This window comes from Lentibacillus jeotgali (genome assembly GCF_000224785.1).
Taxonomy (GTDB): domain Bacteria; phylum Bacillota; class Bacilli; order Bacillales; family Amphibacillaceae; genus Lentibacillus; species Lentibacillus jeotgali.
Window position 1 is genome coordinate 403,701 of the sequence record NZ_AGAV01000005.1, and the last position, 115,343, is coordinate 519,043.

Here is a 115,343-nt window from a genome sequence, read left to right on the forward strand (position 1 = left end):
GAAAAAAAGGCTGTTATCACGTTGAGTTATCTCATCATGGTGTATCAATGACGTTCCTGCCGCTGCAGTCACTTGAATTCAACAAAAGAACTGTTGATATATCAGAATGTGATGAACTGCACCAGCTGGAATCAGTTGTTTTGCGGACTGTGACCGATAACGGAGTCAACGCTGGACCGGAATTATTGCAGCTGATAATTTCGGGGGTGCCATCAAAACTTGAAGAATGGGAATCATCGCTGGATGAGGTTATCCAGCTAGTCAATGAAACGGTGATGCATCACAGAGACTGGAAATATATTTATCGTTATTCAATTGAACAGGCATTGACCGAAAACTATGAGGGATTGGCCGAGGGAGAGCACTTTGTCGGTGAGCTGCTGCGCCATGCTGACAGCGTCTCTATTCAGCCTTACCTGACCGAGCTGTATCAGCATAAGCGGGCAAAAAAATACCTCGAAACAATATCACTTGAGGAAGAAAATCAAATGAAACAAAAAGCAAAAAGACTCCTGGTTCACGAACTATTAAACGGTGGGGGCGAATGACATGCAAATTAGGAAGGCAACAATTCACGGTTTTGGGAAATGGATTGACACCACAATAGATTTCTCGGGCGGCAACTTCCTTTGTATGTACGGCGAAAATGAATCAGGGAAATCGACCATCCAGCAATTCATTACCTTTATGCTGTTTGGTCTGCCTCCGAAAAAACGCAGCTATTATCGCCCGAAGACAAGTGGAAAAATGGGCGGCAGGCTAACAATGCACGATCATGACATTGGCGAGTTTGTCATCGAACGGTTTGATGAGGTCGAAAATGGTTCTGCCATATGTTTTACAATTGATGGTAAATCATATGATGAGGCATGGTTGCGGGAGCGATTGAAAGGTATTACCAAAGCGACTTACCAGTCAATATTTTCTTTCTCCGCTACCGATCTTTTGGATATAAGGAAAATGAGGGAAGGTGAACTCGATGACGTATTGCTGGGTATTGGTTTAACCGGCTCCAGTAATATTCATACGATTGAAAAAAACCTTGATGCCAAAACCGGAGAATTGTTTAAACCTAGCGGAAAAAAACCGCAAATGAATCAGCAGTTGGCTTCACTAGACCAATTATTCGCTTCATTAAATGAATACCGCAAAACAGAAAGAACGTATAAGGATAAAAAGAACGAGGCATTTGCTTTGTCAGATGAGATCAGACAATTGCAGGCGGAATTGGAAAATAAGAAAGAAGCTGCTTATCGTATTGGAAAAAAACAGCAGGCAATGCCAATTATTAAAGCGTATAAACATGAATATGCACAATGGTCTGCTTATCCCGAACATATTCCTTTTCCGGAAAACGGCATTGAACGGATCGAGAAACTGAACGAGCAGGTGCTTCCAATAAAAAGTGAATTGGCGGTTTTGCAGGATAATGCACAAACATATCAAAAAAAACGCGATGCCATACGGAAAGAGCTGCATCAGGCGTCTGTTTACGAAAAGGCCAGCGACATTATCAACCAGAAACAACCTTATTTGGGAAACCAACAGGAATTGAAAAATCTTCAGGATTCAATCGAAAAGCTGAAGCTCCAAATCAATACGGAATTGAAACAGCTTAACAGTAGTCTCCAAAGTGAAGACTTGAAAACAATTGAATTGTCCTTTCATGTTGAAAAGACATGGCAGCAGATGAAACATAATGAAGAACAGCTGACAGTAACCCAGAACCACTTGGAAGAAGAACAGCAGCAGCTTGCCAAAAAACGGGACTATTTAAAAGGGCAGCAGAACGAATTGTCTAGGTCCTTACTAGAAGAATCAGAGGAAAGCTGGCTGAGAGAGCAAATCAGCAATTATCGCTATCAGGAATATGAGGACCAGGATACTAATCAACTGAGTGGGAAATGGAAGAAGGTTAAAAAAGAGACAAGTGGCCGTAATAAATTTTGGCTGTTTGGCAGTGCTACCGCATCATTGTTCCTGGTTGTAATTGCTATCGCACTGGGGAATGAATTATTCTATGGTTTAGCTGGGTTGACTCTGGCAGTGGGGATAGCGCAATGGCTGACCGGTAAGCGGTATGTGCAAAACATTGATGCTTTGATGTCATCGCGGCCGCCCGCCGCCTCGACTAAGGTCAACATAAATGAGAAGCTGGAAGCAGATCGGAAAATCGGCGAGAATGAAGACAGGAAGCGCGAATTGTCCTCGATTAATGATCAGCTGCGTACCAATGATATAGAGCTCTTAAAGTGCAAGGAAAAACAGCACAGTCTCCAAGTAAGGCGCGATCGGCTGAATGAACAAATCAGTCATCAATATGAGCAATACCCTTTTTTGAGGCAAGTTGATATCGCATATTGGCCGGATTTCTTCCATTCACTGAAATATATCCTGAATCTGGCTCATAATAAGGCTGAACAGGAAAAACAAATTGAGATGCTGATGGGAGAGAGCAGACAATTTGAAGAAACACTCAACAGGTTTTTCCGTGATATGAAGTGGGAATGGCCCAACAAATCGATTGAAGACAAGCTGTCAATCATCGATAAATTGCTTGACGATTATCGTAATGGAATGGCTATGATAGCCCAATATGATAACTGGAATGATGATAACGCCAGCCGTCAGCGACATATGAAACAGAAAATGGCACCTTACGAACAGGAAAAAGCCGGTCTGCTTAGAGTTGCCGGAACTGAGACAGAAGAAGGCTTTTTAAAGCAGGGTAAGCGGTTTGAGGAAAAAGAAAAACATACAGAAAAACTGAGTGAACGGCGGGAGCAGCTTTCACAATTATTGCAGAAAGAAGAATGTGATATGATGCTGTCCGGGGAACTGATCGATGAGGACAAATTAGATGCTGAACATGAGCTAACAGCCGCAGATATCAGCCATTTGGAGAAGGAAATTGAACGGAACCGGCAGCAACGGGCTGATATTGAAGCTGACTTGTCACAGATGGAATCCTCGGAATCTTATTCGGAGACATTACATCGGTTTACTATTGAACAGGAACAGTTGAAGAAACTGGCTGAAGAATGGGCTGTTTATAAATCAGCAAAGGAAATGCTGGCTGAAGCAAAACGTAACTACCGTGATAAATATTTAAGTGATGTCATTGAAAAGGCAGCACGCTATTTTCATGTATTGACAGGGGACGTATACACAGATATTTATCCCCCCGAAAACAGCCTGCCATTTAGAGTCCAGGGCGTTGACGGCATCCATTACAGGGTGGATGAGTTATCACAAGGGACTGTTGATCAGTTATATGTGTCGCTAAGGATGGGGATCAGTGAAGTGATGAGTAAAAAACACCGGCTTCCATTTATTATTGATGATGCGTTTGTCCACTTTGATCCCAAACGGACTAAACGAATCCTTAGCCTGTTATCTGATATATCGTTTAGTCAACAGATTATTCTATTCACATGTAAGCAGGAAATCCGGAAAGCATCAGCGAATGTAACCTTAATCGATCCGGAAAAATCTGTTAGCATTCTATAGACTTTAATGGTAAACTGTTTTCAGATAACTTGTCAGTCAAAACCTCTTATAAATAGCTTTTGGAGGGATTTCGTTGTCTAATGATCAGAATCATTCATTTGAAGAAGAAAAATATGAAGAAACGATTGAACAGTTTATCCAGGTCATCGCCAAAAATATGAGTTTATATGGAATAACGTCATCAATAGGACGTCTTTATGGAGTCCTGTATTTTTCAGATACCCCGATGACATTGGATGATATGCGTGATGCACTGGAAATGAGCAAAACCAGCATGTCGACAGGCGTTCGTGCGCTGTCGGATATGAAAATGGTCGAATCAACTTTCAAGCGGGGGATCCGAAAAGATTTATATAAATCAGAGGAGGACTGGTACAAATCGTTCACCTCATTATTTGCCAATCGCTGGAAGCATCATACCGAAACCAATATTGAAGAGGCTGATGAGGCCATTTTTGAACTAAGAAAAATCAAAGAGAATACAACAGATCAACAGCTTAAGAACAAGATTGACCGTGATATTGAAAGGCTTAGGTACGCCCAGGATTATTACAACTGGCTGATGCAATTCATTTATGTTGTTGAATCCGGTAAGATATTTGACTACATACCAAAGAAAACGCAAGGGGAAGAAGACAAGTAAATTAAGCATGAACCGGTCTATCTTTTTATGAAGGGGGAGGCACGATTGAAAAAAGGGATAGGACATTACAGTATCGGTGACCCATTTGATAGCTTTATTCTGATCAAATCCGCATCACGGGGAGTCGCCAGTAACGGCAAGCCGTTTTTAACATTAATACTGCGTGATGCAACAGGTGAAATCGAAGCAAAGCTGTGGGATATAACGAAAGAAGATGAAGAGGTGTTTGTACCTGAACAGATTGTCAAGCTCTCCGGTGAAGTCAATCAATTCAGGGGAAAGCCGCAATTAAAAATCTTTACCATCCGGCCATCACAGATGACAGACGGTGTCCAGGCTTCCGACTTTGTGGAGAAAGCTCCTGTTGAGAAAGATGTTTTAATGGAAAAATTGACAGAAGCCATTTTTGAGATGCAAAACCCGTCATTGCAGCGGATTGTAAGAGCTCTGATCAAAAAGTATCAGGAAGCGCTGCTCACGTATCCTGCAGCAACGAAAAATCATCATGAATATGTGTCAGGATTAGCACATCATATTGTAAGTATGCTTGCACTCGCGAAGGAGCTACATGTATTATATCCCGAAACGAATAAGGATTTATTGTACGCAGGTATTATACTGCACGATTTAGGCAAAGTGAAAGAACTGTCAGGTGTGGTAACTACTTCGTATACCCTTGAAGGGAGGCTTATCGGGCATATCCCAATGATGGTGGAGGAAATCGGAAATACTGCCAATGAACTGCAAATTGAAGGGGAGGAAGTATTGATTCTACAGCATTTGATACTTTCTCACCATGGAAAGGCAGAATGGGGGAGTCCTAAGGTACCATTGATCAGGGAAGCGGAACTGCTGCATTTAATTGATCTGGTTGATGCCCGGATGAATACATTGAACCGTGCTCTAAATAAAGTTAAACCAGGCGAGTTCACTGAACGATTATTTGCGTTGGATAACCGCTCATTTTACAAACCGTTGTTTGAAGAAAATTAAAGAATCTACTCTTTGAAACGGTTATGTTTTACTCTCTTTTGTCATATACATGCAATAGATTCATGGACAAGGGGGGCATAGCATGATACTTGGAGTGCCTTGGTGGGTATTTATGATGATTCTTTTCATCTTTGTGAGCGGCTTCATGGCATTTCGAGCCATGAGGGCAGAGCAGAGGCTTGAGCAGCAATATATTGAACAGGAAGGCAGGATTTATATCGACCGGATTGAAGAAGAGCGCAGGCAGAAACAGGAACGAAGACAGCTGTCGCGGTAAAGCGAAATCGGGCATGAATAAATCTTGCGCAATCAAAAAACTGCGGATTCACATTTTATGTGAGTCCGCAGTTTTTTGTATATCAGCCCTGGCCCTCTTCGGAATTATTGTTACTTTCACCGGAGTCTTGACCATCGCTGGAGCCTTCCCCATTACCAGAGTCTTGATTACTATTGGAGCCTTGATTATTACCGGAGTTCTGACTGCCTTGACCGGAGCCCTGTCCTGGTTGTTGTTGTTCGAATATGTTCTCAAGACCATCTGCTTTAACATTAACATCGGAATCCTGAATCAATTTATTAATTTTTTGCTGCAGTGATTGAACATCGATGTTCTGATTTATAATGTTCCGGCGAATCGTTTCCTTATTTTCCTCGAATGATCCGATATCTTCTTGTGTTTCACGCTTGTCCGTTACTTTAATAATATGGAAGCCATGCTGTGACTCAACCGGATCACTGACTGATCCTTTTTCCATACTGTATGCCTTATCTTCAAATGCCGGCACCATATCACCGGCAGAGAAATAGCCCAGGTCCCCGCCGTTTTGGGCAGATTTTTTATCCTTGGAATTTTCCTTTGCCAGCTTAGCAAAGTCCCCGCCATTTTCCAGTTGGTTTTTAATGTCTTGAGCTTTTTCTTTCTCATCTACCAAAATGTGGCTCGCCTGAATCTCTGTTTGCATACGCTCATATCGCTGTTGCAAGTCTTCCTCTGTAATATCCATATCCTCGGCTGCTGCTTCCAACTGCAGCAGGCTGAGCCGGATCGTTTCGCGATAAGCTTCCTCGTCCGGGAATCCTTGCTGTTGCAGGAACATCTCAAATTGATCGCCTAATTGGTCCTTTGTTTTTTGTACTTCTTTATCGACTTGTTCCTCGGAAACATCATAGTTGTTGCTCAGCACTTTTTCGGTGACCAACTGACGAAGAACTGGTTTGCCGGATTGTGTTTTCATTTCCTGGTAAAATTCTTCTTTTGTAACATCTCCGGCACTTGTTTCAGCTACAACTTCCGAGTCACTGCCGGAATTGCAGGCGGTTAATGTTAAAATGCTGGCTGTAAGGCCTGCAGCAATTATAGATTTCTTCATTTGTGCACACTCCTAGTTTAAATGTCAGTTTTCATTAACTATTTTATAAATATAACACATATTTATCCAAAAAAAATAGGTCATCTTTCTTATACTGTTGCATTTAATACTTTCACATAGGAGGATATGAGTAACACCAGAATCATGATATTGATAACACGAAACATAGAAGATTGCTTTCTCTCTTTCATTTCCATCTTTGTGCAAAATTGTTGTGTGAGCGAATTGAATATAAAAAGCACAAAAATGGCATATATCGGAAAAATTAAATTCATTGAAAAACCCCCTTAAAACAAGTGAAATTTCCCATACTTAATACTGTACCAAAAGATCTTTATCCTGAACAGAGTAAAATTAAATTTCCATAACAAAACGAAACCGGCTAAACAGCCGATTTCGTTTCATTCTTTACAAGAATTGTAATTTCGTTAGTTCTGTTTTCGATAAATGATTGTTTTGGAGCCTTTGCTATATAGGAAATATACAGAAAGTCAGTATACGTCATGGCAATATGAACAGCCGTAAAGATCAGGAAGTACACATAGAATTCACTGAACAGATAGGCTGCTGTCATGCCGGGTAATGTAATCAGTAAAGTTGGCGCTCCCGCAGCAAGTAATGAAGCTTTTTTTGTCAACTGTTTTTTTGTATAATAATTGATAATGGGAAAGAAAATGGTGTTTCGCTTATAAATCAATCTTGCCCGTTTATTCATCATGATTAATGGTAGAATATGCATGAATGTGTGTATGACCGGAAGACAGCATACCATGATAATTAATGGAAAAATTCCGGATTCATTCATGCTGATTGTTCCGTGTTTAATGGAAAATGGTACATATAAAAGGATAAAAGCCAGCAGGCCGATCAAAAATGACTGCAGATACAACCTGTTTATTCCATACTCTTTATTGAAATTAATGATTTTCCAGCAACTCATTTTTGATCCCTCCTGTGATTTGGTTACCTTTAATCCGAATTTCCTTTAAGCATCATAGTACGTTCGATTATAAAAATCAATAGGTTTTTAACAAAAAACATTAGCTTTTTTAAAAAGGATTCGAGTGGTGACATATCGGGAATTGAGTCCATTTGATACACTGGTCCGGGGGGGCTTTCTGTTGGCGAATACTGAGCAGAATGAAACAATTAACTTTTATCTTCAATTGTTATCAAGAACAATTGATACGAATAACTATCCATTTACCAGGATGGTTATTGCAAATAATGTTACAAAGGGTGAATATGCAGTTCTTTTAGAATTACTGGAACGCCTACATCATCAGTACGTCACACAAAAAGAGGAAGGATTTTTGGATTTTTCCTCACTGCTAATACAGTTTGCGGGTATGCTTAATGAAAAATTGGAGCCGAATAAAACTATTTATGCATTAAGAAAAGAAGGATATTATCCTTCTTTAATGGAAGAGTTTATCGGCATACTGGAGGATGGTGCTGTATAAGAAAAGAATGGGATAAAAGTATCGAAGGCAAAGGAAAATCCGAACGGTGATTCAAATTTCTTTAGATAGATTTCGAATCAGTTCGGATTTTTCATTTTATTGTAAAGTAGGTTTCACGTAAACCAGCGAAGGAAAAATGCGGAGACTCCTGGGGGAGCATAGGCTTAGATGAGACTCCGGAGTGCTGAAGGCACGAGGAGGCTCATCAGCCGCCCCCGGAAAGCGCAGTATTTTTCCGAAGCGATAGTTATAACAGATACAAACATTGACTAGAATCCCCCGTAAATTGTTCGTCTTTAGTGTTGAGCATTTTAGTTTTGTCCAAGCCTCCTAAGCTTTATTGTCTTAGTTATGCTGAAGCTTTCGAAATGATGATTCAATTTGTTCATGGAAATCAATGATTTTATTTAAATTATCCACTATCTCTCTGGACTGTTCAGTGTCATAATCTTCAAGATTCTGCTGTATGTCTCTAAGAGCATTTTTTTGATGGCTCGAAGCGTCAAGCCATTTGTTTACATAATTGCTCATAAACCGCTTGAATAGCTGATTGTTTGCTTCATATAAATCTTTCCTTACGCCTTTTTTCCATACAAGTGTAACAAGTTTGGCATCTGACAGACTGCGGATACTTGTGCTCATCGATGTTTTGCTTTTCCCCAGTGCTTCCCCCATCTCATCAAGCGTTTTTGGCTGATCCTGCAAATATAAATAAACGAATAATCGTGCTTCCAATGGGCTTGCGCCAAACATTTCAATTGTTTTAGCAAACTCTAAAATAACATCATATGTAGCATGTTCTAAAGTTGATTTTCGCATAATACCCTCCTAAATGACCGGCTATATAAAGGTTACACCAAAACGATAAGGAATCAAAATATGGAATTGATTAGTAAATCAAAGAAAAAAGGAGTAAAAAAAAGAATAGTATAGCAAAACTTTGTACAGTTTAAACTGTACGAAAAATATGTCCAAAATCACTAGTATTTAATGTTTGAAATTTAAGTATGGTAGTTATATAGTATTAAGAGTGAACGATGCGGGGTTAGATAAATTTAAGGTAAAACCAAACTGAACTGTTTGGGTATTGTTTTATGAATTTAATCTGATGAAAAAGTTGCAGGACTTTTATCCTCGTTATTTGATATTGATAGACAAAGGAGGAAAAAGCAAACTTGGGCAGGCAGCTCCGGAGTGCCCTGTCATAGTTTCATATTAAAAATGCTGACAAATTTTTCGAACGTTAGAATCAAATCATGGAGAGAATTTAGCAAGGAAACCAAATTACCGGAATTAAGTGAGGTGAGAACATGAGTAAAATCAAGGTAGACCGATTAACAAAAATTTTCGGGAGGCGTCCGAAACAAGCTATTAAATACCTTGAAGAAAATAAATCAAAAGATGAAATACTGGAACTGACCGGAATGACAGTAGGTGTTAATCAGGCTTCATTCGATGTTGAAGATGGTGAAGTCTTTGTCATTATGGGACTTTCCGGCAGTGGTAAATCTACACTTGTACGGATGCTCAATCGCCTGATCGAACCAACCTCAGGTTCTGTTTGGCTTGACGATGATAACATAACAGAAATGAATAAAGAACAGCTTCGTAATGTTCGCAGAAAAAAAATGAGCATGGTATTTCAAAACTTTGCATTGCTGCCGCATAAGTCAATCCTGAAAAATGCCGAGTACGGTCTGGAAATTCAAGGTATTGATAGTGAAGAAAGGGAGAAAAAAGCCAGTGAAGCTCTGGAATTAGTAGGTCTTGGCGGCTATTTGGAAAAACGGCCGAGTGAGCTTTCCGGGGGTATGCAGCAGCGTGTCGGATTGGCACGGGCACTTGCCAATGATCCGGAGATCCTTCTGATGGACGAGGCATTCAGTGCATTGGACCCACTAATCCGTAAAGATATGCAGGACGAATTAATGGATTTGCAGCAGCGGGTGCACAAAACAATCATCTTTATTACACACGATTTGGATGAGGCCCTGAGAATCGGTGACAGAATTGCTCTGATGAAAGATGGAAGCATCGTTCAAATCGGCACAGCTGAAGAGATTTTAATGGATCCTGCCAACGATTATGTTGAACGCTTCGTTGAAGATGTTGACCTTGCAAAAGTTCTTACAGCTGCTCACGTCATGAAGCGGGCTGAAACTGTCGCAGTCGATCGGGGTCCTAAAGTTGCCCTGCAGTTAATGAAGAATGACGGGGTTTCAACTATATATGTGGTAGATAAAAAGCAAAAGCTGCTTGGGTATGTCACCGCAGATCAGGCTGCAACAGCTGCAAAAGAGGGTAAAGGCCTGGAAGAGATTCTTACATCTGATATTCCAACCGCTCATCCGGAGACACTGCTGTCGGATTTATTTGAGCCAATGTCCGATGACAAGGCACCACTTTCCGTTGTTGATGATTCGGGCAAGCTGGTCGGTATTGTTGTCAGAGGCGCCATTATCGGTGCACTTGCTGGTAATGATGAAGTGATGAATGGAAATGGGGGTGACGTAACAGATGGATAATTCAGGAACGCTTTTCCCTAAACTTCCATTAGCACAATGGATTGAGTCATTTGTTGATTTTTTGACAGCTTCTTTTTCGGTTGTTTTTGACACGGTTACAACTGTCTTGGAATTTATTACTGAGAATTTTGTACTGTTATTGGAATTTGTTCCGCCATTGTTACTGATTGTATTAGTTGCACTTATAGCGTGGTGGATCGTGAACTGGAAACTCGGTCTGTTTGCGCTTATTGGTCTTGGACTTATCAACAACCTTGGCTATTGGCCGGAAACGCTTGAAACAGTAGCATTGGTAATAGTCTCGGTTGTGATATCAATGCTAATCGGAATTCCTATTGGTATCTGGATGTCACAAAAAGATACTGTACAGGCTATTGTGACCCCCATACTGGACTTTATGCAGACGATGCCGGCTTTTGTTTACCTGATTCCGGCTGTTGTCTTTTTCAGTTTAGGTATGGTGCCAGGTGTTGTCGCAACCATTATTTTCTCGATGCCCCCGACTGTCAGGCTGACAAACCTGGGTATCCGCCAGGTGGACGAGGAGTTGATTGAGGCGTCCAGTGCATTTGGTTCATCGACAGGCCAAAGACTCACAAAAGTTCAGATACCACTGGGTATGCCATCAATCATGGCAGGTGTCAACCAGACCATTATGCTTTCTTTGTCAATGGTTGTTATCGCCTCAATGGTTGGGGCACCTGGTCTTGGCACAGTCGTTTATAGGGCTGTTACGCAGGTTGCGATTGGACCAGGGTTTGAAGGTGGTCTGTCCCTTGTAATAATTGCGATGCTGCTTGACCGTATTACACAAGGGGCAAATAAAGATTAAGCATGTTACCGGGTTATCTGCATCATTCATGGTGCGGAGACCCGAAACATATAAAAACATTATTTTAGGGAGGTCAATTTCTTATGTTTAAGAAACTTAGATTATTAGGCTTAGCTGCGGCGCTTGTGCTTGTTATTGCACTGGCAGCATGTGGCGGCGGAGGCAGCGAAGAGGGAAGTAACAGCGACTCCGGAAACAGCGGCAGCAGTGACGGCGGCGACAGCAGTGGAGGCGTCGAACTGGGTGAATCAGAACTGACTGTCCCTTACGTCTCCTGGGCAGGCGCTATTGCCCGTACGCCTTTGGTTAAGCAAGTTCTTGAAGAAGTAGGGTACTCTGTGGAAACAAAGCAGGTTGATGCTGGTTCGATGTGGACAAGTGTTGCCAATGATGACGCATCCTTTATGACAGCTTCATGGCTGCCAGCAACACACCAGTCCTATCAGGAGCAATATGGCGACGATGTGGAAGACCTTGGGAACTTTGTGGATAAAGCACCACTTGCAATGACAGTACCATCGTATATGGATGTTAACTCCATTGAAGACCTGAAGGGTAATGAGGAACTGGGTGAAAAACTGGATTGGACAATCACCGGTATCGACCCTGGTGCTGGCGTCATGCAGAATACGCAAAAAGCAATTGAGGAATATGGTCTGGAAAATTGGAATCTGCAATCAAGTTCTGAAGGTGCCATGCTGTCAGAATTGCAGTCAGCCATTGAAAATGAAGAGCCCATTATTATTCCGGGCTGGAAACCACATTGGATGTTCGCAGAAATGGATCTGAAAATGCTTGAAGATCCTAAAGAAGTTTACGGCGGTGAAGGTGACCGTATTGGAGCCGTAGCACACACAAGTTTCAAAGAGGACTCGCCTGCAGCATATGAAGTTATGCAGCGTCTGTTAGAAGATTATGATACGGAAATGGAGAACAAGCTGTTGGTTGAAATCAATAACGGTACAGAACCGGCAGATGCAGCAAGTCAATTCCTTGAAAATAATCCTGATCTTCTTGAAAAATGGACAAAAGGCATTGGTGAATAAGCCGCACCAATCACTTAAAATAAAGCTGCCCCAGTATACGGGGCAGCTTTATTATGTTCAAATTGTATGATGATATTAAAACTCCCCCGACTGTTGCAGCGGAAAAAGCAGCAGGGGGGATTTTTTCCACATGTAAGGGACAGTACTCCACCTAAAAACGGCGGTCACTGTCCCTGTATGCCCGATTTTGTTCAACTAGCCATCAGCGGGGGAAACCGTCCCACTGATTGAAGTTTCACTTTACTCACTTACTTTGTCTTCCAAGTCCCTCAAGCTTGACTCTATGTCTTCCAAGTATTGATGGATGCTTTCCTGGTGGGGCTCCACTGTTTTTTTCCAATCTTCTACTGAGCTTTTCATTTCCTGTGTCAGCTCTCTGGCGAGGACGGCGCCTTCTTTAGAGGTTTTAGTAAGCTGTTCTTTTAGCTTAAGGCTGTCATTTTTTAGTTTTTCAAACAACTCTTTCCATTCAATGCTTTGTTCTTTGGCACGACTTCGTATGTTTTTGCCTGATTCAGGTGTGCTTAACAATGCGGCAGCAGCACTGACTGCGCCTCCCAGTATAATTCCCAGGATTAATGATTTTCCCTTGCCCATAGAGTAACGCTCCTTTCAAAGACTCGATGCACTTCTCTTTTGCGGTTCAGGATATAAAACGTTATTTGATCCCGCATCTAATGGCCAGTAATCCACCAAAGAACGGCGGCTAACTGTCTTTAAATGCCCGTTTTTGTTCAACTAACATTCAGTGGGGAAAAGCACCCCACTGAATGAAGTTTCACTTTATCAATCATTTTAAAAACCCTCTGACAGTTTGATTGTGCCAGAGGATTGATATAACGGTCATCATGTGTAATCAGGCGGTGCTGAGTGGTTGCGTCTGTTTTAAAATGTTCTGCACGATTGGGTAAACAACCATCATAAACGCCGTATTTAACACAGCTGCAGGCAATACGATTGTACCGAACAGAACAGGAAAAGCTCCTTCCATGAGTCCGATAATAAAGAGAGCAACGGTTATAAATATTGATCCGCTAATCATGGTTCCGACAGCTGTTAATACAGGGACGTTTATTTTAACGTTTATACGATCTTTAACCAATAGCAGCAGTCCGAAAAACAGTATCCCTGTAATTGGTTTGTCGATCATATTGGCAATCTGACCGCCCGGTGTCTGGGTTGTCAATGCAGAAATAAAACCTGCAGCCACAGATAATATCAGTACATATTTTGCCTTTGGGAACATCATAATCCCCAAAAACATCATAGAAAGCAGCATATCTGGCTTCATCCCGTAAATAAAAGGCGGAATGATAAAATGTAAAACAGCACCAATCCCCAATAACAATGATAAAAATACCAAAACTCTTGTATTCACTTTTACCTCTCCTCTTCTCAGCTAAACTATTTTGCACCTTCCAGACGTGCCCTCATTGCCGCCTGCGAAAGCATAATCTTATTATAACAGAAATGGATTCAAATAAACAGTATAAATTTTCTAATTATTAAAGGCTGTTCAAAAAGTATATGGTCCTTTTTAACCACTTTTTTGGCGCGCACTGTTACCTTTAAATCGCTTCATTGATTTCTGTGGCAATTTGCTGCAGGTCTTCCTGTGAATAATCGTCTTCATGCACCTGCCAATTGAATGAGAAGCCATCATCTTCACCATATCGCGGGAGGAGATGGATATGCAGGTGAAAGACTGACTGGTCTGCCGGTTTCTCATTATTGTTAAGCAGATTCATGCCGGCTGGTTTATAGACTTTTTTAATGGCGTTTGTGATTGACGGAATACGTTGGAATAATTCGCTTGCCACTTCAGGCGGTGTTTCATAGATGTTTTTTGTATGAGTTTTCGGGATCACCAATGTATGTCCCTTTGTTACCTGGCTGATATCTAGGAATGCGTATACAGCTTCATCTTCATAAACTTTTGCTGAGGGGAGTTCTCCATCAATAATTTTGCAAAAAATACAATCCTCATGCGCCATGCCTATCACTCCTATACATATTTAATGATTGTTCAAAAACGCTTTGAATTCATTGTATAAAGAAATCAGGTGAAAAGTAAAGCCGGGAGAGGGGAGAACTATGTTTAGGTATAAAAAATAAACAGGCAAGGCCCATTCTTTAGGTGGGCCTGCCTGCATTAGGAAGCAAGCGGATGGCAAAGCATCTAACGTTCGGGGACTTGTTAACCGTCAATCGCGTATAGCTTTTAACGTTACAAAAACCGATTTGTCGAATCCCAATTGATTGGGATGATCCGGCAAAATGGTTTAAAGCATTAGATGGTACGGTAAGGTATTTGCGTTCGTATCCGAAAATACTTTGCAAGTTATCCTTAAATGGGTCAATCATTTAATTATCGATCACAGACACCTCATTTGGGTTCAGCGCGAAATTATATGATTTTGCTCATCCACTTAACTTCATTTGTTAGTGTTAACCGTTCGTTTCTTTTTATACACATTATTTGTCGAAGAATTTGCTTTGGCACGTTACATGAAACATGGTAAAATTTTAACTAAGTGACAATTGGGAGGCAGGATTTGTGGAACCTTTATTACATATCGCTGACTTGCATGGCGGTTATACACATAAAAACGTACTGAACGGCATTTCATTTGACGTCTATCCGGGTGAAATTGTTGGGTTGATTGGGCTGAATGGTGCTGGTAAGAGTACGACCATTAAACATATTATCGGTTTGATGCATGCTAAAAAGGGAAAGGTTGCGGTAAATGGGGAAACCTTCCAGGAAAATCCGAAAACGTACCGGAACCAGATGGCATACATACCAGAAATGCCGATTTTATATGATGAATTGACATTATATGAGCATCTGAGGCTCACGGCGATGGCTTATAATATACCCGAGGAGGATTTTGAAAAACGCCTTCCGCCACTCTTGAAAGAGTTTCGCATGGAAAAACGGCTGAAATGGTTCCCGACCCATTTTTCAAAGGGCATGCGGCAGAAAGTGATGATTATGTGTGCCTTTTTGATTGAGCCGCCATTATATATCGTGGACGAGCCGTTCGTCGGTCTTGATCCGCTTGGCATCAAATCCTATTTGCAGTTAATGGATAACATGAAGGCAAACGGATCTGGTGTGTTAATGTCAACCCATATCCTGGCCACTGCTGAACGTAACTGTGATCGGTTCATCATTCTGCATGAAGGCGAAATCCGGGCGGTGGGCACACTGGAGGAATTGCGCAGAGATTTTAATATGCCTGAGGCAGCGCTTGATGATTTATATGTGGAATTGACAAAGGAAGATCATCATGTTTAATTCACATGCATTTTTTAAACAGCGGTTCGCGGCGCATCTGAAAGAAACAAGCCGATATCTGCGCTACATTTTTAATGGACATATTGCGTTTGCGATGTTCTTTTTTGTATCAGCAGCAGCCTACTATTACCAGCAGTGGCTTGCAAATCTTCCTGATGATTTTCCGACGGCGTGGATTGTTGGGGTAACATTCGGGCTGCTTGTCAGCTATAGCCCAGTCCGAACATTGCTGAAAGAACCGGATCTTGTTTTTCTGATTGCCGCAGAGAATAGGATGGGGCCCTACTTCCGTGACGCTCTGATCTACAGCTTTGTTATCCAGCTTTATATTATATTGCTTGCCGGGGCTGCGTTTGGTCCGTTATATTTTGCTTCTTATCCGGACCGGGCTGGCAGCGTTTATTTACTGACATTGCTTATAGTGCTCATATTTAAATTCGGGAATCTGATCGCTAACTGGTGGATGCTGAAAATCAGGGAACCTGGAATGCGGCAGGTTGACCAGGTAGTACGGGTACTGCTGAACGTGGCTGTTTTCTATTTTATCATAGAAGGTGAAATGCTTTGGGCGGGTGTCACAACAGTTCTGTTTACACTTGTGTTTTTGTATGATTTAAATGTTTCAGGTAAACAGCCCGGCATTGTCTGGGATTTGCTGGTGGAAAAAGACCAGAACCGGATGCAGACATTTTACCGCATCGCCAATATGTTTACAGATGTTCCGCATTTAAAAAATCGCGTGAAAGGCAGACATTGGCTCGTGGCGCTTGTAAGTAAGGTGCCATTTGCCAATCGATTTACATTTGATTATTTATACCGGATTTCGTTTGTCCGCAGCGGAGACTATCTGGGGATGTATCTCAGGTTGATTATGATCGGCGGATTGTTCATTTATTTTGTTCCGAACATTTGGATGAAACTGTTGTTTGCACTGCTGTTTTTATACATGAGTGCTTTTCAGATGATGACATTGTACCATCACCATCGCACAGTTATGTGGCTTGACCTCTACCCGGTAGATGAAGGGGTGCGCCAGCAATCGCTGATTAAGCTTTTATTTCAGCTGACATTGATTCAGACCATTATTTTTGCCGTGCTCTTTGCAAGTATGCAGGAATGGATTGGTATGCTGGCAGTGCTTATTGGCGGAACTGTCTTTAATTATTTGTTCATACAGGGATACGTCAAGAAAAAGTTAATTGAATAGAAAGAGGCTGATCCGTTTGGGGACCAGCCTCTTTTTCTGCTCATTTCTCCTGATATTTAAAATACGCTGTAATTAACGTTTTGGCTGCGATGAGCATGGCACGTTCTTCAATATCAAATTTCGGGTGATGATGCGGGTAGCTATGGCCTTCTTTTTGTGCGCCTGTGAAAAAGAAGGCGCCTGGTTTTTCCATTGTGTAATAGGCAAAATCCTCTCCGGCCATGACGGGTTTGACCTCTTCACCTATTTCAATATCGTCAATATCGTCTGCCGCTTCAAGAACCAGTTCGGCTTCCTCTGAGTTGTTGACGAGCGGCGGATAGCCTTTTTCATAATTGAATGAATAGGTAATATCATTAGCGATGCAAGTGCCTTCAATAAGCTTTTCCATCTCACTGATGATTTGTTCCTGAATATCTTTTTTTAAGTAACGAACTGTACCGACAAGCCTTGCTTTATCAGCGATAACGTTGAATGCAGTTCCTGCTTCAAATTGTCCGATCGTGATCACTGCCGTTTCCAGCGGATCGAGACGCCTCGAAACAATTTGCTGAAGCTGCGACACGAGTTGTGATCCGATTGTAATGGCGTCTTTTGTCTGATGCGGATAGCCGCCATGACCGCCCTGTCCCTGTAGTGTTATCTCAAAGCGGTCGGGGCCGGCCATAAAGACGTCCTTTGATGTCTGCAGAACGCGAAACGGCGTCGTTGCCCAGAGATGGGTTCCGAAAACCGCGTCGACATCATCGAGTACGCCTGATTCAATTATCGGCTTAGCCCCGCCCGGCGCGTATTCCTCTGCATGCTGGTGCAGAAATACAATGGTCCCAGGTAAATCCTGCTGAAATGTTTTCATTGTCTTGGCAAGCGTGAGCAGTTGTGCTGTATGCCCGTCGTGACCACACGCGTGCATCACACCGTCGACCTTTGATTTATAGGGGACATCCTTCTCATCCTGAATCGGAAGCGCATCAAAATCCGCACGAAGCGCAATTTTCCTGCCCGGCTTCCCTCCTTTTAGCGTTGCCACCACACCATTTCCGCCGACATTTGCCTGATAGGGGACACCCAGATTTTCGTAAAAGTCAGCGATATATTGGGCTGTTTTGGTTTCTTGAAATGATACTTCCGGATATTGATGCAAATAGCGCCGAATGTTGACCATTTCTGGGTAAAGTTCATCCAACTTATTATGTATCTCCTGTAACAAAGGAATACCTCCTTTTTATCTGTGTTTCGATAATTATAACATTTAAGTGGTACGGGATGTTGGATTTTAGTGAGGTGGCTGTAGAAATATGAGCAGAAAAGCGCGATTATCGGTAGAAGAACCGTAACATCAGTAGAAGACTGAAAACATCAGCGGCAAAAATAAAACAGCTGTCCCGGATAGCATCGGGGCAGCCGTTATTTTTTAGTTAACTCTTGGATCGGTTAATAACCGTTGTATTTCTTCTTTATGACCTGTTTCGTCTGCGATCATATCTTCAATTTTAACAACAAGCTCGGTGTAGCCTAACTTCTCTGCTTGTTGCTTGCGTTTCTCATAACGGTCGATAGTAGCTTTTTCAGCTTCCAGTGAAGCTTCCAGTAAATCTTTTACTTCTTCTGGCTGCGGCACGTCAGCGGATTCTGTCGTTGGTGTTCCGCCTAGTGACTTAATTTTTTCGGACAAGTAGAGCGCATGGCCCATCTCGTCATTGATTTCGCCTTCGAAAAAAGGCTTCAATGCGGAACGATATAATCCGGAAACAACCGACGCACTATACGTATATTGAATGGCCGCTGCATATTCGTGTGACAAATCTTCGTTCAGTCCATCAATTAAATTTTGAAGATCCTGATTCATACTATATCCCAACCTTTCATATATAATGAGCACATAACTACCATTCCCTTTCGTATTTTTTTGAAACATGAGATTGAAATGGAAAATTAACTGCCTGTTATGACAGGGGAAAATAAGGTATGATGGCTCCAGGAGGGTTTGAACGTGTGGGGTAGACGGCGTTATTTTGTATTGTTTTTGTTAATCGCGTTATTAACGATTGGCATTTGGGTGTTTCGGATCATCAGCGGCGAAACCCTTTATGTTGATCAATTGACTCGCGGCCTCGTTGAAATAGTGGACGGCTCCGCTGTTTTCACATTTTTTCACTGGGTCACAGAATTGGGCTCTGTCACCTTTTTAACCCCTTTGACGATTCTAGTGACACTTGTGCTGTTGTCCGTTTTTCGGGACTGGCTGCCGGCACTGATATTTGCTCTGGGCACGTTGAGCAGCCATAGGCTTAATATACTTATCAAACATCTTGTTGAGCGTGAACGCCCAAGTATTTTTGTTGCCGCTAATGCTGAAGGGTTTAGTTTTCCGTCCGGACATGCTATGGTTTCAATGGTATGTTATGGGCTGTTGGCTTATTTTCTGGTCAAAAAAATGACGTCGCTCCGGGGTGTTTTAACCGCTCAAATTAGTCTTGCATTGCTTGTTTTTTTGATTGGGATAAGCCGGTATGTCATTAATGTTCACTATTTAACAGATGTTCTTGCCGGGTTCGTTTTTGGTTTGATCTACTTAATTGGCTTGATCTATTTTTATGAATGGCTGCAGTCCTCAAGAGGATAATCTCCGTCTTAAAACTGAAGGTCCATGACTGGACACAAGCTACCGTTTATGTTCACAAAAATGCCTTAATTCAAGCAAATGATTAAATATATGAGGACTTACTTTTTGATTTTTCGTCTTAATTGCCTGTATAATACGTAAGAAAATGACATGAGAGGGCGTCCATATGGAAAATAAAAAGACGAATGAGACATTGCTCATGATAATATGGACTCAGTCACTTATCGCCACACTGGGCAGTCTGTTTTTCTCAGAATTCATGGGCTATGTGCCGTGCGAACTATGCTGGCTGCAACGGATATTTATGTATCCGCTGGTCGTTATCTACGGGACGGCTCTTATTAAGAAGGACTTGTCCATTGCGCTACCGGGCCTTATTCTGAGCGGGATCGGCATGTTTATCTCGCTATACCATTATTTGGTGCAAAAATTGCCGGCTCTGCAGGAAGCAGGGGGGTCATGTGGTGCAGTTCCCTGCAACACGGAATATGTGAATTATTTTGGTTTTATCACGATACCATTTTTAGCAGGCATCGCTTTTATCGTTATAGTTGTATTGCATATCATGCTGCTGAAAAAACGCGGGAGGAATTAATGAATGAAAAAGAAAATGCTGATTATTATAGGGTCGATTGTCGTGTTATTTGCCGCCCTTTATTTTGTGATTGATTATAAAAATCAGCAGGCGACCGGCGACGGTGATAATCCATACGGTACAGATGACCTGCATCAGGCAACTATCGATCAACTGGATAATCCCGACTACCAGAACCAGATTTTGCCGGATGAATTGGAAACAAAACTGAACAACGGCGAAGATATGATGGTTTATTTTTATGATCCGACATGTCCGCACTGCCAGGAACTAACACCAAGGCTTATGCCGATTGTGGAAGATATGGGAGTCGATATGAAAAAACTGAACCTGCTTGAATTTCAGGCTGCCTGGGGAACATATGGGATTGAGAGTACACCAACACTTGTATACTTTGAAAATGGCGAAGAGGTCGACCGTGTGAACGGGGCCCAATCGAATGACATATTCCGGGCATTTTTTAATGAATATGCCGCTGACGGGTCAGGAAACAGTGGAGAACAAGCAAGCTAGGGGGAACCCGGCTTGCTTGTTTTATGGTTAGGCGTCCTCCATACCAATCATATGATATTTTGTTACAAACGGTCTGTCTAGGAAGTATGCCGGTGGTTTAACGTCGCTGCCATCTTTGTGTGCCTGCTTAAATTGATCCGAGTTCCTCCAGTTATCAAAGTCAGCTTCTGAAGCCCATTGGGTCATGACGACATAGGTGTTGCCTTTTTTGGGGCGTAGTAATCGGAATGCCTGAAAGCCGGGCATTGATTCCACATTCTGCTGGCTTTGTTTAAATTTGTCCTCAAATGTTGGCATTCCGTCATCAGCCACCGGGATATTGTTCATGACAACATAACCATTTTCTTTTAATGTGCCACTTGTGGTGACCGTTTCATATTCCTTGCCTGAAGCAAAGATGTTTTTCTTTTCATTTTCGTAGTAAACTAAAGTACTGCCGCTTTCACGCATAAAATAAAAATCAATATTCGTATGTTTTTCCGGCAGCTTTTTCAAAAAGTCGAATGTTCCTTTCGTCATAAATGCCTTCATCTTGCTACCCCCTAACGAAGTCTGGTTCATTACTATTTTAACATACCCGTTTTGTTTAAGCGTTAGTCTTTGTTAACTATTTAGAATTGTTATTATCTAACAGCAAGTATAATTCTTTCGTCACTGCAAAAATTGTCGTATACTAATTCTGAGGTGAATTCACATAAGATGAAAAAGCTAAAATGGCTGTTGCTTTCATTGACTTTCATTCTGGGGCTCACGATCATTGGCTATGGTGTCATTTTAATTGGTGGCGGGCTTATTGCTGATAAAGAAGACATGATTCTTAATGCTACTACGACGATAGAAACCAATGATGGAACAGTCATCGGCAAGTTATATGATGAAAACCGGATACCTGTATCGCTTGAAAGTATCCCTGAGCATGTCCAGGAAGCATTCATAGCTGTAGAGGACAGACGCTTTTATGATCATGCAGGGGTTGATTTCATTTCAGTTGTTCGTGCCGTGTACAGGGACATCGTGGCAATGGCAAAAGTAGAGGGTGCCAGCACAATCACACAGCAGCTTGCGAAAAATTTATTCCTGACTAATGATAAAACTTGGCTGCGCAAGACCAAAGAGGTAATGGCTGCCATTTATCTAGAACGTACCCTGACCAAAAGTGAAATTCTGGAATTATATTTAAATGAAATCTATTTTGGTGAAGGTGTTTATGGTATTGAGGCTGCATCTCGGAAATTTTTTAATAAATCTGCTGACGCGTTATCCTTAACAGAGGGGGCGCTTCTGGCGGGGATGGCGAAAGCACCGAACGGTTACTCGCCAATTAATCACCCCGATAAAGCCGAAAATAGACGGGATATTGTTCTGAAGGCAATGGAGGAGACAGGCAGTATCTCAACTGAGGAGCGGCTAAAGGCACAAGGGAACACGCTGGGGCTGAATGTGCAGGAGTATGAGCCAAAGCCATGGGTCGCCAGCTATATTGATCTTATGTTAAACGAAGCTGAGGATGATTACCAGCTATCAGCCGAAGAGTTGCAGCGCGGCGGCTATCAAATAGTTGTTAACATCGATCCTGAGGTCCAGCAGATTGCCCACGAAAAATTTCAGAATGGATCGTATTTTCCCGGTAATACCGGCGGGGTTGAGGGCGCCTTTGTGATGCTGGAACAGAATTCGGGAAAAATTGCTGCTGCGATCGGCGGCAGGGATTACCAAATAGGCGATCTGAATCGAGTGATGCTGAACCGGCAGCCGGGATCAGCGATAAAGCCACTTGCGGTATACGGTCCCGCGATGATGCAGGAAACGTACCAGCCCTATACGGTGATCCCTGATCAGAAAATGGAAATCGACGGGTACACTGCAACGAATTATGATAATCGGTACGCTGGTGCTGTTTCTGTATATGATGCATTGGTGAAATCGAAAAATGCGCCGTCCGTTTGGCTGTTAAACGAAATAGGTATATCTTATGCAAAGGCGTATTTGCATAAACTGAACATGCCGATTGAGGACGACGGACTGGCAATTGCGTTAGGCGGTTTATCAGATGGTGTAACACCTTTACAAATGGCCCAAAGCTATCGCGCATTTGCGAATGGCGGTAAAACAATCGATGCGCATGCGATTGAGCAAATCATTAACAGGGAAGATGAGGTTATCCAACAGGCAGAAGCAAAAACGACTGAAGTGTTCAGTCCGCAAGTAGCCTGGAACATGACGGAGATATTATCCAATGCTGTTACAGAAGGTACCGGCCAGGCGGGTGAGTATCCGAAAGCACTGGCGGGAAAAACCGGCTCAACGCAGCACCCGCATGTCGAAGGAGCAGTAAAAGATGCGTGGTTTGTCGGCTACACACCGGAATATGTGAGTGCTGCATGGATGGGCTACGACACATCTGATGAAAATCATTTTTTAACGGCAGGAAGTGAAATGCCGACTAAACTGACAAAAGATATTTTAACAGAAATTGATCAGCGGAAGAGTCTGGCAGTATCGTTTGAAAAACCGGATAAGGTGGCGGCTTTGCCGGAACCGATCGATTTGCCGGAGAACATTACATTACATGGCGATTATGCGTTTGGCGGCTTTTCGTTATTCAATGGCAGGCTTGAATGGACAAAGCCTGAGGATGAACGGATTGTTTACCATGTTTATCAAGAAAAAGAAGGCCTTGACGAACGGGTTGGTACAGTGGAAGGAGCCAACGAATACACGGTTGAACGTCTCCGGATTTTCGGTTCCTCGCGGTATTATGTGGTGCCGTATAACCCTCTGACCAAAACGGAAGGACAGAAATCTAATACGGTTGAACTATCGATGTGAAGGTAAAGCTGATAATAACTAAACAAGGGCTAAGAGCTAATTTAGACAAATTGATGACAATCCCTGATGATTTCTATACAATGAAACGGGAAATCGCTATAGTTGAATATAGGTAATTGTGCTTACGTTGTGTGAAAAAGGGTGAAGTAAGTGACGAACAATTTTAATGATACAATCTTGAAAGCTTATAACGGGGAAAAAACTGAGCATACGCCTGCATGGTTTATGCGTCAGGCAGGAAGATCCCAGAAAGAATACCGTAAACTGAAGGAAAAATACTCCTTATTTGAAATTACGCACCAGCCGGAATTATGCGCCTATGTTACGCGCCTTCCAGTGGAACACTACGGAGTGGACGCAGCCATTTTGTATAAGGATATTATGTCACCTCTTCCGTCACTTGGCGTGGACGTGGAAATTAAAAAGGGAGTCGGTCCGGTGATTGACAATCCGATCACGAATTTCCAGGACGTGGAACGGCTTGGGATGATTAATCCGGAAGCGGATGTGCCGTATGTTCTGGAAACGATTCGCCTTTTGACAGAAGAACAGTTGGATGTTCCGCTGATTGGATTCAGCGGTGCTCCATTTACATTAGCAAGTTATATGATTGAAGGCGGACCATCCAAGAATTACAGTCAGACCAAAGCACTCATGTATAGTCAGCCGGATGTCTGGTTTGCTCTGATGGATAAACTGGCAGACATGACGATTGCTTATGTGAAGGCACAAATAGATGCCGGGGCAAGGGCCATTCAAATTTTTGATTCGTGGGTCGGCGCTCTGGACGCAGAGGATTACCGGTATTATATCAAGCCGGTCATGAATCGGATTTTTACAGAATTGCGGCCAAAGAATGTGCCATTGATTGTATTCGGTGTTGGTGCACGGCATTTGCTGTTGGAATGGAACGATCTGCCTGTGGATGTCATTGGTCTTGACTGGCGCACTTCCATTACTGAAGCGCGACAAATGGGAGTTACCAAAGTACTGCAGGGTAATCTTGATCCGACAGTGCTTCTCGCAGACTGGAAAACGATTGACGCGAAAACGAAGGCCATTCTGGACGAAAGCCTGGGGCAGGGTGGACATGTGTTCAACCTTGGCCACGGCGTTACACCGGACATAAAACCGGAAACACTAAAAAAATTGACCGAGCTTATTCATACGTATTCGAAGCGATAAATTGAAACTGACGAGGTGTTGTAAATGGGAAAGAAAAAATTGGGACTGCTTGTGATGGCATACGGAACGCCTTACAAGGAAGAAGACATTGAGCCGTATTACACAGATATCCGCCATGGAAGAAAGCCGTCTGAAGAAGCATTGCAGGATTTGAAAGATCGTTATAAGGCAATCGGCGGCATTTCACCACTGGCTAGAATTACGGAAGAACAGACCAAAGCATTGGAAGAAAAATTGAATGCGTCTCAGGATGATGTTGAATTTAAGGCATACATTGGCTTGAAGCATATCCACCCGTTTATTGAAGATGCCGTCCAGCAAATGGCAGAAGATGGTATTGAGGAAGCTGTTTCCATTGTTCTGGCACCGCATTATTCAACGTTCAGTGTCAAATCGTATAACAAGCGTGCTAATGACACAGCTGAGAAATATGGCATTTCCATTGAATCAGTTGAAAGCTGGTATAACGAGCCGGGCTTTATCAAATACTGGGCTGACCAAATCAGTGCCGTATATGATGACATGCCTGCAGATGAGCGGGAAAAAGCTGTACTGGTCGTTTCCGCGCACAGCCTTCCGGAAAAGATTCTTAAGGACGGCGACCCATATCCGGATCAGCTGAAAGAAACAGCCCGTCTGATTTCTGAGGCGACTGGGATCAAGAACTATGCAATCGGCTGGCAAAGTGAAGGCAACACACCGGATCCATGGCTTGGTCCGGATGTGCAGGATCTGACTCGCGATTTGTATGAGCAGAAAGGTTACCGTTCGTTCGTTTATGCACCGGTCGGCTTTATTGCTGATCACCTGGAAGTGTTATATGACAATGACTATGAGTGTAAAGTGGTTTGCGATGAACTCGGAGCGACCTATCACCGCCCGGAAATGCCGAACGCTCATCCACAATTTATTGCAACCCTTGCTGATGTTGTTATGAATCAAGCGAAGCGTGAAGTATGATGAGTGAAATGAAAAAGATATTAATAGCAGGCGGCGGCATAACAGGTTTATCCGCTGCCTACTATTTGCAAAAAGAGATCAACGAAAAAGGCTTGCCTTATGAGGTAAAACTTGTTGAAGCAGGAAACCGGCCGGGCGGCAAAATTAAAACAACCAGACGCAACGGATTTGTCATTGAGCAGGGGCCGGACTCATTTTTATCGCGTAAACAGCCGGGGATCAAATTAGTCAGGGAACTCGGGTTAAGTGATGAACTGGTCCGAAATGGCACAGGACAATCCTATATACTGGTCAATAACAAGCTGCATCAGATACCTAAAGGTTCATATATGGGGGTACCTGTAAGCGTTCGTCCGTTTTTATTTTCCAGTATTTTTTCGCCTACGGGGAAACTCCGTGCCGGGATGGATTTTGTAATGCCAAGAGGGAAAACAGGTGACCAGTCATTGGGAGGATTCTTCCGCCGGCGTTTCGGTGATGAACTGGTGGAAAATTTGATTGAACCGCTTTTATCAGGGATTTACGCTGGTAATCTTGATGATATGGGCATTATGGCGACATTCCCGAATTTTTATCAGCTTGAACAGGAACACCGCAGTCTGATCAAGGGTCTTCGGAAAACAATGCCGGACAAGAAGAAGCAGAAAAAATCGGGCGGGAAAAAACAAGGCATGTTTTACTCGTTCGAAAATGGACTGGAAACATTGGTTGAACGCCTTGAGGAGGTACTGGGTGATATGATTTCGCTCAACACTGGAGTTGACCATGTCGAGAAAAAGGAGCACGGTTATAACGTTTTGTTAAGCAATGGTGAGGTGTACAAAGCAGATACGGTCATCTTGGCGACACCACATTATACGCTGCCGAAAACGTTCAGCCAGTTTGACGCTTTTGATGAATTTCGTGATATCCCAGCTACCTCTGTGGCCAATGTTGCTATGGCGTTTGATGAATCAGCGATTGAAAGGGATATCGATGGCACCGGATTTGTGGTGTCCCGAAACAGTGACTTTAGAATCACTGCTTGCACCTGGACGCATAAAAAGTGGCCAAATGCTGCACCTGAAGGTAAAGCACTCGTCCGCTGCTATGTCGGCAGACCGGATGATCAATCGGTTGTAGATTTATCAGATGACGAAATTGTCGACATTGTCCTGAATGACTTAAACAAAACAATGAATATTACGGCAAAACCTGAATTCAGCGTCATCAGCCGCTGGCAAGATGCAATGCCCCAGTATACGGTCGGACATACCGAGCGGATTGCCAACGTACGTGAAAGTATGCGGCAGGAACTCCCGGGCGTCTTTATGGCCGGCAGTTCCTATGAAGGCGTCGGCATACCGGACTGTATCGATCAAGGCGAAAAAGCGGTCGCTGATGTGCTGGAATATTTGCGTGGCTGATTTTTGAGATCAACATCAGACTGTACGTTTGATGCCGGTCTTTTGTGGCAGTTAAGAAAGTATAAATACTTTCTTACTGCATAAGTGCAACTTAGACTTTCGCCATTAAATCTTGGCGATAAGCCAAGTTTTCTAACGGTTAAATGCTATACATGGCGGGTATCAGCAGGAGAAACCGGGAATCTGCAGAATAGCAATTAAATCTACGGAAGCATGATAATATCAACAGAAGACAGGGAAAATCAACAGATAAGCGGTAGTATCGACAGAAGAGAAAACTTATCGGCAGAAGATAAAATGTATCACCAGAAGAATAAAAGAATCCCCGAAAAACCATCCATCTTAATAAAATTGCTCGATTTGTTTTGAACTATTTATATATGGAAATGGGGAATGTTGTGGAAAATCGCTAATGCTCAGTGCATGGTATTTTCTTCCTCTATTTTGTCCATCGTGCTGAAGCTGCATGCTTTTTAAAATGGTATGAGCTGTTCTTGGTGAATCAATCTGCAGAGTTTCTCGGCATTTTTTATTTGTAATTATCGTTCCATGAAGAAGAAAATAATCCAATATAACCCTCTCATGGGCCTTAAAGGACGTAAAGTGGCAGTTTGGACACTGTCATTTTTTGTATAAGCGCTTCATAGGGTAATGCTGGCATCTCTCACAAGGTATTCCTTTTATCAAATGCCGTTCAGTTAAATTATGCTCCCGTAATATGTCTATCCGAGGAGTATCTTCATGCAACAAGGTTCTGCTCAGCTTTCTTAACCCCGCTGTTGTAAATTGTTCCTCTGTAAATTTACTGTTTAATCGATCCAAATGCTGGTGCAAACTTTCATTGTGAATGATTTTATTATAAACATCCGGATCTTTTGTTACATTTTCAATAATGGTTGAGGGATAAGCGACGACAACAAGGATTTCAATCGGAATATTAAAAATACCATGACGCCCCAGCCAGGATGTTAAATGTGTTTTCTGTGCTTCGGCCTGCAAAATCGGATCCTTAAAAGAATATACTACTTCTCTATTTGTTTCTTGCGTCAACTGCTGCTGTTTTGAATCATATTTAAATGTACCTTTTTTATTTTTAACCTCAAGAATGCAGATAAAGCTTGTTGTCAAGATGAGCGTGTCAATTTGAAAGTTAAATGGAGGGTTTGCCAATCGGATGCCTTGAAAAATGAAGAAATCTTCATGTGGGTACGTGGAAAGTTTGTAGTCAACATTTCTTTCGCCGTCATAACCTGCTTTTTCCCGTTTGTAAGCAACAATCGCGTCATTTGGCAGGTAAGCCTTAGAAATCCTTCGAAACAACGCTTCATAACTTAATAGTGCATGAGACTTTTTTCTATATTTGATAATAGTCGGGGTCAAATTTGAATCACTCCTTTTTGTTATTAGCTATATATTCTGCAAAAGATTATAATTTCCTGCTGTAAGCTATGAATCTTTTGTGACAAAATAGCCCAGTCACGATAAAATGCCACTCGAAGTTTAAACTGACATGAAAAAGCGATTACGAAAGGACTGTCTAGAAGAATGGATATAACGGCGGCGAAAAAAAGAGTCAACAGAACTTTTAAAAGTATATACCGGCAGGAGATGAACAGAATCTGCAGAATAGCAATTAAATCTACGGAAGAATGATAATATCAACAGAAGACAGGGGAAATCAACAGATAAGCGGTAGTATCGACAGAAGAGAAAACTTATCGGCAGAAGATTAATAGTATCGACAGGATACAGGAAATATCAACAGAAGCATCACCGGACAAACCTTTCTGATAAAAAAGTGCCCCAGTCGAAACTGGGACACAGCGTTCCTATTCATAACTTTTCTCCAATTCGTCAACGAGTTCACCTACATAGGCGACAGCTTCTCTGATGGCATCAGGCTGTGACATATCGATACCAGCCTTTTTGGCCAGGTCTAGCGGTTTCATTGTACCGCCTGCCTTTAAAACAGCCATCCAGCGATCGACAGCCGGTTGACCTTCTTTACGGATCATTCCGGCCATAGCGGTCGAAATCGTTAGACCAGCTGAATACGTATATGGATATAACCCCATATAATAGTGCGGCTGGCGCATCCACATCAGGCCAGCGCCATCATCAATTGATACAGCATCTCCCCAGAAGTTTTCGATTGCCTCTATCTTCTGTTCGGACAAAACCGTGGCTGTCAGTGGCGTTCCTTCTTCAGCCAGAGCATAAATGCGGCGCTGAAATTCAGCCTCCAACAGATGTGTCACGAAGTTATGGTAATAGGTTCCAAGCAGTGAGCTGATGACCCAGCGTTTCATCCGCTTGTCATCAGTTTTGGCCATCATATGATCGGCAAGCAGTAATTCGTTCAGGGTTGATGGTGCCTCGACAAAGTAAGTGGACGGCCTTGTGTTTACAAGGGACTGATTTTTTCCGGCCAGATAGAAATGGCCGGCGTGCCCAAGTTCATGTGCCAGAACAAATGCCCCCCGCATCGTGTCTGTCCATGTAATCAGGATATAGGGATGGACACCATAGGGAGAGGCACAAAATGCGCCAGTCTGTTTTCCGACATTGTCAGCACGGTCAATCCAGCGGTTATTAATCCCTTCCTGAATGATATCACTGTATTCCGCCCCCATAATCTGCAGCGCTTCACGGATCGTATCTGTTGCTTCCTTGTAAGTTGTCTCCGGGTTAAAGTCCGGATCAAGTGGTGCTTTTAGATCGGCGTAGCGCATCTCGTTAAGTCCCAATTTCTGCTGTTTCAGTTTGGCATACCGGCGCATGTGCGGCGCTAATTCTTCCTGAATGACGTCGAGCTGATTATGATACATCTCCTTGGTTACCTGCTGCGGGTGGAGAAGCATATCGGTTACCGAATCATAGGTACGCAGGCGTGACGTTGTAACCTGTTTGGTCACTTCGGTAGCGTATGTTGCAGCATATGTGTTCTTGTACTGGTTCAGTGTTTTAATAAATGAGTCATACGCGTTTCTGCGGGTATCTGTATCAGGCGACAATTCGTAGCTGTCCTCGAAAAGGGCGGCTGACATTGGCAGTTCGCTACCATTACTGTCTTTTATTGGATCAAATTTCATGTCAGCGGATTTGCTTCGTTCATAGATCATGAAAGGTGCACTATGTACTTCATCAAGTGCAGCAAGTGTTTCTTCAATTTCAGGTGCCAGTGTGAACGGCTTTTTTTCCAGGACGTCCTCAAGCATTTTTCGGTATATTTCCAGCTCCGGTTCTTCGCTTATGAAGTGGTCGATTATATCGTTCGTTAATTGCAGTAGTTCAGTTTCAACGAACGATAATTTCGCACCGATTGCAGCCAGTACAGATGATACTTTGGCGGAATCTGCCTGATTTTGCGGATCAGTTCCATCCGCGCTCGATTTTAGATTGGCGTAGGTCGCCACACATATCAGGCGTTTTTCAAAATTCTTCTTTGCTTTCAGACCGTTTAACAGGTTTTCAGCGCTTGTTACCAAGTTGCCTTTATATTGGGTAACATCACTGACGTTTGCTTGGACAGCCTTCAATTCATATTCCCAATCTTCATGCGAAGTAAATAAATCAGTTAAGTCCCATGTTTGTTCTTTAGGTACTTCAGATCGTGCCAGACGTTTCGTTTCGGTCTTCATAACAATACTCCCTTCCATTCGCTTCTCTAATAAATTATAAAATAAAAATAACTGAAATAACATCATTTTCGGATTTAAATAAAAAATCACGGGATAAGTGCCCGTGTTACAGTGAATACTTTATTATAGGACAAAAAAATACAACTGTATCAAAACAGCTGTATTAATGGAAAGGCAGTGTATCGTACAGTAAAATGAAAATAGTTGCTGTTATAGCTTGTATTCAGTGATACTTATCTCGCAGGGTGGTCACATTCGTCACAAAGATTGCCGTAGCAGTCAGCTTTCTCATAAATCTCATGACCGCAGTTGCGGCATTTCTTTTGCGGCAGATTTTTGAAAAACTCAACAACGTTCATCATGCTAAACATCCCCTTTTGAGTTGGTAAATTCATTGTATTATAACAGTATGTATTGTGTCAATGCTGTGTTACAACAAATTTTAAATTTGAGGTGATTTTTTTGAAATTAACGATTCTCGGTTATTGGGGCGGTTATCCTGCGCCGGACAGTGCAACGTCAGCATATATGCTTGAAAAAGATGATTTCACATTGTTAATTGATGCCGGAAGCGGCTCATTGTCCAAATTGCAAAATACAAAACATGTCATGGATCTGGATGCGGTCATTCTGTCGCATTATCATCATGATCATGTAGCTGATATCGGCGTTCTGCAGTATGCATGGCTGGTACAGTCCTATATTCGTGAAAGTAATGACATTCTGCCGATATATGGACATACGGAAGATCAGGAAGGATTCAAGTCACTAACCCATAAAAACACAGAAGGAATAGCGTATAATCCGGCTGCTGTATTGGAAATCGGCCCGTTTTCCATCACGTTTTTAAAAACTGACCATCCGGTGCCATGCTATGGCATGCGAATCACTGATGGGGAGACGACACTTGTCTATACGGCCGATACCGCTTTTAAAGCGGAATGGTATGATTTTGCCAAAGATGCCGATTTCCTGATCACGGACTGTAATTTTTATGAAGATCAGGATGGCTCAGCGGCAGGGCATATGACGAGTAAAGAAGGGGCAATGATCGCTGATAAAGCAAATGTCGGAAAGTTGATTCTCAGCCATTTGCCACAATACCGTAACAACAATGATTTGGTGAAAGAAGCAGAACAATATTTTCACGGGAGTATTGAGCTGGCCGCAGAAGGTCTTGTATGGCAAAAGTCATAATTTTTGCTTGAAATCGGTATTTTTATTAGACTAAATAGTAGGACGTTAGGATTATTATGGAGGAACGATACATGAAATTTATTGATAATCAGGGCATTACTGATCCGGCTATAAATCTGGCAATCGAAGAATATATACTGCAGAACTTTGGGGAAAAAGATACATATTTGTTATTTTATATCAATCAACCCTCGATCATTGTCGGCCGGAATCAGAACTCAGTTGAAGAAATCAATACCGAATACGTGGATGATAACGGCATTAAGGTTATCCGCCGTCTTTCCGGGGGCGGTGCGGTCTACCACGATGAGCAGAATCTTAATTTCAGTTTTATCACAAAAGATGACGGGGAAAGCTTCCAGGATTTCGCGAAATTTACTCAGCCTATTGTTGACGCTCTGAATAAGCTTGGGGTGCCTGCTGAAATGAAAGGCCGCAACGATCTGGCCGTTGAGGGCCGTAAAATTTCCGGCAATGCTATGTTCTCAACGAGAGGACGCATGTTCAGTCATGGGACATTGATGCTTGATTCGCAAATCGAAAACGTTGTATCGGCATTAAACGTTAATAAAGAGAAAATCGAATCAAAAGGTATCAAATCAATCCGCAGCCGTGTTGCCAACATTTCCGAATACCTTGATGAAAAGATTTCAATGGACGAGTTTAAAGAAATGATTCTGAAATATGTCTTTGATGTAGAAGATGTCAAAGATGTGCCACAGTATGAACTGACTGACGCTGATTGGGAAGAAATCCATAAGATTTCCGAAAATCGCTATCAAAAATGGGAATGGAATTTCGGTAAGTCGCCTAAATTCAACGTGCAGGCATCACATAAATTCGATGCCGGACTGGTCGATGTTCGTCTTGATGTCAAAAACGGCACGATTGAAAACTGCAAAATCTACGGAGATTTTTTCGGAATGGGAGAAGTCAGTGACCTGGAGGATGCGCTGACAGGTATTCGCCATGAGCGAAATGCGATTCAGGAAGCACTGGCAGATGTAGATGTGCCGCATTATCTCGGCAGGATTCCAAAAGATGAATTTATTAAATTACTGTATTAATACAGCTAGAAAGCCGGCTCTATAAATTCAAGGGCCGGTTTTTTAACGGCAGAAAGGGAAACCGTTTTCACTTGAATTTTTAGTAATGCTGTTTTACAATAAATGAATGATTATTCATTCAATTTAAGGGGGAAGAGAAGCCGTGAACATAACCAAACAATTAACATTGACCGCGAGAAAGAACCGTCATAAGCCGGCCTATATTTTCGAGGATCAGGAAACAAGCTATTTAGAGCTTGAAGGGGCCGTAACGAAATTTGCTTCCCGACTGCAGCAGCTTGGTTATAAGAAAGGGGACCATATTGCCCTTATCGTCGGAAATAGTCCATATTATATCATCGGGTTGTATGGTGCATTGCGTATGGGTGCCGTGGTCATTCCGGTCAATCCATTGTATACATCACATGAAATGTCTTACATATTGCGAAATGGGGATGTAAAAGCAATCATTACAATGGATGTGTTGTTGGAAAAATTTGAGCCGATTGCTGATCAGCTGCCGGATGTTCAGCATTATATATTGTGCGAAAGCGGGGCCGATATACCATATGACAAAAGTTTGCTATCAGCAAAATTGAAATCGTTTACGCAAATGGTTGAAGAAGGCAGTCTGGGGTTTGATGATCCGGGAACAAATGATGAGGATACGGCGATCATTCTGTATACGTCTGGAACGACGGGTAAACCAAAGGGAGCCATGCTTACCCACAAAAATATTTACTCGAATGCGAAAGACGTCGCGGATTATTTAACCATAAACGGTGAAGATCGGGTGATCGCTGCATTACCAATGTTCCATGTGTTTTGTCTGACGGTTGCGCTGAATGCACCGTTGATGAATGGGGGCACGGTGTTGATTATGCCGAAGTTCTCGCCACCGGAAGTGTTCCGGGTTGCACGTGTTTATGAAGCGACGGTTTTTGCAGGTGTGCCGACTATGTACAATTTTCTGCTGCAAAGTGCTGAAAACGGTCAAGGTGACTTTTCCGGTCTCCGCTTATGTATTTCCGGTGGATCAGCGATGCCGGTTTCACTGCTGCAAAGTTTTGAAAGGGCTTTCGATGTCAAGGTTTCCGAAGGCTACGGTCTGTCGGAGTCTTCACCGGTTACATGTTTCAATCCGCTTGATCGTCCACGCAAGCCAGGCTCAATTGGAACCAGTATCCTCAATGTGGAAAATAAAGTTGTCGACGAGTATGGCGAGGAATTGCCGCCCGGTGAAGTTGGGGAGTTGATTGTTCGTGGACCGAATGTTATGAAGGGTTATTATAAATTGGAGGAAGAATCAGCTGTAGCTTTAAGGAACGGTTGGCTCTATACCGGTGACATGGCACGAATGGATGATGAAGGGTATTTTTATATTGTCGATCGGAAAAAAGATATGATTCTAGTTGGCGGTTACAATGTCTATCCGCGTGAGGTAGAGGAAGTACTTTATGATCATCCTGCCATAGACGAAACAGCTGTTATTGGAACACCGCATCCGGAATCAGGCGAAACCGTTCTTGCCTTTATTGTGGCGAATGATTCTTCATTGGATGAAGCGGGACTGATAGAATTTTGCAAAGGGCATTTGGCCAGCTATAAAGTTCCGTCGAAAATTGAATTTATGGATGAACTGCCGAAGAACACGACAGGGAAAATCCTGCGGAAGAACCTGCGTGAACGGACAGAACAATAAATTGAAAGGTGTTTCGCAGCGCGGAGCACCTTTTATAGTGTGATAAGAATTAACTTTTTAGAAAAAAATGAAATTTATATTGTTTTTTTGACTTTGAATTGGTAAATTATAGATATACCTCTTTCTTTTCATGGTACATGAAAGGATGAAAAAGAATGATAGATAATTTTTATTCTCCATCATACGAAGTGACTCCCCTTACAATGGCGGTTATCGCTCAGCAGGATGAAAACGGACGCACCAGTACACTGGTTTTGGAAGAACAAGAAGAATACGCTGTTACTCACACCCCGAGTAAAATTATTGATCATGCATGCAAGTTTTTCGGGAGCAGTCTACGTGGCAGACAGGATGGTACCCGTGGCATTTGTGGTATCACACATAAAGCTCCTATCTCCATTGATCCGACCAGCGGCATGTATTTTTTCCCTACCACTTCGCCAACCAGCCCAAAATGTTCATGGATCGCCCATTCACATATTGATCAGGTGAACCAGGGCCCGGGAAGGCAGACAGAGATAATTTTCAGGAATCATAGATCCATTCTTCTTAATATTTCATTCGGCTCGATGCTCAATCAGGTGCAGCGGACCGCACAGTACAGGTATTTACTGGACAACCGTATTAAGTATTTGCAGAATCATACTGCTGATAAAGTGGCAGAGCCCTTTGCATAAGTTCCTGAATGATTGTCTCCACTTTTTTGCGGATTGCCGGGTTAAAGTAGTTACGCTTCTCTTCACGCCCCCTGCAAAGAAACAAGTAGGATGAAAAAGAGTCATTTTTGTTCAGTGTAACGACACGAATCTTTTTATCCTGCATCGTCTTTCGCAGCTTTCTTCGTTCATTTGCGGCTTCGGTATTCATTATTTCCAAAAGGTGTATATAAGGTTCCTTTATTTTAAAAGTCCCGTACCGGATGTTGTAAAGGTCCTGCTGAATCACCACCATCGCCATTGAAAGAAACAGAAAGCGTGAAGCAAGTTGCAGTTCTTCGTCATTCAGATAGCGCATGTCATCTCCTCCGTAACCGAACATAAGTTCCATTTTATTATATGATAAAATGAACAAAAAATACACCAAAAAATTTTATATAAGGTAAAATGGAGAGAAAGAGGTATTATCAATAGGTATGAATATATGGGACGGATAAATTAGAACAAAAACAGTTATACTGAAAAATAGACGAAGAAGATGCTTCAAATTAAGGGGACAATGATGACATGTATTTGTTAAACGTCAGCATTATGGACTGGAAAACCTGGCTTGAAGAGGACAAGCTGGACGAATTTATATTACATCTATTAAATCAATACGAAAGTCTGGGCCCTTTGCCGGGAATCCTTTTGCCATTTATTGAGGCCTTTTTGCCAATTTTGCCTTTAGTGGTATTTGTGCTCGCTAATTCGGCAGCATATGGTCTGTGGGAAGGGTTCATTTTGTCATGGCTCGGCGCCAGTTTCGGAGCGGTGCTTGTATTTCTATTGATACGCAGACTCGGGGATAAGCGGATATTTGTGGCTGTACGCCGCAACAAGCAAGTAGTTCGGGTGACTAATTGGGTAGAGCGGCATGGTTTTGGCCCGCTCTTTCTCTTGATGTGTTTTCCATTTTCTCCTTCATCGGTAATCAATGTAGTCGCGGGACTTTCGAAAATAAGCATCCAGCAATTTATTCTGGCAGTGTTTATGGGAAAGTCAGTCATGATTTTTTCCATCGCCTTTGTTGGTTCAAGTATTTTTGAGTTTGCCAAGAATCCAGTCAGAACAATTGTTGTCGGTGTATGTATTGTCCTGTTCTGGCTGTTTGGAAAGTATATCGAACGGCGGCTGCAGCGAAAGACGGTTATAAGGGAAATTTCCGAGCGTGAACAGGTTAAAAAGTGAACAATCAGGGTAGACTTGTACAAGTGGAAACGCCGCGAAATTAGTCATACCCTGGAGGAAACTGAAATGAATAAGAAACATTTTCGTAAAATAATGCCGGTTATATTATTGGCATTGCTTATTGCCATTGTTTTCCGATCCAACTTGTTTGCAAGTTACATTGTCAATGGCGAGTCAATGGAGCCAACGTTATATGACGGCAATCTCCTGATGGTCAATAAGGTGGTTTATAACCTGACAGATATAGATCGTTTCGACATTGTTGTATTCCATGCGGATGAACAGGATGATTATGTCAAACGTGTCATCGGTCTTCCCGGTGATGAAATTGTTTACAAGAATGATAAATTGTATATTGACGGGGAATATACAAAGGAATCATTTTTGGATCCGTTTCGAGTAATGAGTGACAACGAACTGTATACGGAAGATTTCACACTGGAAGGTGTCACAGGTAAAGCCGAAGTGCCTGAGGGAAAAATATTCGTAATGGGAGATAATCGGGGGGAGAGTCTGGATAGCCGTGAAATCGGGTTTGTCAATGCTGAAACAATTGTCGGAAAAGTTGATGTCAAATACTGGCCATTTTCCGAAATGCAGCTAAGTTTTGGCTAAAGTGAAACTTCATTCAGTGGAATGCCTTTTTTACACCGAATGGGACCGGTTATATCCGCAGTTATGTAGCGAGGTGCTTTCCGTTATATGCCTAGTTAAAAGAATCATACGTTTTGTAAAGTGTTTAAAACCTGTTTCTCTGGTAAAATGAGAAATAGGTTTTATTATTTTATAGCTGGAAGATATGAACTGGGACACAAACCAGAAGTTAGCGAGAATCTCTAACGACGCAGCTGGAATATACTCGCTTTCCGTGGGCTCACCACAAGCCTCCTCGCTCGCAAAGAACGCTCGCTGTGGGGTCTCTTAGGCTCGCTGTCCCACAGGAGTCTCGCATATTCCAGCTGCTTTTAAGCGTTAAGCAATCCAGTTTTTATCTGTCATAAAATAATTTGTTTTACCAAGATATAGTGAACAAAACTTAGCGGAGGAAATACACGGAGACTCTTGTGGGAGCAGAGGCATAGGTGAGACCCCGCAGTGCGTCAGCACGCGGAGGCTCACCAGCCGCCCTAAGGTGCGCGTAGTGTATTTCCGAAGCGACGTTATTCCACTCAACCTTTACGTCGCAGTTGATGGATTATGTGTCACGGTCAACAATTTTTTAGAAAACAGTCTTAAGAATGAAGTCATCATTCGGGGGGACGAATTATATGGGAATCCGATTTTTATTAGGCAGAGCCGGGACAGGCAAAAGTGAACGGATTTTAAATGATATACGGGGGAAATTAATCGAAAACCCGCAAGGATCGCCACTTTTTTATATCGTGCCTGATCAAATGACGTTTCAGCAGGAATACGCATTATTTCAGGATGAAGCGATTAAAGGAAGCATCCGTGCTCAGGTGGTCAGCTTTTCACGGCTGGCATGGCGTGTTTTGCAGGAAGCAGGAGGCAGTACCAGGCAGTTTATCAGCTCAGTCGGAATTCAGATGATGCTCCGTAAAATTATCTCAGAAAAAGAAAGTGAATGGGATATATTCCAGAAGGCTTTAGAGAAGCAAGGCTTCCTGGAACTGCTTGAGAGTATGATTACTGAATTCAAACGCTACAGGATTACACCGGAAATGCTGGATATGCAGATGAAGCAGATGGAGCAGTTTGTTCATAAAGAACCTGGTGAGGCAGCATTGACAGGCAAGCTTAATGATCTGGCTTATATCTATGAAAACCTGATGATTGCGATGGAAAATAAATATATTGATAGTGAGGACCAGCTACAGCTGCTTGCTGATAAAATACAGGGTACGTCATTGCTTGAAAATGCTGATATCTATCTCGACGGCTTTCATCGGTTTTCACCGAAGGAATTGCTTGTTGTCGAAGCATTAATGAAAAAATGTAATTCGGTGACAGTAGCACTGACGGCAGAGATTCCGGATGAGGATAATCTTTCCGAACTGGATTTATTTTATCAGACAAAAGAGACATACCAAACATTGCGGACGATTGCACAGGAGAATAGCATTCCAATACATGAGCCGGTCATATTGGATCAGGAAGACGGAAGACTGAATAAGCGACCGTATTTTGCCCATCTGGAACACTATTTTGATGTCAGGCCAGCCCCTGAGTATGACGGTGAGGTCCCCGTTCAAATCGCTGAGGCGGTTCATCCGCGTGCAGAAGTGGAGGGGGTTGCCCAGGAGATCCTCCGGCTTGTCAGGGAAGAACATTACCGTTTTAAAGATATAGCAGTGTTTATTCGTCAGACCGATGTCTATCATGATTTAATTGACACGATTTTTGATGACCATGATATCCCTGTTTTTGTCGATGAAAAACGAAGCATGCTGAATCATTCACTGATCGAATTTATCCGGTCGGTTATGGATATCGTCGAAGGGAATTGGCGATACGATGCTGTGTTCCGTGTGTTAAAAACAGGGTTTATCCCCTCACAAGATGACGGGTATCCGTTGACTGATGATGCGATTGATGAACTGGAGAATTATGTTCTTGAATATGGTGTCCGCTCACGTGAACAGTGGTTCGCTGATGATGAATGGGTTTTTCAGCGCTTCCTCGGGTTTGACAAATCAGGACAGACAGATGCAGAAAAGAAGACGCAAGAGCGGATCAATGCATATCGGTATCAGGTGGTGCGTGCGTTAAAGGGATTTGACAAAGATATCCGCGCGGCTAAGACAGTACAAAAACGGTGCGAAATCATTTATTTGCTGCTGGAGGAACTTGATGTGCCGGGGCGGCTTGAAAAAATGCGGGAAACGTTTGATGCAGAAGGTCAAATTGAAAAAGCGCGTGAACAGGAACAAGTATGGAATGCTATCATCCAGCTGTTGGATGAAATGGTTGAAATGGCCGGAGATGAGACTATGTCAATGGAAACATTCCGGGCTGCAGTCGAAGCAGGCTTTGAGTCACTGACATTTGCTCACGTTCCGCCAAGCATTGACCATGTCATCGTTGGAACAATTGATCGTTCGCGGATCAGCGGCGTGCAATGCTCATTTTTGCTTGGCGTCAATGATGGCGTATGGCCTATGAAACAGACAGAGGATGGGCTGATCAATGAGCAGGAACGCAACATTCTCGCAGAACACGGAATGGAACTTGCGGAAAGCAGCAAACGGAAGCTGCTGGATGACTGGTTTTATATGTATCTGGCCTTCACCTCAGCTCAGGACTATTTATGGATTAGTTACCCGCTCAGTGATGAGGAAGGGAAATCAAAAGTGCCATCACAGCTGATTAAGCGGGTGGAGGACTTGTTTCCTGCCTGCTGTGAACATTTGCTGCTGCAGGATCCTGAAGAACTGGCTGATGCGGAACGGTTTATTACGACGCCAATTAAAACAAGATCAGCGCTGACTGCCCAGCTAGCCCGCAGCCGCAAAGGCTATCCGGTAAAAGATGTCTGGTGGCATGTTCTGAACTGGTATATCCGAAACCACCCGAAACACAGTACGACCTATAAGATTTTGCAAAGTTTGTATTATCAGAATCGGCCGGTTAACTTATCACAAAAGACCACTGAACAGCTGTATCCGAAACAGGTGAAGTCCAGTGTATCAAGGCTTGAAACATATTACCGCTGTTCATATCAGCATTTTGCCCAGTACAGCCTGCAGCTGCAGGAACGAAAGACCTATAAACTTGATGCACCTGATATTGGGCAGCTTTTTCATGAAGCACTGAAAAAAATCACTGAGTGGATTCAGGAGTCAGGCAGGGACTTTTCGCAATTAACCCAAAAGGAAAGTTTCGGCTATGCACGGCAGGCAGTTGAAAAACTTGCACCTGTTCTGCAACATCAAATTTTGCACAGTTCAAACCGCTATCAATATATTCAGCAAAAATTGCAGGACGTTATCACACGTGCAACTTATATTTTAAGTGAACAGGCACGGCAGAGTGACTTTTCACCGGTGGGGCTTGAGCTTGGTTTTGGTGATAATCAGAAACTCAATCCGATAACATTGCCACTCCCGAACGGATTTGAATTAATGCTGCGCGGACGGATTGACCGCGTTGATAAAGCTGAGAGCGCGGAAGGGTTATTTTTACGGATCATTGATTACAAGTCAAGTGAAAAAGGGCTGAACCTGATTGAGGTTTATTATGGCCTGGCACTGCAGATGTTGACATACCTGGAAGTTGTACTCTCCCAGTCCGAACAATGGCTGGGGGTAAAGGCGTCACCGGCCGGCATCCTTTACTTCCACGTTCATAACCCGATGGTGGCAGGTAGCATGAAAATGTCTGATGAGGAAATTGAAAAAGAGTTGTTTAAAAAATACAAAATGCAGGGGCTGCTGCTGTCGGATGAACAAATCGTCAAAATGATGGATACGACGCTGGAATCAGGGAGAAGTCAGATCATCCCGGCCGGCATTAAAAAGAACGGTGAATTTTACAGCGATTCAAAGGTTGCCGATAATGAGACGTTCCGCAGCTTGCAAGACCACATCCACCATCTGATGATGCAGGCGGGCATTGATATGACAACAGGTGGCGTCCACTTAAATCCGTATCAGTATAAACAACAGGTGGCATGCACCTATTGTCCGTTTCTATCTGTTTGTCAATTTGACCCAATTTTGGAGGAAAATAACTATCGGAAGCTGACAGACATGAAGGATGATGAAATTTTGGAGAAACTCCGCACGAAGGAGGAATCATAATGGTCAACTGGACAAGAGAACAGGAAGAAGCCATTTATACGGATGGCAGTGACGTGCTTGTTGCCGCGGCAGCCGGCTCGGGCAAAACGGCTGTCCTCGTCGAGCGGATCATTCAAAAATTGTTACGAGAAGAAAACCCGGCAGATATTGATTCGCTGCTTGTTGTCACATTTACAAATGCGGCAGCACAGGAAATGCGGAACAGGGTCGGACTTGCACTTGAGCAGGCGTTGGCAGATGATCCGGAATCCAGTCATCTGAAAAAGCAATTATCGCTCCTGCAGCGCGCATCGATATCGACGCTGCATTCTTTCTGTCTTGATATCGTCAGGCAATATGCGTATTTACTTGATATTGATCCTGCTTTCAGAATCGCGGATGATATGGAAGCTGACCTGATCAAGCAGGAAGTCATCGATGATTTATTTGAGGAATGGTATGGAAAGGAAGGAGAGGATCAGCAAAACTTCTTCGCGGTGGTTGATCGTTTTTCCAGTGACCGTAGTGACGCGGATGTGGAAAGCCTTGTCCTTGATTTATATATATTTGCCATGCAAAATCCCTGGCCGGATCAATGGCTTGATGAGCTTGCAGATACCTATGATATTCCGGAAGACTGGCAGGAGGATGATTTGGGCTGGCTTACAATCATCAAAAATGAAGTCAGAAACGAGTTTGACGCAATCAATCAGGAAATGCAGCTGGCAATGGACCTGACAAGGGAAAGCGATGGCCCATATCATTACGCCGAGACAATCGAAGCTGACCTTGCGAATTTGCACGAGGCTAACAGACATCTCGATTCATGGGACGATTTACAGCAGTTTATGGCATCCAGTTCATTTGAACGATTATCCGGAAAAAAAGCTGATTGTAATGAGGGCAAAAAAGAAAAAGCGAAAAAACTGCGCGACAGTTATAAAAAACGGTGGAACGACATGAAAGACGGATGGTTCAGCCGTAATCTGGAAGGTCATATTGCTGACATGCAGGAACTGGCTCCGGTGATCAGACAGCTGACGGAAGTGGTCAAGCAATTTAAGGCCCGATTTGCCAGGCAAAAGCGCGAACGGGCCATTGTTGACTTTTCCGACCTTGAACATTACAGTCTGCAGCTGTTAACGGATGACACATCAGCTCCCAGAAATGTCATACCATCCAACGTCGCTGTCAATCTCAGGGAGCAATTTACAGAACTGCTGGTGGATGAATATCAGGACACAAACCTTGTCCAGGAAACGATATTGTTACTGATAAGTGATCAACAGGGTTCCGGTAATATGTTTATGGTTGGTGATGTCAAGCAGAGCATATACCGGTTCCGTCATGCTGAACCATCACTTTTTATCGACAAGTATAAGCGGTTTACCAGTGGCGCGCTGTCAGCGAAACGGATTGACTTGGCAAGCAATTTCAGGAGCCGAGAACAAGTTCTTTCAGGTACCAATTATATCTTTAGACAGATTCTGGATGAGTCATTGGGCGAGATTGATTATGACCCAGATGCCGAACTGATTTATGCCAATAACATGTACGATAATCTGCCTCAATCGGAGCCGGAGCCAGAGCTAGTTATTATTGACCGTGAATCGCCGGAAGAAAAAGAAGACGTAACACCTGAAGAAGAAGATTACCGGGATCTGGAGAAGGCACAGCTTGAAGCGCGTGCCTATGCGGAAAGGATCAAAGGCTGGATCGGCCAAAAAGACAAGGAACCGCTGAAAGTTTATGATAAAACGACGGATACTCAGCGGGATGTCCAGTATCGTGACATGGTTATTTTGCTCAGATCCATGACATGGGCACCCACGATTCTGGATGAATTGAAAAAACAGGGCATCCCTGTTTATGCCGAGCTTTCCACTGGTTACTTTGAAGCAATCGAAGTGAAAATCATGCTGAATCTCCTGAAAGTGATTGATAACCCAAGGCAGGATATTCCGCTTGCTTCTGTCCTGAAATCACCGATTGTCGGGCTTAATGAAGAGGAGCTTGGCCAAGTGCGGTTGGCTGACAAGCGCGGAGCATACTATGATGCGCTTAGAGCTTTCCATAAGCAAAACACAGGTGATACAGCCGTTAAAGTGGCCAACTTCATGGAAAAACTGAAGAAGTACCGTGTGGCATCACGTCAGGGAGCTTTATCAGAATTGATTTGGCAGATTTACCGGGAAACCGGCTATTATGACTTTGTCGGCGGTATGCCGGGTGGACGGCAGCGGCAGGCTAACCTGAGAGCCCTCTATGACCGGGCAAGAGGCTATGAGACAACGTCATTCCGCGGCTTATTCAGGTTTCTGCGATTTATTGAACGGATGGAAGAGCGCGGCGACGATTTGGGAGCTGCAAGAGCACTAAGCGAACAGGAAGATGTCGTTCGGATCATGACAATTCATAAGAGTAAAGGACTCGAATTTCCGGTTGTCATTCTTGGTGCCATGGATAAACAGTTTAATATGCAGGATTTGAACCGGCGCTATTTGCTGCATAAAGATCTTGGTTTTGCCAGCAAGTACATTGATCCTGTTAAACGAGTCACGTATCCCACTTTGTTCTACCATGCTATAAAGCAGGAAAAATGGCGGGAAATGCTTGCTGAAGAAATGCGCGTTTTATATGTAGCGCTGACAAGAGCTAAGGAAAAACTGCTGATGGTCGGCAATGTCGCATCATTTGCCAAAAAGCAGGAGAAGTGGGAGCAGATAATCGATCATTCCGACTGGATACTGCCCGCGCATTACCGCATCAAGTCGAAAGCATATCTAGATTGGATTGGCCCTGCCTTAATCCGCCATAAAATGAATGGCGTGTTGCGCACCGTGGAAGTATCCGATCAAGTGCTTGAAGCGATCCGGATCGATCCATCCGAGTGGAACGTGTCCATTGTACACGGGAGTTCTTTTGCCAATCTGGATGAGGAAGAGAGTGAAGAAGCAAGCGGACTGAAAGAAAAAATCCTAAACTGGGAACCGCTTAATATTGATGACAACGTATATGATCAGGCGGTCGATAACCGGCTGTCGTATACGTATCCATATGAACAGGCAGCACATTCCCGGGCAAAGCAGACCGTGACGGAAATAAAGCGGCAGCGTGAACTGAAGGATGAATACAGCAGTGATCAACTTGTCCAGGAGTTCCAGCCGCCGATCGTCAAGCGACCGGCGTTCATGCAAAAACAACAGACGATTACAGCTGCCGAACGCGGAACCGCCATGCATACTGTGATGCAGCATATTTCACTGAAAAAACCACTGCAGCCTGATGAGATTGCTGAATTTGTGGAGTCATTGGTCGAACGGGAGATGCTGACTAGAAAAGAAGCAGATGTCATTGACATTCATGCTGTTGAGGCGTTTTTTAGAACCAGGATTGGTCAACTGGTCATGAATGCACCGTTTATCTATCGTGAAGTACCGTTCAGCCTGACATTGCCTGCAGATGAGGTATATGCCAACTGGACGGGTGAAACAGATGAACACGTCTTAATCCAGGGGGTTATCGATTGTGTGATCCCGATGGACGGCGGTTGGGTAATCCTCGATTATAAGACAGATACAATTACGGGTGATGTAACTGATCGTGTGAAGGACAATCTTTCGAAACGTTATGAAGTGCAAATGGATCTTTATAAGCAGGCACTTCAACGTATTTGGAAAGAACCGGTCAAATCAGCATATCTTTATTTCTTCGCCTGTCAGCTAGAATTAAAAATTTGAGCTGAAAACTGATTGAATTCATTTAGCCAAACCCTGGTAATCAAGGGTTTGGTTTTTAAGTTTTTTGCAGGAAAGGAGGGGGTTCCGAGATAATAAAGCAAAAGGTCTGCACAACAGATGCTGTGTAGACCTTAGGCGTTTCCTGAAACATTTTGGTCGTTAACATCAGGATCAAGCGGATTAGTTGAACTTACGCCGTTGTTTGTATTAATGAAGTCACCGGTGTTAAAAGATCCCGAACCGGAACTCGTTTTCGACGTACTTTTTGGTGCCAGGTAAAAGGAGTCCCCAAAGTTCGTGACGCCTCCATCGACACTGTTGATTTTGATTGGTCCTACTATTGATGGCATAAAAACACCTGCTTAGGGTATTTGTTAGTCTTGGCAGTAAAGAAATGTCTTACTGCATAAGTGCAACTTAGGCTTATCGCTATTAAAACTTGGCGATAAGCCAAGTTTTCTAACTGTGATAGTTTATGAAATTGACAAGCATATGTGTGCCATTAATCAGGCAAATATCTGCGAAAGTGTTTTATTCTTGATTCACTATAGGCCCTTCCAAGATTGCCAATCTGGAATAAAGCTGCCTCACTGATACCGATAATGTCAACATTACTCACGCTTATTGTGTCTGAATGATGACAAGTGTCTTTTTGGACAGGTGTTTTGGTCTCCGGTAAATTTATTTTCCGGTTGAACAGGGAATAATCATTAAAATCAACGTTATCCTCAGCTCTAAACCTCGCACCTTCTTTTTGCAGGGCAATTCCACGAGATGTCGACCTAACGCGCCTAGTATCACCGATATTGAAAACACCACTGAATGTTAACCCGTTCAAACTAACATATCCCGCGGAGGCAATTCTGTTTTTCTTCATAACATCACCTTAACTGGCTAACGGGACGATTGACCCAAGTGCAGCGGCTTCAGGCGGGGTATCGAAAAATGACGAGAGGACAAATTCGTCATTGTCACCGATCAAAAATACAGATGATGCGGTTACGGTGGTAATCTCAACATTTCCAACGTTCAGGTCCCAATTATGGACTTCCATTTTCATTGTGGATTTCTTCCCCTTCCATATATTTATTCAGAGAGTGATGGATTTCCCGTTTGATTGAGTCGCTTATATGATTCTTCAGCTGGTCCTCGCTCAATCCCTGGTTGTTTCGCTTTACTTCATTTTCATAAAATGCTATGCGATCAGGCAGCTGTTTTGCCATATCTTCAATAAGTATTTTCGGGTCAACGTCATCCTTTGAAACATGTCTTTGTGCTGCAATATCAAAAATAATCTGTTCACCATGTTTATCCAGATATCTATTTAAATCAGCTGTGAGTTGTTGTTGGAGCGATGATTTTCCGGTCTTAGGCACAGAAAAATCGTCAACACCTTCTAAGTCTTCGGGTGATAAGCCAATATGAAGTGTTCCGTTCAGGTTTTCTATTTTTAACTGATCGAAGTTATATTCGATTTTTTCCACTGACTGCTTTTGATGCTGATTCGTGTCATTTTCGAGATGTTCCAATCTGTTTTCCAGTGATCGAATTTTCCGGTCTTGTTCATTGATGTACTGATAAAGGTTATAAAAATATTGATTCCAGCTGTCCATAAGAATGCACCCCCCTTATAACTGGGCAAAGGCCTACACATAACATATGCACAACTGATTGATTTGTGCGTTAATCCGGCTGCAATCTAATGATAGAAGGCTCACCGATAGGTTCGGCTTGTTCAGCAGGTTCAGTATATCCGCCTGTGTTATGAATGTCCGATTGGGCACTGATACTTCCGGTACTGCCGATTTGCAACACAGAGGAATTCGATATCGCGTTGATTTTAATAAAATGAATCGATATCGATTGGTGAATGATAAAATTCATGGCAAGCACTCCATTACGTAATATTTTGGTCGGCCTTATCAGGGTCGGTTACATTGGTGACTGATCGCCCGAGTCTGATATAAGTTCCATCTCCGGTGTTAAACGATCCGCCGCCGGCAAAAGTTTTGGCAGAGCTTTCCGGGGACATGGCGTAGACATCTCCAATGTTGAAGGTACCCGAGTCACTTATGTTATTGATTTTGACAGCTCCAACTTTTGCTGGCATCAACATTTCCTCCTTCCGCTATAGTTTATGTGCAAATGTGTAATTGTGAAACTTGGAAGGAGTTACTATCGTAAATGTAGAATATGATACAGACATCTGGTTTGACGGAGGGGGGAGAGGACATGAATGTTGCTCAACCATTACATAAATCTGAACGCATGGTGTGGATTGACGCAGCAAGGGGGTTTGCGATTTTAGGGATTTTTGTTGTGAATATCGGTGCGTTCTCAGCCCCTTATTTTTTATATGGCGGGGGAGAGGATGCATGGCCTACGGCGGTTGATCAGGCCACTCAAATGCTCATTGATATTTTCTTTCAGGCAAGCTTTTATACGTTATTTTCTGTCCTTTTTGGCTTTGGACTTCAGATTTTAAATGAGCGCCTGATGGTAAAAAAGATTGCTGTAAAGCCATTTTTATACCGCCGTCTGACGATATTGATCATATTTGGTATGGTTCATGCATTTTTAATCTGGCATGGGGATATTTTATTGTCATATGGTATTATCGGATTATTTTTCGTGGCGTTTATTTACCGGAGTGACAAAACGATTTTGCTGTGGGGGTCGTTAATGCTTGGGGTCAGCGTATTTCTGTATACGCTGATGTTATACAATGTGAAAGCATTTCTCGGCAGTGCCAGCACATCTGAAATTAATCGTGCTGAAAAAAATTATTCAAGTGATAACCTGTCTGCCATTTTGGGACAGAACCTGAATGACTGGCTGTATTCCAATAGTGTTTTTTCTTATTTGCTGCTGGCAACGACGCTATTGCCATTGTTCCTATTTGGCCTGTATCTGGCCAGGAAACGATGGCTTCACAACCCCCGGGAGCACCGGGATAAGCTTTTAAATGGCTGGATTATCAGTTTAATCGTGTTTATTGTCCTGAAGATGGGACCGCATCTTTATGGGAATCCGGTCTGGTTTTCATACGCGCAGGATAATATCGGAGGCACCGCTTCAGCACTTTTTTATGTATTTTCGATTGCACTGCTCGGTCAGAGTATGCTTGGTCAAAAATTGCTGCGGCCGTTCAGTTATATCGGACGGATGTCGCTGAGCAATTACATATTTCAATCACTGTTCTGCTTTGTGCTGTTTTACGGTGTTGGCTTTGGACTGTATGGTTCAATCAGACCTATTCAGGCAATGGGGATCGTCGTATTGTTCTATGTGGTTCAGATATTGGTAAGCAAGTGGTGGCTCACGAAATTCCGTTACGGCCCGTTAGAGTGGATCTGGCGGAGTCTAACCTACAAGCAGAAACAGCCGCTGCGTGAGAGAGAATAGCATGGTGTATTGATTGGCATGTGTGATGACGAATAAAGGTTAAATGTGAATAAGAAGCAGGTCACATCAGCAGAAGAGCGCGAACGTCGGTAGAAGAACGGAAATATCAACAGAAGAGAGAAAACATCGGCAGATCAGGAATAACATCGACAGGACGTCATACAAATAAAAATAAGAACAGGCTCCCCCGCGCCGGAGCAGCCTGTAAATTCAACTGTCACGCCTTTAAAGGCGGTGAGTTCCGATTGAATGAAGTTTTATCTTATGCTCCCAGTACTTCTTTGATGTGACCGACTGCCCATTCAAGGTCTGGTTTATCAATGACAAGCGGCGGGGCAAAGCGGATGACATTTTCATGCGTTTCTTTGCATAGCAATCCTTTTTCTTTCAATGCCTCACAATAGGGCCGTGCCGCTTCAGTTAGTTCAACACCAATAAATAAGCCTTTTCCGCGCACTTCTTTTATTTTCGGGTTCTTGATTTTCTTCAGTTCGCCCATCATGTAATTACCAAGTTCGTTTGAGCGGTCAGCTAATTTTTCCTCTTCAAGCACTTCCAGTGACACTGTAGAGACAGCACACGCCAGCGGGTTGCCGCCAAATGTTGATCCGTGTGACCCCGGGTTGAATACACCAAGGATATCCTTATTGGCGACTACAGCTGAAATCGGGAATACGCCGCCGCCTAAGGCTTTACCCAAAATCAAAACATCGGGTGTAACACCTTCCCAGTCGCAGGCGAACATTTTGCCTGTACGTGCAAGGCCAGACTGAATTTCATCAGCCATATACAGCACATTATTTTCAGCACAGACGTCATATGCTTCTTTCAAAAATCCTTCCGGCGGGATGTTGATGCCCGCTTCACCCTGAATTGGCTCAAATAAGAAGGCGGCTGTGTTCTCATTAATTGCTTCTTTCAGTGCGTCCACATCGCCGTAAGGAATGATTTTGATTCCTGGCAGAAGTGGACCAAATCCGCGCTGATATTCTGACTCCGATGACAGGGAAACAGCTGTCATGGTACGGCCGTGGAAGTTACCCTCGGCAACAATGATTTCAGCCTTATTTTCTGCAACACCTTTGACATCATATGCCCAGCGACGTGCAGCTTTTACAGCAGTTTCCACAGCTTCTGCGCCGGTATTCATCGGGAGTGTCATCTCTTTATTGGTCAGTTTGCAGATTTTTTCATACCATGGGCCAAGCTGGTCATTATGAAATGCACGGGAAGTCAGTGTGACAGCATCTGCCTGTTTTTTCAGTGCATCGATGATTTTGGGATGACGATGGCCCTGATTTAATGCGGAATAAGAACTGAGCATGTCCATGTATCGGTTGCCTTCAGGATCCTCAACCCATACGCCTTCCGCTTTATTAATGACAACAGGAAGGGGATGATAGTTTTTCGCACCATACTCCTGTGTCTGGTCAATAATTTCCTGACTTGTATTCGCCATATTATCCCTCCGAATTAAAAAATACCATTCGTTCTAAGTATAACAGTTTTTATGGTAATTTACTTTAAGTAAAAGTTCAATAAATTATCAAATGATTTTCCTGATGTGACGTGTTAAGATAGAAAATACGTAAGTAGGTGTTTGAAGGAGGAACGATAAACTATGAATACACACTTGCACGTGACCTCGTGGGTTTTGGCATTTATTCTCTTTATTGTTATTGTCATACTAAATAAGTCAGGCAAAGCTAAAGGTGCCAAAATCCTGCAAATGATTTTGCGTCTGGATTATTTACTGATTCTTTATTCCGGTGGTACACTGCTCGCTGCCTATTTTAACGGGCCGCAGATGGGTGAAGCCATTTTCAAGGGTCTTGCCGGAATCTGGGCGATATTTGCAATGGAAATGATCAGCATGAAATCCGGCCGGGAAGAGCCAACAAAAAGCTGGTGGATTCAGCTTGTCATAGCAATATTGCTGACGCTGATTTTAGGTTTCGGCCGGCTTGGATTCGGATTTTTGCCATAGGCTCTGCAGTAACAGGGACTTCTCCATTGGAGGGGTCCTTTTTTCATGGAAGGAATAAGAGCTAATGCCTCTTAGGTTGGATAAAAAATAGCTGCCGTATCTATTTTCGATGTACTGATAAAAGAGGTCGGGACAAAAGTATATAGGAAAATAAAAATCCGAACGATGATTCAAATCTCTTCAGTGAGTTTTCGAAGCAGCTCGGATTTTTCTATTCCTTGTAAACCAGCGAAGGAAAAATGTGGAGACTCCTGGGGGAGCATAGGCCTAGATGAGACCCCGCAGTGCGATAGCACGAGGAAGCTCATCAGCCGCCCCCCCGGAAAGCGGAGTGTTTTTCCGAAGTGACGGTCATAACATAATACTAACATTCAACCAGAATCCCCGGACAACTGTTCGGCTTTTATATTGATTATTTTAGTTATCCCCAGTCTCTTTTTGTCGTTTATCCGCCTGTAATTGGCATATTTTATTCACTCAGTGTGTTAATGACGTCATCGATTGTCTTTTCGGAAGCGATTAAGCCTTTACTTGTCCAGTGACTTGGATCATTCATCGTATATACATTGCCGTTTTGAACCGCGGGTGTACTTTGCCAGACAGAACTGTTTTCCAGCGTTTGCAGTCCCTGTTCATTCTCCTTGGCAAGCAGGAAGACATGGTCGGCTTTTAATTCGGAAAGCTTTTCAAGGGAAATCGGACTCCACTGTGTCTGAGCTTTACCAAGTTCCTTAACCAACTCGGGCTGGTTAAGTCCAAGCTGCGAATAGAGCACTTCTGCACTGTGCCGATTTTTTTCAAATAAATAGAATTGGTCTCCTTTTGCCCAAATCATTGCAACTGTTTCATCACCGATAGCTTTGTTAAGTGTTTCTTTTGCGCTTGCAACTTTCTCGTCATATTGATTAAGGACTTCTTCAGCTTTGGCTTCCTTGCTAAGCATTTTACCAAACATTTGGATTTGCTTGCGCCAGTCATTTGTCATTTCCTCGGTCATCACATAGGTTGGCGCGATTTTTTGATAGTCTTCGTACGACCCTTCATAACTGTCGGTGGCATTCTCCAGAATGATTAAATCCGGATTATGTTTCAAAACTTGTTCCTGGGGGAGGTTCCATTCGATCTTCGGGACGTCTTTCAGCTGGCCTTCAAGGTAATCCTGAACAGTTTCACCAATTGCCCACTTGGCTGCCGGAGTAACGCCTAGTGCAAGCAATGCATCTTCGTGGTATGGTGCGATAATACGCTTGGCGTCAGCCGGAATCGTAACCTCGCCCATTTGGCTGTCGAGAGTCACCTCAGATGACTGACCGCTGTTCTCTTCGCCTGAAGAAGACTCTTCATTCGAATTATTGCCCGCACACGCAGCCATCAAAAGTGTTACAGCTAGTAAAAGAACACTAATCAGGCTATAGGATTTATTCATTCTGCACATATGTAAAAACCCCTTTATGTTATATGACGTTCCTGATAGTAATGATAATCATTTTCAATTATAATGTCAATTTATTTCTAAAAATATTGCAGTGTCCGCTATAAGCAATTATAATTTTCTATGGATTAATTTGTTTTTTTACAGGGGTAAATTATGCTATCAACTATTCATCATTCTAAATTATTGAAAATAGCAATCATCATGTTAACGGTAGTGGCACTGGCTGTTTCGATGGGGCTTTCAGTTGCCTTTGGGGCGGTTGACATAAAATTGCCAACTGTTTGGAATGCGGTTGTACATTTCAATGAAAACCTTACAACTCACCAGGTGATTCAGGAATTACGGCTTCCAAGGGCAACCGCTGCAGCAATGGTAGGTGCATTTTTGGCAGTGTCCGGTGCAATTATGCAGGGCATGACACGCAATCCGCTGGCATCGCCATCCATTATGGGGGTTACAAATGGTGCTGCATTCGCCCTTGTTATCACGATGGCTTTTTTTCCAGGAGTTTCCAATCCTGCTATGACATTCGCTTCGTTCGCCGGCGCCGGAATTGCCGTTGTACTGGTATTTATGGTTGGCTCATTTTCCAAAAGCGGTCTTACGCCAGTTAAACTTGCCCTGGCAGGCGTTGCAATCGGCACATTGCTAACATCGGTTTCATCAGTCATTGCGCTCCATTTCCAATTGGAAAAACAGCTGGGGTTTTGGCAGGCCGGCGGGTTGGCAGGAACGGGCTGGCAGGCCAATCAGGTTTTATTAGCCTCCGGTGCTGTCGGGATGGTCATTGCATTGATGATTGCCAAATCGATTACGGTTCTCAATTTGGGAGAAGATGTGGCAGCAGGCCTTGGACAAAATAATGCTCTGTTAAAAATTCTCGGAATTCTGTCAGTACTCATATTGACCGGGGCGGCGGTATCAGTGGCAGGCTCAATTGGATTTTTGGGTCTCATTGTTCCGCATATCACACGATTTATAATAGGGACGGACTATCGCTGGCTTATTCCTGTATCTGCATTGTTCGGTGCACTATTGCTCGTATTGTCCGATATCGTTTCAAGGTTGGTCAATGCACCGTTTGAAACGCCAGTAGGTGCGATCACCTCACTAATTGGCGTGCCATTCTTTCTTTATCTTGCACGTGGTAAAAATGGGGGTGGCCAATCATGAGTCAAAGCCGAAAATACAAGACTCTGCGATTTGCGACTGTTACCGTATTGCTGGTCGTGCTGATTGTGGTCTTGTTCTTCATAACACTTGGTACAGGTGTGGTGTCCATATCGCCTTTGGGTGTGCTCAAGACAATTATTGGACAGGGAACAGATAGACAGGAATTGGTGCTTCTTGACTTTCGGCTGCCGCGGATTGTGTTGGCATTGCTTGTAGGTGCCGGGCTCGCTGTTTCCGGTGCTATACTTCAGGGAGTAACACAAAATGAGCTGGCGGAACCGGGTATTTTGGGGATTAACACCGGAGCCGGTTTTGCTGTCGTGTTGTTTATATTCTTTGTTCAGGATTCGCTCAATGGCACTCTCTCTGTTTTTATCATACCATTGTTTGCGTTACTGGGAGCGTTAGTGGCCGCATTTCTAGTCTACACATTGGCATGGAAAAATGGGGTGAACCCAATCCGGCTCGTTCTTGTCGGAATTGGCATCAATGCCGGATTCAGCGCGGCACTGATCATTCTTCAGCTTAAAATGAACCCGGAGAATTTCAGGCAGGTAACCGTATGGCTGTCCGGCGATATTTGGAGTGCTAGCTGGCCATTTGTAATGTCGCTGTTGCCATGGATGGTGATACTCATTCCGTTTGCACTGGTAAAAGCGAATGCACTGAACGTGTTGCATCTGGGTGATGATGTAGCAGCAGGGCTAGGTTCCAAGGTTGAAGGCGATCGTCTTGTGCTGTTACTGACTGCTGTCGCCCTGGCCGGGGCCAGTGTCGCCGCTGGCGGTGCGATTGCTTTTCTGGGCCTTGTGGTACCACATCTGGCGCGAAAGCTTATCGGCCCAATGCACCAATATACTATTCCAGTTTCAGCTTTGATCGGTGCACTGCTATTGATGGCTGCTGATATGATCGGGAAAAACCTACTGGCACCGATGGAAATACCAGTCGGGGTCGTTGTCTCGATTCTAAGTGCCCCGTATTTTATCTATTTGCTGATCAAAACGAACTAACACAAGAGGGAGGGGACATCATGTCGAATGAAGTTTATGACGTAACCATTATCGGGGGAGGTCCTGCCGGGTTATTTGCAGCCTTTTACAGTGGTATGCGGGAGATGAAGACGAAGATAATTGAATTTTTGCCATTTCTGGGCGGCAAAGTTCCTTATTTTTATCCAGAAAAAACAATCAGGGATGTTGGCGGGATGCCGTCCATATCCGGGGAAAGATTTACGGATCAGCTAATTGAACAGGCCATGACATTTAATCCGTCTGTCATTCTGGGTGAGCAATGCACCAGCGTGGAAAAAACAGTAGACGGGACCTGTTTTATCCTGACAAGTAATAATGGTGCCAAGCACTATACTCGGACGATTATGATTGCAACGGGATTTGGTACAATTAAACCGGTAAAACTTGATTTGTCTGAAGCCAGTCAATTTGAAGAGAAAAGTCTGGATTATGCAATAAAGCGCTTGGAAAATTACCGCGGGAAACATGTGATCATCTCCGGCGGCGGTGATACTGCAGTCGATTGGGCGAACGAATTGGAATCAATTGCTGAACAGGTAACATTGGTGTATCGAAAGACAGCTTTCTCAGGTATTGAGAGTAATATTACAAAAATGCAAAACTCTTCAATTAATGTTAAAACGCCTTATACAGTTGATCGCCTGATTGGAGAAGGTGGCCGTATTTCAACTGTCCGGCTAAAAAACCTGCGGTCTGGGAAAACGGAAGAAACCATGGCCGATGCTTTAGTTGTGAATCATGGGTTTGAGATCGATCTCGGGCCAATTGCTGAATGGGGGATGAGCATGGAAAATGGAACGATTTCAGTTGACAAAAAAATGGAATCGTCCATCCCCGGTATTTTTGCTGTTGGTGATATTGCGGGTTATGATCACAAATTGCAATTAATTGCAGGCGGATTCAATGAAGGACCTGTTGCTGTCAACAGTGCCAAAAAACATATTTATCCGAATCAGCACCTCGAACATTTGTTTTCAACGGATACTGATTTGTTTTCCTAGTCATTCATGCTATGGCGTGGGTAAATATGAATGATTTTCAACAATCTTATCGTTTACATTGACTATCCGCATGAATTGTCAATAATGGACATATATCATGCACATATATGAAGGAGACTTCTATGAAACGCCTTTTATTACTAGCAACAGTTCTTTTGTCGTTATTTGCATCTGCAGGCCCTGTTGTGGCTGGGGAAGATGAATCCAGTTCAATACAAAGCGAAACCTTCTATCAGATTTTAGTTGATCGCTTTAACAATGGCGACAATACACTAGACGATCAAGTTGACCTTGAGGATCCGGTTGCATATCATGGTGGAGATTTACAGGGGATTACCGATAAACTTGGTCATTTAAAGGAAATGGGTTACACGACACTGGTTTTATCCCCGGTTATGGAAAATTCGGCTAATGGCTACCATGGCTATTGGATTGAGGATTTTTATAAAGTGGATGACCAGTTTGGAACGATGGCTGATTTAAAGGAATTGGTAAAAGAAGCACACGGGAAAGATATGAAAATCGTTCTGGAGTTTGTGACAAATTATGTTTCCGAAAATCACGTCATGACAGACGACCCCGCGAAAAGTGATTGGATCAAAGATAGCAGCCGTAAGCAGTCCTTTCAATGGCAGGATCAAACAGTTGTTCTTGATCAGTCAAATCCTGAGGTGCAGGATTTTTTAATGGACGTAGCGGATTACTGGATTGAAGAAGCCAATATAGACGGATATAAATTTCATGCTGCCGACAAGGCAAACCAGACATTTTTAGATGAGCTGACAACCCATATCCGCAGTGGTAACCCTGAATTCTATATGTTAGGAGATATCTCGGATACAGAATCATATAACGGCAACCTAACTGAAGATACAGCTATACAGGCGGTTGACAATCATGCTTTGTATGAATCGATGACGGAGGTCTTTGCTAAGGCCGGCAAACCGCTTACAAGCATTCATGAAACTTGGCAAGCCACTGGCGGGCAGGACAGGTTAAACTATCTGGATAATCAACATACAACACGGTTTACCCAGAAATTCCAGGAGAATGGGCGGAACAATGTCACAGCATGGAAATTAGCCTTAACTTATCTGTATACCGTACCGGGCGCACCAATGGTTTATCAGGGATCGGAAATTCCAATGGGCGGTGCAGGTTTTCCTGAAAATCAGCAGCTGATTAAGTGGAACAGCTCGGATGAAGATTTGCAGAAGTTCACAAACAGGATCGGAGCACTCCGTTCAGAATTTCCGGCACTGCAGCATGGCGATTATGAACTGGTGAAATCCAGCGGTGCAATGAGCTTGTTTAAACGGTCCTACGAAGGTGACACGCTGTTTATTGCGATTAATAATGATACGGAATCGCGGGACGTGTTACTGGATAGTATTGGGTCTGGCAAACAGCTGAAAGGCTTGCTCGGTGATAACCTGGTAAGGGAAAATGAAGACGGGCAGTACCGGATCGGTTTGCCGCGCGAGACTGCTGAAGTTTACGTTGTTCAGGATGACGCCGGCCTGAATTGGGTAGTGATTGCTCCGGTTGCAGTGATTTTTATATTGTTTATCGCAGGTGTTATCTATCTGACCAGACAGCAAAAAAAACGGGAAGCTGAAGCATAATGGCTCAGCTTCCCGTTTTTTAAGCAAATTCATGAGCTGAAATGGCTCCTTGCCGATGTAAATAATGATAAATTTTCCGGTAGTCATTTATGTTAATGTCGCCAGTGATGTATTTCTGCTGATAAAAGTCCAATAGGGCATTCATTGATTCCGGCGGCCGATTCCGCTCTGTTTCAAAAATCGTGATTAATTCAAAAATACTCACCTGAACCCTCCTTTTCCATTTCCGGTTTAGGTTGTCCTATCGGAAATATATGTGGAGGGAAAGTGAAACATGACAAGTTAAATTTTTGAGTTGCACTGATACAGTAAGAAAGTAATGATACTTTATTCTGGCAAAAAAGTATTCAGCGTTACTGGATACCCTTTTCGTTTGTTAATCTCTATTTGTAATTGTCATTTAAAAAGAAAATGGCTAGCGTGCCGGGACCTACATGCGCGCCGATTGTTGAGCCAACCATCTCGATCAGGACTTCCTTTGTATCAAACTTTTCTTTAATCATGTTGGCAATTTTCTGTGCTTTCTCTAGATCATCTCCATGACTGATGCCGATGGTCTGATTTGAAAAGTCGATACCGCGCTCCGCCATAATGTCAAGCATCCGGTTCAAAAGTTTTTTTGAGCCCCGTATTTTTTCGAGTGGAACCAGTTGGCCATCTTCAACGTGAAGAATCGGTTTGATTTTTAAAAATGACCCAACAAAAGCAGCTGTTTTACTGACGCGGCCGCCGCGGTACAGGTATTCCAGATCATCGACTGTAAAAATATGCTCCATGTGCCCTGAATGGTACAATGCTGTATCAATAATTTCTTCACTTCCTGCTCCTTCTTTTGCAAGCTGGGCGGCACGAAGAATGACGAGGCCGTATCCGATTGAGGCACATTTTGTATCAACCACATGAAGTTCAGCCTCCGGGTAGGTTTCTTTCACTTCCTGCTCTATCATTTTGGCGGTTTGGTATGTACCGGATAGTTCTGAAGATAAGGCAAGATACACTAATGGTTGATTTGTTTCAGCATATGATGTGAAAATAGTTTTAAAGGTCTGTGGCGATACCTGGGATGTTTTGGGGTTCTTTCCCTCCCGCATGACGTCATATACCTCTTTTGGCTTTATGTCAATATTGTCTTTATATTCCTGTCCATCAAGATGAACAGTTAAAGGTACCATTTCAATGTCATATGTTTTATAATGTATTTCGGACAAATCACATGCAGAATCAGCGAGGATTTTAATCGTCATTTTTACACCTACATTCCAAGGAATTATTGATTTAAGTTTAAAACGATACAGAAGAATAGTCAAAAAATAGTCATAAAAAATAAGATATGCCCGGAAGAGGAGGGAAAGGATGTTTTTAGTAGAAGCAAGACGAATAATTATTGTTATATTTGGAGCTCTCTTAAATGCTTTATCGCTGAACTTGTTCCTGATTTCCGCCAATGTGTATGCAAGTGGATTTACAGGTGCGGCACAGCTGTTTTCCAGTATCTTCAAAGATTTTCTCGATATTGGTTTGTCGACTGGTGTTATTTTATTCATTTTAAACATTCCGGTGGCAATATTGGGCTGGTATAAAGTCGGCAAAGGGTTTACCATTTACAGTGTCATCTCAGTCCTTGTGACGACCGTTTTCCTGGAGGCTATTCCAGTTCTAGCACTTTCAGAGGATATCATCCTGAATGCCGTATTCGGCGGTGTCCTCGGTGGTGCCGGTGTCGGGCTGACATTAAGGCATGGTGCCTCCACAGGAGGGATGGATATTGTTGCGATGGTATTATCCCGAATGAAAGACAGACCAATCGGGGTTTATTTTTTAACGCTGAATTCAATCATTATTGCCATGGCCGGGATTCTGTATAAACCGGAAAATGCGCTGTATACATTATTGACATTATATGTGACAACACGTGTGATTGATACCCTTCATACGCGTCATGCAAAAGTGACGGCTATGATCATTACGCATAAGCCAGAAGAACTGCAAAAAGCGATTCATGATACAATGGTTCGCGGTATCACGATTCTCCCTGCTAAAGGGGCCTATACACGGGATGATAAAAGTATGATGTACCTTGTTGTCACACGGTATGAGCTTTACGACCTTGAACGGATTATCGGTGAGGTGGATCCTAATGCCTTCACCAACATCGTGCAGACAACAGGTGTGTTTGGCTCGTTCAGACGTGATTAAAACTTAAGCTGGTTAGGGGTAATTCAGATGAAGATGACGCTTAGGCATGCTGAGTACCAATAAAAAAGACAGCAACGGTGCTGTCTTTTTTTCGGCTATGTATGAATTAGTAGCCATATTTTTCAATGACGTCAATCACTTTTGGCTGCAGTTCGTCCCATTCCACGTCAAAGGCTTTATTGACGGTAATGAAATTCTGATAACCAAATACGTTGTCGACACCGTTCACATCCATCAGGTCATTTAAGATATCGTGTTCGCTTGTGTCGCCAGGCATAACGGAAATACTGCTTTCTCCTTCAAAAATGAGGCTGTCGGTTGTAAATTTCAATGCGTTCGGATTTGGCGTAGCTTCGGCTCTTACTCCCATTATTTTTCCCTCCATCGTTATCCATACTTGTTTTTATTTTAACAGAAAATAAACCAAAGGGAAACACCCTTATCCGCATGTCCGGATAAGGGTGTTCATGGATGTTAGAATCCCGCTTTTCATCATTTATTAATGAATGGTGGATCGTTAACATCGCATGATGACTGATGCTTGGAGGTTATTTTACCTGGTTTTGCTGTCTGAGCTGCTGCTCAAGCTGCTGCAGTTGCTGCTGCTCTTCAGCCGATGCCTGGTTTTTGGCATCCTGAATGGCATTCTGGGCAGCCTGCTGTTCTTGCTGGTTAGCATTGCCTTGAGCATTGGTTAATTGGTTAACGGCATTTCTGGCGCGCTGCATCAAGTTATTGTTCTGCTGCTGTGCCATGTTAAACCCCTCCTAATGTGTGGCTATCAGTGTCATTCTGATGACGTTTTACTTCTGAAAAGCGCGTTCTGTACGGAAATACTTTATCATGTTTTTTGACTGTATCAGCACTATGCTGGGCGAACCGTCTTGACTTGCTGTTTTTTCCCATCGGCAATTCCTCCTATGGAGTGAGCCTTATGCAAACGGCAAGATTTCCGTGCAGGAAGCATCAAATTAAGAAGTGAACGCTTTATGCGTTCACTTCTAGTTTGGTCTGAAATTGGCCTGATATGACAGGAAATTTTTAGAGCTTATTTAAAAGGTACACACACTAAATCACTTTGGACTGAAGTTTTAAATAGTCATCAAGAAAAATACCGATTCCATCATTTTCGTTCGTATCAGTGACATGTTTGGCAACGGATTTAAGCTCATCGATGGCGTTGCCCATGGCGACACCAACACCTGCGTAATCAATCATTTCAAGGTCATTATCTTCATCTCCGAACGCAATAATCCGCTCATCCGGGATATGATAATAATGAGCAATTTTTTGTAGTCCAACGGCTTTGTTCAGTCCTTTTTTGACAATCTCGATAATATTCCACGGTGCGCCCCATTTACGATGCTCAATCAGTTCAGCATGGTAATCGTCCAAATGCTGTCTTAATGTGCTGATGTTCTCTTCTTTAGGATGAATCAGCAATGAGGTTGGGTCTTCCTGTAGTTTATTTTTAAGGTTGCCGATTTTAAAAGGCGAATCCTGGCGGGTTGTCTGAAAAATATCGAGGATCCTTTCATCATATTGATCCATGTAAACACTGTCCATCACTTCAGCCAGGATATTATGGACATTCAGGTCATAACATGCATCAACAATCCGGTGGGCAGTTCTGACAGGCATTGGATTGTGCAGTACATCCCATTTGTCGTCAGTCGGATGATGGATAAGGGCGCCATTGAAGTTAACCATTGGTGTATTAAGTTTAAGTGTGTGGTAATAATCGATGCTGGCACGGTGTGGTCTTCCGGTAGCAATGACCACAATGTGGCCTTCACTGATTGCTTTCTTTAGTGTGTCCTGGTTGCGCGTGCTGATTTGTTTGTCATCGGTCAATAATGTTCCATCCAGATCCAGCGCGATTAGATGTTTGCCTTCCATATATCTTCACCTCGTATTCTCTATAGTTTATAAGTGATGGTACAATATGTAAAGGATTCGTTTGCATTTTGTAAAAACTTCATATTATGATAATAATTAGTAACAAATTTACAGGAAGGGATCCTCGATTATGATAGGTGTATCTCACAATACGATTGCCACTATACCTTGTCTCGTTGTTGTCGACAATTCAAAAGAGAACGATGCGCTGCCGACGCTTACATATTTTCACGGCTTCACCAGTGCAAAAGAGCATAATCTGCCGCTTGCTTACCTTCTTGCTGAGGAAGGGTTCCGGGTTATTCTTCCCGACAGCATGTATCACGGTGAGCGCGAGAAAGAAATATCCAGCATTAAAAAACAAATATCTTTCTGGGATATTGTTATGCAAAATGTGGAGGAGTTAAAGGATATCCGGGATGAGCTTGACGCAAAAGGGTATGTATCTGAGGAACGTTTTGGTGTGGCCGGCACAAGTATGGGCGGTATCACGACCGCTGCTGCATTGACCCAATATCCGTGGATTAAAACTGCAGGGGTACTGATGGGTTCGCCGAAAATAACGGTTTATGCAAAAACATTAGTGGACAGCTTCAAGAAAATGGGTAATCTCCCTGTGACCGATGACGTGATTGAGCATTTGTACCACAGACTTGAACACTATGACTTGTCAAAACAGGCAGATAAACTGGGTGAACGGCCGGTTCTGTTCTGGCATGGTGAAAATGATGCGGTAGTGCCGTTTGACCATTCATATACATTTTATGAAGATGCCAGACACCATTATACTGACCAGAAAAAAATCCGCTTTATCAAAGAAGAAAACAGGGACCATAAAGTGAGTCGTTACGCTGTGCTGGAAACGGTGAAATGGTTTAAGACCTATTTATAGGGTGTGTGATTTAAATCATTTAAAAATAGGCACGAATATGTTTAAATAAGACTATGAAGGAGGGATTGTCATGGACGCAGCTCTCGAAGAAAATATTATGGGTGCACTTGAAAATGTCATTGACCCTGAGCTCGGTATTGACATTGTAAACCTTGGGCTGGTATATGGCGCTGACCTTGATGATCAAGGTGCTTGTACCGTTACCATGACGCTGACAGCAATGGGATGCCCGCTGGCAGGGCATATCGAACAGGACGTTAAGCGTGCACTTTCAGATATTCCTGAAATCGAAGAAGCGGAAGTGAATATCGTCTGGGATCCGCCGTGGAGCAAAGATAATATGTCCCGCTATGCAAAAATTGCACTCGGTATTCCTGATTAATACAAAGATTCAAGTGGTTGATTCATTTCTATGAATCGGCCTTTTTTTATTAGTTTCCCACTTCAAAATTTGAGTATACAGGGAAGATTCAGGCGGGGTTCACATTTAAACCACGGTATTTTTAGGAATGGAGACGTTATATGCAAATTTGCCAGATCACCGGTTTTAAAAATTCAGGGAAGACAACGCTTATGAGTCAGCTGATACGCTATTTCTCAGAGGAGGGCCTTAAAGTCGGTTCACTGAAACACCATGGTCACGGCGGTGAGCCGGATATGGCTGAAGGAACCGACAGCGAAAAACACTTTAAATCCGGCTCGGTAATCAGCGGTGTTCAAGGCGGAGGACTGACACAGCTGACGTTGCATAGGCCTTTTGAAATCGAAGAGTTAATCCAGTTTTATGGGCGATTTAAACTTGATTTACTGCTGGTTGAGGGTTATAAACAAGCGGATTATCCTAAAATTGTACTTATTAAAAATAAAGCGGAACTTTCGCTTTTACAGGAAGTTTCGAATATAATAGCAGTCGTAACATGTGATGTGCACTTGGAAAATCCGGGATATCCTGCATTTGACATGAACGATTTACATAACGACATAACAGCACTTGCTGGACATATAAGAAGGGATTCGAATGATTAATAAATTTTGGATAACACAGGAACCCATTAACCCGAATGACTGTATTGAAAAAGTAGCGCGTCATGAAGCAGGAGCAGTGAACACATTTATTGGTACCGTCCGTGAATTTACAAAGGGGAAACGGACGTTGTTTCTCGAATATCAATCGTATATTCCGATGGCTGAAAAGAAACTCATGCAAATCAGCGAAGAAATCCGGGAAAAATGGGGAGATGCCGATACGGCGATTGTGCACCGGGTTGGCAGACTGGACATTACAGATATAGCAGTTGTTATCGCTGTATCAACGCCACACCGTGCTGATGCATTTGAAGCAAGCCGTTATGCCATTGAGCGGATCAAGGAAATTGTGCCAATCTGGAAAAAAGAACACTGGGAAGACGGCACAAAATGGATTGGTGATCAGAAAGAAAAAACATCTTATAAGAAGAGGATTCCTTCAGAGGAGGAGATGCATGATGGTTGACGTTTTGTTTTTTGCTGAACTGCAGGAGGCTGCTGGAAGCGAAAAAATAAATGTGGAAGCGGATGGCTTATCCGTAAACGAACTGAGGATGAAATTGAAATCCTCGTACGACCTTACCAATTTAGATAATGCTATGACGGCGGTTAATGAAGAGTATTCCCGCGAAGATACAGTTTTAAAGAGTGGAGATGTTGTTGCATTTATACCACCGGTAAGTGGAGGATAACTCCTTCGAAATTCGTGAGGAAATTTAGGTAGAGGTTATGCTTATAAATATCTGCTCTCACTTTTTACAACTGAATGAGGTTTTTCTTATGCTGCCTGTTTTTATGAATGTTATGGCAGCATTTTTTGTAATGTCAGGAAAGAACAAATTATCGTTGAGCCTGCTGGAAGAGCGGCAACATGATCAGAAGGGAATGAACATCGTCAGGGGAGTCGTTCTCCCACCACTAAAAAAGATCACCCCACCGGATGATCTTTCAGCTTAAAATAATTCGTCCTCAAGTGCATCGGTATCCAAAATAATTGCACCGGATTTATCGATGACAACCATGTTTTGTTTTTTTAACTGGGTCAGCGTGCGGCTGACGGTTTCACGGCTTGATCCAATCATGTTGGCGAGTTCGCGGTTTGTAAATCGAGTTTTCAGTTTACTCATACCATCACTCGTTTTTTTACCATAGCTTTTCGCTAGGCGCAGCAATAGCATAATAATTTGCTCGTATGTGTTATGGAGTATTTTTTCCTCTAGCCGAATCTGCAGATCGACAATAATATCACCAAGTACACGGAAGAGCTTTACACAGATTTCAGGGTGGTTAACCAGATAGCTTTCAAATGACTCAATGGGAATATAGATTAAAACCGCATCTTCCAATACCTCGGCATGAGCGGGATAATCGTCCTGCCTGAAAAAACCCTGATGGGGAAACATATCGCCAGGCTGAAGAACATTTACAATTTGCTCTTTGCCGTGAAAATCGGTTTTATAGATTTTTATTTTGCCCTGATGAATAAAATAAACGTTTGTCAGCGGATCACCTTGCATGAATATGTGAGTGCCGTGCCGGTACATCCGATGCTTTGCCAGGTTAATGACCGGCTCAATCTCATAATCAGTCAGGTCTTTGAAAAGGGGGACTTTTTGGAGGAGCTGCCGTATGGTACCTGTATTCATTGGATTACCTCCTTCTCAGGCGTCTATCAGTTTACAGCGTAATTCTATTGTTTATGTCATCGTACCATATTACAACCATATATTTTTTGTTGATTTTGAACGTTTTGTGATGACGTGACGAATATCATACTCAGGTGACGCGCTTCATCACATTACTCAGGCTCGATAGGCTATATGATGGGATTGTCAAATCGCAATTTATCGGGAGTCGGAAGTGTTTCAAAATCTCCGAAGTCCCGATAAATACAAAGGAAAATGTGGTGTGTGCGAATTTCGGCATGTATGCGGCGGATCAAGGTCGCGTGCATACAATGTAACAGGGGACTATATGGAAAGTGAACCATACTGCGTTTACATTCCTAAAGCGTGGCGGGAGCAGCATAAACGGGAAAAAAGACAAAAGACTTCTAACTGATCAACGGTTAGAAGTCTTTTTCACTTGTCAATTACTAGAGAAACAGAATGACAAGTATCCCGACTGCGAAGCAATAATAAGCAAAATACTTTAGATTACCCCGGGCCATAATGTTTATAAACCACCGTAATGAATAATAAGTGGCAACGATGGCAGCTGCAAAAGCCAGGACAGATGGGATGGCCACAGCACTGAAGTCACTGTCACTGCCGATGATTTCACCAGCGGATAATATAGTAATCCCAAGGCTGACCGGTATATAGAGCAGGAATGAGAACCTGAGGGCTGTTTCGGTTTTCATTCCGACAAGCATTGCCGCAACAATCGTCGCACCAGAGCGGCTGATGCCAGGTACTAATGCAACTGACTGGGCTAGTCCAACAATAATAGCGTCAAGAACCGTGATGCCGCCCTCACCTTTGTGCCCTCGAAGATTTCGAATGATCCATAGAGCACCTCCAGTGACCAGGAGTGCCACGCCAACAACGACAACACTGTCATTAAGCTGTGCCTCAATGAAATCCTTAAATAACAGGCCGATAATCCCGGTTGGAATTGTTGCGAGTATCAAAAACATGATGAATTGAAAGTCACTCTTGGCATCCTCTGCCCGTGTAGTTATGTATCGAACCCCGTTTTCCACCAGCCGGTAAATATCTTTCCGGTAAATGACCAGAACAGCAATCAGTGACCCGAAATTGACCATGATTTCAAATGAAAGCCCCTCGATACCGACACCGAAAAGATTTCTTATGATAACCAAATGACCGCTTGAAGAGATCGGAATCGGCTCGGTGAATCCCTGCAGGAGTCCAAGAACAATATATTTGATCAGCAACCAAAAAGCTTCGATTGTTTCCATTATATCTCCTCCCAAACTCAATGGATTTCAACGCTGGAAACATGTCACCAACCCAAAGGCAAATGAATAGGCTGGTTGGTGAGGAGGTTGAAAACATGAGTTATAATCATCAACATATGTATGAATTGTGTAAAAGGCATATGCATTCGTATGTGCTTGCTGAAATGAATGACGGTTCTCAATTTGATGGGATCATCACCGGGCTTGATGACGAATACATGTATATGGCCACACCACTTGGTCAGGACAATCAAATGCCCGGTAATCATGGTTGCGACCATCGCCAATTTGGATTTGGTGGTTTTGGGTATGGTTACCCGGGTTATGGATACCCTGGTTATGGGTACGGCTATGGCCGTCCAAGAAGATTCAGTCGCTTGGTATTGCCGTTGGCTGCACTTACTGCCTTGAGTGTGCTGCCTTGGTACTAAACCATAACCGGATTTGACCGCTATTAACCTTGACTGTAAACACAAAACCCTTGCCATCGTTACCTTGAAGGCAAGGGTTGTTTACAAATTGCAGTCATTATCCAGACATTTTCGATTAATGATCACTTTCGCCTTTTAAGACGCCTTCACCCAGTATAAAAACAGCAAGTGTAATGACGATAGTTGCTGCGAATGTGCCTACTATTTCAAATTCATTACCTGCCATACTGACTAATACATATGAAACAACGCAACTAATTAGAAAAGCCCAGATAAGCGGCCACAAGAAACGCATAATTAGATACACCTCTATTTATAATTTACTGACTAATTTTCTGCTATCTTCATATAGTTTAGCAAATCAGTTCATAAAATAAAAGGATTTGTTTTAACAGAAGGATGATCGAAATGTACTTTTTTGTGGAAAATTGTTTCCATTGGATCGGCTTTCACATTGTCAGTCATTTGCTTGATAACGGTTGGCAGGTTGACGGCATGGACGATCTTGATACCGACAGCAAGGAGCACTTGTCTATGTTTCTTGGCAGGAATGATTTGTTTCATCACCTCATGGCTAAACAGCGCAGCAGTGGTTATGATGTATCGATCAAGGTCGACGATCGTGAATTGACTTTACAGAAAAACCGATCGACTGCGATTGAATTACCTCTGGTTTTTGGCGAATGGATGCCTATGAACAAGGAAGGGATATATGTACAGAATGACTTTGTCCGGTTTGACTCAGAACGGTTTATATCAACGGCTGTTCATGTGTCAAATATAGCTGAAAGCATAGAGCAGTGGGTCACTTCAACCAGGCTCCCCCAGGTCTTGGATGTCAGATCGTGCCACGACAGGGAAGCGGACCGTATAAAATTTAAAAATGCCGTTTATATACGAAACAATAGATCTATAAAAGAACAGATAACGATGGTTAGGAAACACTATGAACGTTATAAGCGATTTTACCCTGCATGTAATGGACAGTAATCCGCCAAATTACAGCGGTTAACTGTTCATAGATGCCCGGGTTAAGAGCGAGTGAGAGGCGTTTGATTTTTGATGTCATGGAAATGTAATGGTTCTGTACATTTACGTGGTACCGTTTAATCGTTACAATATTTTGTACAGGCCAATAATTTCCAGGAATGGAGTGGAAACGTGAAAAAGTTAACAATCATCATACTGACTGCTTTCATACTTATGCTATCAGGATGCAGCAATTATTTTGATTCGGGTAATCTGCAAAATGTTGGAATGCTGGTGGAAACATCCATTCATGACCAACCCTGGGATAAAAAAGGTTATGAAGGGCTGATGGCGATCGAAGAACAGTTTAATACGGATGTATACTATAAAGAAGGGATTCAGACCCAGCAGGAAGTTAGAGACGCTGTTGATGAATTAGTAGGAAATGGTGTGAATCTAATATTTGGGCACAGTGCTGCATATGGTAAGTTTTTTGAGGAGATTTCAAAAGTCTATCCGGAAGTTCACTTTGTTTATTTAAACGGTGGGCAATTCACCGAAAATGTGACAAGCCTGAATTTCAACTCGCATGCCATGGGTTTTTTTGCCGGGATGCTGGCCGGGGAAATGACTGAAACAAATCATGTGGCCGTAATTGGTGCATTTGAATGGCAGCCGGAAATAGAAGGTTATTTTGAAGGTGTCACGTTTCAGAATCCGCGAGCAGAAGTGCATCTTAATTATGTAAATGATTGGAATGGTGAAGAAAAAGCGATGGAGATGTATGAGACCATGCGAGGAGAGGGTTCTGATGTAGTCTACCCGGCCGGAAATGCCTTCAGCACATCAATCATCGAGCAAGCAAATGCAGATGGCATACATGCAATCGGTTATGTCGCCGATCAATCGGAACTTGCCGAAGAAACTGTATTGACAAGCACTGTTCAACACGTGGAGGATCTTTACATAATGGCAGCGGAGAATTTCAATGAAGAAGAGTTGCGCGGCGGTGTCACAACGTATGACTTTCAGGATGACGTCATTTCCCTGGGAGAGTTCAGTCCTGAAGTCCCGGAAGATATACGCGGCAAAATTAAGGAGGAAGTCGAAACGTATAAAGAGACCGGACTGCTGCCAAATGAACGGAATACTGAGTGAATGACGCTTGCACAATTCAAAGGTTTGCATTAAAATTAGGACCAAGTCATAAGAATTGATAATAATGCAATCCAAAAAAGATCGGGAAGTTCACGGTCTTTTTAAATAACAGATTTAAGGAGATGGGTATATGGGCGTCGGAGTGTTAGGTACCGGGCATTATGTTCCGTCCAACGTGGTTACGAATAAGGATCTTGAAAAAATTGTAGATACAAGTGATGAATGGATCAGAACGCGGACCGGCATTGAGGAAAGACGCATCGCTGAAGATGATATAGATACATCGGACATGGCATATTATGCAGCTCAGGATGCATTGGTGAAAGCGAATCTTAAGGCAGAAGATCTTGATATGATTCTTGTCGCAACCGTAACGCCTGATACACCTTTTCCTTCTGTCGCATGCATGCTTCAGGATCGGCTGGGAGCAGGTAAAGTTGCAGCGATGGATGTCAGTGCAGCATGTTCCGGTTTCATGTACGGCGTGATTACCGCTAAACAGTTCATCGAAACAAATGCGTACCAAAACGTTTTGGTAGTGGGTGTTGAAAAGCTTTCTAAAATCACAGACTGGAGTGACCGGAATACGTGTGTCTTGTTTGGCGATGGGGCCGGGGCGGCTGTTGTCGGCCCTGTCTCAGAAGGTAACGGTATTCTGTCATTTGAGCTTGGATCAGATGGTTCCGGCGGAAAAGAGCTCTATCAAGATAAGGAAACCGACTATTTGTTTATGAACGGCAGGGAAGTATTCAAGTTTGCCGTCAGACAAATGCCGGAATCGTCAGTAAATGTTGTTGAGAAGGCTGGGTATAATAAAGAAGATGTTGATTATTTGATTCCGCATCAGGCAAACATCCGGATTATGGAAGCTGCCCGTGAGCGCCTTGGCATTGCCGAGGATAAAATGGCAACATCAGTCAAAAGATATGGCAATACGTCTTCAGCTTCCATTCCAATTGCTTTATCAGAAGGCGTTAATAATGGTAAAATAAAAGATAATGATTTACTCGTTCTTGTTGGTTTTGGCGGAGGACTAACGTGGGGCGCCATTGCCTTGCGCTGGGGCCGTTAATGATTTCAGAAATCTAGGAGGAGCAACAAATGGATAGAAGAAGAGTAGTAGTTACCGGTCTTGGGACCATATCCCCTAATGGTAATGATGTTGGGACAATGTGGGATAATGTTGTTTCCGGGACGAGCGGAATCGATTTTATCAGCCGGATTGAGCGAGGTGGATTGCCAGCAACTGCAGCGGCTGAAGTGAAAGATTTTGATCCGAAAAATTATATGGAAAAGAAAGATGCTCGAAAGATGGACTTGTTTACCCAATATGCAGTGGCCGCTGCACGAATGGCGGTAGATGATGCTGACTTAAAGATTGATGACAGCAATGCCACTCGTGTCGGGGTTTGGGTTGGATCCGGAATCGGCGGCATGGGCACCCTGGAAGATCAGCATACAAAACTAATGGAAAAAGGGGCACGCCGAATTAGTCCGTTTTTTGTGCCGATGATGATTCCAGATATGGCAGCAGGTCAAGTATCCATTCAGCTTGGAGCCAAAGGCATCAATTCATGTACCACGACTGCGTGTGCATCAGGTGCCAATTCGATTGGTGACGCATTTAAAGCAATTGAACGCGGTGATGCTGACTATATAATTGCCGGAGGAACTGAAGCCCCCATTACAAGCATGGCGTTTGCCGGCTTTTCAGCCATGAAGGCATTATCAACCAATGAAGATCCGAATAGCGCAAGCCGCCCATTTGATAAAGAACGTGACGGTTTTGTCATGGGAGAAGGTGCAGGCATTTTAGTTCTGGAGACATTGGAATCCGCAATTGAGCGAGGTGCACATATTTATGGAGAGATCATCGGTTATGCTGCAACAGGTGATGCCTACCATATCACAGCACCTGCAGAAAACGGGGAAGGCGCTGCACGGGCGATGAAGCAGGCTGTTGAGGATGCCCGTATTTCGCCTGAAGAGGTTGATTATATTAATGCGCACGGTACAAGTACCGAACTGAATGATAAGTATGAAACCCAGGCTATTAAAGATGTATTCGGCGAACACGCAAGAGAGTTAGCCGTGTCATCCACAAAAGGTGTTACCGGTCATTTACTTGGTGCTGCTGGTGGATTGGAATCTGTGATTTCGGTTAAAGCCATTGATAACGGGATAATCCCCCCTACAATCAATCATGTTACACCAGACCCGGAGTGTGATCTTGATTATGTGTCGAATGAATCAAGAAAGCAGGACGTTAATGTCGTCATGAGTAACTCACTCGGATTTGGCGGACACAATGCCACTCTGATCTTTAAAAAATATCGGTAAAGTGAAACTTTAGGGATAGTTAGCCGCCGTCATTTGGCGGTTTACTGACCATTATATGCGGGATGAAGTAAGAAGCTGACTGCTAATGGCGGTCAGCTTCTTTCATGATAGGAAATAGATAAATTTTAGCGATATTATGAATCTCGCGCGATTTTGTGCCATCCTCGCGCGAAAACCAGAGAATCTCGCGCGATCGAACGACACAAAACTTCGATGAGGAGAAAAGCGAGTCGCCGAGGCAGCAAACATGTGTTACGTTGCAGCACATATCATTTATAATGGGTGAAAAAAGAGGGTTTAATTGGGCCGGTTTTTTTAAACAGCTTTTTCTCGACACTCTCTCCTGATAAACAATATGCATGAATGAAAATCCCATGCATAAGATGAAATAAATGAACCGGACAAGCTTAAAGAGCGTGTTCAAAAAGGGGGATAAGGTGAAACTTCATTCAGCGGAATGTATGTCTTTAGATACATGAGCCGCGGAGAAACAAGCCAACTAGAAACACCGACGTGTCATGTTTACCGGACTTTTTGAACAGCCACTTAAAGGATAAGCGGAAAAATTATTGTTTCGGTTTACTATCTAAGTGGGTGAGAAGATGGTGCTATTAATCTTATTTTTGATCGGATTTGGACTTGCTGTCTCCGGCGGTGTCACGATCATCGCCTATATGAACTTTTTACCTGTCGGGGTTTCCTGGGCAGATTATATGATATTTGTCGCGGGGAGGCCTGAGTGTTATTTTCTTCCGGCTGGTATTCTGCTGATGTCGATCACATTATTCCGTCATCCGAACAACCTTTAATTTTTGGTGAATCGAATAATTTTTTCCAATATGGTCATAATGTATTTTAAGTACGGGTTCAAAGGCTGCAAGATATCGTGGGGACACCCGCAATTTGCTGACTTTTGAATACCATTTAAATGATTCATTTAAAGTGAGGGTTGTTTATGCTGTATTTACATGATGTCTGGGTGAACTGGTTTGAAGGTGAAGAAAATGGTTATAGCATATGCCATTTTCATGAATGGCGGAAAAGTGATGGAATTGAACTGCTTGACCAGGTGCCGTTGCTGTACATAACAGAAGCCCTTTATGACTACATTGAAAATGACATGCACGATTTGCCGGAAGAAATGATGGACAAGATTTACAAGCGTGCATATATGCGCAAAGGCCAAGAGCGCAATAGTCTTGATTTCGCAGCGGTGGTGACAGATGGAAATGATATTATTGCATTTGATACGATCGGCTATCAGATACCGGTGCGGAAAAGCCGACTGATCCCGAGGCAGGAGCAGCTTGTATTTGATATGGTCAGCACAACAAAACCTGAATCGTTTAACTTTAAAGGACGAACGGTGGATAAAGAGTACCATATGCTGTCAATGGAGCCAAGGCTTGTTCACGGCCTGACGAGAAGAGAACGCCAGTTGAAACAGATACTGATGATTGCACTTGACCAACTTCGGACAGTCAACAACCCCGAGGAGCTTCGGTATTGGTTGACCGAGTGGGATCCAAAAAAATATCCGTTTATACGTTATATGGATAAAGAAGCCGTCTGGGATGAGCTGTATGAAGGTGTTAAGCAGGGCTGGAGCCAGTCACATGAAGATCTATGCACCAAAATGATTAAAGGGCAGCCATTTCTTGAAAAAATGTGGGATGCAGAACAGGAACCTGCACAAAACACATCAAAACAGCAATGAAAAGGTAATGGCAAAGCAATAGCCAAAGTCATCATTTAAAATTAGAAAACTTGGCTTATCGCTAAAGGCGAAAGTCTTAGTTGCACTTATGCAGTAGGAAAGAATTTATACTTTCTTAGCTGCTAAAAAATAAGAAACCCGGCATTTGCTGAACAATCAAGCAGATGCTGGGTTTTTTTCGATTAACAATCAGTGCGGGGAAAGCGCCACACTGATTGAAGTTTCACTTCATCCTTTATCCTTTTTTCTTCACACGTCCAAGCCCCATAGCCTTCTTGGCCTTTTTGAGCATCTTATTGGCTTCAAAGGAGGCGTTATCCGCTCCTTTATCCAAAATGTCATCCAGTATCTCAGAGTCAATCAACTCATTGTAACGGTCCTGTATGGGTTTCAGGACATTGACAACTGCATCAGCTGTGGCTTGTTTAAATTCGCCATAGCCTTTTCCTTCAAATTTTGCTTCTAAATCCTCAACTGATTCCCCTGAACAACTGGCGTGTATTGTCAACAGGTTAGAAACACCTGCTTTGTTTTCTTTATCATATTTTACAATCCCGTCAGAGTCAGTGACAGCACTCTTAATTTTCTTTTCGATTTTCTTCGGTTCATCAAGCATGGAAATATAGGCTTTTTCATTTTCATCCGACTTGCTCATTTTTTTCGTCGGGTTCTGCAATGACATGATCCGGGCGCCGACTTCCGGTATGCTGACTTCCGGTATGGTAAAAATGTCATTAAATTTGTTGTTAAACCGTTCTGCCAGGTTACGCGTCAGTTCCAGGTGCTGCTTCTGATCTTCACCAACCGGAACAATGTCTGTTTTGTAAAGCAGAATATCCGAGGCCATCAGCGGCGGATATGTTAATAAGGCGGACGATACTGCCTCTTTTCCCGCGGATTTAGCTGATTTATCCTTGAACTGGGTCATGCGCTCCAGTTCACCGATGTAGCTGATGGACTGCAGCATCCAGCTCAGCTGCGTATGTGCCGGAACTTCCGATTGAATAAACAACGTTGATTTTTCAGAGTTGATGCCGGATGCCAGATACAGCGCCGCCAGTGAACGAATATTATGTCGCAGCTTCAGCCGGTCCTGGGGCACGGTAATCGCATGTTCGTCAACGATGCAGAAATAGCAGTTATTTTCCTCCTGCAACCCTACAAAATGCTGTATCGCCCCTAAATAGTTTCCGATTGTTAAAGTTCCACTTGGCTGAATGCCTGAAAAGATGGTTTGCATATAGAATTCACTCCTCCAATAAATCTCAGCAATAAAAAAGATTCATTTATCCCTCTTAAAAAAGGGACGAATGAACCGCGGTGCCACCCTATTTATCACACATTAGTATCGTGCAATCACTTTTTTTTAAAATCAGCTCCAAAGTCCAATTCCAAATAACCTTGATGCTTGTTTCCACCAGCCACAAGCTCTCTGAAAAATCAGCGGGTAATTGTACTTTAATCTTCTTCAAAGCTCATGATATCTATTTTTTATTAGTATATACAGTTCAGAGAAGAAATGCAAGGAGTAGAATAAAACTCTTATTTGGCGTTTTTAAATGATCGAAAGTGATGAAATTCGTTCCGCGTTCAGTAATGGTCGGATTTGTGAACGCACTTGCCATTATGATTTTGATGGCACAGTTTCAGCATTTTGTTGATAAAACATGGGTTATGTATGCACTCGTTGGTGTAACTTTAGCTATTGTCTATCTTTTTCCGCTTATATACTACACGGCGAACCCGGGCCGACGTTAGTTGAACTGGCAAATACGAATGATTTTGATTGTGTTGTAATAGGAAGCGGACTGAATAACTGCAAACAATGATTCTGGGCAGTGTAAGCCATAAGGTCGCTAAACGAGTTGATTGCCCAGTTCTGATTGTGAAATAAAAATATAAAAGAAGGGATGACATACGCAAGGATTGTGTGTTGTTCCTTCTTTTTTTTATGGATAAGAAAGCGTAAAATTCAACGATATAATTTTTACTTTTAGTGTGGTAGATCGTCTAAAACCAGCACTATACGAGGCAACGCCGATCCATCTGCAGTGCTCAGGCGCAGTCCGTATGTCCCTAAACGGGCGCTAACACCTTTGTTTATGTTTTACAAAAATCCCCACGGGAATAGAATCACTACGATATATTTTAACGGTATTATTCAGGAGGAGACTATTATGCAAGCATCAGAGGGAGTTATAGAAATACTTAAAGACTGGAACATCAATCATATATACGGTTATCCGGGAGACTCCGTCAATAATTTGGTGGAGTCGATCCGAAAGGCGGGAGAAGCCATTCAATTCATCCAAGTAAGACATGAAGAAGTTGCTGCTCTTTCTGCATCGGCAGAAGCGAAGATCACAGGTGATGTGGGCGTTTGCTTATCAATTGGCGGCCCTGGTGCGATCCATTTATTAAACGGGATGTATGATGCCAAAAAAGACAGTGCCCCGATGGTTGTCATTACCGGACAAATCTCTCATGATCTGTTGGGGACGGATAATTTCCAGGAAGTAACACTTGAGAGGTTGTTTGATGATGTCGCCATATTTAACCGGCGGGTCACCTCCGGAAATCAATTACAGCCTTTACTGAAGCAAGCATTCAGAGAAGCTTATAACCAGAAAGGTGTAGCTGTATTATCAGTACCGGATGACGTGTTTCTTGAAACAATTAAACAGGAACCATTGAGGTCAACCATTGTTCCTGATGTTAATATGACGCCGGGTAAAAAGAACATCGATAATGCAATATCAAACATTCAACAAGCTAAGAAACCCGTCATTCTCGCAGGCAAAGGAGCATTGGACGCCCGTGACGAGTTAGTGGCATTCGCCGACAAAATTGCGGCACCTGTTGTCGTGTCCTTAAGAGGAAAAGGGGTGCTGCCTGATGAACACCGGTTGAATCTTGGAAATCTGGGACAAATTGGAACAAAGCCAGCGTATGAAGCAATGGCTGAAACAGATTTATTGATTTTAGCCGGAACATCATTTCCATATCGTGAATTTTTGCCTAATCATGCTTCGTCCATTCAGATCGACATCAACCCTGATAAACTTGGGAAATGGTACCCGGTCAATGTCGGGTTGGCGGGGACGGTCAAAGAAACGTTGCCACATCTTAGTGAGCAACTGGAAGATCAGGAGAACCGCCAGTTTTTAGAAGCATGTCAGGAAAATATGAAAAACTGGTGGAAACACATCGATCGCCTGGTGAATGCCGACAATGAACAATTGCTGGGAGCCCACGTTATCAACGGATTGCATGATTTTATCGATGATGATGCTATATTATCAGTCGATGTCGGGAATATCACAACATGGACGACAAGGTTTCTGCGGCTTACGAACCAGCAGTTTGTAATATCGAGCTGGCTTGCGACCATGGGGTGCGGCTTACCTGGTGCCATTGCCGCAAAATTAACAGCGCCGGACGAGCAAGTGGTTGCCATTTGCGGAGACGGCGGTTTTTCGATGGTGATGCACGATTTTATGACGGCTGTTAAATATCAGCTGCCAATCACTGTTATCGTTTTAAATAACGAAAAAATCGGGATGATCAAATACGAACAGGAAGAGATGGGCAATATTCCATATGAGACAGACTTGCAGCCCTTTAACTATGCAAACTTTGCTAATATCTCCGGAGGTAAAGGATTTAAGGTAAAAAATGAAAAAGAATTATCATCAGCTTTACAGTCAGCTAAAGAAAGCAATGTGCCAGTAATTGTTGACGCAGAAATAGAAGACAGTGCGCCACTCCCAGGGAAGATTGAATGGAATCAGGCTGTTCAATATTCGAAACATTTGTGGAAAAAGCTGATTGAGAAAGATGGGGAATTTGATATGCCTCCGTTAAAGACAGTATTAAAGCGACTATTCTAAGCCGGGTCTTGATTTGAACATACGTTTAGCCGATTTGTGGAAGAGGTGATCTCCAAATGACCGAAAAATGGATTGTTATCGGATTTGTCATATTTTTAGCTATTGTCATACTGGTACCAGCAATACTGTTGCTTCGTCTTTATTTTCATGATGTGAAACAAAGAGAGCACTCAGTCTTGCAAAATTACCCGATCCTGGGCAAAATACGTTATATCCTGGAGAAGATGGGCCCGGAACTAAGACAATATTTGTTTTTAAACGATCAGGAAGGAAAACCTTTTAATCGGAAAGAATTTGAATTTGTCGTAAAGGCGGGAAAGTATAACAGCAGTATGATGGGGTACGGTGCTGAACGACATTTTGAGCAAGATGGCCACTATTTAGTTAACGACATGTTTCCTGCTACAGTAGATGAATTGAAAATAGGACAGTCGCCAAAGGTCAATACACGAATTTATGAAATCAATGAAGAAAATTTATTCAGCCGCAAAGAAAGCAGGAAAGCGGCAGAAATTGATCCATCTTATTTACGTGATGATGATACAGTGGTTTTGGGGGAGAATACAGTTCGTCAGCCATTTCGTTTAAAAGGTTTAATAGGTCAGTCAGCCATGAGCTATGGTTCTTTAGGCGATCACGCGATAACAGCACTTTCAAAGGGGCTTGGTATTGCTGGAGGAACATGGATGAATACCGGCGAGGGAAGTGTTTCTCCTTATCATCTGAAAGGAAACACCGATATTATAATGCAAATAAGTCCAGGTCTTTTTGGTGTCCGTGACGAAGATGGAAATTTTTCTTGGAAGGAGTTTAAAAAACAAGCCGAAACAGAACAGATAAAGGCATTTGAATTAAAACTTGCACAAGGTGCTAAAACACGTGGAGGCCACGTAAGCGGTGATAAAGTTACCGAAGAGATAGCGCAGATCCGCAAAGTGGACGCTGGCAAGGATATCAACAGTCCAAATCGATTCCCTGGTATTTCGACTCCGGAAAAGCTACTTGCATTTCTGGACCAATTAAGGGATGTCAGCGGAAAACCAATCGGTGTAAAGATTGTTGCCGGGAACAAAAAGCAGGTAGAATCTTTTGTTAAAGCCATGGCCGAAAACAATATCGTGCCGGATTTCATTACGGTAGACGGCGGTGAAGGAGGCACAGGCGCTTCGTATTATGCGCTGGCTTATTCAGTGGGCCTTCCTTCATTTTCATCAATTCCCCTTGTGGATGAAACTTTGAAAACATACGGGCTTAGAGATCAAACAAAAATTATAGCTTCCGGTAAACTGCTGACCCCGGATAAAATCGCGATGGCGCTTTGTCTTGGAGCGGATCTGATCAATATTGCCAGGGGGTTTATGATTAGTACGGGGTGCATCATGGCCCAAGTATGCCATACAAATACTTGTCCTGTCGGCGTCACAACAACTGACGAAAATCTGCAGAAGGCATTGGATATCGAGGAAAAGAAATATAGGGTGGCCAATTACCTCATCACTCTAAGAAATGATTTGTTTAATTTGGCTGCTGTGGCAGGCTTGGACAGTCCGACAAAATTCACGCGTGATCATATCGTATATCGATCATCGTTCAAAGAATTTACAAACCCGAATAAACAGCCGCTTCCTGAATATAATAAATCCTAGAAATAATACATCTTAAACACGTTCAATCGAATTTTTTGTCAAAATTTATAATTGATATTCTAAAATTTGTCGATTTCCTTTATAATATAAGTGACAGAAATAAGTGGGAATGGGAGATTGATAAATAGTGAAAAGTAAGTACTTCATAATCACTGTTGCAGCGATTATTCTCCTTGTTATCGTTCTGATTGCGCCGATTAATGTACAACAGATGAATGGTGAGGAGGGGTTTAAAGCAAGCCAGCACTTGAAAAAACATACGAACGTCTCCGCCATTGACAATGATGATCAAAAGATGCAACGTTGTACATATGATTCCGGATTAGACTTTGAATATCCCGATGCAGTCAGGGGGATCTATGTGACTGGGCCATCAGCCGGCGGAAGCAAATTCAATAAGCTTGTAGATCTGGTAGGTTCATCTGATTTAAATGCCATGGTTATTGATATAAAGGAAGACCATGGAAACCTGACAATCAGTATTCCGGAAGACTCACCATATTCGGATGCTGCTGTAAATTATATTGATGAGCCAAGGAAAATGCTGAAGTATTTGGAAGAAAAAGGGATATACCCGATTGCCAGAATAGTGGTCTTTAAAGATTCGGTACTCGCTGAAAAGCGCCCTGATTTATCCTTTAAGAAAAACGGCGAGGTTTGGACGAATAATAAAGGCGAGGCATTTGTAAACCCGTTTCAAAAAGAGGTTTGGAAGTATAATCTGGAGATAGCAAAGAAAGCAGCTGAGCTTGGCTTCCAGGAAATCCAGTTTGATTATGTCCGTTTCCCGGAAGGTTTTGAGAATAGGGATGATGAATTAAGCTACAGCCAGGGTGACTATAAGAATGAAGATATGAGCAATGTGAAGCGCCGTGTTAAAGCAGTAACCGATTTTGTTGAATACGCCAGCAATGAATTGGATTACTATGATGTGGATGTATCTGTTGATATATTCGGGTACACGGCTACAATCGAGGAGGCTCCCGGTATTGGACAGAATTTCCCTAAAATCGCGAGCAATGTTGACGTCATTTCCTCGATGATTTATCCAAGCCATTGGACGTCCTACTTTGGTATTGATTTTCCGGACAAAAAACCGTACAAAACAGTAGCCGAGTATGCAAAAGTGGAAAACGACATCCTTTCTCAGTTGGACAATCGGCCTGTATCACGTCCATGGATCCAGGATTTCGAAGCGCCATGGCTCTATGGCGGGGCGCCAACCGAGTATGGTAAGGCAGAAGTTGAAGCACAGGTTAAGGCACTAAATGAAAACGGCATAAACGAATTCCTGATTTGGAATGCGGGTAATACTTACACAGAAAATGTTGATTACACACCAACGAATTGACTGACACCGGAAACCTGGCGTTTATGAAAGACAATCCGATCCTGATTTTTTGTATAAATTGTTATTTCTATACTTGAAAAACCGGGCTTTTACGAATAAAACCCGGCTTTTTTTATCATAATAAGTTCACAATAAGCTAAACAGGAGAAAATAAGGAAAGACGGCGCCTAAACTGATTTAACAAAAGAAATGTATACCGTTATAATGGAAAAGACTACTAAATGAAGGAGTAGATCTATGAACTGGTATGAAAAGTTGAACAAATACTTCCCCGTTGAGGAAATGAAATCCAAGAAGCATATGGAAATGCTGATGAATGAAAAAGGGGATGTATATCATAAGGATGAGGGGCAATACCACGTCTTAATGTATGCTGAGTTCGACTCATTTCTGTTTATCGATTATATCTGGGTTTCCTCAGAAGCAAGAGGTCAGGGAATTGGTCATAAATTGATTGAGAAATTAAAAATGCGGAATAAACCGATTATCTTGGAAGTGGAACCTGTTGATTATGATGATACGGATTCCGCCAAGCGGCTTCACTTTTATAAGCGTGAAGGATTCAGCCATGCTCAGTACATTGATTATAACCGGCGTTCCTTAGCCACGAATGAGGAAACGCCGATGGAAATATTATATTGGTCACCAAATGACGAAGCTGAAGAAGAAATATATCAAAAAATGAAGCAAATGTACGAAGTAATCCATACGTATAAAGATGAAGAAATTTACGGGAAATCTTACCAGCCAGTTGATGAAGTTTTAAGTTATGATGAAGAACGTGATTCAGATGATATATTTGAAAACCTGACTGAGAAAGCATAATCGTCATAGCCTCCCGGTGGTTTTCAGGAAACGGGAGGCTATGTTTTTTCAATTAGCAGGTTTAATTAAAAATGATTTAGGGTAAATTACATTCAGATAGGAACATTTTGTGAACAAACATAATTTTTATCAACTTTTTTAGAAAATCCTCTACCTTTTGATTGACAACTATAGTATAATTATACATATAAGTTATTTAAACTTATTTTAATTTAATAATAAGTTATTTGGAGTTCATAAAATGTTTATACATTCTAAATTGAGGAGTGAAGTTACATGGTAACACTTTATACCTCACCAAGCTGTACTTCCTGCAGAAAAGCTAAGGCATGGCTGGAAGAACAGGATATACCATTTAATGAGCGCAACATATTTTCTGAACCATTGACACTTGATGAGATTAAGGAAATATTGCGCATGACCGAAGATGGTACTGATGAGATTATATCAACCCGATCGAAGGTTTTTCAAAAGCTGGATGTCGATATCGATCAATTACCGATGAAAGACTTATTCAAACTGATTCAGCAAAACCCCGGGTTGTTGCGCCGGCCGATTATTCTCGATGAAAAACGGCTGCAGGTAGGATATAACGAAGATGAAATCCGCAGATTCCTGCCAAGGACGGTACGCACCTTCCAACTACGCGAAGCTCAACGGATGGTTAATTAATTTTTAGAACGCATATAAAATTAAAAACGCAGATCCTTTATTATCAGGTCTGCGTTTTTTGTTTAACCAAAGTGTCTGACTGTATCAAGCAGTTTTGCTGCAATATGAAAATGAAACAATAATTTTCAAAACAGCTAGTGACAACAGAAGTAATATCAGTTAGAATGTAAAAAAATTAACATCTGTATATAGGCATATAAATTTTCAATCACGATGCCAGTATCATACAATGTAATTAAGGATTAATGATTTGGTTATAAAAGTGTTCAAAATGGGAATATGAATAGTAATAAATATGAAATTGACTCTTCCACCATTTGGATTTGACCCTGAAAGTCATGATTCTTGTAACGAAGGGAGAGAAAAAGAATGGAAATAGAACGTATTAACGAGAATACGGTAAAGTTTTATATAACGTATGTAGATATTGAAGATCGCGGTTTCCAGCGTGAAGAGATCTGGTATAACCGTGAGCGGGGAGAACAATTATTTTGGCAAATGATGGAAGAACTCAACTATAAAGAAGATTTTAATGTAGATGGTCCATTATGGATTCAAGTCCAGGCAATGGATAAAGGTTTGGAAATCGTTGTAACCAAAGCGCAGATTTCCAAAGACGGTGAGAATATTGAACTTCCGGATGAGAATGGAAAAACCGTTGACATCTCAGTGGACGATAAGATTGAAGATGTTCTTGATGATAAATTTGGAAAAGAAGATACAAGCAAGGGCTCTGTCAAAGAAGATGAAGATGGCAGTCTTTCATTGATTGTCCGTTTCAATGACTTTGAGGATATTATTCAATTGAGTCACTATTTCATAGGCAATGATGCTGAATTAGACAACATGCTTTACCATTATAAAGATGATTATTACTTGTATGTTGAATTTCCACAAGAAGATGATGACAGGCAGGAAGATCTGCTCAGTCAAATATTTGAGTTTGCAAATGACACGGATGTAACCATTCATTTCCTAGAGGAATATGGTAAACAGATTTTTGAAAATGACACATTTGGCCAAATTCGCTCTCACTTTCCTGCTGTGATTGGACGCTCTGAATAAAAAGAGTGTCTTTTTTTTGGAGAAGTATTTAAATAATATTTCCCCTTTTTTGCAGGATTTTGCTATTCTTTGTCGAATATGGTGTAGTGGAGGTGGCAACTATATGCTGCAAGCGAAAACTGAATATGGAGACATCATTACACTTGCAACCTTTACGCAAACGGAAATCACATTATTGAAGAAACATACGCAATTTTATTGTCCGGCATGTCAGGAGCCAGTCATCGCGAAGGCGGGTTCCAAAATGACGCCACATTTTGCTCACACGTCGAAAAGTAGCTGTCCAGTCCGTGAAGGCGGTGAGGGACCGTATCATGAAAAAGGTAAACTGCTGCTTTACCAATGGCTCAAAAACCAGCGGCTTGATGTCCGGCTGGAGGTCTATTTGCCCACAATCAGCCAGCGCCCCGATCTTCTGATCAGGCTGAGGAGTAAGACGATTGCGATCGAATATCAATGTGCCAGAATCCCGCCCGCTGATATCATCAAACGAAATGAGGGCTATCATCGCGAGGGGATTGTCCCTATCTGGATTCTGGGTGCCAACCAGTTCAATCGACGCAAACGGAACGAAATCAGAATTGATCAGTTTCAGCTTCTTTTCATCCACCAATTTTCCGCAGATTTTCCGCTTACATTATATTTTTTCTGTCCCAACACACTTCGGTTTATTTTACTTCAGGATCTATATTTTCCAGCAATGCAACGGGCGATAGGTAACGTGACCATTCACAAGCTAAATGATATGGTGTTCACTGATTTGTTCAATACTTCGACTTTGACCCCGCGAGATCTATGGCAGAATTGGAAAAAGGAAAAACGGCTGTTTCGTATACGCCCTTCAAGACAAAGGTTTGGTCGGGAACTGCTATGGGATCAATGGCTGTATGTCAACTCTACTCACCGTGAAGCACTTCCATCGATTGTCTATCTTCCCGTTTCTGCACAGTTCAGAATGAAGACGCAGCCATGGGACTGGCAGAGCCGGCTGTGTCTTGGAATCATCCACCCTATGGCAACAGGTGAAACGTTCAGTCTTCAGCGATGTATGCATCTCCTGCGTCAGCATATCCGCAATTTAACGGCATTCCCCCTTATTCAAACAGAAGCAAACCCTGTTTATCAGTATCTCCAACTGCTGGAACAGTTGATGGTCATTAAAGAGATTGATCCCTATCATTTTACTAAGCAGAATCCGTTTATTTTTTATGAGCATATCGAATCTGCCCTTAAAGGGGATGAGCTATTGATGGATCAATGGATAAAGCAAAACACGGGCATGATTCCTGAATGATTCGTTATACTAAATAATAGGCAGGAGTTTTTAACAAATGAATAGAATATAATGTGTATCTGGATTTATAAGGAGGACTTGGACATGACAAATGCCACAAAGGAACTGCCGAAACGAAGTGAGATACCGGAAGAGCGCAAATGGAAACTGGAAGATATTTTTGCAACCGACGATGACTGGGAGAAAGAACTGGAATCTTTGAAAAATGATCTGCCGTCAATTGAGAAATACCAAGGGAAAATAGCCGATTCGGCTCAGAACCTGTATGAGGTGCTACAGCTTCAGGACAAACTGTCAGAACGGCTTGGCAAATTGTTTACATACGCCCATATGCGCTATGATCAGGATACGACCAATTCAAAGTATCAGGCGATGGATTCCAAAGCGGAAAACGTCTTAACCATAGCTTCGAGCTCAATGAGCTATATTGTACCGGAGATTTTAGAAATGGACGAGGAGAAATTGCGCGGCTTTTTGGATAAACATGAGGATCTAAAATTGTATGAACATGTCCTTGACGAAATTAATCGGCAGCGTCCGCATGTGCTGAATGAAAGGGAAGAAGCCTTGCTGGCGGAAGCCTCTGAGCCGATGTCAAGCGCATCAAATACGTTCAGCATGTTAAACAATGCTGATTTGAAGTTCCCGTCAATTAAAAATGAAGATGGAGAAGATGTGGATCTGACACATGGCCGGTACATCGGTTTCTTGAAATCAAAAGACCGTGACGTACGCAGGTCAGCTTTTAAAGCGATGTATGATACGTATGGCGAATTTATTAATACGTTTGCATCAACCTTGACCGGCACTGTGAAAACGGACAATTTCAATGCCAAAGTACGGAACTATGATTCCGCCCGCCAGGCAGCACTGGACAGCAACAACATCCCGGAGCAGGTGTACGATAATCTGGTCGAGGCCGTAAATGATAAACTGCCGCTCCTGCACCGGTATATGCGTTTGCGTAAAAAAGTGCTCGGTCTAGATGAGCTGCACATGTATGATATCTATACACCGCTCGTTAAGGATGCTGATATGGATATCCCTTATGAAGAGGCCCAGCAATATGTGTTGAAGGGTCTGGAACCACTCGGAGACGATTATGTCAGTGTGCTGAAAAAAGGTTTCGAAAGTCGCTGGATCGATGTTGATGAAAATAAAGGAAAACGGAGTGGTGCCTATTCGTCCGGTGCGTACGGTACCCATCCGTATATCTTGCTGAACTGGCAGGATAAATTGGATGACTTGTTCACATTAGCGCACGAGTTGGGACACTCCCTGCACAGCTATTATACACACAAATCCCAGCCATTCCGCTATGGCAACTATTCGATTTTTGTGGCCGAAGTGGCTTCGACGACCAATGAAGCCTTGTTAAATGATTACCTGCTGAAGAATGTTGATGACGAGAAACAGAAACTCTTTTTGCTGAACCACTACCTTGAAGGCTTCCGGGGCACTGTTTTCCGTCAGACCATGTTTGCTGAATTTGAACACGAAATCCATAAACGCATGCAGAATGGTGAAGCCATGACGGCTGAAACATTAACGGAGATTTATTACGATCTTAACAAAAAATATTATGGCGAAGATGTTATTTCAGACGAGGAAATCGGGAAAGAATGGGCACGTATCCCGCATTTCTACATGAATTATTATGTGTACCAGTACGCAACAGGCTTTTCTGCCGCTACAACACTTGCCAATAATATTCTGAATGGAGAAGAGGAGGCTGTCGGCCGCTATCTTGATTTCCTAAAAGCAGGCAGCAGTGATTACCCGATCGACGTGCTCAAAAAAGCTGGTGTGGATATGACTTCAAAAGATCCGATATTGTCAGCACTCGATGTGTTTGAGGAAAAATTGAATGAAATGGAAGAATTGCTGTTGAAATAATTATGGCATAAAAAGGCTGTCACCATCCTGTAAGTCGGTGACAGTCTTTATTTATTTCTATCTGTAGGATTACTTAAAAAACATCAACTATCCGCGCATCCGGCCGCGATAAACATTCCTGTGTGTGAATGTGAAAATGGTTAAATAAATTGAAATAAAAAGCATAGGCAGGGTAATATACAGTGGAATTAGCTGCATCAGTCCGAGTAAATTCAAAAACACAGCAATAACCGTTATCATGAGAAAAATAAACGGGAGAAGTTCCTTCATCGTATCCGCTCCTCAATCATTGGATTACCTGCGGCTGATAATGTGTGCTGTATCCTTTGGTCAAATCATACCGCTGTTAGAGGATATGTGACAAACCTGTGAAATAGAACTGTGACATTTTTATGAAATGCTGAACACGCTAATTGATAAATGAACTGTCTATTGATAGTATTAAAGTGTGATATGAGTCACAAACAAAACCCCTTTGTTTTTGATCATGAAACTTTCTCCCATCCCCCTTTGTTTATACAGAGACGGAGAATAACAGGATGTACGCTGCCCCGTACATCCTGTTTTTATTTACCCCGCATGTAACCGGCATCTGACAAACAAAAACCCAAAGTTATCCTGTATAACCTTGGGTTTCATTCATCCATATATTCCCAGAATGCACCGTATTTCACCGGGATTTTTTTGACTGACTGACGCAGTTGCATTTTTTTCATTTCCTTATCGGTCTTCGATGCTGGCCAGTCATATACAACGGATACTTCTTTGCTGCCGACCACCTGATAATATTGGACAAAGTGTTCAAGTGGCGGTTTGCTCGATGGAACAGGGTCTTTCTGCAGTATCTGTTTTAATATTTCTACATAAATATCATATGGATATAGACCGGAAATTTTAATACCTTGCTCATCCGTTTTTTGGTTGAAAAACACAATCGTTGGAATATAGTCCACTTCCATCTCCCGTGTTAGTTTCAGGTCAGATTGGAAAGCTTTTTTGGCGGATTGTGAATACAAGTCATTCGTAAATTCCTCAATATCCAAATTGGCCTCTTCGGCGCATTTCAGCAAAATGGATACGTCGGATATGTTTTCTTTACCGAGGAACGCACTCTCCTGAATTCTTCTTAAAAACGTCTTTCCTGCTTTTTTGCCCTGCAGCTCAGCCGCTTTTACAGCGAGCGAAGCAATCCACGGCGATGTGATATCATTTTCTGTCCATAAGTCACCGTCACAGGACATACCGGTACGGCAAGCGGTTTTTTCCCAGATTTGTTTTAAGCGTTTAGGTTTGTCGAAAATATCTTTATTTAATTCGTTCAATTGTCCGCTGAGAATCGGCTGTAAGGTAAAAAAACGCCCATACTCAATGGACAGCTTTTTTAAATATGGCTCGAGTGACCAGCATTCGGGACATAATGGATCGATAAAAACGTATATTTCAACCGGTTTTTGAACAAAATCGACATAGCTATATTTTGACGATGTGTTTGTATTATTTGAGCTTGATAATCCTGCCTGATTCCAACTCACATCGATTCTCCTTTCTAAAGGATGTCAGAAAGTCAACAGAGAAGATTAGCAGCGGGGTGCCGCTAATTCCTGCCGGCTGATTGAAACTCTGTGTATTCATTTGTCAGGTGTATTCATCATATGGTGTGCGGTCATGGTCAGTTTCTCAAATATAGCTGTACGATACGGTTCTTCAATTTCTGCTTCGTTAAGAGCTGCATCCATACATTCCAGCCATGCATCCCGGCGTTCCGATGTAATTTCAAACGGCAAGTGACGCCGGCGCATCATTGGATGACCTCGGTCTTCAGTATACCACCTTGGGCCACCGAAGAATTGTGTCAAAAACAACCGCTGTTTCCTTGCTGTTTCAGTCAGATCCTCTGGGAAGATGGGGGTTAGTTTTGGATGCTTGCCTACACGTCTATAAAATGCCGTCACTAGGATGTCTATTGTATGGAATCCGCCAATTTCTTCATATATGGTTCCGATTTGTTTCATCAGTCTTTGCTCCTCATATATTTGTATATATTTTAGCAACGTCGAAAAATAAGAGCAACTAATCTGATTTGTGGTGCCGGTTATTAGCAGGGACTGAATTGAAAAAACGCTGGATTTTATTAGGGGTATGCCGCTTATTTATGCTGAAATCTTTCATAATGTCATGCATAGCCTTAAGCCCGGCCGGTTCGGATTCTGCTTCTATTTCAAGCTCATAATCATTATAACCGTGGTAAGTGCTGTAATCGAGAACCAGCAGTACATCGCTATAATCCAGCTCGCGACGTCTGGTTGTCAGACTTCCATAATAAATCAGCTCGTCAGCGTCTATATTATGAGCGATCATTCGTTTTGCTATGTTATTTTTCGGTGATATATTTTCGTTCAACCATTGCTCTGCTTCATGATCTGAGAGTCCATCATGTGTCTCCAGAAGACCCTGGGGGTGCGGTTCTTTCAGTGTTGATGTGAAGACACCATTCTTCTCTCGGATCCTGAGTGCGCAGCCAAGCTCCTTTAATGCAAAATTATTTGTTTCAAAGTAATGGTTGACCTGCAATTGTGCATCTTCAGGGAAGGGGAGCCCTTGCTGCAGTCGTGTAAATTCTGCTTCTGTTAGTAAATTTTTATATTCCATTTCAATTTCCTGGGTCAATTGGAACCCTCCATTTCCGTCGCTTTCACTGAATGAAGTTTCCCTTCATTATGGCGAATGATACACAATTATGCAAAGAATTCCCGTTGAATATGTTATGATAATTGGAGGAAAGAGATGACTCGACAGGTGGTGAAACAAATGAACTGGGAAGCATTGCTTGCCCCTTATGCCCAGGCAGTAGAGGAATTGAAAGTAAAATTAAAAGGGATACGAAAACAATATGAATATGAATCCAAGCATTCACCGATTGAATTTATTACCGGGCGTGTTAAACCGGTGCCAAGTATTTTGGAAAAAGCTGAAACCAGACAAATTCCCCTCGACAGAATTGAAGAACTCCAGGACATAGCAGGGGTCCGGGTGGTTTGCCCATTTGTTGATGATATATATGCTATCGTTAAAATGATCCGCTCGCGGGAGGATTTGCTCATCATTGAGGAAAAAGATTATGTGTCACATAAGAAGGAAAGCGGCTACCGGTCTTACCACATTATTATTGAGTACCCCGTCGAGACAATCCATGGGGTGAAAATGGTTTTGGCAGAAATTCAGATCCGAACACTGGCGATGAATTTCTGGGCGACCAACGAGCATTCGCTGAACTATAAATATAAGGGTAAGATCCCAGAAGATATTCAATCCAGGCTGCAACGTGCAGCCGAAGCAGCTTTTAAACTTGACGAGGAAATGTCCATCATTAAAAATGAAGTACAGGAAGCAAAACGAATTTTCCACCGAAAATAAGGAGGGCGTGAGAAGTGAAGTTCGCGATTGTGTCTAAAGGTGATGACCGATCCAATAAAATACAGGCAACAATGAAGCAATATTTATCTGATTTTAACCTGGAATACGATGAAGCAAGTCCTGATCTGGTTATCTCCGTCGGTGGGGACGGAACGTTTCTGGAGGCTTTTCATCAATATATTCACAGCCTTGATTCAACATCGTTTATCGGAATACATACAGGACATTTGGGTTTTTATGCAGACTGGACACCAGAAGAAGTGGAAAAACTGATTATTGAAATTGCCAAAACGCCATTCCAGGTTGTCGAATACCCGCTTCTTGAGGTTATCGTACGTGATCTTGACGGCGGGGAGGAGAATAGATTTCTTGCATTGAATGAAGCGACGATTAAAACAGCCGAGGGCTCCGTTGTGTTTGATGTCGAAATAAAAGGATCGCATTTCGAAACATTCCGGGGGGACGGGCTGTGCATTTCTACGCCATCCGGCAGTACGGCCTATAATAAAGCGCTCGGAGGCGGAATCATCCACCCGTCGCTTGAAGCGATTCAGCTGACAGAGATAGCTTCAATTAACAACCGGGTTTTCCGGACAATCGGGTCACCGCTGATTTTACCCAAACACCATACATGCATGTTGAAACCGATAGGCAGGAAAAAAACGTTTTTAATAGCGGTTGACCATTTTACAAAGAATTACGCCGATGTAAAATCCATTCAGTGCCGGGTGGCCAAAGAGCGTGTCCGGTTCGCACGATTCAGACCATTCCCATTCTGGGATCGTGTGCGTGATTCCTTTGTTGCTGACGATGATGATGTTTAATTTGGATTCAGTTTTGTATTAAAACCGGTGGAAACGTAAGTGAAGCCGTCAAGAACTCAACCATTCCATCTGAGGACGGTGCTGTCGCATGAAATGGACGATAACTAAGCAGCAGGAAGGCTTGATTATTCGAAATTATTTACAACAAAGGCATAAATTTTCTAAGCGGATGATCAAACATATTATACACGGCGGCGGTTCGATAAAAGTGAACGGCATCAATCGGACGGTTAAATATGAGCTGAAAGCAGGTGACGTGGTCGCAGTTATGTTTCCTGAGGAGAAAAAAGGCTCCATGATGGTTCCGGAAAAGATGCCGCTGCATATCCTTTATGAAGATGACGCCGTTCTGGTTATTAATAAACCCCCGGGGCGGGCAGTTATTCCATCATATGTCCATACATCAGGGACGATTGCCAATGGGGTACTGGCACATTATGAAGCACAGGGGCTTTCTTACACGTTTCACCCGGTAACCCGGCTTGACCGGAACACGTCTGGTGTGATGCTCATTGCCAAGCACCGGTGGAGTCATTCGGTTCTTTCCGCCGCGCAAAAACAAGGAATGATTTCACGTGCTTATGATGCGATTATAGAGGGGCATCTGGAGCAAAAAAAAGGAACCATCAATGCGCCGATTGGCCGCAAAGATGGTTCAATTATAGAGCGGACGGTCATTGAAACAGGGAAGCATGCCGTAACGCATTACACCGTTTCAAATGAATTCGGTTATTACACGCTTGTTCATGTCAGACTGGAAACCGGCCGGACACACCAGATCCGTGTCCATTTTTCGCATGCCAGTCACCCATTGGCAGGAGATGATTTGTATGGTGGGATGACTGATTATATTGACCGGCAGGCCCTCCACTGTCATAAGCTGTCATTCAAACATCCCATCACAGGTGAGCCTATGGAATTCTCCGTTGACATGCCAGATGATATGAAGCAATTCAAATTACAAGTATTATGTTAGTCAAAACACTGGAATTTTTCCGCCGCAAAAGGCTGCTCTGATGAGACGGAGACAGTCTTTTCCTCAGGCAGTCGGTAAGCCGTTAATGCATTTCCAAATACACACCCCGTATCAATGTTAATGGTTTTATGAACAATGCGCGGCTCCATGACAGGTGTATGACCGTAAACAATCCAACGATCGCCTTTATAATGCTGTGCCCAGTCACGTCTGATAGGCCTGCCGTCTGCATCATATTTGCCGGTAACATCGCCATACAAGACAAAAGAGCGTACTTTCTTATCATGCCGTCCGATATAATGTTCCTTTATCCCGGCGTGCGCCACAATTGCATTTGCATCATGCAGATCCAGATAGAGCGGTGCCTGTTCGTAAAGTTCCATGAATTGTTTTCTGACTGATTGCTGTTCGAATCGGGGCAGGTTCCTGTATTCATCGACGGTAGTCTCAAGTCCGTGCCGCACTTGGACATTGTTCCCCAGAAAATAACGGTATAGTTTATTACAGTGGTTACCGGGTATATATAGTGCCTTCTGATGCTTCACGACCATTTCGTAAACGAGCTGTATCATGGCCACTGAATATGGTCCCCGGTCAGTAATATCACCGAGAAAAACAGGAACCCTGCCATCGGGATGCACATAGATTCGCTGTCTCCGCCTATACTCTAGTGCTAAGAAAAGTGTATGCAATTCGTCGAAACACCCATGCACATCCCCAATGACATCATATCCCATTAACTTTTCCACCTTGTTTCAAACATATATTCTTTCGTTCTTGAATGAACGTTCAGGACAATTCCGATAGCGAGCATATACGTAAGCGTTGAGCTTCCGCCATAGCTTAGAAACGGAAGCGGAAGGCCAGTGATCGGCAGCAGCTGAATGGACATGCCGATATTCTGGAAAATTTGATAAGCAAACATGCCAACCATACCGGTGACAAGATAGCTGCCATAATCATCATTACTCTGGATAGCTATATGGATCAGGCGATAAATTAATAAAAAAAGCAGTGTAACAACAATGCTGGAACCGATAAATCCAAATTGTTCGGCTACCGCCGTAAATATCATGTCGGTATGCTGTTCGGGCACCGAGACCTCCATGTCACTGATGCCTTTTCCGAATAACTGGCCCGATCCGATCGCCATCATTGCTGTGATCAGCTGGTAACCATAGCCGCCATTGGTCTCCTCAGGGTTGAGCCAGCCAATGAACCTGCCAGCGACGTGTTCAAGTCCTGAACGATCAAGAAATCCAGTAATAATATTTGGGAATAAATACCATATGGCAGCGATCAGGGATACCCCGGCCAGGGCGATGAACAGAAGGAAAAACAAAATTCGCCATCTAATTCCCGAAACAAGCACCATGCTGCCTGTAATTGCCGCAAGCACCAGAAAACCGCCCAAATCCGGCTGTGTTGCAACGAAGAACATGGGAGGGAGGGCCAGACCGATGATTTTAGCAAGCAGTATGATATCACTCTTAAAGTTTTTTTCAGCGTGTTTGTCATTGTGCCGGACAATCACATGAGCCAGTGTCATGACGAGGATGACCTTTATAAATTCGCTGGGCTGAATCGTACCAATGACTGGGAACTTAAACCAGCTCACAGCACCATTCGCCTCATGAACAATCCCCGGGGGAAATCCGACAAACAGCATCAACAGCGACAGGACGCCAACACCATATAAAATCCAGGTGATCTGGTGGAACCGGTCATAATCGATCATCATGACTGCCGTGATAATAAGCCCGCCGCCAATATACCACATGCCCTGCCTGAGCCAGTATCCGGAACCTTCACTTTCCGAAAAAGTCGGTTCCAGTGTATGTAACGTAAATATGCTGGCCAGTCCAAGCAGGATGAGTATGGATAATATTGTATAATCTATATTAATTCGGTTCTGCATATTCAACCTAACTTTCTTCCGTAAAATTCTTGTTGCTTGGGGATTGTTAAAAGACTGATCAAAAGGAGACAACCCCTACTTTTTGAAAAACCTATTTAAGGGAATGATAGATTTAGCGACAAAATTCACCAAAGTATATGAACCCATTATACCCTTAGTTTACACGAAATCAATCGAGAAATTAAGCATTATAATCAAAAATCATACCTTGATTTAAGTTTAGGATGAGTCACTTCTCGTGTATAATGATACATTGTGAAAGGACGTGACCGTATGGAAAATAACACGCCAGATCAGTTTCTTCAGGACGAATTACAGACGCTTGCTGCTAATGAAAAAATCGATTCATTTCGTGAAAAATTTTTGGACATGCACCCATATGACCAAGCCTCGTTTTTCATAGAACAGCCGGAAGCGATACGGTTGCACATTTATACGTACCTGTCCCCGGAAGAAACAGCGGGTATTATGGAACATATTGAATTGGATGATATCAAACCACTGTTTACTGAAATGGACCCGCGATATGCTGCAATGGTCATTGCAGAAATGGCGACTGATGATGCTGTCGACATTCTAAACGAGCTGGAAAAAGACGTGGTTGTCAGTCTGTTGACTATTATGGATGATAAAAATGCTGCTGAAATTAAGGAATTGCTCCATTATGAGGAAAAAACCGCTGGAAGTATCATGACCACTGAATTTGTAGCGGTTTATGAGTCAAAGACAGTCAAAGACACCATGCAACATTTGAAGGCTGAAGCACCTGAGGCAGAGACGATTTATTATTTATACGTGATAGATGAAGATAAACATCTCGTTGGTGTGGTCTCACTGAGAGATTTGATAATAGCAGAACCGGACATGCGAGTCTCCGATATCATGAGTGAAAAAGTACTTTCCGTATCAGTGGCAAAAGATCAGGAAGAAGTTGCCCAGATAATCCGCGACTATGACTTCCTGGCACTTCCGGTTGTCGATTTTCAGAATCATTTGCTCGGTATTATAACCGTTGATGATATATTGGACGTTATGGAAGAGGAGGCTGGTGAAGACTACTCAAAGCTTGCCGGTGTATCTGACATGGACAGCCCTAAAGACAGTGCATTCATTTCGGCGAAAAAAAGACTCCCGTGGCTTGTTATTCTTTTATTTCTTGGAATTTTAACCGCAAGCCTGATCGGACAGTTTGAACGGACACTGGAGCAGGTAGCTGTTCTGGCAATCTTTATTCCGCTGATTGCAGGGATGGCCGGTAATACAGGTACACAGGCCCTAGCTGTTGCCGTCCGGGGCATTACGACAGGTGACTACGGAAAACAGGGAAAGATGAAGCTTATTGCCCGTGAAGCAGGTACTGGACTAATTAACGGTATTGTCTGCGGTGCACTGATTACAGCAATCGTTTACTTTTGGCAGGATGATTTTTTCCTCGGATTGCTGGTCGGATCATCGATTATGGCAACGCTGGTTATTGCAACTCTGGCTGGGGCGCTTGTTCCGATGTTGATGGACAGGCTCCGCATTGATCCCGCTGTTGCTTCAGGGCCATTTATCACGACGATTAATGATATTATTTCCATCTTAATTTATTTCGGCCTTGCAACAACGTTTATGCAGTATTTGGTATAGGATTATCGTTTTAACGGACATATCAAAACTCTATGGGCATACACACATTTGCGAAAGGGTTCATATAATGGGTTGACGAATGGAATAATAAAGGAGCGTATGATAAATGGGAGATAAAAAAAGTGCGAAAAGCCCATTACTCTACATTCATCAGCCGTATGTACGCACACCCGAGGCATCAATGCAGAGCCATTATATGACCCCGAAAAAACAGCGTGATGATAAGAAAAAAGAACGAAATAAGGCAATAAAACGCCCGGTGAACCGCAATCATTTTAAGAAACCAATTGAAACAGAAGAAACAGAAGAGGCAGAAAAGGCAGAAGGGTCGGAAGAAACAGAGGAGCAGCTTGAATCTACTGAGGAAGACAATTCCGATCTTAAAGATGGTGGTAAAGAACGGAAAAAATTTAGTGAAATGACAGTAGAGGAACGCATTGAGTACTTCCTGAACCCGCCGAAATATGCGCCTGTTATGCGATGTGAAGTGAAAACAAAGGAGCGGAGATACCGGGGAGCGATTATCGATTTTCAGGATAAAAAAGTTTATATGCGGGTTGGCAGACGAACAACGCCAACGACAATTCCGATTGACGAGATCGACGAAATACGTATGATTGGATTTTAAAATGCTATGAATAGAAAAGGTGCCCCGATTTAAACGGAGCACCTTTTCTATTTACTTGATTAGGTGACTGCATTTACCGCCGGGAGGCAAGTTACGTGGCAGAAGCAGTTTAAGTCTACTGTTATGCAAATGCCAGTGGCGCACAAAGGATTTGTATCCTGGTCTACAGGATTCTTCGGGCAGTTGTCATCATCTTCAGGATCTCTCAATAGTTCAACAACTGCACAGCAATCATCGTCTACCCGCTTAACACGGAAGAAAAAGCTTGATGTCATTTCACCGATATCATCCGGGTTTGCGCCGAATCCTTGGAATGGTTTGCAGCTGTCTTTGCAGTAAAGAATGACCGGAACAGTGTCAAGACCGTTTCCTCCCTCATTATCACCTAACAAATCGCTAATTGACTGTTCGCAGCTAGTCGAGCAGCAGTTTTCGATAACATCGTTCTGAGCTTCTACAATTTCCTTTAATATATCGCAGACGCAGTTGCCGGAGTGAAATTCTTTTCCACAACCCATGAATAATTACCCCTTTCTTGATTATTGACTTGGTGTCTCTAATAAGATATGTGCCATTGGGTATATGGTGTGGGCACTCGTCTCCATTAGGCGAATATTTCTGAAGGCAATCCTCAAACCGCTGATTTGTTAAGCCTGGTGATTAAGGGACAGTACCGGGTTTTAAGCATTTTGGAAACGAATCTTTAATCATAATTGGGACATTTGTCTATACCTAACGTCAAAAAATACATAGACTAATAATGATCATGATTCTAATTATAAGGAGTGTTTATACATGTCTGAAGGTAAAGATCATAAAAAAATCATTCATGTAAAGGATTTAGTGATCAAAGCGGATAATGTCCATATAGAACCGCAGCAGCATCGACCACGCCGCGATCCTTTTTTTGGCCGCTGGATGGGGCGAAATGAGCAAGAACAGGAAAAATCAATGGATAAACATGATGACCATCATGAGGAAAGCTCTGAAGACAATAGGGATAGGGGACCGTCTTTCTGGATCTAGAATATGATGGTTAGGCAGGAGGCAGCTATAATGGCTGTCTTTTTCTTTTATTTTGCCGAGTTACCAAATGTTCCTTTATGAACGGAAGGAGGAGAGGGATGAATGAACGATCGATTGATCCGGACATTGCAGATTATCGAAAAACACTTGGAGAAAAATGAGAAGTGGTTTCAATATCCTGAGAAGAAAATGCGTTCTTTTGAAGCTGACATGCAAACTTGGGATAAGGAATTTCAGAAGGGCATAACATCATTTGAAAAAATGATGGGCGAATTTGAGAAAATAATGGAGTGAAGTAGACCTGTCGAGTTACCGAGACAGGTCCACTTCAAAACATCGGTGCGAGAACCAAAATATCAGCGAATACGGAGATAGGTTGACACAATACGACATCTGATAAACACTAATTCTTATTATGGTACAACATCACGAACAACTTTTGCTGGTTTTCCTGCCATTCTGCATAGTACACATCTTCAACAGTGGAAACATTTTGTTTGTGGAGTTCGTCTGCCAGCCATTCTTTGGTCAGATTTGCCTCTTTCAAATTATCCCATATTATTTCACCATCATTAATAACCATCCGGGCTAATTTAACAGGGGCTGGTGTGACATTGAGGTCGGCATTTGTTGGTGTTTGATACTCCGGCTTTTTTAAGATTGAAATAGTTCCATCTGACTCGAGGACGGCGTATTCCACTTCCTCAAGTGAAAACACATCCTTGGAACGAAGCATGTGCTGAAGTTGATTGATATCGAGTGCGTTTTGTTTAAGGACATCATATAAAATATGGCCTTTATGAATCACAATGGCAGGCTGGCCTTCCAGAAGTGCACGGCTCCCTTTATATTTTTGGGTAATAAGTTCTGTGATGTAAAGCATTCCGCCCCACAAAATAACTAAAAAGGCAATTTGCGGTATCCCTGATTCCTTTTCGTACAGGGCGTTACCGACAAGCTCACCTAATATTATAGCAGAGATGAAGTCAAATGGGGTCAGTTCGGAAATTTGTGTTTTCCCAAGTACTTTCACTAACACGAATAAAGCAAAGAATCCGAAAACGGTGTCAGCAAACATCAGGAGATACTCATTCAATGGATATTTCCCCCCTCAAACATACTCTTTATAGGATAACCAATAAGCTATATTTCCATGCAGAGTGTGTTGAGGTGGACATTCGAAAAAGAGGGTATCCCTGCCGCAGAACAGGATACCCTCTCATTTTAATATTTTTTTCATGGTCACGTGCGGTATCCCTGCATCCATAAACTCACCAGATACAACGTCATACCCGAGCCGTTGGTAAAAATCAATCGCATGTGTTTGAGCATTCAGTTTAGCTTTTTCATAGCCTTCTTTTCTTATGACATCTTCCATTGTGTGGATCAGTTCGGACCCGTAGGATTTTCCGCGCTGATCTTTCAGGACACAGATGCGTTCCAGTTTACCGTAATGATCAAGAAAACGTACCCGGCAGGCTGCTATTGGTACATCATTCTTATATCCGATCAAATGGATGGCCTGCTCGTCAAATTCGTCTATCTCGACCTCAGGCGGTACATTTTGCTCATGAACAAACACGTTTGTCCGTACATCGTAGGCCAGCTGTTTTTCTTCGGATGTTTCGACCGTTTTAATGATCATACAAATTCCTTGCCAAATACAAATGATTCATAAACGGTCCAAACCTCGTTATCCAGCTGATATACTAAGTGAAAACGGTCAATGGTATCCTCAAGCTGAATGTCTTTCATGCGGAGGCTTCCGTAAACGTCCGAATGCTCGTCCTGTGAGAGTTTTTGCGCAATCGTGATATGCGGCACAAAGGAATAAGTCTGGTTTTCAGGAAATTTGCCTGTCTGCATCTCCTCAGCAAGGTCACTCAGTTGCTGATGCTGGTTCAATTTTAAATAAATCGTGTTGGTAACAGGAGCAAATGTACTCACTTTATCAATGGACACGTTAAACTGTTCTGTTTCATTTGCAATGTGTTTTAATTCGGTAATCAGTTCACGGATTTTTTCATCATCAGCTTCAAATGCCTCTTTCAAAGTCAGATGTGGCGGAATCAATGCATAATGTGAATCATAACGTTTTCTGTAAGCGTTGATTTCATCCTGAATCGGCTTCGATGGAAAAATAACAATTCCATATTTCATATTAAAACCTCCTTGTATACGTATGTTTTTAAGACTATACTCCATTATAACAAAAGTTGGATTGAATAGGGAAACCAATTTTAGAAAAATTTTAAATTGAGTTAAATATACTAGTAAAAGCACGACTCAAATCTTTTTGCCAGGATTTCCATGTGTGCTGAGCGCCTTCGAGTTCATGATAATTGTAATCCATGTTTTTGACCTGTAAAAGTCTATTCAATTCTCGGTTGGGCGTCAGAAAATCCGCCTTATCACCGGCAGTCGTTTCAACGGCAGTCTCTTCAGTTCCGATCGTATGATAAATGGCAATTGCATGAATACCTTTCGCATTCCGGACAGTCCGTTTTACTTTTTCATCAACATAGGGAGACTGGATGATGATTTTTCCAAACGTATTCGGATAATGTAGAGCGGTCATCAATGCCAGTGTTCCTGCCAGAGAGTCGCCGACCAATGCACGGGACTGTCCCATAAGGTAGGTAGGAAATAAGTCGTCCAGCAGCGGGACAGCTTCATGTGCGAGAAACTTGCTGTATGCCGGACTTTGACTGCCGTCCGGATGATATTTCCTTTTTCGATCAAATTTGTCCCGGTAGTGAATCCCCACCAGGATCGTATTGGAGATTTCACCGTTCTCGTGCATTCGGTCAGATAATGTTGCGGCCCGACCAAGCTGATAATAATCATCACCGTCTTGCATGATGCAAATCTGGTATTTATAAAGAGGTGAGAACGTCTCCGGCTGGTAGATTTTCAGTGTCAGTGTCTCATTTAAATACCGGCTGTTAATTTGTTTTTCGATCATCTTTCCCTTTCGTCCGATAGTGAACACCTCGTTTACTCCGATTAAGCAATGGCTGGTTTAGATTCAGACGTATGCCCTCCTCGTACCAGTTTATCATGCTTTGAGCGGATATTCATGCGTTGTCCTTTAATTGTCCCTTATATAAATTAAAGTAGTGGCCTTTCTTCCTAATTAATGCCGTATGAGAACCTTGTTCAATGATCTTACCATGTTCAAGCATGATAATTTTGTCCGCTTCCTGAATGGTGTTAAGCCGGTGGGCTATTACAAAACTTGTTCTGTCCTGCATCAGCCACTTGAGAGCATCCTGGATTTTTAATTCAGTTACGGTATCAATATTGCTTGTTGCCTCATCGAGAACAAGAATCGCGGGATCAGCCAGGATCGCCCGAGCGATCGTGATCAGCTGTTTCTGTCCCTGGCTGATGCCGCTTCCGTCCTGATCGAGGATGGTTTCATAGCCGTTCGGGAGCCGCTCGATAAAGTCATGGGCGTTTGCATCTTTGGCGGCTTTGATAATAGCGTCATCCGTTGCATCAAGCCTGCCGTAACGGATGTTTTCCTTGATGGTCGCATGGAACAGAAAGGCATCCTGCAAAACAAAGGCCATACGTTTGCGGAGACTGCTTCGCTTAATGTTTTTTAAGTCAATGCCATCAAGGGTAATTGAGCCGCTGTCATAATTATAGAATCGTGAAATCAGATTGATGATGGTCGTTTTGCCTGCTCCGGTATGGCCGACAAAGGCGACCGTTTGACCGGGACTGGCAGTAAAGTTGATTTCTTTTAAGATCGGTGTGTCTTCATAGGCAAAGGAAACCTTGTCAAATGCCAGGTGTCCGTCAGTGCTGTCGATATTGCGGGCGGTTGTTTCATCGGTTTCTTCCTGTTCTTCATCTATTATATTGAAGACGCGTTCAGCTCCGGCGACCGCTGACAGCAAAATATTGAACTGGTTCGATAATTCATTGAGCGGACGGGTGAACTGTCGGGCGTATTCGGTGAAAATAACGATGACACCGACCGTTATAACCCCTTGAACAGCCAGAATACCACCGGCAAGGCCGACCAGCCCAAAGCTTAAAAAGTTGAGCATGTTCATGACTTTCGGAATAAAACCGGCAAATGTCTGAGCCCAGAACCCCGAATGCTGCAGGTTTTCATTACGCTCCTGAAATTCGCGTATGACGCGTTTTTCCTGGGAAAATGTCTTAATGACGTGCTGACCTGAGACCGTTTCTTCCACATATCCGTTTAACTCGCCCAAATGCTGCTGCTGCAGTTTGTATAATGGACCGGTTCGTTTGGTGATCCAACGAATTGCCAGGAACATCACCGGAACAATCATCATCGTGATCAGGGTTAATAGGGGACTGAGCGCCAACATGATCACGACGGTTCCGATAAGGGTCAGGATACTGGTGAAAATCTGAATGACAGACTGGTTCAGCGTATTGTTGATATTATCAATATCATTGGTGATCCGGCTCATAAGTTCCCCGTGCTGCCGCTTATCAAAAAATGCTATCGGCAGCCGGTGAAATTGCTGGAACAGTTCTTCCCGCAGTGAGTAAACCGTATTCTGTGCAATCCCGACCATCCAATAATTCTGCAAGAAGACAGATAACGAATGCAGGACGTAAATGATTAACAGCCAGACGAGCAGCATGCCGATCCCTGATGGATCTTTAGTTACAATAAAATCATCAATGGCCCTTCCGACCATAAATGGACCGGCCAGGCTCATGGCGGAGCTGACCAGCACCATCAGGATGACAAGCAGCAGCATGACTTTTTCCCGTGCCAGATATGACCAGATGCGCTTGATGGTACCCGCCGTGTTGCGAGCACGGTCTGTTTTATCTTTTTCCTGCTGCGACCGGAGTTGATTAATTGCTATTTTTTTGTATTGAAAAGGCTGCTTAAATTCTCTGATTCGCATACGTGTTCTCCTCCCCAAACTGTGAGGCGACAATCCGCTTGTAAAGTGCGGACTCCCTAAGAAGCTCATCGTGTGTGCCGATTGCCAATGTTTCGCCGTCATTTAGCAGCAGGATACGATCGGCGCTCGTCGCTGTCGATACTTTTTGTGTAATAATCAGTGTTGTACAGTTATATTCCTGGATAGCCTCGAGAAGCCTTGATTCGGTAGCCAGATCAAGCGCACTTGTACTGTCATCAAGCATCAGAATTATCGGCTGCCGAATCAATGCCCTGGCAATTGATATGCGCTGTTTCTGTCCACCGGATAAATTAACACCTTTTTGACCAATTTTTGTATTATAATCGTTCGGCAGTTCCATGATCGTTTCATGAATCTGAGCATCTTTCGCAGCCTGAATCACTTCGTCTTTGGATGCGCTCTCTTTTCCCCAGGCAATATTATCGGTGACAGTGCCCGTGAACAGGAGCGGGCTTTGCGGGACATAGCCGATGCTAAGCCGCAAATTTTCCAATTTGTACGCGCTGATAGGCTGATCATCAATATAAATGGTGCCTTTATTGGCATCATATAAGTGTGGAATCAGCTGGAACAGAGATGTTTTGCCTGATCCGGTTGCGCCCATCACTGCCAGTTTTTCTCCCGGGTGAACGGTAAAGGAAACGGATTTAAGCGCATCGTCCGGCATGTTCGGATAAGCAAACGATACATCGTCAAACGCAATTTTCCCGTCTATTACAGATGTCGTGTCATTGGCATCTGCATGATCAAACAAATCAACCTTTACCTTGAGCACATCATCAAGCCGCTCAGCCGATGCTTTGGCCCGGGAGAAGCCCATAATGATAAATGTGAGCATTGAAATGGCCATTGATACACGCATGGCATAGTTGACAATTGCTACGACATCACCGGTGCTTGTTTCCCCGGCCATGGCCAGCGTATTGCCGCGCCAGATGATAAAAATAAGACTCAGATTCATCACAAACAGCAGGATCGGCATGGATGCCTCAATGAAGCGGAATGTTTTACGCAGCATATTAGCCAGGTTTTCGTTTGCGCCCATAAACCGGCTTTCTTCATGGTTTCGCCGCAAAAACGCTTTTATCAGCCGGATCCCTGCTAAGTTTTCCTGCATGACCTGATTGACATTGTCAACATTGCGCTGGACCCTGTCGAATAGGCGTGTTGCAATTTTCAAAACCCAAAGGATAAATCCGACCAGGAGCGGCACTGTCACAAGGAAGACCAGGGCAAGACGGGGGCTGACGATAAAAGACATGATAACGCCGCCAATTGCAATCAGCGGCGCTTTGGCCATAATCCTAAGTGCCATGAATATCGTGTTCTGGAGCTGGCGAACGTCGTTGGAAAACCGTGTCACAAGTCCTGATGTCGGATACTGATTCAAGTTTGCAAATGAAAAATCCTGTATCTTATGGAAAAGCTGCTTGCGGATATCGTAAGCAAACCCAAGGCCAGTGTGGGCGGCATAGAAGGAGTTGAAAATACCGGCAACAAATGCGATGAATGCCATCGCGATCATGATGCTGCCCCACATGACGATATTATTAATATCCTGATTCACGACACCATCATTAATCATCTTCCCAAGGAAAAACGGCAGCAATAATTCGACCATCAGTTCAATGAAGGTTAGCGCATAGGCTAGAGCGATAGGGATTTTGTATGGTTTGAGAAAGGAAAGAACGTGCCTCAAGATTGCGACCCCCGAAGTCATTTTTGTCTTTTTTCAGCATCTACTGGACAGAATCCACCGAAAGACGGCAGCTTACTGTTCCTAAATGCCCAATTCTATTCAACTCATTGATTTAAGTTCACGTTACCATTATAAAGGGAAACAACTGGATATCCAAGAACTTACTTCGGAATCAGAAGTACTATAAAACAGGTTGTCATAAATTCAATATAAAAGCAGATACTATCTGGAAAGTGTGATTTAAGGCAGGGAACAAAATGCTTTTGTTTATAGGGAAAACGATCCTTTTATATTTTATAACGATTATTATAATACGATCGATGGGAAAAACAGCTTTTGCTCAATTGACGGCACATGATTTGGCTGGCATCTTTTTTGTTATTACATTGGCGACTGGACCGGTTGTTACAGAAAATTTTGTTTATACTATAACAGGTCTGGTTGTTATCGGTTTTGTACATATTGGTTTTTCCAGACTTATGCTGTTTAACAGCTTAAACAGGATTTTTGTTGGGAAACCAACAATCGTTATTAAACATGGAAAATTGGTACGGAAGAATTTAAAAGGTTCACATTTTACACTTTCTGAATTATTATCTGAAGTTCGGGAAAAAGGTTACCCGGATATTTCGTTGATAGACTATGCGATTATTGAGCCAAGCGGCGGCATAAGCATTGTCCCGCAACAAGATAGCGCTCCGGTTACACCTGAACAATTAAATATTGAAACGTCATATCACGGGCTTCCAATATCGGTGATTATTGAAGGTAGAACGCAGCATCAAAATTTGCAGCTTATAAACAAGGATGAACAATGGTTGAATGAAGAACTTGCTGAAAACAGTTATCCTGATCGAAATCAGATTTTCTATGCGGCTGTCCGTGATGACGATTATTCACTGATGATTGATACCGGTGCAGACAAGTAACAATGAAGGGAGATGGTCTCAGTATATGAAGCGAAAATTTGATTTAAACAAAAAATTATTGACAGCGCGATAAAAATTATTTATAGTAATACTTGTCGATAATTTCATATAAACATGATTCCGTAGCTCAGCTGGGAGAGCGCATGCTTGACAGGCATGAGGTCGTTGGTTCGAGCCCAATCGGAATCATCTTATTAAAAAAGTGACACCATTCGGATTGACATGGTGTCACTTTTTTGCTTTCCGGTGTACAGTACCTTCCTCATGCTTCCGTGTCAGTATGCTTCGCTATATTTATGATTAATGATGGCATAAATGATCTTTTGGGCAATATCTTTAACCCGTGAGCTTTCTCTGTATTGGACATAAACCTTATTGTGGATGTTATCAATCTCGGTTATATGACTGACGGATACGTTCATGGTGTAACGTTCATCAATTCCGAGTTCGGGTATGATGCCAATACCAATCCCATTTGCCACCGCTTTCAAAAGCATTTCATTGTTATCTACATCAATTCATCCTAAAGTGTTATAGTGTTTAAGGAAAATTTTTCTTAACAATCAATTCGTTTATGATAAGATGTAATATAAAATTGTATAAAAATTTTCACACTAGGGGCTGTTGATACGGCTGAGAAGAACAATGACGTTTTGACCCTTGGAACCCGATGCCACGCAGATGAGCAAGTGAGCAAAACATCTGCACAGCGCAGGATAGAGTATATGAAGGGCTATGAAAATTAAGAAAATAAGGAAGTGGAATTTAAATTTTAGCCGGACGGTAAGAAAAGAAGAAAAGCCGGTGGTTTTAGTCAGAGCCGCCCATTAACGCCCTGCCAGTGTGACACCATTTCCCGGGAAATGGTGTCACATTTTTATAGATGCACCTTTGTTCGCAGCGATAGCTAATTGTGACAATTTGAGCGGGAAATTTGTGAACTTGAGCGGAAATTATGACTACTTGAGCCGATTTCATGCTATTTAAGCTGATTCTGTGACAGCATGAGCCGAACCAACATTTCCCAGATTTAATTGAAAAAACATGGAATGAAGTTAGTGAAAATATATATAAGGGAAGAAATAAGGCAAGGAATATTATGAATCTGAGTCTGTTTTATATTTTAGTGGTCACTTAACTAAACGGAGGCGATTTAAATGAAAGAAACGACTGGCTTCATATGTGATGAGAGTTATTTTTGGCATCAGATGGGAAATGGCGCCTTGAACCAGCGTGCCGGGGGGTGGATTCAGCCAGACACCCACGCGGAAAACCCAGAGACAAAACGACGTGTTAAAAATTTGTTAGAGCATTCCAAGTATATAGAGAATTTGCATCAGATTGGTCCAAGGTCGGCAACTCGGGACGAAATCGGGATGAATCATAGCATGGCATATGCTGATCGGATAAAGGAATTGAGTGATGCCGGAGGGGGCGATGCAGGTGTCCATGCGATAGTTGGGCCTGATTCCTATGAGATTGCTTTAAAGTCTGCAGGGGGTGTGCTCACTTCGGTTGAAACTGTCATGGAAGAAAAAGCTCAAAACGCATATGCCCTTGTGCGCCCGCCTGGTCATCATGCCGAACCTGAGGAGGGAATGGGCTTTTGTCTGTTCAACAATGTCGCCATTGCGGCCAAGTACGCGCGACAGAAATATGGGCTGAAACGCATCCTGATTTTGGACTGGGATGTTCACCACGGGAATGGAACAGAAAGGGCCTTTGAGAATGATACTGATGTATTGTTTATGTCCGTTCATCAGGAGAACATTTTCCCGAAAGGCCGCGGTGACATAACGTATACCGGAAAAGGAAATGGCGAAGGGTATAACGTCAATATCGAATTGCCGGCAGGGACCGGAGATGAAGGTTACCTATATGCTTTTGATGAGCTAATCGAGCCGATCATTGACCAGTACGCTCCAGAGCTGATTTTTATTTCAGCCGGCCAGGATGCAAGCCGGTTTGATCCGATAGGTCGTATGTTGGTAACAGCTGATGGCTACTATCAGATGGCAAGCCGGGTTAAAAAGCTAGCCGAAAAACACAGTAACGGCCGGTTGGTTGCCGCGCATGAGGGCGGATACAGTACAGCATACGTTCCGTTTTGCACACTAAGGGTGATTGAAGCATTGCGCGGGAAGCACAGCCCAGTAGAAGACCCGTTTGATCTCGGATTTCATGAAGGGCCGATCTATCCGCATCAGAAAGAAGCCGTTCAGCGTGCGGTGGATGTACAGAAAGTCTTCTGGAATTTAAAATAGTTACCAGAGATTAACGTGTCAACCATCTTCAAAGTTAGCGTCAAAAAATGGCATCAGCAAATTTCCCTTCAGCCTATTTTGAAGTATGTTATAATATGAATATTTCATTGCAGAAACTTATTATGAAAAAGGAGACGTAATGTTGAAGATAGGCATCGATAAAATAGGCTTTTACGCACCCCATTTATATGTAGATATGACTAAACTGGCTGACAGCCGAAACGTCGACCCGGATAAATTTACGATCGGGATCGGCCAGGAAAAAATGGCAGTTCCGCCAGTGACCCAGGATGCTGTGACATTGGCGGCCAATGCGGCGGTGGATATTCTGGATGATAATGATAAAGAAGCGATTGATTTTGTTATTTTCGGGACAGAAACCGGTGTTGACAGTTCCAAATCAGCAGCGGTTTACGTTCATGAGCTGCTCGGATTGAATCCGTATGCCAGGGCGATTGAAGTTAAGCAGGCCTGTTACGGGGCAACTGCTGGTATTCAAATGGCGAAAGGGCATATCGCCATGAACCCTGACAGCAAGGTACTCGTTTTAGGGTCTGACATTGCCCGGTATGGTCTCAGCACCTCTGGTGAAGCAACACAAGGTGCAGGGGCGGTTGCTTTATTGATTAGTGCAGAGCCTCATATCATGGCACTTGAGGATGAGAGCGTTTATTTTACCACTGATGTCATGGACTTCTGGCGCCCTGTGTATTCTGATAAAGCTTTTGCGGATGGCAAATTATCCAATGAGCAATATATAGCGTTCTTTACTCGAATTTGGGAACAATACAAAGCCAAGACAGGTATGGAACTAAGCGATTTCGTAGCCATCTGTTACCATCTGCCATATACTAAAATGGGTTACAAAGCGTTAAAAAATGTATTAGAAGAAGGAACGGAAGATGTTCAGGAACGTCTGCTGGCCAATTATAAATTGAGCACAGACTACAACCGGAATGTCGGTAATATTTATACCGGATCATTATATTTGAGTCTGCTGTCACTTCTTGAACAAACAGAAGAGCTGAAGCCCGGTGCAAGAATCGGCATGTTCAGTTATGGCTCTGGGGCAGTGGGAGAATTTTTTACCGGAATTCTGCAGCCGAATTTTCAGGATTATTTAAATATCGACCGGCATCACGGGCTTTTTGCTTCACGCTCAGAAGTAACGGTGCCGGAGTACGAGGCAATTTTCGAGGAAGCTTTGCCAACAGATGGGTCGACGGTTGAGTTGGATATCGATAATGACCCTGCAAAAATCTGCCTGGCAGGTATTGCTGATGATAAGCGCCAATATGTCAATAAAGTAAGCAGGGTTGCATATTAAATATGTAAGAACCGTCAGTCAATAAGTCAGCTGACGGTTTTTACATATTCGGTAGATTTATTCCAGTTTGTTTTGGATATGCTATTAACAGGTGATAATAATGAAGGCAAGCGAATTGGAAACAAAACGGTTTGATAAAGCTTTGGATGAAATTCTTGATTTATTCAACAATCTGGAAGAAGATAAACCGGTCATTCAGTTCGAAGCGGATGTCCTGGATAAGATTGAACGTGCCAAGATAAAATACGGTAGTGACATGGTCGATGAAAAGATCAACACCATTGCACATGAAATGCTTTCATGGCTTGATCTTGATGATGTTAAAATAGAAGAAGATAAAGAGGAAACCGATGACGGGGAAGAGGGATCTTAGCCTGCCTGAGAACACTTTGATTGAGTGTCAGGTAGTCTTATGCCAACATAGTAAGTTCGGTATCTTATAAGGGAGGATATAATGATGAAGGCTGTTACTATAAAGAGATCAGACGCATCAAACGACTTGGAATTGACCGATATAACTAAACCAGAACCAAAACGGGACGAATTGCTCATAAAGGTCAGCCATGCAGCGGTTAACCGTACAGATATTGTTACCCGAAAAGGACAAGCAGGCTATGCGGTCAACCCGATTTTGGGGGTTGAGGTAGCTGGGACGGTTGTTGAAGCGAATGGCAACGAGCCCTTTTCAGCCGGTGACAGGGTCATGGGACTTGTCAATGGTGGCGGGTATGCCGAATATGCCGTCATTCCAGCGAATCGTACCATGAAAATGCCGGATGCGCTGCCATTTTCGGAAGCGGCGGCCATTCCTGAGGTTTTCCTGACAGCCTATCAGACACTTTATTGGATTGGCAGGCTGGCGAAACAGGAAACTGTGCTGATCCATGCAGGTGCCAGCGGTGTAGGGACAGCTGCCATTCAGCTGGCAAAACAGCTATCAGATGCGAACGTGATTGTGACCGCCGGTTCGAAAAGAAAGCTTAATTTCTGTCAGGAGCTCGGTGCTGATGTTCTCATCAACTATAAACAGCAATCATTCGATGAAGAGGTTTTAAAAGCGACTGATGGTAAAGGCGCTGACCTTATTCTCGATTTTATCGGGGCTGACTATTGGAATATGAATCTTGCCAGCATTAAAAGTGAAGGACGCTGGGTGCTGATTGGCGTTTTGGGCGGAAGCGAATTGGAAAAGGTCGACTTAACATCAATCATGTCCAAGTACATACAGTTAACCGGCACTTTATTGACCCCAAGAAGTGACGCATACAAGGCAGAATTGAGCAATGAATTTGCCAGAGTCGTTCTCCCGTATATGAATGAAGGGAAAATCCGCCCGATTATTGACAGCCTGTACCCGATTGAAAAGGTGGACGAAGCGCATCACCATATGGAGGATAATCAAAACATCGGAAAAATCCTGCTTTATATGAGCGCTGATTAAACGGTAAATAGAGCTGCAAGCCTGAACGAAAGGTTTGCAGCTTTATTTAGCCATAGAGGATGATTTATCTTGATACAAACAAGACCACATCTTATCAATCGGACCTGTCAGGGCCAATAGCCCGTGGGTATGAAGAGATTTCAAATATTTCTATTCAATAGCATTCGGCAGTAATTCTTTTGAATTGCTTGATAAATGGAATGTAAGCGATTTAATTCAAGACTGAGGACATTATATCACTGTATAGGTAATTTTCACAAAAGTCCGTTTACTGGTAATATTGATTCATGGTAGAATAATAGAAACTTTTATAGGAGGGGGATTCATTTGATTCGGAAAAAGTGGAAATTCAGTGCTTTATTGCTTTTATTTGGTTTGCTTTTCCTGCTGGTAGCTTGCGGGTCTGGAGGAGATGCGGCGTCTTCGGGAGATTCGGAAGGTGATAGCTCTGATGACAGCAGTTTAAAAGATTCTTACACAGTTGCTACCGACTCATCATTTGTACCATTTGAATTTAAGGAAGATGGTGAATATGTCGGGTTTGATATCGATCTGATCAATGCAATTGCAGATGAGGCCGGTTTTGACATTAACCTCGAAGTTACTAACTTTGACGGGATCATTCCTGGTTTGCAGACAGGATCGTTTGATATTGCAATTGCTGGAATCAGTATTACTGAAGAGCGGGCAAAGAAAATCGATTACAGTGATCCATATTACGAATCAGGCCTGGCAATCGGGGTTCCAAAAGATAATAAGGATATTAAAGGTATCGAGGATCTTGAAGGAAAGACCATTGCGACGCGTCTTGGTTCAACAAGTGCGCAATATATCGATGCTAATATTGAGAACGCCGATCCCAATCAGTATGAACAGCTTGACCAGGCATATTTGGCTGTTGAAAATGGCAGCGCCGATGCTATTCTGTACGATGCGCCGAATGTCAACTACTATATCCAGACAACCGGTGACAACTTGAAAGTGGTAGGGGACCTGTACCAGGCTGAGGATTACGGCATTGCCATTTCAAAAGGCAATGAGGATTTGGTAGCTGCCATCAACGATGCTCTGGCAACATTGAAGGAAAATGGGAAATACGACGAGATCTATGAAAAATGGTTTGGTAAAAAGCCCGAATAACCCTATCGAGCAACAGCTGTGATAACCAAAAAACTGGAGGGACTAAGGCTTATCGCCATTAGTATTGATAGGTCTTAGTTTTTCTGTTTTGGCAGATTTTCATCATAAGTACAGCCAAGGCTTGCGATAAGCTTGGTTTTCAGAAGAGGTGATTGGATGGTAGGACGATTTAATTGGGCAGGCGTTATCGACTTTTTGCCGCAATTATTTACAGGTTTATACTACACATTGTTAATATCAGTTGTCGGCCTTGTAATTGGGTTTATTCTTGGCGGGATTTTCGGACTGGGCCGTATTGCTCAGAATAAAGTGGTAAGAGGTATTTCCATCATTTTTATTGAAACGATCCGGGGTACACCCGTACTGGTTCAGGCTATTTGGATTTATTATGCGCTTCCGCTCATTATCCAATTTGAACTGGGATCCGTGACTGCCGGGATTATTGTGATTGCTTTGAACTCCGGCGCGTACATAGCGGAAATCGTCCGCGGGGCGGTCCAATCGATTGATCAGGGTCAGATGGAAGCGGGCCGTTCACTTGGTCTTAATCATGGCCAAACCATGCGCTATATCATATGGCCTCAGGCGTTTAAGCGGATGATTCCGCCACTTGGCAACCAGTTCATCATCAGTATTAAAGATACGTCATTGTTATCCGTCATACTTGTTCCAGAACTCATTTTCCAGGGACGGCTGATCGCGGCAAACCATTTTAACGCCGTGGAAATCTATACGACGGTGGCTGTTTTCTATCTTGCCATTACATTGTCGTTATCCTTTGTTCTGCAGAGAACTGAAAGGAGACTTGATATTTGATGATTACCGTTAAAGATTTGCATAAAAAATTTGGCGATAACGAGGTCTTGAAAGGAATCGATTGCGAGATTGACCCATCCGAAGTTGTCTGTGTTATCGGTCCGAGCGGTTCGGGAAAAAGTACGTTTCTCCGCTGTCTTAATATGTTGGAGCCAATCACAAGCGGCGAAGTGATTGTCGATGGTTACAACCTGAATGACCCGAAGACTGATATTAATATAGTGCGTACAGAAGTAGGGATGGTATTTCAGCAGTTCAACCTATTTCCGCACAAGAAAGTGATCGAAAATCTGATGCTTGCACCCCAAAAAGTACGCAAAATTACGGATTCGGAAGCGCGCGAACGCTGTCTGAAATTGCTGGAAAAAGTCGGTTTAGTGGATAAAGCCGAGCAGTACCCGCAACAATTATCAGGCGGACAGCAGCAGCGGGTGGCAATCGCCCGTGCTCTGGCTATGGAACCAAAGATGATGCTGTTTGACGAGCCAACATCTGCACTGGATCCTGAATTGGTCGGTGAGGTGCTGGAAGTCATGAAGCAGCTGGCGGATGAAGGAATGACAATGTTTGTTGTCACACACGAGATGGGATTCGCCCGTGAAGTAGGTGACCGGGTTCTGTTTATGGATGAAGGTGTCATTGTTGAAGAAGGTGACCCGGAACAAATTTTTTCCAATCCGCAGTCAGATCGTACAAAAGAATTTTTAAATAAAATTTTATAGCAGCTTAAAAGGCAGACGAACCCCCGTCTGCTTTGTTTTTGCAGGGATTGAAAAAACGTATATGACACCCCTTGCTTCTTAAATGTCCGTCTATTTCCACTTATTTGGAAGCTTTTTTTAATATATCCCCGATTATTTTAAGCAGACCGGTATTGAACATGTTTAAACTTAATAAATGGCGATTAATGCATTTTGACGAAAGTAATGATTCTATTTATTCTAATAAAGAATGTTTTTTTAAGAACTCTAGGAGGTGGAATCATCTTAAACAGCAGTAATGGTGTCATGACTAAAACAAAGGAACAAGAGGGGGAGCTTGGATTTCGCAAGCCAACAAAAGATGATGGATCGGAAGTGTGGGAATTAATTAAGCATACAGGCGTTCTGGATCTTAATTCATCATATAGCTATCTCATGTGGTGTGAAATATTTTCCGAAACGTCCATCGTTGTTGAAAGAGAAGGGGACACAGTAGGCTTCATTTCAGGATTCATTCATCCTGATCAGCCTGATACGCTGTTTATCTGGCAGGTAGCTGTCGATGACTCTGAACGTGGTAATGGGATCGCAACCAAGATGCTGTACCATTTGCTGAAACGTCAAGGCTGCGGAGAGGTGAATCATGTGGAAGCGACAGTTTCACCATCAAATACAGCATCACAGCAGTTATTTAAAGGACTTGCGAAAAAGCTTAATACAAAATGTGTTATTCATGACTATTTTACATCAGGTGACTTTCCGAGCGAGGGTCATGAAGACGAATTATTGTTTAAGATTGGACCTATACAAAAAGAAAAAATTTTAGTGGAAGGGTGAAATGGTGACAACAACAGTAATTGAAGATGACAAGATGCAAACCTTTGAAGAACTGGAATCAACAGTAAGAAGTTACAGCCGAGGCTGGCCAACCGTTTTTGAAAAAGCAAAAGGATATAAACTCTGGGACACAGATGGAAAAGAGTATCTTGATTTCTTTGCAGGTGCAGGGGGCTTAAACTACGGCCATAATGATGATGCCATGCAGGCGAAAATGATTGAGTACATTCAGAATAATGGGATTCTTCACAGTCTTGATATGGGGACAACATCAAGAAAGGAATTCCTTGAACGTTTTAAGGAAGTTATTCTTAAGCCCCGCAACCTTGATTATAAAGTCATGTTTCCTGGACCAACAGGCACGAATTCGGTTGAAAGTGCACTGAAAATTGCTCGTAAAGTGACCGGGCGCGATACGGTCATCAGCTTTACAAATGCCTTTCACGGCATGACAATCGGTTCACTTTCCGTCACAGCAAATTCATTTAAGCGGCACGGGGCAGGTGTTCCGCTGCATCATTCGGTTTCAATGCCATTTGATGAGTATGTGGAAGATCAGAATACAATCGCTTATCTGGAAAGATTCCTGGAGGACAGAGGAAGCGGTGTAGCACTGCCTGCAGCTATCATTCTGGAGACCGTTCAAGGTGAAGGCGGCATTAATGCAGCCAGCATGGATTGGCTGAAAAAAGTAGAAGACCTTTGCAAGCAATGGGATATTTTGTTGATCGTCGATGATATTCAGGCTGGATGCGGCCGTACCGGTACGTTCTTCAGCTTTGAGCCAGCCGGAATTGATCCGGATATTGTCTGCCTGTCCAAGTCAATTGGCGGTGCTGGTCTGCCAATGGCACTGACATTGATTAAGCCGGAACATGACCAGTGGGGACCAGGTGAGCATAATGGTACATTCCGCGGCAATAACCTGGCATTCATTGGTGCAACCCAAGCATTAAGTTATTGGGAAAATGATGACTTTGGCAAATCCATCCGGGAAAAAGGCGAACTGTTGCGTGAAGGCATTGAAGAACTAGTCGCCAAATATCCTGAACTTGATGCCCATCACCGCGGCAGAGGATTAATGCAGGGAATCGCCCTCGGCAAACCTGAACTTACTGATGATATTTGTGCGGAAGCATTCCAGCGGGGACTGATTGTTGAAACAGCCGGTCCGGATGATGAAGTTGTCAAATTTCTTCCACCACTTATTATAGATAAAGAAGCTCTCAAAGAAGGACTTAAGATATTGGATGAGAGTATCCAAGCAGTACTTGGCTAATTTGTATGAATTAATAATACGCAGTTAAATTTTGAGCAATAAAGCAGAAAAAAACGAAAGAGGGGACAGCAAATGATTGTAAAATCACTTGAAGATTTGATCGGAACAGAAGACGAAACTTATGATGAGAATTGGTCAAGCCGCCGATTTATTTTGAAAAAAGACGGGGTTGGCTTCAGCATGAACGATACGATTATCAGTGCCGGAACAGAAAACTATTTCTGGTATAAAAACCACATCGAAGCAGTTTACTGCATCGAAGGCGAAGGTACCATCGAAAAGGTCGAAACCGGGGATGTCTATGATATTAAGGCTGGCACAATGTATCTATTAGACGAACATGATAAGCATATCCTTCGTGCTAAGACCCAAATGCGCATGGTATGTGTCTTCAATCCGCCGCTCGTTGGTAAAGAGACACATAACGAAGAAGGCTATTACCCGCTATTGACGGAATAAGCTGTTAGAGATTAAGCCCGGATTATGGTGATTATCCATAATCCGGGCTTTTTGACAGTTAGGAAATCGGGGCTGATGAATTGATAGAATTGCTGATTGATTACCAGTGGGAAATCTTTGTCATAGCTGAAGTATTGTCAATGGCGGCATTACTGCTTTTTGGCATTGTCAGGTATCTATTAAACAAGCACCGGCTGAGTCGGTTGTTTTTGCTGGGATTCCTGATTCTGCTTGGGATTGAGGCAGTGCTGGCAGTCTTGATTTATCGGGACACCGGACAACTATCAACGTTTCAGATCATCATTACGATTTTTGTGATCTATGCCTGTACATTCGGAATATTTGACTTCATGAAGCTTGACCGGTGGATGCGAAAAACGATTGGCAGGTGGCGCGGTGTTGATCTGTTAACGGCCAAAGATTACCGCATCATGGAAAGGAATAAGGACCCTAAGTTTATTGCAAAAAAGTATCGCTGGAGTTCTACAGCACATTTAATCGTGTTTGTCGTGGTACAGGGGATTTTTTGGACATATGGAACGGATAGTTTTGAAGAAATGCTAGGGTATTTGACTGATTTTTCATGGATTGAGTCCGGTACTGCAGCAGACTCCCCGTATGCTAATGAAACGGTTTATGGCATAGGCACGGTTTGGGGGATCGTTTTTGCTGCCGACTTTCTGTATTCATGGTCATACACTGTATTTCCGTCAAGTGTCCGGAGATGACTGTTAGATTACTGAAGGATTTCGAATAAGGAAGGATTGGAGCAATCATTTCCAATCCTTTTCACTTTCAATTATTTTTCCTTCCCATACAAAATCCACGGGGATGGCAGTTCAAACTGGTGATCAGCGGGAAGTGTCCGTGCTTCTTCCTTCGTTAAATCCATCCAGATGTATGTTTCATCATCTGTGTGCTGCAGCAGTTTCCGGTAATCACGCGCAATGGTTTCCCATAAGCCCGGCTGTGATGTTATGTCATGCCACGGATAGACGGCATGCAAATAATGATGCTTTTTCTGATCGTACTTAGTGATCAGGAATCGCGTTTTGGCTTCGTTTTCGTAAAAGGACCATTGCTGCAGATCTTGATCCTGCAATAGATCGGCTGAGCTGGGAAAAGGGTAATAGCATTCATATGGAAAAATGGCTCGAGTCTGAATATACAACTGATTTACCCAATCTTTTTTGCGCTGCAAATCTATGACAGGCTGCCATGGAGCTGCCCCGGATTCGAGCGCTGATGTAGCTTTTGTTAATGCCCCGTGCAAGGTTATGTAGGGGCTCAGGCCGATTTTTTCCAGGACCCGCTGTGCTGAAATATTATGTTCCTGTGTATTGGCCCCAATCCAATGAATCCCCTCGACGTTTAGAGCCTCTTGCAAGACATAGGACACCACTTCAGTTGAAAAGCCATTTCCCATAAATCGGCGATCACTTCTTAACCGCCCCAGCATGGCATAACTGTCTGCATAAATCGAGTATCCGCCTACACTGACTAATTGATCGTCAAGGAAAAGGCCATATAGCCGGTTATTTCCGGTGGTGAGTCTATCAAATATGCGTCCAACATAATCAAATTCAATGCCTGTATCCATTGCTTCGTAGTGGGGGTCGTCGTTAATGTCCAGCATCCGGATCGTTTTGCTCATTTGGCGCACTCTCCCTGAATAATTTCTCATGTAATAGATTATCACGTCATGATATCTTCGTGAAACATTTTAATTTAATAGGTGTATTAATTTTCTGTAAGATGGTTGCCACGGGATTGATAGAGTCCTATAATGAAGGATATATTTCTTTTATCAAAAACTCCGGAAATCATTCTTTTTGCACAACAAATTTGAAGGAGATGGTAACAGTTGCCAATTAATGTATCAAAAGAGTTGCCTGCCAGTGACGCCTTAAAGCAGGAAAAAATCTTTGTTATGGATGAGGACAGGGCACAGACGCAGGACATCCGTCCTCTTAATATATTAATTTTAAATTTAATGCCGGAAAAAGAACTAACGGAACTGCAGTTGCTGCGTCTGCTAGGGAATACCCCGCTTCAGGTTAATATCAGTTTTCTCACGACCGCGACACATCGGCCGACACATGTGAGCCCGCATCATCTGGAAAACTTTTACACAACGTTTGATGAGGCCAAAAAGCGCCGTTTTGATGGACTGATCATTACAGGGGCGCCAATTGAGCACCTTGCGTTTGAGGATGTTGCTTACTGGGATGAACTGACAGAGATTATGGACTGGGCGGCCGCCAATGTAACCTCAACATTGCACATTTGTTGGGGCGCAC

General features: G+C 42.9%; 121 protein-coding genes, 1 tRNA gene, 2 pseudogenes and 1 other annotated feature (2 of these 125 cut by a window edge). Of the genes and pseudogenes, 78 read left to right on the top strand and 46 right to left on the bottom strand.

Annotation, left to right across the window (positions count from 1 at the left end):
- From ON01_RS04740 to ON01_RS04760, 5 genes are all read left to right on the top strand, one after another.
- A protein-coding gene (locus ON01_RS04740) for a metallophosphoesterase family protein (RefSeq protein WP_010529858.1) crosses the window boundary here: on the top strand, positions 1-548 show its end. Its footprint begins 682 nt before the window's first position; only the last 548 of its 1,230 coding nucleotides appear in the window; the start codon falls outside the window, past its left edge; its stop codon occupies positions 546-548.
- Between the two features lies 1 nt (position 549).
- The gene (locus tag ON01_RS04745; protein ID WP_010529859.1) at positions 550-3,510 is read left to right on the top strand and encodes an ATP-binding protein; all 2,961 of its coding nucleotides are present in this window, start codon (positions 550-552) and stop codon (positions 3,508-3,510) included.
- 73 nt (positions 3,511-3,583) lie between these two features.
- The gene (locus tag ON01_RS04750; protein WP_010529860.1) at positions 3,584-4,153 is read left to right on the top strand and encodes a transcriptional regulator; all 570 of its coding nucleotides are present in this window, start codon (positions 3,584-3,586) and stop codon (positions 4,151-4,153) included.
- A gap of 45 nt (positions 4,154-4,198) precedes the next feature.
- A complete protein-coding gene (yhaM, locus tag ON01_RS04755) occupies positions 4,199-5,146 on the top strand; it encodes a 3'-5' exoribonuclease YhaM (protein WP_010529861.1) in 948 nt (315 codons plus the stop codon).
- A gap of 82 nt (positions 5,147-5,228) precedes the next feature.
- On the top strand, positions 5,229-5,423 hold the full coding sequence (locus ON01_RS04760) for a sporulation YhaL family protein (protein WP_010529862.1): 195 nt from the start codon (positions 5,229-5,231) through the stop codon (positions 5,421-5,423).
- Positions 5,424-5,505: 82 nt separating this feature from the next.
- On the opposite strand, the gene ON01_RS04765 is transcribed toward ON01_RS04760, so the two are convergent.
- Positions 5,506-6,516, bottom strand: coding sequence for a peptidylprolyl isomerase (locus ON01_RS04765; RefSeq protein WP_010529863.1), 1,011 nt, complete (start codon positions 6,514-6,516; stop codon positions 5,506-5,508).
- 382 nt (positions 6,517-6,898) lie between these two features.
- The gene (locus tag ON01_RS04775; protein ID WP_010529865.1) at positions 6,899-7,456 is read right to left on the bottom strand and encodes a DUF3267 domain-containing protein; all 558 of its coding nucleotides are present in this window, start codon (positions 7,454-7,456) and stop codon (positions 6,899-6,901) included.
- 181 nt (positions 7,457-7,637) lie between these two features.
- On the opposite strand from ON01_RS04775, the gene ON01_RS04780 reads away from it, so the two are divergent.
- The gene (locus ON01_RS04780) at positions 7,638-7,979 is read left to right on the top strand and encodes a DUF1878 family protein (protein WP_040912289.1); all 342 of its coding nucleotides are present in this window, start codon (positions 7,638-7,640) and stop codon (positions 7,977-7,979) included.
- A gap of 345 nt (positions 7,980-8,324) precedes the next feature.
- Here the strand turns inward: ON01_RS04780 and ON01_RS04785 are convergent, their stop codons facing one another.
- Positions 8,325-8,798: a GbsR/MarR family transcriptional regulator gene (locus tag ON01_RS04785; RefSeq protein ID WP_010529867.1), complete on the bottom strand. Its 474-nt coding sequence runs from the start codon at positions 8,796-8,798 to the stop codon at positions 8,325-8,327.
- A 491-nt stretch (positions 8,799-9,289) separates the two neighbouring features.
- Here ON01_RS04785 and ON01_RS04790 point away from each other — a divergent pair, with 491 nt between their 5' ends.
- The 3 genes from ON01_RS04790 (at position 9,290) to ON01_RS04800 (ending at position 12,382) form a co-directional block, all read left to right on the top strand.
- Positions 9,290-10,504 carry a quaternary amine ABC transporter ATP-binding protein gene (locus ON01_RS04790; RefSeq protein ID WP_010529868.1) on the top strand — a complete coding sequence of 405 codons (1,215 nt, stop codon included), beginning with the start codon at positions 9,290-9,292 and terminating at the stop codon, positions 10,502-10,504.
- Positions 10,497-11,336 (top strand): ABC transporter permease, encoded by an 840-nt coding sequence (locus tag ON01_RS04795; RefSeq protein WP_010529869.1) that lies wholly within the window; start codon positions 10,497-10,499, stop codon positions 11,334-11,336. Before ON01_RS04790 ends, ON01_RS04795 begins: the two co-directional genes overlap by 8 nt.
- 83 nt (positions 11,337-11,419) lie before the next feature.
- The gene (locus ON01_RS04800; protein WP_010529870.1) at positions 11,420-12,382 is read left to right on the top strand and encodes a glycine betaine ABC transporter substrate-binding protein; all 963 of its coding nucleotides are present in this window, start codon (positions 11,420-11,422) and stop codon (positions 12,380-12,382) included.
- Between the two features lie 240 nt (positions 12,383-12,622).
- Here the strand turns inward: ON01_RS04800 and ON01_RS04805 are convergent, their stop codons facing one another.
- The 3 genes from ON01_RS04805 to ON01_RS04815 form a co-directional block, all read right to left on the bottom strand.
- Positions 12,623-12,979: a YtxH domain-containing protein gene (locus tag ON01_RS04805; RefSeq protein WP_010529871.1), complete on the bottom strand. Its 357-nt coding sequence runs from the start codon at positions 12,977-12,979 to the stop codon at positions 12,623-12,625.
- Between the two features lie 259 nt (positions 12,980-13,238).
- Positions 13,239-13,760, bottom strand: a complete 522-nt coding sequence (locus tag ON01_RS04810; protein ID WP_010529872.1) for a tryptophan transporter — start codon at positions 13,758-13,760, stop codon at positions 13,239-13,241.
- Between the two features lie 190 nt (positions 13,761-13,950).
- Entirely contained in the window at positions 13,951-14,376 is a 426-nt protein-coding gene (locus ON01_RS04815) for an HIT family protein (protein WP_010529873.1), read from the bottom strand.
- A 563-nt stretch (positions 14,377-14,939) separates the two neighbouring features.
- On the opposite strand from ON01_RS04815, the gene ON01_RS04820 reads away from it, so the two are divergent.
- Both ON01_RS04820 and ON01_RS04825 read left to right on the top strand, forming a co-directional pair.
- On the top strand, positions 14,940-15,683 hold the full coding sequence (locus ON01_RS04820) for an ABC transporter ATP-binding protein (protein ID WP_010529874.1): 744 nt from the start codon (positions 14,940-14,942) through the stop codon (positions 15,681-15,683).
- Positions 15,676-16,890 (top strand): ABC transporter permease, encoded by a 1,215-nt coding sequence (locus ON01_RS04825; protein ID WP_010529875.1) that lies wholly within the window; start codon positions 15,676-15,678, stop codon positions 16,888-16,890. The genes ON01_RS04820 and ON01_RS04825 overlap by 8 nt, the downstream gene beginning before the upstream one ends.
- 40 nt (positions 16,891-16,930) lie before the next feature.
- On the opposite strand, the gene ON01_RS04830 is transcribed toward ON01_RS04825, so the two are convergent.
- Positions 16,931-18,100, bottom strand: a complete 1,170-nt coding sequence (locus ON01_RS04830) for a M20 family metallopeptidase (protein ID WP_010529876.1) — start codon at positions 18,098-18,100, stop codon at positions 16,931-16,933.
- A gap of 204 nt (positions 18,101-18,304) precedes the next feature.
- On the bottom strand, positions 18,305-18,739 hold the full coding sequence (locus tag ON01_RS04835; protein ID WP_010529877.1) for a ferritin-like domain-containing protein: 435 nt from the start codon (positions 18,737-18,739) through the stop codon (positions 18,305-18,307).
- Between the two features lie 144 nt (positions 18,740-18,883).
- Here ON01_RS04835 and ON01_RS04840 point away from each other — a divergent pair, with 144 nt between their 5' ends.
- The 3 genes from ON01_RS04840 (at position 18,884) to ON01_RS04850 (ending at position 20,624) form a co-directional block, all read left to right on the top strand.
- Positions 18,884-19,516 (top strand): phosphatase PAP2 family protein, encoded by a 633-nt coding sequence (locus ON01_RS04840; protein ID WP_010529878.1) that lies wholly within the window; start codon positions 18,884-18,886, stop codon positions 19,514-19,516.
- A 166-nt stretch (positions 19,517-19,682) separates the two neighbouring features.
- Positions 19,683-20,111: a disulfide oxidoreductase gene (locus ON01_RS04845; protein ID WP_010529879.1), complete on the top strand. Its 429-nt coding sequence runs from the start codon at positions 19,683-19,685 to the stop codon at positions 20,109-20,111.
- Between the two features lie 3 nt (positions 20,112-20,114).
- Positions 20,115-20,624 (top strand): thioredoxin family protein, encoded by a 510-nt coding sequence (locus ON01_RS04850; protein WP_010529880.1) that lies wholly within the window; start codon positions 20,115-20,117, stop codon positions 20,622-20,624.
- A gap of 27 nt (positions 20,625-20,651) precedes the next feature.
- On the opposite strand, the gene ON01_RS04855 is transcribed toward ON01_RS04850, so the two are convergent.
- Positions 20,652-21,155: an antibiotic biosynthesis monooxygenase family protein gene (locus ON01_RS04855; protein ID WP_010529881.1), complete on the bottom strand. Its 504-nt coding sequence runs from the start codon at positions 21,153-21,155 to the stop codon at positions 20,652-20,654.
- A 168-nt stretch (positions 21,156-21,323) separates the two neighbouring features.
- Between ON01_RS04855 and ON01_RS04860 the strand changes: the two genes are divergently transcribed.
- From ON01_RS04860 to hemY, 4 genes are all read left to right on the top strand, one after another.
- Positions 21,324-23,453: a transglycosylase domain-containing protein gene (locus tag ON01_RS04860; RefSeq protein WP_010529882.1), complete on the top strand. Its 2,130-nt coding sequence runs from the start codon at positions 21,324-21,326 to the stop codon at positions 23,451-23,453.
- 150 nt (positions 23,454-23,603) lie between these two features.
- Entirely contained in the window at positions 23,604-24,638 is a 1,035-nt protein-coding gene (gene hemE, locus ON01_RS04865) for a uroporphyrinogen decarboxylase (protein WP_010529883.1), read from the top strand.
- 24 nt (positions 24,639-24,662) lie between these two features.
- On the top strand, positions 24,663-25,598 hold the full coding sequence (gene hemH, locus ON01_RS04870) for a ferrochelatase (RefSeq protein ID WP_010529884.1): 936 nt from the start codon (positions 24,663-24,665) through the stop codon (positions 25,596-25,598).
- On the top strand, positions 25,598-27,004 hold the full coding sequence (gene hemY / locus ON01_RS04875; RefSeq protein WP_010529885.1) for a protoporphyrinogen oxidase: 1,407 nt from the start codon (positions 25,598-25,600) through the stop codon (positions 27,002-27,004). Before hemH ends, hemY begins: the two co-directional genes overlap by 1 nt.
- A gap of 621 nt (positions 27,005-27,625) precedes the next feature.
- Here hemY and ON01_RS04880 read toward each other — a convergent pair.
- The 3 genes from ON01_RS04880 to yhfH form a co-directional block, all read right to left on the bottom strand.
- Positions 27,626-28,384, bottom strand: a complete 759-nt coding sequence (locus ON01_RS04880) for a nuclease-related domain-containing protein (protein WP_010529886.1) — start codon at positions 28,382-28,384, stop codon at positions 27,626-27,628.
- Positions 28,385-28,833: 449 nt separating this feature from the next.
- Positions 28,834-30,645: an oligoendopeptidase F gene (gene pepF / locus ON01_RS04885; protein ID WP_029328989.1), complete on the bottom strand. Its 1,812-nt coding sequence runs from the start codon at positions 30,643-30,645 to the stop codon at positions 28,834-28,836.
- Positions 30,646-30,878: 233 nt separating this feature from the next.
- Positions 30,879-31,007, bottom strand: coding sequence for a protein YhfH (gene yhfH / locus ON01_RS18810; protein WP_010529888.1), 129 nt, complete (start codon positions 31,005-31,007; stop codon positions 30,879-30,881).
- Positions 31,008-31,107: 100 nt separating this feature from the next.
- Here yhfH and ON01_RS04890 point away from each other — a divergent pair, with 100 nt between their 5' ends.
- The 4 genes from ON01_RS04890 to ON01_RS04905 all read left to right on the top strand — a co-directional run bounded on the left by ON01_RS04890 (position 31,108) and on the right by ON01_RS04905 (position 35,267).
- Positions 31,108-31,842, top strand: a complete 735-nt coding sequence (locus tag ON01_RS04890) for an MBL fold metallo-hydrolase (protein ID WP_010529889.1) — start codon at positions 31,108-31,110, stop codon at positions 31,840-31,842.
- Positions 31,843-31,913: 71 nt separating this feature from the next.
- Complete coding sequence (lplA, locus tag ON01_RS04895) at positions 31,914-32,909, top strand: lipoate--protein ligase (protein WP_010529890.1); 996 nt, start codon at positions 31,914-31,916, stop codon at positions 32,907-32,909.
- Positions 32,910-33,051: 142 nt separating this feature from the next.
- Positions 33,052-34,590: a fatty acid--CoA ligase family protein gene (locus ON01_RS04900; protein WP_010529891.1), complete on the top strand. Its 1,539-nt coding sequence runs from the start codon at positions 33,052-33,054 to the stop codon at positions 34,588-34,590.
- Positions 34,591-34,745: 155 nt separating this feature from the next.
- Positions 34,746-35,267: a competence protein ComK gene (locus tag ON01_RS04905; RefSeq protein WP_010529892.1), complete on the top strand. Its 522-nt coding sequence runs from the start codon at positions 34,746-34,748 to the stop codon at positions 35,265-35,267.
- Here ON01_RS04905 and ON01_RS04910 read toward each other — a convergent pair.
- Positions 35,215-35,604, bottom strand: a complete 390-nt coding sequence (locus tag ON01_RS04910; protein WP_010529893.1) for a YhjD family protein — start codon at positions 35,602-35,604, stop codon at positions 35,215-35,217. The two genes, ON01_RS04905 and ON01_RS04910, sit on opposite strands and share 53 nt — an antisense overlap.
- A gap of 209 nt (positions 35,605-35,813) precedes the next feature.
- On the opposite strand from ON01_RS04910, the gene ON01_RS04915 reads away from it, so the two are divergent.
- From ON01_RS04915 to addA, 4 genes are all read left to right on the top strand, one after another.
- Positions 35,814-36,476, top strand: a complete 663-nt coding sequence (locus ON01_RS04915; protein WP_010529894.1) for a TVP38/TMEM64 family protein — start codon at positions 35,814-35,816, stop codon at positions 36,474-36,476.
- Positions 36,477-36,542: 66 nt separating this feature from the next.
- Positions 36,543-37,091 carry a signal peptidase I gene (gene lepB / locus ON01_RS04920; protein WP_010529895.1) on the top strand — a complete coding sequence of 183 codons (549 nt, stop codon included), beginning with the start codon at positions 36,543-36,545 and terminating at the stop codon, positions 37,089-37,091.
- 653 nt (positions 37,092-37,744) lie between these two features.
- Positions 37,745-41,236 carry a helicase-exonuclease AddAB subunit AddB gene (gene addB / locus ON01_RS04925; RefSeq protein ID WP_010529896.1) on the top strand — a complete coding sequence of 1,164 codons (3,492 nt, stop codon included), beginning with the start codon at positions 37,745-37,747 and terminating at the stop codon, positions 41,234-41,236.
- Entirely contained in the window at positions 41,236-44,955 is a 3,720-nt protein-coding gene (gene addA, locus ON01_RS04930) for a helicase-exonuclease AddAB subunit AddA (RefSeq protein WP_010529897.1), read from the top strand. Before addB ends, addA begins: the two co-directional genes overlap by 1 nt.
- Before the next feature lie 131 nt (positions 44,956-45,086).
- Here the strand turns inward: addA and ON01_RS04935 are convergent, their stop codons facing one another.
- The 6 genes from ON01_RS04935 to ON01_RS04960 form a co-directional block, all read right to left on the bottom strand.
- Entirely contained in the window at positions 45,087-45,305 is a 219-nt protein-coding gene (locus ON01_RS04935; RefSeq protein ID WP_010529898.1) for a spore germination protein, read from the bottom strand.
- Between the two features lie 152 nt (positions 45,306-45,457).
- A complete protein-coding gene (locus tag ON01_RS18510) occupies positions 45,458-45,793 on the bottom strand; it encodes a spore germination protein GerPE (RefSeq protein ID WP_175284928.1) in 336 nt (111 codons plus the stop codon).
- A 48-nt stretch (positions 45,794-45,841) separates the two neighbouring features.
- The gene (locus ON01_RS04945; protein WP_010529900.1) at positions 45,842-46,015 is read right to left on the bottom strand and encodes a hypothetical protein; all 174 of its coding nucleotides are present in this window, start codon (positions 46,013-46,015) and stop codon (positions 45,842-45,844) included.
- Positions 45,996-46,568, bottom strand: a complete 573-nt coding sequence (gene gerPC / locus ON01_RS04950; protein ID WP_010529901.1) for a germination protein GerPC — start codon at positions 46,566-46,568, stop codon at positions 45,996-45,998. Before gerPC ends, ON01_RS04945 begins: the two co-directional genes overlap by 20 nt.
- 70 nt (positions 46,569-46,638) lie before the next feature.
- Positions 46,639-46,839 carry a spore germination protein GerPE gene (locus ON01_RS04955; protein ID WP_010529902.1) on the bottom strand — a complete coding sequence of 67 codons (201 nt, stop codon included), beginning with the start codon at positions 46,837-46,839 and terminating at the stop codon, positions 46,639-46,641.
- A 13-nt stretch (positions 46,840-46,852) separates the two neighbouring features.
- Positions 46,853-47,065 (bottom strand): spore germination protein, encoded by a 213-nt coding sequence (locus ON01_RS04960; RefSeq protein WP_010529903.1) that lies wholly within the window; start codon positions 47,063-47,065, stop codon positions 46,853-46,855.
- A gap of 122 nt (positions 47,066-47,187) precedes the next feature.
- Here ON01_RS04960 and ON01_RS04965 point away from each other — a divergent pair, with 122 nt between their 5' ends.
- Complete coding sequence (locus ON01_RS04965) at positions 47,188-48,360, top strand: DUF418 domain-containing protein (RefSeq protein ID WP_010529904.1); 1,173 nt, start codon at positions 47,188-47,190, stop codon at positions 48,358-48,360.
- A gap of 262 nt (positions 48,361-48,622) precedes the next feature.
- On the opposite strand, the gene ON01_RS04970 is transcribed toward ON01_RS04965, so the two are convergent.
- On the bottom strand, positions 48,623-49,819 hold the full coding sequence (locus ON01_RS04970) for an ornithine--oxo-acid transaminase (protein ID WP_010529905.1): 1,197 nt from the start codon (positions 49,817-49,819) through the stop codon (positions 48,623-48,625).
- Between the two features lie 162 nt (positions 49,820-49,981).
- Here ON01_RS04970 and ON01_RS04975 point away from each other — a divergent pair, with 162 nt between their 5' ends.
- Complete coding sequence (locus ON01_RS04975; RefSeq protein ID WP_010529906.1) at positions 49,982-50,347, top strand: YisL family protein; 366 nt, start codon at positions 49,982-49,984, stop codon at positions 50,345-50,347.
- A 469-nt stretch (positions 50,348-50,816) separates the two neighbouring features.
- Here the strand turns inward: ON01_RS04975 and ON01_RS04980 are convergent, their stop codons facing one another.
- Entirely contained in the window at positions 50,817-51,782 is a 966-nt protein-coding gene (locus tag ON01_RS04980) for an iron-hydroxamate ABC transporter substrate-binding protein (protein ID WP_010529907.1), read from the bottom strand.
- A gap of 153 nt (positions 51,783-51,935) precedes the next feature.
- On the opposite strand from ON01_RS04980, the gene ON01_RS04985 reads away from it, so the two are divergent.
- The 4 genes from ON01_RS04985 to ON01_RS05000 all read left to right on the top strand — a co-directional run bounded on the left by ON01_RS04985 (position 51,936) and on the right by ON01_RS05000 (position 56,615).
- Positions 51,936-52,955: a FecCD family ABC transporter permease gene (locus ON01_RS04985; RefSeq protein ID WP_010529908.1), complete on the top strand. Its 1,020-nt coding sequence runs from the start codon at positions 51,936-51,938 to the stop codon at positions 52,953-52,955.
- On the top strand, positions 52,952-53,968 hold the full coding sequence (locus ON01_RS04990) for a FecCD family ABC transporter permease (RefSeq protein ID WP_010529909.1): 1,017 nt from the start codon (positions 52,952-52,954) through the stop codon (positions 53,966-53,968). Before ON01_RS04985 ends, ON01_RS04990 begins: the two co-directional genes overlap by 4 nt.
- A 20-nt stretch (positions 53,969-53,988) precedes the next feature.
- Positions 53,989-54,990, top strand: coding sequence for an NAD(P)/FAD-dependent oxidoreductase (locus ON01_RS04995; protein ID WP_010529910.1), 1,002 nt, complete (start codon positions 53,989-53,991; stop codon positions 54,988-54,990).
- Between the two features lie 122 nt (positions 54,991-55,112).
- Positions 55,113-56,615 (top strand): alpha-amylase family glycosyl hydrolase, encoded by a 1,503-nt coding sequence (locus ON01_RS05000; RefSeq protein ID WP_010529911.1) that lies wholly within the window; start codon positions 55,113-55,115, stop codon positions 56,613-56,615.
- A gap of 19 nt (positions 56,616-56,634) precedes the next feature.
- On the opposite strand, the gene yppF is transcribed toward ON01_RS05000, so the two are convergent.
- Together yppF and ON01_RS05010 are read right to left on the bottom strand one after the other, a co-directional pair.
- Positions 56,635-56,820, bottom strand: a complete 186-nt coding sequence (gene yppF, locus ON01_RS05005; RefSeq protein WP_010529912.1) for a YppF family protein — start codon at positions 56,818-56,820, stop codon at positions 56,635-56,637.
- 178 nt (positions 56,821-56,998) lie between these two features.
- Positions 56,999-57,859 (bottom strand): DegV family protein, encoded by an 861-nt coding sequence (locus ON01_RS05010; protein WP_010529913.1) that lies wholly within the window; start codon positions 57,857-57,859, stop codon positions 56,999-57,001.
- A gap of 109 nt (positions 57,860-57,968) precedes the next feature.
- Here ON01_RS05010 and ON01_RS05015 point away from each other — a divergent pair, with 109 nt between their 5' ends.
- Positions 57,969-58,811 (top strand): YitT family protein, encoded by an 843-nt coding sequence (locus ON01_RS05015; protein WP_010529914.1) that lies wholly within the window; start codon positions 57,969-57,971, stop codon positions 58,809-58,811.
- A gap of 106 nt (positions 58,812-58,917) precedes the next feature.
- On the opposite strand, the gene ON01_RS05020 is transcribed toward ON01_RS05015, so the two are convergent.
- The 4 genes from ON01_RS05020 to ON01_RS05030 all read right to left on the bottom strand — a co-directional run bounded on the left by ON01_RS05020 (position 58,918) and on the right by ON01_RS05030 (position 60,710).
- Positions 58,918-59,181, bottom strand: a complete 264-nt coding sequence (locus tag ON01_RS05020; RefSeq protein WP_010529915.1) for a NifU N-terminal domain-containing protein — start codon at positions 59,179-59,181, stop codon at positions 58,918-58,920.
- Positions 59,182-59,359: 178 nt separating this feature from the next.
- Positions 59,360-59,566 (bottom strand): DUF3813 family protein, encoded by a 207-nt coding sequence (locus tag ON01_RS05025; protein ID WP_010529916.1) that lies wholly within the window; start codon positions 59,564-59,566, stop codon positions 59,360-59,362.
- Position 59,567: 1 nt separating this feature from the next.
- Positions 59,568-59,717, bottom strand: a complete 150-nt coding sequence (locus ON01_RS19460; protein WP_010529917.1) for a hypothetical protein — start codon at positions 59,715-59,717, stop codon at positions 59,568-59,570.
- A gap of 162 nt (positions 59,718-59,879) precedes the next feature.
- Positions 59,880-60,710: an HAD family hydrolase gene (locus ON01_RS05030; protein WP_010529918.1), complete on the bottom strand. Its 831-nt coding sequence runs from the start codon at positions 60,708-60,710 to the stop codon at positions 59,880-59,882.
- Positions 60,711-60,840: 130 nt separating this feature from the next.
- Here ON01_RS05030 and ON01_RS05035 point away from each other — a divergent pair, with 130 nt between their 5' ends.
- From ON01_RS05035 to ON01_RS19465, 6 genes are all read left to right on the top strand, one after another.
- Positions 60,841-61,602 carry an alpha/beta fold hydrolase gene (locus tag ON01_RS05035; protein WP_010529919.1) on the top strand — a complete coding sequence of 254 codons (762 nt, stop codon included), beginning with the start codon at positions 60,841-60,843 and terminating at the stop codon, positions 61,600-61,602.
- 70 nt (positions 61,603-61,672) lie between these two features.
- Positions 61,673-61,984 (top strand): metal-sulfur cluster assembly factor, encoded by a 312-nt coding sequence (locus tag ON01_RS05040; protein ID WP_010529920.1) that lies wholly within the window; start codon positions 61,673-61,675, stop codon positions 61,982-61,984.
- 140 nt (positions 61,985-62,124) lie between these two features.
- Positions 62,125-62,628, top strand: coding sequence for a molybdopterin-guanine dinucleotide biosynthesis protein B (gene mobB, locus ON01_RS05045; protein WP_010529921.1), 504 nt, complete (start codon positions 62,125-62,127; stop codon positions 62,626-62,628).
- Entirely contained in the window at positions 62,621-63,094 is a 474-nt protein-coding gene (locus ON01_RS05050; protein WP_010529922.1) for a molybdenum cofactor biosynthesis protein MoaE, read from the top strand. The genes mobB and ON01_RS05050 overlap by 8 nt, the downstream gene beginning before the upstream one ends.
- On the top strand, positions 63,084-63,320 hold the full coding sequence (gene moaD, locus ON01_RS05055) for a molybdopterin converting factor subunit 1 (protein WP_245544976.1): 237 nt from the start codon (positions 63,084-63,086) through the stop codon (positions 63,318-63,320). The genes ON01_RS05050 and moaD overlap by 11 nt, the downstream gene beginning before the upstream one ends.
- Before the next feature lie 88 nt (positions 63,321-63,408).
- Positions 63,409-63,585, top strand: coding sequence for a hypothetical protein (locus ON01_RS19465; RefSeq protein ID WP_175284929.1), 177 nt, complete (start codon positions 63,409-63,411; stop codon positions 63,583-63,585).
- Here ON01_RS19465 and ON01_RS05060 read toward each other — a convergent pair.
- The gene (locus ON01_RS05060) at positions 63,582-64,274 is read right to left on the bottom strand and encodes a Crp/Fnr family transcriptional regulator (RefSeq protein ID WP_010529924.1); all 693 of its coding nucleotides are present in this window, start codon (positions 64,272-64,274) and stop codon (positions 63,582-63,584) included. The genes ON01_RS19465 and ON01_RS05060 overlap by 4 nt on opposite strands.
- Before the next feature lie 196 nt (positions 64,275-64,470).
- Here ON01_RS05060 and ON01_RS18815 point away from each other — a divergent pair.
- Positions 64,471-64,689 (top strand): annotated as a pseudogene (locus ON01_RS18815) (radical SAM/SPASM domain-containing protein); the annotation flags it as partial.
- 34 nt (positions 64,690-64,723) lie between these two features.
- Here ON01_RS18815 and ON01_RS05065 read toward each other — a convergent pair.
- Positions 64,724-65,542: an undecaprenyl-diphosphate phosphatase gene (locus ON01_RS05065; RefSeq protein WP_029328990.1), complete on the bottom strand. Its 819-nt coding sequence runs from the start codon at positions 65,540-65,542 to the stop codon at positions 64,724-64,726.
- A gap of 104 nt (positions 65,543-65,646) precedes the next feature.
- On the opposite strand from ON01_RS05065, the gene ON01_RS05070 reads away from it, so the two are divergent.
- On the top strand, positions 65,647-65,982 hold the full coding sequence (locus ON01_RS05070) for a hypothetical protein (RefSeq protein WP_029328991.1): 336 nt from the start codon (positions 65,647-65,649) through the stop codon (positions 65,980-65,982).
- Positions 65,983-66,097: 115 nt separating this feature from the next.
- Here ON01_RS05070 and ON01_RS05075 read toward each other — a convergent pair whose 3' ends face one another.
- Positions 66,098-66,277 (bottom strand): DUF2929 family protein, encoded by a 180-nt coding sequence (locus ON01_RS05075; RefSeq protein WP_010529926.1) that lies wholly within the window; start codon positions 66,275-66,277, stop codon positions 66,098-66,100.
- Positions 66,278-66,390: 113 nt separating this feature from the next.
- Here ON01_RS05075 and ON01_RS05080 point away from each other — a divergent pair, with 113 nt between their 5' ends.
- The 6 genes from ON01_RS05080 (at position 66,391) to ON01_RS05105 (ending at position 72,166) form a co-directional block, all read left to right on the top strand.
- Positions 66,391-66,972 carry a hypothetical protein gene (locus ON01_RS05080; RefSeq protein WP_010529927.1) on the top strand — a complete coding sequence of 194 codons (582 nt, stop codon included), beginning with the start codon at positions 66,391-66,393 and terminating at the stop codon, positions 66,970-66,972.
- A 171-nt stretch (positions 66,973-67,143) separates the two neighbouring features.
- A complete protein-coding gene (locus ON01_RS05085) occupies positions 67,144-68,109 on the top strand; it encodes a BMP family ABC transporter substrate-binding protein (RefSeq protein WP_010529928.1) in 966 nt (321 codons plus the stop codon).
- A 130-nt stretch (positions 68,110-68,239) separates the two neighbouring features.
- Positions 68,240-69,181 carry a beta-ketoacyl-ACP synthase III gene (locus ON01_RS05090; protein WP_010529929.1) on the top strand — a complete coding sequence of 314 codons (942 nt, stop codon included), beginning with the start codon at positions 68,240-68,242 and terminating at the stop codon, positions 69,179-69,181.
- 29 nt (positions 69,182-69,210) lie between these two features.
- The gene (gene fabF, locus ON01_RS05095; protein ID WP_010529930.1) at positions 69,211-70,449 is read left to right on the top strand and encodes a beta-ketoacyl-ACP synthase II; all 1,239 of its coding nucleotides are present in this window, start codon (positions 69,211-69,213) and stop codon (positions 70,447-70,449) included.
- A 602-nt stretch (positions 70,450-71,051) separates the two neighbouring features.
- On the top strand, positions 71,052-71,258 hold the full coding sequence (locus ON01_RS05100) for a YuzI family membrane protein (protein ID WP_010529931.1): 207 nt from the start codon (positions 71,052-71,054) through the stop codon (positions 71,256-71,258).
- A 146-nt stretch (positions 71,259-71,404) separates the two neighbouring features.
- Positions 71,405-72,166: a YjbA family protein gene (locus tag ON01_RS05105; protein WP_010529932.1), complete on the top strand. Its 762-nt coding sequence runs from the start codon at positions 71,405-71,407 to the stop codon at positions 72,164-72,166.
- A 235-nt stretch (positions 72,167-72,401) separates the two neighbouring features.
- Here ON01_RS05105 and trpS read toward each other — a convergent pair whose 3' ends face one another.
- Complete coding sequence (gene trpS / locus ON01_RS05110; protein ID WP_010529933.1) at positions 72,402-73,406, bottom strand: tryptophan--tRNA ligase; 1,005 nt, start codon at positions 73,404-73,406, stop codon at positions 72,402-72,404.
- Between the two features lie 59 nt (positions 73,407-73,465).
- Positions 73,466-73,647: a binding site (T-box leader), on the bottom strand.
- A gap of 91 nt (positions 73,648-73,738) precedes the next feature.
- Between trpS and ON01_RS05115 the strand changes: the two genes are divergently transcribed.
- From ON01_RS05115 to pepF (ON01_RS05155), 10 genes and pseudogenes are all read left to right on the top strand, one after another.
- Positions 73,739-73,924 carry a sulfate transporter gene (locus ON01_RS05115; RefSeq protein WP_010529934.1) on the top strand — a complete coding sequence of 62 codons (186 nt, stop codon included), beginning with the start codon at positions 73,739-73,741 and terminating at the stop codon, positions 73,922-73,924.
- Positions 73,891-74,060: pseudogene (locus ON01_RS18820) on the top strand (universal stress protein); the annotation flags it as partial. The gene ON01_RS05115 and the pseudogene ON01_RS18820, both read left to right, overlap by 34 nt.
- A 283-nt stretch (positions 74,061-74,343) precedes the next feature.
- Positions 74,344-76,056 carry a pyruvate oxidase gene (locus tag ON01_RS05120; RefSeq protein ID WP_010529935.1) on the top strand — a complete coding sequence of 571 codons (1,713 nt, stop codon included), beginning with the start codon at positions 74,344-74,346 and terminating at the stop codon, positions 76,054-76,056.
- Between the two features lie 56 nt (positions 76,057-76,112).
- On the top strand, positions 76,113-77,702 hold the full coding sequence (locus ON01_RS05125; RefSeq protein WP_010529936.1) for an FMN-binding glutamate synthase family protein: 1,590 nt from the start codon (positions 76,113-76,115) through the stop codon (positions 77,700-77,702).
- Positions 77,703-77,829: 127 nt separating this feature from the next.
- On the top strand, positions 77,830-79,053 hold the full coding sequence (locus tag ON01_RS05130; RefSeq protein ID WP_010529937.1) for a putative glycoside hydrolase: 1,224 nt from the start codon (positions 77,830-77,832) through the stop codon (positions 79,051-79,053).
- Positions 79,054-79,290: 237 nt separating this feature from the next.
- Complete coding sequence (locus ON01_RS05135; protein ID WP_010529938.1) at positions 79,291-79,878, top strand: GNAT family N-acetyltransferase; 588 nt, start codon at positions 79,291-79,293, stop codon at positions 79,876-79,878.
- A 276-nt stretch (positions 79,879-80,154) separates the two neighbouring features.
- Positions 80,155-80,550 (top strand): transcriptional regulator SpxA, encoded by a 396-nt coding sequence (gene spxA, locus ON01_RS05140; RefSeq protein WP_010529939.1) that lies wholly within the window; start codon positions 80,155-80,157, stop codon positions 80,548-80,550.
- Positions 80,551-80,919: 369 nt separating this feature from the next.
- Complete coding sequence (gene mecA, locus ON01_RS05145; RefSeq protein ID WP_010529940.1) at positions 80,920-81,615, top strand: adaptor protein MecA; 696 nt, start codon at positions 80,920-80,922, stop codon at positions 81,613-81,615.
- 103 nt (positions 81,616-81,718) lie between these two features.
- Positions 81,719-82,909: a competence protein CoiA gene (locus ON01_RS05150; protein ID WP_010529941.1), complete on the top strand. Its 1,191-nt coding sequence runs from the start codon at positions 81,719-81,721 to the stop codon at positions 82,907-82,909.
- An 84-nt stretch (positions 82,910-82,993) separates the two neighbouring features.
- Positions 82,994-84,805, top strand: a complete 1,812-nt coding sequence (gene pepF, locus ON01_RS05155; protein WP_010529942.1) for an oligoendopeptidase F — start codon at positions 82,994-82,996, stop codon at positions 84,803-84,805.
- Between the two features lie 87 nt (positions 84,806-84,892).
- Here the strand turns inward: pepF (ON01_RS05155) and ON01_RS05160 are convergent, their stop codons facing one another.
- From ON01_RS05160 to ON01_RS05175, 4 genes are all read right to left on the bottom strand, one after another.
- Positions 84,893-85,075, bottom strand: coding sequence for a hypothetical protein (locus ON01_RS05160; protein WP_010529943.1), 183 nt, complete (start codon positions 85,073-85,075; stop codon positions 84,893-84,895).
- 365 nt (positions 85,076-85,440) lie between these two features.
- Complete coding sequence (locus ON01_RS05165) at positions 85,441-86,337, bottom strand: ClpXP adapter SpxH family protein (protein ID WP_010529944.1); 897 nt, start codon at positions 86,335-86,337, stop codon at positions 85,441-85,443.
- Positions 86,338-86,433: 96 nt separating this feature from the next.
- Positions 86,434-86,817, bottom strand: a complete 384-nt coding sequence (locus ON01_RS05170) for a globin domain-containing protein (RefSeq protein WP_010529945.1) — start codon at positions 86,815-86,817, stop codon at positions 86,434-86,436.
- Between the two features lie 58 nt (positions 86,818-86,875).
- On the bottom strand, positions 86,876-87,472 hold the full coding sequence (locus ON01_RS05175) for a CYTH domain-containing protein (RefSeq protein WP_010529946.1): 597 nt from the start codon (positions 87,470-87,472) through the stop codon (positions 86,876-86,878).
- Positions 87,473-87,613: 141 nt separating this feature from the next.
- Between ON01_RS05175 and yjbM the strand changes: the two genes are divergently transcribed.
- From yjbM to ON01_RS05190, 3 genes are all read left to right on the top strand, one after another.
- Entirely contained in the window at positions 87,614-88,219 is a 606-nt protein-coding gene (gene yjbM / locus ON01_RS05180; RefSeq protein WP_010529947.1) for a GTP diphosphokinase, read from the top strand.
- 14 nt (positions 88,220-88,233) lie between these two features.
- The gene (locus ON01_RS05185; RefSeq protein WP_010529948.1) at positions 88,234-89,043 is read left to right on the top strand and encodes an NAD kinase; all 810 of its coding nucleotides are present in this window, start codon (positions 88,234-88,236) and stop codon (positions 89,041-89,043) included.
- A gap of 88 nt (positions 89,044-89,131) precedes the next feature.
- Positions 89,132-90,019 carry an RluA family pseudouridine synthase gene (locus ON01_RS05190; RefSeq protein ID WP_010529949.1) on the top strand — a complete coding sequence of 296 codons (888 nt, stop codon included), beginning with the start codon at positions 89,132-89,134 and terminating at the stop codon, positions 90,017-90,019.
- Here ON01_RS05190 and prpE read toward each other — a convergent pair.
- Both prpE and ON01_RS05200 read right to left on the bottom strand, forming a co-directional pair.
- Complete coding sequence (prpE, locus tag ON01_RS05195) at positions 90,016-90,756, bottom strand: bis(5'-nucleosyl)-tetraphosphatase PrpE (protein WP_010529950.1); 741 nt, start codon at positions 90,754-90,756, stop codon at positions 90,016-90,018. The genes ON01_RS05190 and prpE overlap by 4 nt on opposite strands.
- Positions 90,756-91,937 carry an FtsW/RodA/SpoVE family cell cycle protein gene (locus tag ON01_RS05200; protein WP_040912296.1) on the bottom strand — a complete coding sequence of 394 codons (1,182 nt, stop codon included), beginning with the start codon at positions 91,935-91,937 and terminating at the stop codon, positions 90,756-90,758. The genes prpE and ON01_RS05200 overlap by 1 nt, the downstream gene beginning before the upstream one ends.
- Positions 91,938-92,210: 273 nt before the next feature.
- Between ON01_RS05200 and mgtE the strand changes: the two genes are divergently transcribed.
- Together mgtE and ON01_RS05210 are read left to right on the top strand one after the other, a co-directional pair.
- Positions 92,211-93,569, top strand: coding sequence for a magnesium transporter (gene mgtE / locus ON01_RS05205; protein WP_010529952.1), 1,359 nt, complete (start codon positions 92,211-92,213; stop codon positions 93,567-93,569).
- 106 nt (positions 93,570-93,675) lie between these two features.
- Positions 93,676-94,197: a CotO family spore coat protein gene (locus ON01_RS05210; RefSeq protein WP_010529953.1), complete on the top strand. Its 522-nt coding sequence runs from the start codon at positions 93,676-93,678 to the stop codon at positions 94,195-94,197.
- A gap of 59 nt (positions 94,198-94,256) precedes the next feature.
- On the opposite strand, the gene ON01_RS05215 is transcribed toward ON01_RS05210, so the two are convergent.
- Positions 94,257-94,715: a CotY/CotZ family spore coat protein gene (locus ON01_RS05215; protein WP_010529954.1), complete on the bottom strand. Its 459-nt coding sequence runs from the start codon at positions 94,713-94,715 to the stop codon at positions 94,257-94,259.
- Between the two features lie 277 nt (positions 94,716-94,992).
- Between ON01_RS05215 and ON01_RS05220 the strand changes: the two genes are divergently transcribed.
- Together ON01_RS05220 and ON01_RS05225 are read left to right on the top strand one after the other, a co-directional pair.
- Complete coding sequence (locus ON01_RS05220) at positions 94,993-95,223, top strand: hypothetical protein (protein ID WP_010529955.1); 231 nt, start codon at positions 94,993-94,995, stop codon at positions 95,221-95,223.
- A gap of 102 nt (positions 95,224-95,325) precedes the next feature.
- Positions 95,326-95,517, top strand: a complete 192-nt coding sequence (locus tag ON01_RS05225) for a hypothetical protein (protein ID WP_010529956.1) — start codon at positions 95,326-95,328, stop codon at positions 95,515-95,517.
- Between the two features lie 109 nt (positions 95,518-95,626).
- Here ON01_RS05225 and ON01_RS05230 read toward each other — a convergent pair whose 3' ends face one another.
- The 6 genes from ON01_RS05230 to ON01_RS05255 all read right to left on the bottom strand — a co-directional run bounded on the left by ON01_RS05230 (position 95,627) and on the right by ON01_RS05255 (position 101,850).
- Complete coding sequence (locus ON01_RS05230; protein ID WP_010529957.1) at positions 95,627-96,319, bottom strand: DUF421 domain-containing protein; 693 nt, start codon at positions 96,317-96,319, stop codon at positions 95,627-95,629.
- A 123-nt stretch (positions 96,320-96,442) separates the two neighbouring features.
- Complete coding sequence (locus tag ON01_RS05235; RefSeq protein WP_010529958.1) at positions 96,443-96,868, bottom strand: GNAT family N-acetyltransferase; 426 nt, start codon at positions 96,866-96,868, stop codon at positions 96,443-96,445.
- Complete coding sequence (locus tag ON01_RS05240; RefSeq protein WP_010529959.1) at positions 96,865-97,383, bottom strand: YjcG family protein; 519 nt, start codon at positions 97,381-97,383, stop codon at positions 96,865-96,867. Before ON01_RS05240 ends, ON01_RS05235 begins: the two co-directional genes overlap by 4 nt.
- A 91-nt stretch (positions 97,384-97,474) precedes the next feature.
- On the bottom strand, positions 97,475-98,206 hold the full coding sequence (locus ON01_RS05245; RefSeq protein WP_029328992.1) for an alpha/beta hydrolase: 732 nt from the start codon (positions 98,204-98,206) through the stop codon (positions 97,475-97,477).
- Between the two features lie 94 nt (positions 98,207-98,300).
- On the bottom strand, positions 98,301-100,130 hold the full coding sequence (locus ON01_RS05250; RefSeq protein WP_010529961.1) for an ABC transporter ATP-binding protein: 1,830 nt from the start codon (positions 100,128-100,130) through the stop codon (positions 98,301-98,303).
- Complete coding sequence (locus ON01_RS05255) at positions 100,111-101,850, bottom strand: ABC transporter ATP-binding protein (RefSeq protein ID WP_010529962.1); 1,740 nt, start codon at positions 101,848-101,850, stop codon at positions 100,111-100,113. Before ON01_RS05255 ends, ON01_RS05250 begins: the two co-directional genes overlap by 20 nt.
- A 257-nt stretch (positions 101,851-102,107) precedes the next feature.
- On the opposite strand from ON01_RS05255, the gene ON01_RS05260 reads away from it, so the two are divergent.
- Both ON01_RS05260 and ON01_RS05265 read left to right on the top strand, forming a co-directional pair.
- Complete coding sequence (locus tag ON01_RS05260) at positions 102,108-102,779, top strand: DUF421 domain-containing protein (protein WP_010529963.1); 672 nt, start codon at positions 102,108-102,110, stop codon at positions 102,777-102,779.
- 116 nt (positions 102,780-102,895) lie between these two features.
- Positions 102,896-102,968: transfer RNA gene (locus ON01_RS05265), tRNA-Val, on the top strand.
- Positions 102,969-103,054: 86 nt separating this feature from the next.
- On the opposite strand, the gene ON01_RS05270 is transcribed toward ON01_RS05265, so the two are convergent.
- The gene (locus tag ON01_RS05270) at positions 103,055-103,276 is read right to left on the bottom strand and encodes a hypothetical protein (RefSeq protein ID WP_010529964.1); all 222 of its coding nucleotides are present in this window, start codon (positions 103,274-103,276) and stop codon (positions 103,055-103,057) included.
- Between the two features lie 660 nt (positions 103,277-103,936).
- On the opposite strand from ON01_RS05270, the gene ON01_RS05275 reads away from it, so the two are divergent.
- From ON01_RS05275 to ON01_RS05325, 11 genes are all read left to right on the top strand, one after another.
- Positions 103,937-105,043 (top strand): class II histone deacetylase, encoded by a 1,107-nt coding sequence (locus tag ON01_RS05275; protein WP_010529965.1) that lies wholly within the window; start codon positions 103,937-103,939, stop codon positions 105,041-105,043.
- Between the two features lie 142 nt (positions 105,044-105,185).
- A complete protein-coding gene (locus ON01_RS05280; RefSeq protein WP_010529966.1) occupies positions 105,186-106,370 on the top strand; it encodes a hydroxymethylglutaryl-CoA synthase in 1,185 nt (394 codons plus the stop codon).
- Between the two features lie 100 nt (positions 106,371-106,470).
- On the top strand, positions 106,471-106,743 hold the full coding sequence (locus ON01_RS05285) for a hypothetical protein (protein WP_010529967.1): 273 nt from the start codon (positions 106,471-106,473) through the stop codon (positions 106,741-106,743).
- 84 nt (positions 106,744-106,827) lie between these two features.
- Positions 106,828-107,811 (top strand): NAD(P)H-quinone oxidoreductase, encoded by a 984-nt coding sequence (locus ON01_RS05290; RefSeq protein WP_010529968.1) that lies wholly within the window; start codon positions 106,828-106,830, stop codon positions 107,809-107,811.
- A 327-nt stretch (positions 107,812-108,138) separates the two neighbouring features.
- Entirely contained in the window at positions 108,139-108,951 is an 813-nt protein-coding gene (locus tag ON01_RS05295; RefSeq protein WP_010529969.1) for a transporter substrate-binding domain-containing protein, read from the top strand.
- A 156-nt stretch (positions 108,952-109,107) separates the two neighbouring features.
- A complete protein-coding gene (locus tag ON01_RS05300; RefSeq protein WP_010529970.1) occupies positions 109,108-109,767 on the top strand; it encodes an amino acid ABC transporter permease in 660 nt (219 codons plus the stop codon).
- Positions 109,767-110,489 carry an amino acid ABC transporter ATP-binding protein gene (locus ON01_RS05305; protein ID WP_010529971.1) on the top strand — a complete coding sequence of 241 codons (723 nt, stop codon included), beginning with the start codon at positions 109,767-109,769 and terminating at the stop codon, positions 110,487-110,489. Before ON01_RS05300 ends, ON01_RS05305 begins: the two co-directional genes overlap by 1 nt.
- Before the next feature lie 285 nt (positions 110,490-110,774).
- Complete coding sequence (gene ectA / locus ON01_RS05310) at positions 110,775-111,305, top strand: diaminobutyrate acetyltransferase (RefSeq protein ID WP_010529972.1); 531 nt, start codon at positions 110,775-110,777, stop codon at positions 111,303-111,305.
- 1 nt (position 111,306) lies between these two features.
- A complete protein-coding gene (gene ectB, locus ON01_RS05315) occupies positions 111,307-112,584 on the top strand; it encodes a diaminobutyrate--2-oxoglutarate transaminase (protein ID WP_040912231.1) in 1,278 nt (425 codons plus the stop codon).
- A 72-nt stretch (positions 112,585-112,656) separates the two neighbouring features.
- Positions 112,657-113,043, top strand: coding sequence for an ectoine synthase (locus ON01_RS05320; protein WP_010529974.1), 387 nt, complete (start codon positions 112,657-112,659; stop codon positions 113,041-113,043).
- An 80-nt stretch (positions 113,044-113,123) separates the two neighbouring features.
- Positions 113,124-113,771, top strand: coding sequence for a hypothetical protein (locus ON01_RS05325; RefSeq protein ID WP_010529975.1), 648 nt, complete (start codon positions 113,124-113,126; stop codon positions 113,769-113,771).
- Positions 113,772-113,842: 71 nt separating this feature from the next.
- On the opposite strand, the gene ON01_RS05330 is transcribed toward ON01_RS05325, so the two are convergent.
- Positions 113,843-114,697: a GNAT family N-acetyltransferase gene (locus ON01_RS05330; RefSeq protein ID WP_010529976.1), complete on the bottom strand. Its 855-nt coding sequence runs from the start codon at positions 114,695-114,697 to the stop codon at positions 113,843-113,845.
- Between the two features lie 210 nt (positions 114,698-114,907).
- Between ON01_RS05330 and metA the strand changes: the two genes are divergently transcribed.
- Positions 114,908-115,343, top strand: the 5' end (the start) of a protein-coding gene (metA, locus tag ON01_RS05335) for a homoserine O-acetyltransferase MetA (protein WP_010529977.1). It continues 473 nt past the right edge of the window; only the first 436 of its 909 coding nucleotides appear in the window; its start codon is at positions 114,908-114,910; the stop codon falls past the right edge of the window.

What these genes read in the sequence shown, in the direction of transcription:
- lplA (WP_010529890.1), top strand. Translation starts at nt 31,914, where the DNA reads ATGAAATTTATTGATAATCAGGGCATTACTGATCCGGCTATAAATCTG.
- ON01_RS05300 (WP_010529970.1), top strand. Translation starts at nt 109,108, where the DNA reads ATGGTAGGACGATTTAATTGGGCAGGCGTTATCGACTTTTTGCCGCAA.
- prpE (WP_010529950.1), bottom strand. Translation starts at nt 90,756, where the DNA reads ATGGGATATGATGTCATTGGGGATGTGCATGGGTGTTTCGACGAATTG.
- ON01_RS05050 (WP_010529922.1), top strand. Translation starts at nt 62,621, where the DNA reads ATGATTAATAAATTTTGGATAACACAGGAACCCATTAACCCGAATGAC.
- ON01_RS05320 (WP_010529974.1), top strand. Translation starts at nt 112,657, where the DNA reads ATGATTGTAAAATCACTTGAAGATTTGATCGGAACAGAAGACGAAACT.
- fabF (WP_010529930.1), top strand. Translation starts at nt 69,211, where the DNA reads ATGGATAGAAGAAGAGTAGTAGTTACCGGTCTTGGGACCATATCCCCT.
- ON01_RS04910 (WP_010529893.1), bottom strand. Translation starts at nt 35,604, where the DNA reads ATGCGCTATCTGAATGACGAAGAACTGCAACTTGCTTCACGCTTTCTG.
- ON01_RS04800 (WP_010529870.1), top strand. Translation starts at nt 11,420, where the DNA reads ATGTTTAAGAAACTTAGATTATTAGGCTTAGCTGCGGCGCTTGTGCTT.
- ON01_RS04955 (WP_010529902.1), bottom strand. Translation starts at nt 46,839, where the DNA reads ATGAATTTTATCATTCACCAATCGATATCGATTCATTTTATTAAAATC.
- ON01_RS19460 (WP_010529917.1), bottom strand. Translation starts at nt 59,717, where the DNA reads ATGGGAAAAAACAGCAAGTCAAGACGGTTCGCCCAGCATAGTGCTGAT.
- ON01_RS05275 (WP_010529965.1), top strand. Translation starts at nt 103,937, where the DNA reads ATGAAAGAAACGACTGGCTTCATATGTGATGAGAGTTATTTTTGGCAT.
- ON01_RS04760 (WP_010529862.1), top strand. Translation starts at nt 5,229, where the DNA reads ATGATACTTGGAGTGCCTTGGTGGGTATTTATGATGATTCTTTTCATC.
- trpS (WP_010529933.1), bottom strand. Translation starts at nt 73,406, where the DNA reads ATGCAAACCATCTTTTCAGGCATTCAGCCAAGTGGAACTTTAACAATC.
- ON01_RS05080 (WP_010529927.1), top strand. Translation starts at nt 66,391, where the DNA reads ATGTACTTTTTTGTGGAAAATTGTTTCCATTGGATCGGCTTTCACATT.
- ON01_RS05025 (WP_010529916.1), bottom strand. Translation starts at nt 59,566, where the DNA reads ATGGCACAGCAGCAGAACAATAACTTGATGCAGCGCGCCAGAAATGCC.
- ON01_RS05170 (WP_010529945.1), bottom strand. Translation starts at nt 86,817, where the DNA reads ATGAAACAAATCGGAACCATATATGAAGAAATTGGCGGATTCCATACA.
- ON01_RS05285 (WP_010529967.1), top strand. Translation starts at nt 106,471, where the DNA reads ATGAAGGCAAGCGAATTGGAAACAAAACGGTTTGATAAAGCTTTGGAT.
- ON01_RS19465 (WP_175284929.1), top strand. Translation starts at nt 63,409, where the DNA reads ATGCTGCCTGTTTTTATGAATGTTATGGCAGCATTTTTTGTAATGTCA.
- ON01_RS05330 (WP_010529976.1), bottom strand. Translation starts at nt 114,697, where the DNA reads ATGAGCAAAACGATCCGGATGCTGGACATTAACGACGACCCCCACTAC.
- ON01_RS04985 (WP_010529908.1), top strand. Translation starts at nt 51,936, where the DNA reads ATGCTATCAACTATTCATCATTCTAAATTATTGAAAATAGCAATCATC.
- ON01_RS05060 (WP_010529924.1), bottom strand. Translation starts at nt 64,274, where the DNA reads ATGAATACAGGTACCATACGGCAGCTCCTCCAAAAAGTCCCCCTTTTC.
- pepF (WP_029328989.1), bottom strand. Translation starts at nt 30,645, where the DNA reads ATGAAGACCGAAACGAAACGTCTGGCACGATCTGAAGTACCTAAAGAA.
- pepF (WP_010529942.1), top strand. Translation starts at nt 82,994, where the DNA reads ATGACAAATGCCACAAAGGAACTGCCGAAACGAAGTGAGATACCGGAA.
- ON01_RS05090 (WP_010529929.1), top strand. Translation starts at nt 68,240, where the DNA reads ATGGGCGTCGGAGTGTTAGGTACCGGGCATTATGTTCCGTCCAACGTG.
- ON01_RS05220 (WP_010529955.1), top strand. Translation starts at nt 94,993, where the DNA reads ATGTCTGAAGGTAAAGATCATAAAAAAATCATTCATGTAAAGGATTTA.
- mgtE (WP_010529952.1), top strand. Translation starts at nt 92,211, where the DNA reads ATGGAAAATAACACGCCAGATCAGTTTCTTCAGGACGAATTACAGACG.
- ON01_RS04995 (WP_010529910.1), top strand. Translation starts at nt 53,989, where the DNA reads ATGTCGAATGAAGTTTATGACGTAACCATTATCGGGGGAGGTCCTGCC.
- ON01_RS04905 (WP_010529892.1), top strand. Translation starts at nt 34,746, where the DNA reads ATGATAGATAATTTTTATTCTCCATCATACGAAGTGACTCCCCTTACA.
- ON01_RS05305 (WP_010529971.1), top strand. Translation starts at nt 109,767, where the DNA reads ATGATTACCGTTAAAGATTTGCATAAAAAATTTGGCGATAACGAGGTC.
- ON01_RS05000 (WP_010529911.1), top strand. Translation starts at nt 55,113, where the DNA reads ATGAAACGCCTTTTATTACTAGCAACAGTTCTTTTGTCGTTATTTGCA.
- ON01_RS05135 (WP_010529938.1), top strand. Translation starts at nt 79,291, where the DNA reads ATGAACTGGTATGAAAAGTTGAACAAATACTTCCCCGTTGAGGAAATG.
- ON01_RS05210 (WP_010529953.1), top strand. Translation starts at nt 93,676, where the DNA reads ATGGGAGATAAAAAAAGTGCGAAAAGCCCATTACTCTACATTCATCAG.
- ON01_RS05100 (WP_010529931.1), top strand. Translation starts at nt 71,052, where the DNA reads ATGGTGCTATTAATCTTATTTTTGATCGGATTTGGACTTGCTGTCTCC.
- ON01_RS05105 (WP_010529932.1), top strand. Translation starts at nt 71,405, where the DNA reads ATGCTGTATTTACATGATGTCTGGGTGAACTGGTTTGAAGGTGAAGAA.
- ON01_RS05260 (WP_010529963.1), top strand. Translation starts at nt 102,108, where the DNA reads ATGCTTTTGTTTATAGGGAAAACGATCCTTTTATATTTTATAACGATT.
- ON01_RS04835 (WP_010529877.1), bottom strand. Translation starts at nt 18,739, where the DNA reads ATGAATCAGGATCTTCAAAATTTAATTGATGGACTGAACGAAGATTTG.
- ectB (WP_040912231.1), top strand. Translation starts at nt 111,307, where the DNA reads ATGGTGACAACAACAGTAATTGAAGATGACAAGATGCAAACCTTTGAA.
- ON01_RS04795 (WP_010529869.1), top strand. Translation starts at nt 10,497, where the DNA reads ATGGATAATTCAGGAACGCTTTTCCCTAAACTTCCATTAGCACAATGG.
- spxA (WP_010529939.1), top strand. Translation starts at nt 80,155, where the DNA reads ATGGTAACACTTTATACCTCACCAAGCTGTACTTCCTGCAGAAAAGCT.
- ON01_RS05190 (WP_010529949.1), top strand. Translation starts at nt 89,132, where the DNA reads ATGAAATGGACGATAACTAAGCAGCAGGAAGGCTTGATTATTCGAAAT.
- ON01_RS05250 (WP_010529961.1), bottom strand. Translation starts at nt 100,130, where the DNA reads ATGCGAATCAGAGAATTTAAGCAGCCTTTTCAATACAAAAAAATAGCA.
- ON01_RS05200 (WP_040912296.1), bottom strand. Translation starts at nt 91,937, where the DNA reads ATGCAGAACCGAATTAATATAGATTATACAATATTATCCATACTCATC.
- mobB (WP_010529921.1), top strand. Translation starts at nt 62,125, where the DNA reads ATGCAAATTTGCCAGATCACCGGTTTTAAAAATTCAGGGAAGACAACG.
- ON01_RS04990 (WP_010529909.1), top strand. Translation starts at nt 52,952, where the DNA reads ATGAGTCAAAGCCGAAAATACAAGACTCTGCGATTTGCGACTGTTACC.
- ON01_RS05150 (WP_010529941.1), top strand. Translation starts at nt 81,719, where the DNA reads ATGCTGCAAGCGAAAACTGAATATGGAGACATCATTACACTTGCAACC.
- ON01_RS04815 (WP_010529873.1), bottom strand. Translation starts at nt 14,376, where the DNA reads ATGGCGCATGAGGATTGTATTTTTTGCAAAATTATTGATGGAGAACTC.
- ON01_RS05240 (WP_010529959.1), bottom strand. Translation starts at nt 97,383, where the DNA reads ATGAAATATGGAATTGTTATTTTTCCATCGAAGCCGATTCAGGATGAA.
- ON01_RS05120 (WP_010529935.1), top strand. Translation starts at nt 74,344, where the DNA reads ATGCAAGCATCAGAGGGAGTTATAGAAATACTTAAAGACTGGAACATC.
- hemY (WP_010529885.1), top strand. Translation starts at nt 25,598, where the DNA reads ATGAGTGAAATGAAAAAGATATTAATAGCAGGCGGCGGCATAACAGGT.
- ON01_RS04775 (WP_010529865.1), bottom strand. Translation starts at nt 7,456, where the DNA reads ATGAGTTGCTGGAAAATCATTAATTTCAATAAAGAGTATGGAATAAAC.
- gerPC (WP_010529901.1), bottom strand. Translation starts at nt 46,568, where the DNA reads ATGGACAGCTGGAATCAATATTTTTATAACCTTTATCAGTACATCAAT.
- ON01_RS04975 (WP_010529906.1), top strand. Translation starts at nt 49,982, where the DNA reads ATGAATACACACTTGCACGTGACCTCGTGGGTTTTGGCATTTATTCTC.
- ON01_RS05290 (WP_010529968.1), top strand. Translation starts at nt 106,828, where the DNA reads ATGAAGGCTGTTACTATAAAGAGATCAGACGCATCAAACGACTTGGAA.
- ON01_RS05225 (WP_010529956.1), top strand. Translation starts at nt 95,326, where the DNA reads ATGAACGATCGATTGATCCGGACATTGCAGATTATCGAAAAACACTTG.
- ON01_RS05160 (WP_010529943.1), bottom strand. Translation starts at nt 85,075, where the DNA reads ATGAAGGAACTTCTCCCGTTTATTTTTCTCATGATAACGGTTATTGCT.
- ON01_RS04850 (WP_010529880.1), top strand. Translation starts at nt 20,115, where the DNA reads ATGAAAAAGAAAATGCTGATTATTATAGGGTCGATTGTCGTGTTATTT.
- ON01_RS04745 (WP_010529859.1), top strand. Translation starts at nt 550, where the DNA reads ATGCAAATTAGGAAGGCAACAATTCACGGTTTTGGGAAATGGATTGAC.
- ON01_RS04935 (WP_010529898.1), bottom strand. Translation starts at nt 45,305, where the DNA reads ATGCCATCAATAGTAGGACCAATCAAAATCAACAGTGTCGATGGAGGC.
- ON01_RS05030 (WP_010529918.1), bottom strand. Translation starts at nt 60,710, where the DNA reads ATGGAAGGCAAACATCTAATCGCGCTGGATCTGGATGGAACATTATTG.
- ON01_RS04855 (WP_010529881.1), bottom strand. Translation starts at nt 21,155, where the DNA reads ATGAAGGCATTTATGACGAAAGGAACATTCGACTTTTTGAAAAAGCTG.
- ON01_RS05075 (WP_010529926.1), bottom strand. Translation starts at nt 66,277, where the DNA reads ATGCGTTTCTTGTGGCCGCTTATCTGGGCTTTTCTAATTAGTTGCGTT.
- ON01_RS05115 (WP_010529934.1), top strand. Translation starts at nt 73,739, where the DNA reads ATGAAATTCGTTCCGCGTTCAGTAATGGTCGGATTTGTGAACGCACTT.
- hemH (WP_010529884.1), top strand. Translation starts at nt 24,663, where the DNA reads ATGGGAAAGAAAAAATTGGGACTGCTTGTGATGGCATACGGAACGCCT.
- ON01_RS04785 (WP_010529867.1), bottom strand. Translation starts at nt 8,798, where the DNA reads ATGCGAAAATCAACTTTAGAACATGCTACATATGATGTTATTTTAGAG.
- ON01_RS05125 (WP_010529936.1), top strand. Translation starts at nt 76,113, where the DNA reads ATGACCGAAAAATGGATTGTTATCGGATTTGTCATATTTTTAGCTATT.
- ON01_RS05020 (WP_010529915.1), bottom strand. Translation starts at nt 59,181, where the DNA reads ATGGGAGTAAGAGCCGAAGCTACGCCAAATCCGAACGCATTGAAATTT.
- addB (WP_010529896.1), top strand. Translation starts at nt 37,745, where the DNA reads ATGGGAATCCGATTTTTATTAGGCAGAGCCGGGACAGGCAAAAGTGAA.
- yjbM (WP_010529947.1), top strand. Translation starts at nt 87,614, where the DNA reads ATGAACTGGGAAGCATTGCTTGCCCCTTATGCCCAGGCAGTAGAGGAA.
- lepB (WP_010529895.1), top strand. Translation starts at nt 36,543, where the DNA reads ATGAATAAGAAACATTTTCGTAAAATAATGCCGGTTATATTATTGGCA.
- ON01_RS05015 (WP_010529914.1), top strand. Translation starts at nt 57,969, where the DNA reads ATGTTTTTAGTAGAAGCAAGACGAATAATTATTGTTATATTTGGAGCT.
- ON01_RS04860 (WP_010529882.1), top strand. Translation starts at nt 21,324, where the DNA reads ATGAAAAAGCTAAAATGGCTGTTGCTTTCATTGACTTTCATTCTGGGG.
- ON01_RS04825 (WP_010529875.1), top strand. Translation starts at nt 15,676, where the DNA reads ATGTTTAATTCACATGCATTTTTTAAACAGCGGTTCGCGGCGCATCTG.
- yhfH (WP_010529888.1), bottom strand. Translation starts at nt 31,007, where the DNA reads ATGATGAACGTTGTTGAGTTTTTCAAAAATCTGCCGCAAAAGAAATGC.
- ON01_RS05235 (WP_010529958.1), bottom strand. Translation starts at nt 96,868, where the DNA reads ATGATCATTAAAACGGTCGAAACATCCGAAGAAAAACAGCTGGCCTAC.
- mecA (WP_010529940.1), top strand. Translation starts at nt 80,920, where the DNA reads ATGGAAATAGAACGTATTAACGAGAATACGGTAAAGTTTTATATAACG.
- ON01_RS05010 (WP_010529913.1), bottom strand. Translation starts at nt 57,859, where the DNA reads ATGACGATTAAAATCCTCGCTGATTCTGCATGTGATTTGTCCGAAATA.
- ON01_RS04945 (WP_010529900.1), bottom strand. Translation starts at nt 46,015, where the DNA reads ATGAAAATGGAAGTCCATAATTGGGACCTGAACGTTGGAAATGTTGAG.
- ON01_RS04845 (WP_010529879.1), top strand. Translation starts at nt 19,683, where the DNA reads ATGGAAAATAAAAAGACGAATGAGACATTGCTCATGATAATATGGACT.
- addA (WP_010529897.1), top strand. Translation starts at nt 41,236, where the DNA reads ATGGTCAACTGGACAAGAGAACAGGAAGAAGCCATTTATACGGATGGC.
- ON01_RS05070 (WP_029328991.1), top strand. Translation starts at nt 65,647, where the DNA reads ATGAGTTATAATCATCAACATATGTATGAATTGTGTAAAAGGCATATG.
- ON01_RS04765 (WP_010529863.1), bottom strand. Translation starts at nt 6,516, where the DNA reads ATGAAGAAATCTATAATTGCTGCAGGCCTTACAGCCAGCATTTTAACA.
- ON01_RS05270 (WP_010529964.1), bottom strand. Translation starts at nt 103,276, where the DNA reads ATGCTTTTGAAAGCGGTGGCAAATGGGATTGGTATTGGCATCATACCC.
- ON01_RS05040 (WP_010529920.1), top strand. Translation starts at nt 61,673, where the DNA reads ATGGACGCAGCTCTCGAAGAAAATATTATGGGTGCACTTGAAAATGTC.
- moaD (WP_245544976.1), top strand. Translation starts at nt 63,084, where the DNA reads ATGATGGTTGACGTTTTGTTTTTTGCTGAACTGCAGGAGGCTGCTGGA.
- ON01_RS04970 (WP_010529905.1), bottom strand. Translation starts at nt 49,819, where the DNA reads ATGGCGAATACAAGTCAGGAAATTATTGACCAGACACAGGAGTATGGT.
- ectA (WP_010529972.1), top strand. Translation starts at nt 110,775, where the DNA reads ATGACTAAAACAAAGGAACAAGAGGGGGAGCTTGGATTTCGCAAGCCA.
- ON01_RS04915 (WP_010529894.1), top strand. Translation starts at nt 35,814, where the DNA reads ATGTATTTGTTAAACGTCAGCATTATGGACTGGAAAACCTGGCTTGAA.
- ON01_RS04790 (WP_010529868.1), top strand. Translation starts at nt 9,290, where the DNA reads ATGAGTAAAATCAAGGTAGACCGATTAACAAAAATTTTCGGGAGGCGT.
- ON01_RS04980 (WP_010529907.1), bottom strand. Translation starts at nt 51,782, where the DNA reads ATGTGCAGAATGAATAAATCCTATAGCCTGATTAGTGTTCTTTTACTA.
- ON01_RS05035 (WP_010529919.1), top strand. Translation starts at nt 60,841, where the DNA reads ATGATAGGTGTATCTCACAATACGATTGCCACTATACCTTGTCTCGTT.
- ON01_RS04960 (WP_010529903.1), bottom strand. Translation starts at nt 47,065, where the DNA reads ATGCCAGCAAAAGTTGGAGCTGTCAAAATCAATAACATAAGTGACTCG.
- ON01_RS05215 (WP_010529954.1), bottom strand. Translation starts at nt 94,715, where the DNA reads ATGGGTTGTGGAAAAGAATTTCACTCCGGCAACTGCGTCTGCGATATA.
- ON01_RS04965 (WP_010529904.1), top strand. Translation starts at nt 47,188, where the DNA reads ATGAATGTTGCTCAACCATTACATAAATCTGAACGCATGGTGTGGATT.
- ON01_RS04805 (WP_010529871.1), bottom strand. Translation starts at nt 12,979, where the DNA reads ATGGGCAAGGGAAAATCATTAATCCTGGGAATTATACTGGGAGGCGCA.